Annotated in this window: 101 protein-coding genes, 3 pseudogenes, 1 riboswitch and 2 other annotated features (2 of these 107 only partly in view); of the genes and pseudogenes, 12 read left to right on the forward strand and 92 right to left on the reverse strand. The window is 43.2% G+C overall.

Translation table 11 applies throughout. The annotated features are described in order from the left end of the window. The 11 genes and pseudogenes from NQ536_RS12200 to NQ536_RS12250 form a co-directional block, all read right to left on the reverse strand. Positions 1-98, reverse strand: partial view of a MurR/RpiR family transcriptional regulator gene (locus NQ536_RS12200; RefSeq protein ID WP_004849812.1) — the 5' end (the start) only. 748 nt of this gene lie to the left of the window's left edge; only the first 98 of its 846 coding nucleotides appear in the window; the start codon lies at positions 96-98; its stop codon lies off the left edge, out of view. A 277-nt stretch (positions 99-375) separates the two neighbouring features. Next, positions 376-1,749 carry an NAD(P)/FAD-dependent oxidoreductase gene (locus NQ536_RS12205; RefSeq protein WP_044997811.1) on the reverse strand — a complete coding sequence of 458 codons (1,374 nt, stop codon included), beginning with the start codon at positions 1,747-1,749 and terminating at the stop codon, positions 376-378. Positions 1,750-1,826: 77 nt separating this feature from the next. Then, positions 1,827-1,924: riboswitch (purine riboswitch) on the reverse strand. A 149-nt stretch (positions 1,925-2,073) separates the two neighbouring features. Further along, positions 2,074-2,526 carry a hypothetical protein gene (locus NQ536_RS12210; protein WP_004849807.1) on the reverse strand — a complete coding sequence of 151 codons (453 nt, stop codon included), beginning with the start codon at positions 2,524-2,526 and terminating at the stop codon, positions 2,074-2,076. Between the two features lie 51 nt (positions 2,527-2,577). Continuing rightward, positions 2,578-4,200 (reverse strand): recombinase family protein, encoded by a 1,623-nt coding sequence (locus NQ536_RS12215; RefSeq protein ID WP_032508026.1) that lies wholly within the window; start codon positions 4,198-4,200, stop codon positions 2,578-2,580. 107 nt (positions 4,201-4,307) lie between these two features. Continuing rightward, positions 4,308-4,493, reverse strand: coding sequence for a hypothetical protein (locus tag NQ536_RS12220; RefSeq protein WP_004849804.1), 186 nt, complete (start codon positions 4,491-4,493; stop codon positions 4,308-4,310). A 270-nt stretch (positions 4,494-4,763) separates the two neighbouring features. Then, positions 4,764-6,103: pseudogene (locus NQ536_RS12225) on the reverse strand (VapE domain-containing protein). Further along, a complete protein-coding gene (locus NQ536_RS12230; protein ID WP_044997810.1) occupies positions 5,988-6,728 on the reverse strand; it encodes a CHC2 zinc finger domain-containing protein in 741 nt (246 codons plus the stop codon). The pseudogene NQ536_RS12225 and the gene NQ536_RS12230 overlap by 116 nt, the downstream one beginning before the upstream one ends. Positions 6,729-7,069: 341 nt before the next feature. Then, entirely contained in the window at positions 7,070-8,248 is a 1,179-nt protein-coding gene (gene mobQ, locus NQ536_RS12235) for a MobQ family relaxase (RefSeq protein WP_330360233.1), read from the reverse strand. A gap of 2 nt (positions 8,249-8,250) precedes the next feature. After that, complete coding sequence (locus NQ536_RS12240; RefSeq protein WP_004849795.1) at positions 8,251-8,607, reverse strand: DUF3847 domain-containing protein; 357 nt, start codon at positions 8,605-8,607, stop codon at positions 8,251-8,253. Positions 8,608-8,854: 247 nt separating this feature from the next. Next, positions 8,855-9,058, reverse strand: coding sequence for a hypothetical protein (locus tag NQ536_RS12245; protein WP_004614949.1), 204 nt, complete (start codon positions 9,056-9,058; stop codon positions 8,855-8,857). 146 nt (positions 9,059-9,204) lie between these two features. After that, positions 9,205-9,429 carry a helix-turn-helix domain-containing protein gene (locus NQ536_RS12250; RefSeq protein WP_004849793.1) on the reverse strand — a complete coding sequence of 75 codons (225 nt, stop codon included), beginning with the start codon at positions 9,427-9,429 and terminating at the stop codon, positions 9,205-9,207. A 302-nt stretch (positions 9,430-9,731) separates the two neighbouring features. Between NQ536_RS12250 and NQ536_RS12255 the strand changes: the two genes are divergently transcribed. The 5 genes from NQ536_RS12255 (at position 9,732) to NQ536_RS12275 (ending at position 15,844) form a co-directional block, all read left to right on the forward strand. Beyond that, positions 9,732-10,772, forward strand: coding sequence for a DUF6076 domain-containing protein (locus NQ536_RS12255; protein ID WP_024730559.1), 1,041 nt, complete (start codon positions 9,732-9,734; stop codon positions 10,770-10,772). Positions 10,773-10,862: 90 nt separating this feature from the next. Then, positions 10,863-11,534, forward strand: a complete 672-nt coding sequence (locus NQ536_RS12260; RefSeq protein WP_004850543.1) for a response regulator transcription factor — start codon at positions 10,863-10,865, stop codon at positions 11,532-11,534. A 5-nt stretch (positions 11,535-11,539) separates the two neighbouring features. Continuing rightward, entirely contained in the window at positions 11,540-12,631 is a 1,092-nt protein-coding gene (locus tag NQ536_RS12265; protein WP_004850545.1) for a HAMP domain-containing sensor histidine kinase, read from the forward strand. A 61-nt stretch (positions 12,632-12,692) separates the two neighbouring features. After that, positions 12,693-13,367, forward strand: coding sequence for an ABC transporter ATP-binding protein (locus NQ536_RS12270; protein WP_004850548.1), 675 nt, complete (start codon positions 12,693-12,695; stop codon positions 13,365-13,367). Then, positions 13,364-15,844 (forward strand): ABC transporter permease, encoded by a 2,481-nt coding sequence (locus tag NQ536_RS12275; protein WP_004850550.1) that lies wholly within the window; start codon positions 13,364-13,366, stop codon positions 15,842-15,844. The genes NQ536_RS12270 and NQ536_RS12275 overlap by 4 nt, the downstream gene beginning before the upstream one ends. 134 nt (positions 15,845-15,978) lie before the next feature. On the opposite strand, the gene NQ536_RS12280 is transcribed toward NQ536_RS12275, so the two are convergent. The 18 genes and pseudogenes from NQ536_RS12280 to NQ536_RS12365 all read right to left on the reverse strand — a co-directional run bounded on the left by NQ536_RS12280 (position 15,979) and on the right by NQ536_RS12365 (position 33,605). Beyond that, entirely contained in the window at positions 15,979-16,116 is a 138-nt protein-coding gene (locus NQ536_RS12280) for a helix-turn-helix domain-containing protein (protein WP_004850551.1), read from the reverse strand. Positions 16,117-16,720: 604 nt separating this feature from the next. Beyond that, positions 16,721-17,524 (reverse strand): hypothetical protein, encoded by an 804-nt coding sequence (locus tag NQ536_RS12285; RefSeq protein WP_155803810.1) that lies wholly within the window; start codon positions 17,522-17,524, stop codon positions 16,721-16,723. A 944-nt stretch (positions 17,525-18,468) separates the two neighbouring features. Continuing rightward, positions 18,469-19,512: an AIPR family protein gene (locus NQ536_RS12290; protein WP_004850561.1), complete on the reverse strand. Its 1,044-nt coding sequence runs from the start codon at positions 19,510-19,512 to the stop codon at positions 18,469-18,471. A gap of 265 nt (positions 19,513-19,777) precedes the next feature. Further along, complete coding sequence (locus NQ536_RS12295) at positions 19,778-21,790, reverse strand: AlwI family type II restriction endonuclease (RefSeq protein ID WP_004850564.1); 2,013 nt, start codon at positions 21,788-21,790, stop codon at positions 19,778-19,780. Then, entirely contained in the window at positions 21,775-23,694 is a 1,920-nt protein-coding gene (locus tag NQ536_RS12300) for a Dam family site-specific DNA-(adenine-N6)-methyltransferase (RefSeq protein WP_004850566.1), read from the reverse strand. Before NQ536_RS12300 ends, NQ536_RS12295 begins: the two co-directional genes overlap by 16 nt. Beyond that, complete coding sequence (locus tag NQ536_RS12305; protein ID WP_004850568.1) at positions 23,694-23,912, reverse strand: helix-turn-helix domain-containing protein; 219 nt, start codon at positions 23,910-23,912, stop codon at positions 23,694-23,696. Before NQ536_RS12305 ends, NQ536_RS12300 begins: the two co-directional genes overlap by 1 nt. Before the next feature lie 145 nt (positions 23,913-24,057). Then, positions 24,058-24,801 (reverse strand): TRM11 family SAM-dependent methyltransferase, encoded by a 744-nt coding sequence (locus tag NQ536_RS12310; protein ID WP_155803812.1) that lies wholly within the window; start codon positions 24,799-24,801, stop codon positions 24,058-24,060. Positions 24,802-25,013: 212 nt separating this feature from the next. After that, positions 25,014-25,269 (reverse strand): annotated as a pseudogene (locus NQ536_RS12315) (IS256 family transposase); the annotation flags it as partial. 765 nt (positions 25,270-26,034) lie between these two features. Further along, positions 26,035-27,090: a helix-turn-helix domain-containing protein gene (locus NQ536_RS12320; RefSeq protein WP_004850576.1), complete on the reverse strand. Its 1,056-nt coding sequence runs from the start codon at positions 27,088-27,090 to the stop codon at positions 26,035-26,037. Positions 27,091-27,310: 220 nt separating this feature from the next. Further along, positions 27,311-27,898 carry a DUF2812 domain-containing protein gene (locus tag NQ536_RS12325; RefSeq protein WP_004850578.1) on the reverse strand — a complete coding sequence of 196 codons (588 nt, stop codon included), beginning with the start codon at positions 27,896-27,898 and terminating at the stop codon, positions 27,311-27,313. Next, positions 27,895-28,218: a PadR family transcriptional regulator gene (locus NQ536_RS12330; RefSeq protein ID WP_004850579.1), complete on the reverse strand. Its 324-nt coding sequence runs from the start codon at positions 28,216-28,218 to the stop codon at positions 27,895-27,897. Before NQ536_RS12330 ends, NQ536_RS12325 begins: the two co-directional genes overlap by 4 nt. Positions 28,219-28,350: 132 nt before the next feature. Then, entirely contained in the window at positions 28,351-28,725 is a 375-nt protein-coding gene (locus NQ536_RS12335; RefSeq protein WP_004850581.1) for a TnpV protein, read from the reverse strand. Between the two features lie 4 nt (positions 28,726-28,729). Next, positions 28,730-30,145, reverse strand: a complete 1,416-nt coding sequence (locus NQ536_RS12340) for a plasmid recombination protein (protein ID WP_015541741.1) — start codon at positions 30,143-30,145, stop codon at positions 28,730-28,732. A 201-nt stretch (positions 30,146-30,346) separates the two neighbouring features. Beyond that, positions 30,347-30,574, reverse strand: a complete 228-nt coding sequence (locus tag NQ536_RS12345; RefSeq protein WP_004850585.1) for a DUF5348 domain-containing protein — start codon at positions 30,572-30,574, stop codon at positions 30,347-30,349. A 174-nt stretch (positions 30,575-30,748) separates the two neighbouring features. Further along, a complete protein-coding gene (locus tag NQ536_RS12350) occupies positions 30,749-30,988 on the reverse strand; it encodes a hypothetical protein (protein ID WP_004850590.1) in 240 nt (79 codons plus the stop codon). Positions 30,989-31,055: 67 nt separating this feature from the next. Next, positions 31,056-32,138: an AAA family ATPase gene (locus NQ536_RS12355; protein ID WP_044997921.1), complete on the reverse strand. Its 1,083-nt coding sequence runs from the start codon at positions 32,136-32,138 to the stop codon at positions 31,056-31,058. 169 nt (positions 32,139-32,307) lie between these two features. Continuing rightward, entirely contained in the window at positions 32,308-33,399 is a 1,092-nt protein-coding gene (locus NQ536_RS12360; protein WP_004850597.1) for a site-specific integrase, read from the reverse strand. An 11-nt stretch (positions 33,400-33,410) separates the two neighbouring features. Then, positions 33,411-33,605, reverse strand: a complete 195-nt coding sequence (locus NQ536_RS12365; protein ID WP_004850599.1) for a MerR family transcriptional regulator — start codon at positions 33,603-33,605, stop codon at positions 33,411-33,413. A 232-nt stretch (positions 33,606-33,837) separates the two neighbouring features. On the opposite strand from NQ536_RS12365, the gene NQ536_RS12370 reads away from it, so the two are divergent. Further along, positions 33,838-34,320: a helix-turn-helix domain-containing protein gene (locus tag NQ536_RS12370; protein WP_015541737.1), complete on the forward strand. Its 483-nt coding sequence runs from the start codon at positions 33,838-33,840 to the stop codon at positions 34,318-34,320. Between the two features lie 259 nt (positions 34,321-34,579). Here the strand turns inward: NQ536_RS12370 and tuf are convergent, their stop codons facing one another. The 13 genes from tuf to NQ536_RS12435 all read right to left on the reverse strand — a co-directional run bounded on the left by tuf (position 34,580) and on the right by NQ536_RS12435 (position 52,960). Then, positions 34,580-35,767 (reverse strand): elongation factor Tu, encoded by a 1,188-nt coding sequence (gene tuf, locus NQ536_RS12375; protein WP_004850603.1) that lies wholly within the window; start codon positions 35,765-35,767, stop codon positions 34,580-34,582. Positions 35,768-35,969: 202 nt separating this feature from the next. Next, positions 35,970-38,039, reverse strand: coding sequence for an elongation factor G (gene fusA, locus NQ536_RS12380; protein ID WP_004850605.1), 2,070 nt, complete (start codon positions 38,037-38,039; stop codon positions 35,970-35,972). 140 nt (positions 38,040-38,179) lie between these two features. Next, positions 38,180-38,650: a 30S ribosomal protein S7 gene (rpsG, locus tag NQ536_RS12385; protein ID WP_004850607.1), complete on the reverse strand. Its 471-nt coding sequence runs from the start codon at positions 38,648-38,650 to the stop codon at positions 38,180-38,182. 166 nt (positions 38,651-38,816) lie between these two features. After that, positions 38,817-39,236: a 30S ribosomal protein S12 gene (gene rpsL / locus NQ536_RS12390; protein WP_004850608.1), complete on the reverse strand. Its 420-nt coding sequence runs from the start codon at positions 39,234-39,236 to the stop codon at positions 38,817-38,819. 181 nt (positions 39,237-39,417) lie between these two features. Continuing rightward, positions 39,418-39,951 carry a hypothetical protein gene (locus NQ536_RS12395; RefSeq protein ID WP_004850611.1) on the reverse strand — a complete coding sequence of 178 codons (534 nt, stop codon included), beginning with the start codon at positions 39,949-39,951 and terminating at the stop codon, positions 39,418-39,420. A gap of 164 nt (positions 39,952-40,115) precedes the next feature. Further along, complete coding sequence (gene rpoC, locus NQ536_RS12400) at positions 40,116-43,883, reverse strand: DNA-directed RNA polymerase subunit beta' (protein WP_004850613.1); 3,768 nt, start codon at positions 43,881-43,883, stop codon at positions 40,116-40,118. 17 nt (positions 43,884-43,900) lie between these two features. After that, positions 43,901-47,782, reverse strand: a complete 3,882-nt coding sequence (gene rpoB / locus NQ536_RS12405; protein ID WP_004850615.1) for a DNA-directed RNA polymerase subunit beta — start codon at positions 47,780-47,782, stop codon at positions 43,901-43,903. Positions 47,783-48,169: 387 nt separating this feature from the next. Further along, a complete protein-coding gene (rplL, locus tag NQ536_RS12410; protein ID WP_015534196.1) occupies positions 48,170-48,538 on the reverse strand; it encodes a 50S ribosomal protein L7/L12 in 369 nt (122 codons plus the stop codon). Between the two features lie 28 nt (positions 48,539-48,566). After that, positions 48,567-48,722, reverse strand: a complete 156-nt coding sequence (locus tag NQ536_RS12415) for a hypothetical protein (protein WP_004850618.1) — start codon at positions 48,720-48,722, stop codon at positions 48,567-48,569. 5 nt (positions 48,723-48,727) lie between these two features. Next, positions 48,728-49,216, reverse strand: a complete 489-nt coding sequence (gene rplJ / locus NQ536_RS12420) for a 50S ribosomal protein L10 (RefSeq protein ID WP_022058935.1) — start codon at positions 49,214-49,216, stop codon at positions 48,728-48,730. 35 nt (positions 49,217-49,251) lie between these two features. Continuing rightward, positions 49,252-49,390: a sequence feature (ribosomal protein L10 leader region), on the reverse strand. 57 nt (positions 49,391-49,447) lie between these two features. Next, positions 49,448-49,975 (reverse strand): N-acetylmuramoyl-L-alanine amidase family protein, encoded by a 528-nt coding sequence (locus NQ536_RS12425; RefSeq protein WP_004850622.1) that lies wholly within the window; start codon positions 49,973-49,975, stop codon positions 49,448-49,450. A gap of 63 nt (positions 49,976-50,038) precedes the next feature. Continuing rightward, on the reverse strand, positions 50,039-51,115 hold the full coding sequence (locus NQ536_RS12430; protein WP_004850623.1) for a glycoside hydrolase family 25 protein: 1,077 nt from the start codon (positions 51,113-51,115) through the stop codon (positions 50,039-50,041). Between the two features lie 102 nt (positions 51,116-51,217). After that, positions 51,218-52,960 carry an alpha/beta hydrolase fold domain-containing protein gene (locus tag NQ536_RS12435; RefSeq protein ID WP_004850624.1) on the reverse strand — a complete coding sequence of 581 codons (1,743 nt, stop codon included), beginning with the start codon at positions 52,958-52,960 and terminating at the stop codon, positions 51,218-51,220. A 228-nt stretch (positions 52,961-53,188) separates the two neighbouring features. On the opposite strand from NQ536_RS12435, the gene panD reads away from it, so the two are divergent. Continuing rightward, a complete protein-coding gene (gene panD, locus NQ536_RS12440) occupies positions 53,189-53,575 on the forward strand; it encodes an aspartate 1-decarboxylase (protein WP_022058937.1) in 387 nt (128 codons plus the stop codon). 101 nt (positions 53,576-53,676) lie between these two features. On the opposite strand, the gene NQ536_RS12445 is transcribed toward panD, so the two are convergent. The 6 genes from NQ536_RS12445 to NQ536_RS12470 all read right to left on the reverse strand — a co-directional run bounded on the left by NQ536_RS12445 (position 53,677) and on the right by NQ536_RS12470 (position 57,856). Next, positions 53,677-54,417 (reverse strand): HAD family hydrolase, encoded by a 741-nt coding sequence (locus tag NQ536_RS12445; protein ID WP_004850627.1) that lies wholly within the window; start codon positions 54,415-54,417, stop codon positions 53,677-53,679. A gap of 88 nt (positions 54,418-54,505) precedes the next feature. Then, the gene (locus tag NQ536_RS12450; RefSeq protein WP_081445856.1) at positions 54,506-55,135 is read right to left on the reverse strand and encodes a TIGR01440 family protein; all 630 of its coding nucleotides are present in this window, start codon (positions 55,133-55,135) and stop codon (positions 54,506-54,508) included. A 224-nt stretch (positions 55,136-55,359) separates the two neighbouring features. Further along, complete coding sequence (locus NQ536_RS12455) at positions 55,360-55,890, reverse strand: N-acetyltransferase (protein ID WP_004850632.1); 531 nt, start codon at positions 55,888-55,890, stop codon at positions 55,360-55,362. 2 nt (positions 55,891-55,892) lie between these two features. Next, positions 55,893-56,828 carry a DUF4097 family beta strand repeat-containing protein gene (locus NQ536_RS12460; RefSeq protein WP_022058940.1) on the reverse strand — a complete coding sequence of 312 codons (936 nt, stop codon included), beginning with the start codon at positions 56,826-56,828 and terminating at the stop codon, positions 55,893-55,895. A 200-nt stretch (positions 56,829-57,028) separates the two neighbouring features. Then, on the reverse strand, positions 57,029-57,202 hold the full coding sequence (locus NQ536_RS12465; protein WP_004850636.1) for a hypothetical protein: 174 nt from the start codon (positions 57,200-57,202) through the stop codon (positions 57,029-57,031). Between the two features lie 177 nt (positions 57,203-57,379). Next, positions 57,380-57,856 (reverse strand): methylglyoxal synthase, encoded by a 477-nt coding sequence (locus NQ536_RS12470; RefSeq protein ID WP_004850638.1) that lies wholly within the window; start codon positions 57,854-57,856, stop codon positions 57,380-57,382. Between the two features lie 468 nt (positions 57,857-58,324). Between NQ536_RS12470 and NQ536_RS12475 the strand changes: the two genes are divergently transcribed. Further along, on the forward strand, positions 58,325-59,797 hold the full coding sequence (locus NQ536_RS12475) for a DUF1846 domain-containing protein (protein WP_004850639.1): 1,473 nt from the start codon (positions 58,325-58,327) through the stop codon (positions 59,795-59,797). 172 nt (positions 59,798-59,969) lie between these two features. Here the strand turns inward: NQ536_RS12475 and NQ536_RS12480 are convergent, their stop codons facing one another. The 4 genes and pseudogenes from NQ536_RS12480 to NQ536_RS14070 form a co-directional block, all read right to left on the reverse strand. After that, positions 59,970-60,641, reverse strand: a complete 672-nt coding sequence (locus NQ536_RS12480; RefSeq protein WP_022058942.1) for a YoaK family protein — start codon at positions 60,639-60,641, stop codon at positions 59,970-59,972. A gap of 245 nt (positions 60,642-60,886) precedes the next feature. Beyond that, the gene (locus NQ536_RS12485; protein WP_044997929.1) at positions 60,887-62,578 is read right to left on the reverse strand and encodes a fibronectin type III domain-containing protein; all 1,692 of its coding nucleotides are present in this window, start codon (positions 62,576-62,578) and stop codon (positions 60,887-60,889) included. A 184-nt stretch (positions 62,579-62,762) separates the two neighbouring features. Next, positions 62,763-63,392 carry a dehydroquinate synthase/iron-containing alcohol dehydrogenase family protein gene (locus NQ536_RS12490; protein ID WP_049937716.1) on the reverse strand — a complete coding sequence of 210 codons (630 nt, stop codon included), beginning with the start codon at positions 63,390-63,392 and terminating at the stop codon, positions 62,763-62,765. A gap of 33 nt (positions 63,393-63,425) precedes the next feature. Next, a pseudogene (locus tag NQ536_RS14070) lies at positions 63,426-63,533 on the reverse strand (iron-containing alcohol dehydrogenase); the annotation flags it as partial. A 151-nt stretch (positions 63,534-63,684) separates the two neighbouring features. Here NQ536_RS14070 and NQ536_RS12495 point away from each other — a divergent pair. After that, a complete protein-coding gene (locus NQ536_RS12495) occupies positions 63,685-64,545 on the forward strand; it encodes a helix-turn-helix domain-containing protein (protein WP_044997931.1) in 861 nt (286 codons plus the stop codon). Between the two features lie 19 nt (positions 64,546-64,564). Here NQ536_RS12495 and NQ536_RS12500 read toward each other — a convergent pair whose 3' ends face one another. The 18 genes from NQ536_RS12500 to NQ536_RS12585 form a co-directional block, all read right to left on the reverse strand. Beyond that, complete coding sequence (locus NQ536_RS12500) at positions 64,565-65,257, reverse strand: LrgB family protein (RefSeq protein ID WP_004850650.1); 693 nt, start codon at positions 65,255-65,257, stop codon at positions 64,565-64,567. Next, positions 65,250-65,618 (reverse strand): CidA/LrgA family protein, encoded by a 369-nt coding sequence (locus NQ536_RS12505; RefSeq protein ID WP_004850651.1) that lies wholly within the window; start codon positions 65,616-65,618, stop codon positions 65,250-65,252. Before NQ536_RS12505 ends, NQ536_RS12500 begins: the two co-directional genes overlap by 8 nt. A gap of 362 nt (positions 65,619-65,980) precedes the next feature. After that, the gene (locus NQ536_RS12510) at positions 65,981-68,647 is read right to left on the reverse strand and encodes a cation-translocating P-type ATPase (protein WP_044997933.1); all 2,667 of its coding nucleotides are present in this window, start codon (positions 68,645-68,647) and stop codon (positions 65,981-65,983) included. Between the two features lie 448 nt (positions 68,648-69,095). Continuing rightward, positions 69,096-69,443 (reverse strand): P-II family nitrogen regulator, encoded by a 348-nt coding sequence (locus tag NQ536_RS12515; protein ID WP_004850656.1) that lies wholly within the window; start codon positions 69,441-69,443, stop codon positions 69,096-69,098. A 32-nt stretch (positions 69,444-69,475) separates the two neighbouring features. Next, positions 69,476-70,720 (reverse strand): ammonium transporter, encoded by a 1,245-nt coding sequence (locus NQ536_RS12520; RefSeq protein WP_022058952.1) that lies wholly within the window; start codon positions 70,718-70,720, stop codon positions 69,476-69,478. 296 nt (positions 70,721-71,016) lie between these two features. After that, positions 71,017-71,691: a zinc dependent phospholipase C family protein gene (locus NQ536_RS12525; RefSeq protein WP_004850663.1), complete on the reverse strand. Its 675-nt coding sequence runs from the start codon at positions 71,689-71,691 to the stop codon at positions 71,017-71,019. Positions 71,692-71,851: 160 nt separating this feature from the next. Next, the gene (locus tag NQ536_RS12530; protein WP_022058953.1) at positions 71,852-72,793 is read right to left on the reverse strand and encodes an EamA family transporter; all 942 of its coding nucleotides are present in this window, start codon (positions 72,791-72,793) and stop codon (positions 71,852-71,854) included. Positions 72,794-73,205: 412 nt separating this feature from the next. Continuing rightward, positions 73,206-73,385, reverse strand: coding sequence for a chromate transporter (locus tag NQ536_RS13985; RefSeq protein ID WP_227135325.1), 180 nt, complete (start codon positions 73,383-73,385; stop codon positions 73,206-73,208). A gap of 67 nt (positions 73,386-73,452) precedes the next feature. After that, positions 73,453-74,154: a response regulator gene (locus NQ536_RS12540; protein ID WP_004850667.1), complete on the reverse strand. Its 702-nt coding sequence runs from the start codon at positions 74,152-74,154 to the stop codon at positions 73,453-73,455. Then, positions 74,147-76,123, reverse strand: coding sequence for an ATP-binding protein (locus NQ536_RS12545; RefSeq protein ID WP_044997934.1), 1,977 nt, complete (start codon positions 76,121-76,123; stop codon positions 74,147-74,149). The genes NQ536_RS12540 and NQ536_RS12545 overlap by 8 nt, the downstream gene beginning before the upstream one ends. 68 nt (positions 76,124-76,191) lie before the next feature. Beyond that, entirely contained in the window at positions 76,192-76,446 is a 255-nt protein-coding gene (locus NQ536_RS12550; protein ID WP_015534219.1) for a hypothetical protein, read from the reverse strand. 15 nt (positions 76,447-76,461) lie between these two features. Continuing rightward, complete coding sequence (locus NQ536_RS12555; RefSeq protein ID WP_004850673.1) at positions 76,462-77,109, reverse strand: potassium channel family protein; 648 nt, start codon at positions 77,107-77,109, stop codon at positions 76,462-76,464. A gap of 15 nt (positions 77,110-77,124) precedes the next feature. After that, positions 77,125-78,462: a TrkH family potassium uptake protein gene (locus NQ536_RS12560; protein WP_004850675.1), complete on the reverse strand. Its 1,338-nt coding sequence runs from the start codon at positions 78,460-78,462 to the stop codon at positions 77,125-77,127. Between the two features lie 364 nt (positions 78,463-78,826). Continuing rightward, positions 78,827-80,578, reverse strand: a complete 1,752-nt coding sequence (locus tag NQ536_RS12565; RefSeq protein ID WP_004850679.1) for a 1-deoxy-D-xylulose-5-phosphate synthase — start codon at positions 80,576-80,578, stop codon at positions 78,827-78,829. Between the two features lie 20 nt (positions 80,579-80,598). After that, positions 80,599-81,003: a MerR family transcriptional regulator gene (locus NQ536_RS12570; protein ID WP_004850681.1), complete on the reverse strand. Its 405-nt coding sequence runs from the start codon at positions 81,001-81,003 to the stop codon at positions 80,599-80,601. Between the two features lie 231 nt (positions 81,004-81,234). Beyond that, entirely contained in the window at positions 81,235-81,489 is a 255-nt protein-coding gene (locus NQ536_RS12575) for a helix-turn-helix domain-containing protein (protein WP_004850685.1), read from the reverse strand. 605 nt (positions 81,490-82,094) lie between these two features. Further along, positions 82,095-82,502, reverse strand: coding sequence for a DUF4186 domain-containing protein (locus NQ536_RS12580; protein WP_022215784.1), 408 nt, complete (start codon positions 82,500-82,502; stop codon positions 82,095-82,097). 50 nt (positions 82,503-82,552) lie between these two features. Beyond that, positions 82,553-82,936 (reverse strand): VOC family protein, encoded by a 384-nt coding sequence (locus tag NQ536_RS12585; RefSeq protein ID WP_004850693.1) that lies wholly within the window; start codon positions 82,934-82,936, stop codon positions 82,553-82,555. A 260-nt stretch (positions 82,937-83,196) separates the two neighbouring features. Between NQ536_RS12585 and NQ536_RS12590 the strand changes: the two genes are divergently transcribed. Next, positions 83,197-84,492, forward strand: a complete 1,296-nt coding sequence (locus tag NQ536_RS12590) for a serpin family protein (protein ID WP_004850695.1) — start codon at positions 83,197-83,199, stop codon at positions 84,490-84,492. Between the two features lie 179 nt (positions 84,493-84,671). Here NQ536_RS12590 and NQ536_RS12595 read toward each other — a convergent pair whose 3' ends face one another. The 5 genes from NQ536_RS12595 to NQ536_RS12615 all read right to left on the reverse strand — a co-directional run bounded on the left by NQ536_RS12595 (position 84,672) and on the right by NQ536_RS12615 (position 92,393). Then, entirely contained in the window at positions 84,672-85,172 is a 501-nt protein-coding gene (locus NQ536_RS12595; RefSeq protein ID WP_049937722.1) for a signal peptidase I, read from the reverse strand. A 138-nt stretch (positions 85,173-85,310) separates the two neighbouring features. Then, positions 85,311-87,650: an ATP-binding protein gene (locus tag NQ536_RS12600; RefSeq protein ID WP_004850699.1), complete on the reverse strand. Its 2,340-nt coding sequence runs from the start codon at positions 87,648-87,650 to the stop codon at positions 85,311-85,313. A gap of 19 nt (positions 87,651-87,669) precedes the next feature. Then, positions 87,670-89,571, reverse strand: a complete 1,902-nt coding sequence (locus NQ536_RS12605; protein ID WP_022058232.1) for an HD domain-containing phosphohydrolase — start codon at positions 89,569-89,571, stop codon at positions 87,670-87,672. A 97-nt stretch (positions 89,572-89,668) separates the two neighbouring features. Continuing rightward, positions 89,669-89,977, reverse strand: coding sequence for a helix-turn-helix domain-containing protein (locus NQ536_RS12610; protein ID WP_004850703.1), 309 nt, complete (start codon positions 89,975-89,977; stop codon positions 89,669-89,671). 235 nt (positions 89,978-90,212) lie between these two features. Then, the gene (locus NQ536_RS12615; protein ID WP_004850705.1) at positions 90,213-92,393 is read right to left on the reverse strand and encodes a sensor histidine kinase; all 2,181 of its coding nucleotides are present in this window, start codon (positions 92,391-92,393) and stop codon (positions 90,213-90,215) included. Positions 92,394-92,675: 282 nt separating this feature from the next. Between NQ536_RS12615 and NQ536_RS12620 the strand changes: the two genes are divergently transcribed. Further along, complete coding sequence (locus NQ536_RS12620; RefSeq protein WP_004850708.1) at positions 92,676-93,062, forward strand: PH domain-containing protein; 387 nt, start codon at positions 92,676-92,678, stop codon at positions 93,060-93,062. Between the two features lie 86 nt (positions 93,063-93,148). On the opposite strand, the gene NQ536_RS12625 is transcribed toward NQ536_RS12620, so the two are convergent. From NQ536_RS12625 to NQ536_RS12705, 17 genes are all read right to left on the reverse strand, one after another. After that, positions 93,149-93,982, reverse strand: a complete 834-nt coding sequence (locus NQ536_RS12625) for a hypothetical protein (RefSeq protein ID WP_022058562.1) — start codon at positions 93,980-93,982, stop codon at positions 93,149-93,151. A 145-nt stretch (positions 93,983-94,127) separates the two neighbouring features. Next, positions 94,128-95,249: a hypothetical protein gene (locus NQ536_RS12630; protein WP_004850712.1), complete on the reverse strand. Its 1,122-nt coding sequence runs from the start codon at positions 95,247-95,249 to the stop codon at positions 94,128-94,130. Further along, positions 95,236-95,964: an XRE family transcriptional regulator gene (locus tag NQ536_RS12635; RefSeq protein WP_004850714.1), complete on the reverse strand. Its 729-nt coding sequence runs from the start codon at positions 95,962-95,964 to the stop codon at positions 95,236-95,238. The genes NQ536_RS12630 and NQ536_RS12635 overlap by 14 nt, the downstream gene beginning before the upstream one ends. Continuing rightward, entirely contained in the window at positions 95,952-96,341 is a 390-nt protein-coding gene (locus NQ536_RS12640) for a hypothetical protein (protein WP_259805365.1), read from the reverse strand. The genes NQ536_RS12635 and NQ536_RS12640 overlap by 13 nt, the downstream gene beginning before the upstream one ends. After that, positions 96,319-96,498, reverse strand: coding sequence for a hypothetical protein (locus NQ536_RS12645; RefSeq protein ID WP_004850717.1), 180 nt, complete (start codon positions 96,496-96,498; stop codon positions 96,319-96,321). Before NQ536_RS12645 ends, NQ536_RS12640 begins: the two co-directional genes overlap by 23 nt. An 85-nt stretch (positions 96,499-96,583) precedes the next feature. Then, positions 96,584-97,858 carry an ATP-binding protein gene (locus NQ536_RS12650; protein ID WP_004850718.1) on the reverse strand — a complete coding sequence of 425 codons (1,275 nt, stop codon included), beginning with the start codon at positions 97,856-97,858 and terminating at the stop codon, positions 96,584-96,586. 546 nt (positions 97,859-98,404) lie between these two features. Then, positions 98,405-98,671, reverse strand: coding sequence for a DUF5684 domain-containing protein (locus NQ536_RS12655; protein WP_155803817.1), 267 nt, complete (start codon positions 98,669-98,671; stop codon positions 98,405-98,407). Between the two features lie 198 nt (positions 98,672-98,869). Continuing rightward, positions 98,870-100,243, reverse strand: coding sequence for a 23S rRNA (uracil(1939)-C(5))-methyltransferase RlmD (gene rlmD, locus NQ536_RS12660; protein ID WP_004850727.1), 1,374 nt, complete (start codon positions 100,241-100,243; stop codon positions 98,870-98,872). A gap of 129 nt (positions 100,244-100,372) precedes the next feature. After that, positions 100,373-100,897, reverse strand: a complete 525-nt coding sequence (locus NQ536_RS12665) for a metallophosphoesterase family protein (protein ID WP_004850729.1) — start codon at positions 100,895-100,897, stop codon at positions 100,373-100,375. Positions 100,898-100,952: 55 nt separating this feature from the next. Continuing rightward, on the reverse strand, positions 100,953-101,555 hold the full coding sequence (locus NQ536_RS12670) for an XTP/dITP diphosphatase (protein WP_004850731.1): 603 nt from the start codon (positions 101,553-101,555) through the stop codon (positions 100,953-100,955). Between the two features lie 16 nt (positions 101,556-101,571). Continuing rightward, positions 101,572-103,266, reverse strand: a complete 1,695-nt coding sequence (locus NQ536_RS12675; protein ID WP_004850733.1) for a lectin like domain-containing protein — start codon at positions 103,264-103,266, stop codon at positions 101,572-101,574. Continuing rightward, positions 103,263-104,420, reverse strand: coding sequence for a THUMP domain-containing class I SAM-dependent RNA methyltransferase (locus tag NQ536_RS12680; RefSeq protein ID WP_004850735.1), 1,158 nt, complete (start codon positions 104,418-104,420; stop codon positions 103,263-103,265). Before NQ536_RS12680 ends, NQ536_RS12675 begins: the two co-directional genes overlap by 4 nt. A 31-nt stretch (positions 104,421-104,451) precedes the next feature. Then, on the reverse strand, positions 104,452-104,760 hold the full coding sequence (locus NQ536_RS12685) for a rhodanese-like domain-containing protein (RefSeq protein ID WP_004850737.1): 309 nt from the start codon (positions 104,758-104,760) through the stop codon (positions 104,452-104,454). A gap of 164 nt (positions 104,761-104,924) precedes the next feature. Next, on the reverse strand, positions 104,925-107,567 hold the full coding sequence (locus NQ536_RS12690; protein WP_022058567.1) for a valine--tRNA ligase: 2,643 nt from the start codon (positions 107,565-107,567) through the stop codon (positions 104,925-104,927). A gap of 125 nt (positions 107,568-107,692) precedes the next feature. Beyond that, positions 107,693-107,899: a binding site (T-box leader), on the reverse strand. Positions 107,900-107,952: 53 nt separating this feature from the next. Then, entirely contained in the window at positions 107,953-108,789 is an 837-nt protein-coding gene (locus NQ536_RS12695) for a hypothetical protein (protein WP_004850740.1), read from the reverse strand. Between the two features lie 39 nt (positions 108,790-108,828). After that, complete coding sequence (locus NQ536_RS12700; protein ID WP_004850741.1) at positions 108,829-111,018, reverse strand: DUF5716 family protein; 2,190 nt, start codon at positions 111,016-111,018, stop codon at positions 108,829-108,831. Between the two features lie 126 nt (positions 111,019-111,144). Continuing rightward, complete coding sequence (locus NQ536_RS12705) at positions 111,145-114,711, reverse strand: DUF5717 family protein (protein WP_004850744.1); 3,567 nt, start codon at positions 114,709-114,711, stop codon at positions 111,145-111,147. 197 nt (positions 114,712-114,908) lie between these two features. Here NQ536_RS12705 and NQ536_RS12710 point away from each other — a divergent pair, with 197 nt between their 5' ends. Further along, positions 114,909-115,343, forward strand: partial view of a pyridoxal phosphate-dependent aminotransferase gene (locus NQ536_RS12710; protein WP_004850747.1) — the 5' end (the start) only. Its footprint extends 636 nt past the window's final position; only the first 435 of its 1,071 coding nucleotides appear in the window; the start codon lies at positions 114,909-114,911; its stop codon lies beyond the right edge, outside the window.

The following is a 115,343-nucleotide window of genomic DNA, read 5'->3' on the forward strand; positions in this document are numbered from 1 at the left end:
TTCTTGGGATTCCTGACGATATAATCGCCTATTTTCTTTTCTGTATCAAAGAATGAATCCATAGATGCGCATATCTGATTTATAACTGATCCTTCCATATTTTCCTATTTCCTTTCTTCTTTCGAAAATAATCCATCATATAGTGTCTTCTATACAATGCCACTAATAGTTTTCTCAGTTAAATTTGTTTTCATATTTGTTGTAGGCTTTAAATCTATTTTCATACCATTTACAACTCTACCATTCTTCTCCCATCCAGTCAAACAAATGTATTTTCGCTTGAAACTCATTTATCAAATAAAAACAGAGTATCTTGAACCCCTATCACGATACTCTGTTTTGAATAACTTTCTTCTATATAAATATCTATTCGTTTTATTCGCCATGTGCAATATTTCTTGCTACGTATACACCGCTTGCAGATGCATGTGAAAGGGAGTGTGTTATTCCGCTGCCATCTCCTATGATATACAGCCCCTTATATCTTGTCTCGAGCTTATCATCTACTTCAACCTCCATGTTGTAGAATTTGACCTCAACTCCATACAACAGTGTATCTTCATTTGCCGTTCCTGGGGCTATCTTATCAAGAGCGTAGATCATCTCGATTATTCCATCCAGAATTCTCTTTGGAAGGACAAGGCTCAGATCTCCCGGTGTGGCATTGAGCGTAGGTGTGATGAATGCTTCCTCTATCCTGCTCTGGGTGGAGCGCTGTCCCCTTATGAGGTCGCCAAATCTCTGCACTATTACTCCGCCGCCCAGCATGTTGCTGAGTCTCGCTATGCTCTCGCCGTATCCGTTGGAGTCCTTGAACGGCTCAGAGAAATGCTTTGCCACAAGGAGCGCAAAGTTTGTATTATCCGTCTGTTTTGCAGGATCCTCATAACTGTGGCCATTTACCGTTATGATTCCATTTGTATTCTCAGTAACCACGGCTCCCCTTGGGTTCATGCAGAAGGTTCGCACCTTGTCTCCATACTTCTCCGTTCTGTATACTATCTTGCTCTCATAGAGCTCATCCGTCAAATGTGCAAATATGGCTGCAGGAAGCTCCACTCTGACTCCTATATCCACTCTGTTAGATTTTGTAGGTACATTTAGGTCTTTGCAGACAGCCTCCATCCATTTGCTGCCGCTTCTTCCCACGGATATGATACATTTGTCACAGAAAAATATACCTTTCTTGCAGCATACACTATATGTTCCATCGTCCAACTTTTCCACCGTTTGTATAGGAGTGTCAAAATAGAAATCCACCTTATCCTGAAGATATGCATACAGATTCTCTAGAACTATATAGTTTATATCCGTGCCAAGATGTCTGACCGAGGCATCCAGCAGATGAAGCCTGTTCTGCAGACACACTGTCTTGAATCTTGTGCCTGCAGTGGAATAAAGCTTCGTTCCCTCTCCGCCGTACTCCATATTGATATCATCCACATACTTCATGAGATCTATGGCCTCGTTCTTGCCGATGTACTCATACAGACTTCCCCCAAAGTCATTTGTGATATTGTACTTTCCATCGGAAAATGCACCTGCACCGCCAAATCCGCTCATGATCGAGCAGCTATCACATCCCACGCAGCTCTTGATCTTTGTGCCGTCTATCGGACATTTCCTTCGTCTTAGCTCATGTCCCGCCTCAAACACTGCGACCTTGAGTTTCGGAGCCTGCTTTGTCAGCTCGTACGCCGAGAATATTCCTCCTGGTCCCGCCCCAATAATTATCACATCATACTTCATACACACGCCCTCCAATTTAATTTTATAATTTTTATAAACCTCTAACTCCACAAATATTTTTGCATAAAAATATAGTTGACCACGGCATTCCTTGTCGTAGTCAACTATTATCGGTAGCTGGTAGATACGCCCAACCATATTATGGGCTTATACATATATAATTGTAATTCTTTCGTCATAAAAAATGATTGCACTAATCACATTTACTATATCTCACGCAAAATATCTGTGCTCATGTGGATGCCACAAACTGATCGTCCACATTGCATCCTTAAAAATTATAGCATATTACATTTAGTTTGCGCAAGCGCCCCGTCGCAATGCTCAGTATATATATAATAACGATGCTATGATTGCCGCGATGAATGTTCCAAGCAGGAATAATATGCTTATTACCAAAAGCACTTTCATAAGCGTTCTTTTCCGTTTCCTCATGTTTTCTAAAGCTCCGGTTGAATAGAACACCGCAACCAGCAACGCACCTATAGAAACTCCCATAAGCGTCCCCATCAAATAATCATACACTGGAAGATTATTATCTCCGCCAAGCACCAACATCACCAGTCCTGCAATGAGCGAAACCAATCCCACTATGCTGAATATACGCAACCTCATCAACAATGTATTCTTCTCAGTTTCTGCATAATCCGCTACAAGCTGCAATCTCTCTTTCTCTTCCTTATTCATGTCCTCACCCTTCCTTTCTCCATCAATGATATCCCTGATATCAACATCATAGAAATCTGCCAGCTCCACCAAAATACTGAGATCCGGCATGTCGCTGCCCGTTTCCCTTAATTAAAGATATTGTTGGGTAAAAAAGAAAGGTCAGTCGATTTTGCCGATGAAGCGGTAGTAGATTTCTACTTCCTGCTCACGACTTCCGTCCTCGCCCTTGACAGCTTCGTGGACGGTTATTTTTTCAATTAGAGTGTTCAGAAGTTCGGCGGTCAGCTCCACAGGGTTGACATACTGTTTCATTAGGGCAATCCACTTTTCAGCATCCGCTGCGGTCTGTACGGCGGCTTCCATCGTTTCGTGAAGCTGTCTTATTTTTGTTTCAAGTTCCTTTTGCTCGTTCTGGTACTTCTCGGACAGCATATTGAAGTTATACTCGGTTATGCGTCCGGCAGACCAGTCCTCATACATTTTAGCAAACAGCCCGTCAACCTCGGCTTTACGCTTCTCTGCCTTTTTCAGCTCCGCAGCCTGCTTTTTCTTCGCAGAGTTTCTTTCCCTGTCGCTGGCATTGAGCAGCCGTTTCAGCAGCTTGTCCTCGTCTTTCTGTACCATCATAGACCAGTATTGCAGTCTTGCAAGCACATAGGCATACAGTACATCATAGCGGATATAGTGCATGGAACACTGGCGTAATCCCTGTCCGTACTTACTGCAATGGTAGTGTGCATAGGGATTTTTGTTCTGGCTGTTTACACCATAAGCCAATGACCATCCGCAGTCCGCACATTTTACCAGCCCGGAAAATATCTGCGTTGTGCCATTCTTCTGTCGTCTGCGTCTGCTTGCAATCAGCTCCTGAACTTTTTGGAACACTTCTTCGGAAATGATGGCTTCGTGGGTATTTTCCACACGATACCATTCTTCCTGCGGCTTCCGCACCTTTTTCTTGTTCTTGAATGAAATGTTGCTCTGCTTGTTGTGAACGCTGTGACCGATGTAGGTTTCCTCTTTCAAAATGCTCTTGACCTGTGCAATCGTCCACGCATAGGCTTTTTCTGCGGGCGCACCGGCGTAGATATTAGCGAAAGTCCCGTATCTTTCATAGTTCAGCCAGCCGGGGGTAGGTACTTTTTCTTCCACCAGAATCCGTGTAATGCTGGCGGCACCCCTCCCGTGTACGGCAAGGTCAAAAATCTTCTCTACAATCCAGCGTGTTTCCGGGTCGATCAGAAGATGACCTTTTTTGTCCGGGTCTTTTACATAGCCCAGCGGTGCATAGGCTCCATAGTGTGCGCCATTGGCAAATCTTGTGTGCATGGCAGCCTTGACCTTTTTGCTGGTCTGTCGGGCGTGCATTTCATTCAGGATGTTTAAGAACGGGGCAAGCTCGCTTTCTCCGTTGATGGTGTCCACATTGTCATTGATGGCAATGTAGCGTACTCCCTTGCTGGGGAAATAGATTTCCGTGTACTGACCGGTCAGGATATAGTTTCTTCCCAGACGGGATAAATCCTTTGTGACAACGCAGTTGATTTTCCCGTCCTCGATGTCATCAATCATCCTTTGGAAACTTGGACGCTCGAAATTTGTCCCGCTCCATCCATCGTCAATGTACTCGTCTACAACGGTCAGCCCATGCTCTGCGGCATACTGCCTAAGCATCATGCGCTGGGTCTGGATACTGCCGCTTTCCCCCTGTAATTCATCGTCACGGCTCAATCTCAAATATAGTGCAGTGTTATAAATCGTTGTATTGTATGGTTGTTTCACGGTTAAAAATCCTCCTTCTAAAAGAAACAACCCACGCTTATACAATACTCGCTGGTACAAGTATATCATAAGCGTGGGCTGATTGACAGTCGTTATTCCGTATTTTTTCAGGAAGCGGCGGCAGCGTGCTGGATCACATCTTCCAGCAGACTGTCAAGCGGCTTCCCATCCTGTGCGAAATGCTCCGATACTTTGATACGGACTTTCCCCATGACAAAATACTGGGTGCCGTCTTTTTCGGTAAGCAGGGTGCCGCTGTTTTTGTTATTGCTCTCGTTTTTGCTTTTTGCCATAGGCAGTTACCTCCATAAATGAAATATGCCCGACAAGGGAATGTCAGGCAGGTGTACAGCCGCAGACTGTCTCCATGTCAACCAAACTGTGTCAACCGGCAGAAAAGACTTTGAAAACAATCCATAGGCGCTCTATGATTACTTTTTACTTTTTCTTTGATTTCTTGGTTGACATGGTTGACAAAGGAGAGAAATGCCCCAAATATCAGGCTTTTCCCCGTCAACCGGCTGTCAACCGAAGCGTTAACCAAACTGTCAACCGGTGGCTTTTCAGAATGGCAGTTCCATTTGCCGGGCTTCTTCTTCCGTGATTTCCTGAAAACCGTCCCCCTCCGGCGGGTCTTGGTTGACACGCTCCCAGCCTTTTTGAGAACCGTATTTCTTATACCGCTTCGGGCTTTTGTAGGCTGCCCAGCCCTGTATGATGCCGCCCGCAATGCCGGTATTCATAATCTCGCAGATTGCCCGTGTCTCCCAGTCTGCCGGGGAATTTAAGTTCCCCAGCGCTTCCTCATAAAGCTGCTTGGAACATACCCTGTCGCCGGTGTAGTCCTCCAAATAGGCGTAGATCATGCCAGCCTGTGTGTCCTCCTGCATGAAGTCCTGCTGATGGGCGTTCAGGTATCGGTTCATTTCCATGCTGAATGACAGCTTATACTTCCCACTGCGGTAAACCGTCATGGCTTCCGCCCACATCTGTTCGATATACGCCCTCGCCGCCGCTTCATCGTCCAGTATGTGAACCTCCGCCCGTTCCGGGTACACCGTCACGGGGAGAAAGCGCCGGTTGCCGGTGCGGTCACGGGGTAAAAAGTCCTGCCGGTTGGTCGTCCCTCCAAATACACATTGCCGCAGCCGGTCTGCCGGATGTGTCTCATACGGCACTTTGTAGGTTTCTTTCTGGCGGCTTAAGAATGACTTGATTTCCTCAATACTCTTGGCGTTGGCTGTGGCGATCATCTCCGACATCTCGATAATCCAATGCCCTTGAAGCTTGCGGTACACATTTTCATCGTCCAGCTTCTTCAAATCGTCTGAAAACCATTCGTCCCTGCCTGCCAGCAGCCGGAAAAAGGTAGATTTCCCGGCTCCCTGACCACCAACCAGACAGAGCATGACCTCAAACTTGCTCCCCGGTCTGAATACCCGCCGGATGGCTCCCATCAGGAACAGTTTCAAGGCTTCATAAGTGTATTCGTCCGTATCGGCTCCCAGAAAGTGATGCAGGGCATAACGGATGCGCTCTGTGCCGTCCCATTGCAGGTTGTTCAGGTAATCCCTGACCGGATGGTAGCGGTTTTCATTGGCAACAATCTTGATGGCGCTCTGCACCTTTTTCTCGCTGATAAGCCCGTAATTTCTTCCAGATACAAAAGCAGGTAGTTCATGTCCATGTCGGTCAGCGTGGTACTGGTGCGCTCCCAGCCTAGCGGCTTCACAATGTCAATCTGCTCCGTCAAAAGGTTCAGACGCAGCGCCCCACGAAACAGCGGGTCACGCTGGAACACCGTCAGGCAGTTTCGGATGCTGTTCTTCACGCCGCCTTTCTGCGTCCCCTCTAATGTCTCCCGGATTTCTTCCGGTGTCTGCGCCGGTTCCATTGTGTCCATCGTCCTTTTGACCGCTTCCTGCGTTTCCGGCGGCAAGCTCTGAAATTCGCTGTTCAAGCCGCAGCACCTCCTTTCCCTGTGCGGCGATCAATGCCGCTTTTTCTTCTATTTCTCCGTATAACAAAATATCCAAAAGGTATTCTGTGTAGCTTATCCTCTGCAACGCTTCCACAAAAAGAGGATGCCAGATGGCATCCTGCGGCTGTGGGGCGTATGCTGTTTTCCAATGCTCCAGCAGGCGCTGATAATCGCATAGCACCCGGAAACAATACCGTTCCGTTTCCTGAAATCTCTGCTCCGCTGATTTTTGCCGGGGCTGTGACCTGTTGTGACGCTTCCTATCTGGCGGCGCATTGCCGGATTTCTCATAGGAAACGCCGAAGTCCTCCGCAAGCCTGACCGCAGCTTCCCGTTTCCCCAATCCATGCAGCAAAGCGGCAAAGTCGATCACATCCCCGGAAGCCCCGCAGCCGAAGCAGTAAAAGCGGCTGTCCACTTTCATGCTGGGCGTGCGGTCATTGTGGAATGGACAGCAGACCATGCCGTTTCTCCCCACCCGGATTCCATAGAATGAAGCAGCCTGCCGTGTGGTAACAGACTGTTTCACCGCTTCAAATACATTCAAATGCTCCCTCCGTAAAAATACCGGTAGCGGTAAAGCTGCCGGTTATATCATAGCTCCATCTCATGTTTCTTTCTCTGTACTTCCTGTGGCTGCTCCCTCCGGCGCAGTGCGGTATCTACGGCGTTCTGCACCTGCCGCAGCCGTATGACTTCCTCCCGGAGTGGCTTGTGCTGCGGAGACAGTTCGGCATACTCTGTTTTTAACTGTGCGTATTCCTGTTTCCATGCTTTCAGGGCAATGGGTTTTCCGTCCAGTTTTTCTTTCAGAATACGGCGGGCGGCATAAAACAGCCGTAACTCCGCATCGTGGGATGTTTCAAATTTCTCCCTCTGTTTCTTAAACTAGATATTGTTCAATTCCGTATGGACAGGTTTTAGCCGCTGGTAATTCTCGCCCTCCCGTATCAATTCCTGCAATTCCTTTATCCTGGCAGATTTCTTTTTCATGGAGCCGCTTAATGCTTCAAATTCTTCACTGACAGAGGAAAGACGCTCCTGCAAATCCTCTAATGTGAGCAGCTTGTTTTCCGTCAGATAATTGACGGCTTCGGCAAACTGCTTTAAGTTTCCGGTTCTGGCTTTATTGCTCCATGCCCCTGCGTTGCGCTGGTTGTAATAAGCGATCAGCAGGTCGGCAAGGTTCGGTGTCTGTGGTTTGGAAAGTTCTTCTTTTACCTCTGCCATCCAGACAAACAGGGCTTTGATCTTCTTCCTCACATCCTGCATGAGCCGGTTGGTGGCTTTAATCCAGCGGTTCAGTTCCCCTTTCTCGGTGCGGATGCCCTTTGCTTCCATCTGCCGGACATTAGCTCCCTCGTGGACAGTAGGTATCAGGTCAAGCCCCTGCCGCACATAGGAACGGTGGTCGATACGCACATCCAGTCCTTTTTCCTCAAATTTTGTATTAACGGCAGCCGCCCACTGCTCCCGCCAGTGTTCCAGTGTTTCCGGCTCGTGCCAGTCTGTTGTGTGGACAGCATTAAACATATAATCGCCATTTTTATCCCGGATTCGGTTTCCATCTTCATCAAGAAGATATTCCCGCCGCTGTTTTTGTCCCCATGTGCCATCCGGGTTCAAAGGGCGCATTGTTGTCATCACATGGAAATGCGGGTTTGGGATACCGCCGTCCTCTTTCTCCGGACTGTGAAAAGCAAGATCGGCAATCATGCCTTTTGCCACAAACTGCTCCTGCACGAACTTCCTCGCCAGCTCCATGTTTTCTTCCAGCGTCAATTCATTCTGCATGGCAATATCAAAGGAATAGGCAAGCTGTGCTTTTGGATGTTTCTCGCAGTTCTCCACAGCATTCCAGAGGGTCGCCCGGTCAAGATATATTTCCGGCGCATGGGGCGGCAGCATGATTTCCGAAGCGATCACGCCGCCCTTTTTGGTGTAGTCGCTGACTTCTCCATAGTAGCTGCTGTAAAGACGCTCCCCGGCTCGGTAGGCTGCGCTGGCAATGGCGCTCTGACCGGCGCTGCGCTTGATCTGTGCGATTGAAAAATGATAAAGTGCTATCCTTAGTCACCGCCTTTCTCCTGCCCGGAAATACGGGCGTGGTTTTCTGCGGCAGACCGGATGAAAGGCTCCGCCTGCGGCAGATTCAAAATGCTTTCCATGAGGGAATAAAATTCCGTTTCGGTCAGCTCCTTTGTCTGTGGCACAATGCTCTCAACGGCTGCCCCACGGGTAATCAGCCGGTGCGTCCTCTGTTTCCGGGAACCGCTTTCCAGATACGCCTGCCGGTTTTTCAAACGCTGCATTTTCCGTTTTTCCCGTTCCAGCAGGACAGTGTTTTTTTCATATTCCTGCTTCAACTGTTCCAAAGATTTTTCCGTGTTCTCACATCCTTTGCTTATAAGATAAAGAAAGACCATCCGCAGACAGTCCGTGTGTCAGTGCTTCTATAAAACCCGATGAAAAGGGAAAAACGCAAAGCGGATTTCTCTTTTTGGCGGGTACACAGGGGATAGCCGCTTTAGCGGCGCAAGGGGGTGTAGCCACCTTGTCGGAGCGAAGCGAACGCAGACCTCGGATTGCTGATTTTATCAGCGGCAGAGGTAAGCTCCGCAGGACGCACGATACATGGTCTTTAGACTATGTATAGAAGTGCGCCCTTAGTTCCTAAGGGATTTTGCCGTTTCCGGCAGTCTTGTCCTTTTTCTTGGAACGCTTGGAAAGATACTTCGGGCAGTCAACCACAACCGCCCGGAAGCTCTGTTTACATTCGTGCTGGCATTTCCGGCACAATTCGTTGTAAGTGATACGGCTGCGGTCATTTAAGAAGAAAGACCATTCCAGCCGTCGCTTGTTACTCATTCTTGCCATAACCGGCTCCTTTCTCCGTTTCTATCTGATGTACGCAGATAGGCTGTTTTGGTGTAGCGTTTCGGTATCATTTTTAAGGTTTTTTCCCTCTGTATGCCCCTTTGGAAAGTACGGCAGTATTGCAGTCAGGGAATGATACCTCACGCTTATTTGTCGCTTCCCGGTACGGTTTCGGAGCCTTTTGCCATCCATTCAAAGAAAGCAATTTTGCTGACCTTGATAAGCCTGCCCCTGCGGAACACCGGAAAGCCGGGTGTGTGTACCAGCTCATAGGCGCTCGCTCTTGAAATTCCCATAATCCGCTGAATGTCCGCCACATCCAGAACCAGCGGTAAATCCTCGTAGCTGTTCAATCTCTTTTTATCGTTCATTCTGTTCCTCCCATAAATCAAATAGGTTAAAATGCTTCCTGCTGCCGTTCTCCCCAAAAGCCGTTTTCCTGCCCCATTCCTGCGGTGTTTCCCTGCATTGGTGCGCCGGATGCGTCACTTCTCCTGCCGGTCATATCCTTTTTGGACGGTCATTCACTTGTCAAAGTACTGTTTGGTACGAAATTACCAACTGCAATCATCATAGCGGACTATCCTTGACAAAACAATGCTTCTGCGATACCATGAGTGTAATGGATATAACTAAATTATATAATTACCATAAACAAAGGCAGGGGATAGGGATGGAGAATCAATTTATACGGCATGAGCCATGTTTTGAAAGGATTTTGTTTGTCCTGACGCTGGACAGGAAGAAAATGAAAGAACGGATTTTGATTGGGGAAGAACAGCAGATCCGCTTCCGTTTGAACGGGAGCCAAAACGCAGAGGTGCTTTGTGATATGACACGCCCACTGGGAACTTTTTTGATAAACTTTGAGCGTGACACGGACAGAGACTGGAACTTATACGGGCTTTCTCCGCTGCGGCAAGCCCTCCACTCCAACCGATGGGAACAGCCGGAGCTGGAGCAGGCGGCAAGCGAATTTCTTTGGGAGAAATATCTTAGCAACGACCCTCTGAAAATGTATGTGGCGTTCCGTATCTGGAACAGCTATCTGCTTGCCAGAGAACCCCGTGACCGTAACGCTGCCTGTGACCGCTTCATGGATAAAATGAGCAGCCTGACCGGGGTATTCCATAACGAAACCATGAGCTTTGACAGGGAGACAGGAAAACCGAAACATTTTCAAGCTGGCAGCCTTTATTTCAAAGGCGCACCGTCAGAAGATACCCGGCTTGACCTCTGGTTCCCGGACAACCGGCGCACAGAAGAATGTGTGTCTGCCTATGCGTCCCTCTACCCGTTGATTACCTATTATCTGAACAGGCTGAATGACTGGGGGCTTTGCTTCCGGCGGTGCAAGGTTTGTGGAAAATATTTTCTGGCAAAGAGCCAGCGGTATGAGCTGTGCAGCGACAATTGCCGAAAAGCACAGGCGCTTCAAAACAAGCGGGAATTTGACGAGAGGGCAAGAGAAAATAACTATGACCTGCTTTATAAAAATGAATGCCAGAACTGGCGCAATAAGATCAACAAAGCGAAGAGGACAGCGGGATTCCCGGCTGACCAGCTGGAAGAAATGCTGACTGCTTTTGAAGCGTTCAAGAAAGAAGCATTGAAGAGAAAAAAGGCTGTAAAAGAAAAGACAGCCAGCCCGAAAGAATTTACGGACTGGCTGTATCAGCAGAGTAATATTATAATAAATTTATCAGTCTATTGATTTTATACTTTCCTGACGGCAAAAGTTTGAGCGTTTTTTGAGATTTGGCTGTTACGATAAATATTATGAATTGCAAATGGAGATGATAGCATGAAACAAAGGCTTCTTATTGTTGATGATGAACCGGGAATTGTAGATATGATGGCGAGTTATTTTTCTTCTCAATATGAGGTGTTGACCGCTTATTGCGGAAATGAAGCACTTCAAAAATTAGCAAGACAGCCCGATTTAATCCTGCTCGACATCAATATGCCGGACATAGACGGATTGACCCTTTGTCAGAAAATTCGGGAGCTTATTACTTGCCCCATTCTTTTTTTGACGGCAAGGGTCGAATCTGCCGATAAAATCATCGGCTTTCAGGCAGGTGCCGACGATTATATCATTAAGCCTTTTGATTTGGACGAATTAGGGGCGAGAGTTGCCGCACATCTGAGGAGGGAGCAGCGACACAGGAATAAAGCGACAATTCGCTTCTTTGGTGAACTGACGATTGATTATTCAGCCCGAACCGTCACAGTGGCGGGTGAACCTGTTGCTTTATCAAAAAGGGAATTTGATATTGTGGAGCTGCTTTCGCTGAATGCCGGACAGGTATTTGACCGGGAGCGTATTTATGAAACAGTGTGGGGACTTGACGGCGAGGGTAACAGTGATACTGTCATGGAACATATCAGGAAAATCCGGGCGAAGCTGGCTGCTTGTACGCTTCACAGTTATATTGATACAGTTTGGGGGTGTGGTTATCGGTGGAACGTCTGAAAAATATGGAATTAAAGAAAACTTTTCTCGTCCTATCTGCTTCCTGTGTTTTGGTGGCTCTCCTGATGTTAGGCTTAGTCTTTATGATATGCAATTCAATCAGCAGCAACTTTCCCTCCGGTGGAATAGAAATTTTAGCAGACGGTTCAATCGTTAAAATGGAAACCCCCACAGAGACCCAGCAAAATATATTGTCCATGCTTGGAATCATTCAAATTGTGTCCTGCATTGTTCTCCCTATGGGCGGGCTGGCTCTATCCGGCATATTATATTATCATATCAAATTGAAACAGCCGATCTCCACGCTACGGAATGGGATTTCACGGATTCGGAACCATGACCTTGACTTTTCTATGCCTGTCCATTCTGATGATGAATTGGGGCAGCTCTGCACCGCCTTTGATACTATGCGCGAAGAACTTCTGAAATCAAATCAGGAACTGTGGCGGCAGGCAGAAGAACGGAAAAGGCTAAATGCCGCCTTTTCCCATGACTTGCGCAATCCGATCACGGTCTTAAAGGGAACTATAAAATTACTGCGGCAGGGAACAGCAGATGAACAAGCCATTGACAGATTGGAAAGCTATACATTACGGATTGAACAGTATGCAGAAGCTATGAGTAGCATCCAACGATTAGAACAAATGCCGGTGCGGATAAACGAGTATTCCTATTCACTGCTACATTCTGAATTAGAGGAAACAGCAAAAATTCTTGCAGGAGCATTAGAACCGTCTGTTTCCGCACCTGATAAGGGGACAATACAATTAGATCATGGATTGGTTTTAACCGTTGCTGAAAATCTAATTGGAAATGCGGCTCGGTTTGCAAAGAGTAAAATTGAAATTCATTTGGAACGGAAAGGAAACTTCTTGCATCTATCAGTTACAGACGATGGGCCAGGCTATCCTGTGGAGTTAATACAAAGCGGCCCGAAACCGTTTGGAAAAATGAAAGAAGACTCCGCACACTTTGGTATGGGGCTATACAGCAGCCAGATACTATGTCTGAAGCATGGAGGAACACTTACACTGGAAAACAGCAAAAGTTATGGCGCAACGGCTACTGCTTCTTTCCAAATAAATCAGAAACCTTGAGCGTTTTTTGAGATTTCTGTTTTACACTCTCCTTATATTATAAACAAGGAGAGTGTTTTTTATGAACATTGAAGCAAAGGAACTATCGAAAATCTACGGCAGCGGCGAGAGCCGTGTCGTTGCGTTGGATAAAGTCAACCTTGAAATTGCATCCAGCGATTTTATTTCTATTATGGGACCATCTGGCAGCGGCAAAAGTACCTTGCTCCACCTGCTGTCTGGACTGGACAAGCCGACTTCCGGCAGTCTGACATACGATGGAAAAGACATTTATCGTTTTAATGACAAAGAACTGTCCTCATTTCGCCGTCGGCGCATCGGATTTATCTTTCAGCAATTCAATCTTCTCCCTGTGCTGACCGCAAAAGAAAACATCATCATGCCCCTGCTTCTGGACAAAAAGCAGCCGGACGAAGTATATCTAAATCAGCTTACGGATTTGTTAGGTATTCGTGAACGGCTGACCCATTTGCCCCATGAACTTTCCGGCGGTCAGCAACAGCGTGTAGCGATTGCCCGCGCCCTGATCGCAAAGCCGGATATTATTTTTGCTGACGAACCGACTGGAAATCTGGACAGCAAGAGCGGCGGCGAGGTTATGGAAATGCTGCAAAGCATATGGAAAAAGATGGGGAAAACGCTTGTTATCATCACTCACGACAGCCGCATTGCAAGAATGGCAGACCGGCAATTTGTAATTGTGGACGGTGTTCTTTCGGAGGTGACAGCAAGATGAAATCTTATTTAGCTCTTGCATGGAAAGAACTGAAAGCACAGAAAATCACGGCAATCCTGATCTTGGTTGCAGTTATCATGTCCACGATTATGACGACAGTGATCGGTCAGTCTATTGGTATATTGCAATCCATGCGTATTCAGCAGGCGGCGGGTCTGAACGGAAACCGTTATGCAACCTTTCATCAGCTTGGCAAGGAACAAGCGCAAAAGCTGCATGAAGATGATCGCCTATATGATGTAGGCGATACGATCTTTATCGGCAGCACACCATTAGGCAACAGTAGTTTATCTTTATATCTTCGGGAATATCACGATAACGCATTATCTATGTACCCGGCAATCGGAAACGTAAAAGAGGGACGATTACCAGAGGAAGCGATTGAGATTGCCCTGTCGGAGGATGCGCTTCAATATCTTGGATTGGACGCTGTAATTGGCGATACCGTTTCTCTGGATTTGAGTGTTTCCGTTATGGATGGATCGCTGTCAGAGTTAGAATATTCTGCTGATTTTGTATTGACGGGCATTCTGGAAAGCAGCTATATCGGCTACGCATCTGGTACGGTTGAGGGGATTGTCGGTGAGGGAACCGCAGAAGAACTGTTGCCAGAAGAGTATCTGCTTTATTCCACAGATTTTAAGACTTATGACAAGCAAAATTTTCAAAGCATCATTTATGCTCTCGCAGAAGATTTGAACGTGGATGAACGGTATATCCAATATAACTGGGTTTTGCTTGACGCTATTGGTATTTCCTATGATGAAGCGGCAGACAGCGATACCGGTACGGGATTTTCATTTATGACTGCGGCGTGTATTTTGGTGGGTGTTCTGGTCTTGCTGGCGGCTGGGCTGGTAATCTACAACATTCTGAAAATCTCTATCACAAAACGCATCAAAGAATACGGAACACTTCGTGCGATTGGTGGAGAACGAGGGCAAATCTATCGTTTGGTTTCTTTGCAGCTTTTGATTCTCTGTGGAGCCGGTATTCCTATCGGATTGCTGCTCGGTATATTGTCGGCAAAAGGTGTATTGATTGCGGCTACGGGGCTTCTCAATCCCGATCTGTTCATGGCAAACAGCACTTCCGAATTGAACTCTGCAATCAACACCGCCAGTACGGTAAAACTACCGATGCTCTTTGCCAGTATCGCAGTCATACTTCTGTTTGCTCTGCTGGCTGCCTTTCCTGCTGCCCGGTACGCATCCCATGTATCTCCTACTGTTGCTATGTCGGGGCAGACTGTGAAAATCAAACGCAGGATAAAAAGGAACCGCAACATCCGTAATTTTGAAGCCTATTATGCAAGGCTCAACCTAAAACGAGGGCGTGGAAGAACAGCAGTTACCATTCTGTCTTTGGTTATGAGTATTACCGTATTTGTTGCCTTGCAGAGCTTTACAGGGCTGCTTGATGCCAGCAGTTCCGTTCAGGACATGTATTTCAGCGACTATGCAGTTACAAATGAAACCGTTGGCATCCCATCAGAAGCCGTAAAAACATTAGCGGAAAATGACGCAGTAGAAAGTGTTTCCACTACACGGCTTTCTGTATTTATGCCAGGTGCCGGTGATATACTGCCCTTTGAAACTGATCTTTCCGTACAGAGCCATGAAACCTTGCAGCTTGTAAATGTGGATGAAGCACAATTACAAATCTATGCTCCTAACTTGTCTGCTCAGGATAAACAGGCTTTGAAAGATGGAACAGGCTGCCTTGTAAAAAATCCCATTGCCTTTTCTTATGGAGATACAACTGTTCAGCAGACTGATCTTACCGTAGGTGATACCATTCAACTGGGAGACAGAACACTTCCTGTATTAGGATTGATCGATACAGCAATCACAATCAATAATGATGGCTTTACGAATGGTGTTCAACTCATCGTGAATGACGAAATATACTGTTCACTGCTCGGAAACGACAGTTATTCAGAAGTCTATCCTACATTACAGGATAACGCCGATACAGATACCTTTGAAAGCTGGTTGGATAGCTGGTGCAGCAATTATCCAGGAACACATTGGCTTTCCTATCTCCAAAGCAGCAATGAGATGATAGAAAGCTTTGAACAGATCAAAATGCTGTGCTGGGTGCTTATCATCTTTATCGGTATCATTGGCATCCTGAACATCATCAATACCGTTTACAGCAATATTCATACTCGTGTCGGTGAAATCGGGATGCAGCGGGCTATTGGAATGAGTGCCGCAAGCCTTTATAAAACATTTCTGTGGGAGGGCGCTTATTACGGTATCATTGCGTCAGTGATTGGAGCAGTGTTTGGCTATGTCTGCTGTATCTTTGTCGGAGCAGCACAGACCGATGCTTTACAGCTTGTCGCTGTTCCGGTTATGGCGATTGTGGAAGCTGCGATTATTTCTATTGTGGCCTGCCTGCTTGCAACGGCAATTCCTCTGCGTTCTATTGCAAGAATGAGCATTGTGGATTCTATTGAGACTGTTGAATAATATCAAAAACGACAATTAAAACAAGAAATCCCCCATAAAGCAAACCTTGTTGCTTATGGGGGATTTCTGTATGTTCTTTTGGGGTGTGCTAAGTCCCGTATAAGCGTGGTGTTGTTATGTTTGGTGTGGTATCTTTAACTATGGGAAACTCCTGTTTCCCACCTTGATACGCTGCGATTGGTTACTCCAAACCGCTCTGCAAGTTGTTCCTGCGTAAGCTGTTTTTCCTTTCTCAGTTCTCTTAGAAATGAACCTACCTTTTTCTGATCCATATCTGTTGCCTCCTTTCAGCTAATATAGTAGTGTTTTTCGGGTGTTTTTTACAGGACGCACTGCGGGAATTGGCTATTTTCAGCAAATATGTAAATACACCAGATCACTAAATCAGGTTTAGTCTTTTTTATCATTTTAAGTCCCATACATAAAAATATAGTTGACTACGACATTTTTATTGTCGTAGTCAACTATTATCAGCAGCTGATAAATACCCCAGCCATATTATAGATCTATACGTATATATTGTTGTTTTTCTTCTATATTGCGTCTCTTCTATACAAATAATAATTAGCTATTTTTATAATTACCACCATATCCGGCACCATACTGAGCATTGCCATACGGATTGTAATTGGCATTGCCATTCGCCGGACCATTGTACTGGAAATTGCCATAACCGGGGAGTAGAAATTTTTCATTTACTCCCCAAAATAATATTTAACAATGTTCTATATTATAATTCTTATAAATCTAGCTATTACAATTTATAATCTCCAATTATTGAAATTATTTTCAGCTACTATATATCACATTCTATTAGACACACTTTTTATTTTTGTTTCAATTTGCTTTACATTTATTATTTAACGATCCAATTTTTTATTCAGATAAACTACATCTGAATTTTGCTACTATATTATCATCATTCAAGTACTCCTCATAATTATACTTGGTTATTTTTTCAAATGCATTTTCTTCCATTATATAAAACTTATTAACACTATACAGTTTATGAGATTCTAAACTTTCTTTGTATTTCTTATTAAGCTTGTCAAGCATTTCTTTATTATCATCTGTGCTGAGAATAAAGATTTTATTCATTGCAGAAACATTGTTATCATATTCCGAATTATTCTTATCTTTAACTTCAGTTATCTCTGAATATACTTTTACATTTTCTGAATTAACTAATTTTACTATAATATTTTTTATATATGATTCATAATCATCTCTTAATAATAGATTCAAATAATCATCAGTTATAATCTCTTTATCATCTATCTTAGAAACCGTTACTGTTACAATATCACTTTCTGTTAGTCCTTGGGGATAAACTATTAATTGTTCATCTTGTAGCGAGTTTGGCGCAATATAACCTTCATAAATAAATTCTTCATCATATTCACTATCTAAATACTTATATAATTCCTCAATTCTTTTGATTGCAATCCTCTGTGAAGATAACAAATCATCATAATTGGTGGATAATCCCGCTTCCTTTAATATTTTCTTCTGTCTACTTGTTAATTCTACTTGAGAATTCTTCTGTGAATGTTCTGTTTTTATTTTTTCACCACACCCTACTAAACATATAATAAAACAACAAATCAAAAATAATGCACTTTTTTTTCGCATGTCGCTATCCTTTCCAAAACTTAATATTATCCTTATCTGGTTTTTCAAATGCTACTCGAGTATCTATAATTGCTTTATGAGTTTCTTTAACTAAAGTATCTAATTGTGTTTGAACATTATTTAAAGTTTCTATAACGTTTTTTATTTTTCGACGTTTTCAACTTTTCCGTGTTGCCCTCATAATTACAGAATGCTACAATCGGGACATGTGTGCTACCATAACGTTAGGCGGTTAGTCCTTCACCAGAGGGACTGTGGTCTACACTCCGTTACGGTCGGTGCTAAACGAGTGCCACCGGCACTCAGCGCCCCTCTGATTACATAGAAACCTTTTACAGGGAGAATTGGAAAGGAGGGCTAAGCCTGAGTATCATGGATTTCATTGCAGTAGTTGGCTTCGGCATCACCTGCTTTTGTGCCGGATACACATTCGGTAAAGATAGTAATAAACCACAAAAGTAACCGCCCCAGACTCACAAACCTAACGGTTACCTTTGTAATCAATTAGTATATGGGCTGACCGTCTATCGGTAGCACCTTTTTCTGTATTCACATTAACACGCATCTACGTGTATGTCAAAGTATTTTATCCCCTGTACCCTTAATATCCTATCTGTAAATCTCCTATCCTTAGATCTTCCCTCTGAGATTTTTATGTCATTTGTAGGGTCAGAGCTCATTTTTTGCTCTAAATTAGGGTCAAAATATGGTCAACACCCATTTTTAAGCAGAAAAAAAGACCCCCGAGGGCGAACCCTCGAAGATCTGAAAATTCTTTATTTATGCGGTTTATCAGCGATTACTCGATGATAGTTGCAACTCTTCCTGAACCTACAGTTCTACCACCTTCACGATATCAGACCGGTGTATTGCAGTGTGCAAATGGCGATTTTTCGTGTGATTTGCGGGGGAAAATCCGGATTTTCCACTGTGTCCGTGTAGTTTTTGGAGATTTTGTTATCATGGTGTTATCACAATATCTCTGTATTTATCTACATATCTGTATTTATACTATCTGAAAATGGTTTCAATTGTTGAGCATACATTGAACTAAACGATGTCAACGTTGCTCTCAATTGTTTAGCTGCATTTTGTGTGGCTTCCTTACTTTTTAAACCACTTACAATTGCCGATTCAAGCGTAGAATGCCATGGCATCAAAACATCTAATATTGCTTTCCATTCTTCAACTAACTTATCAAAATTTTTATTATCTTTAAACACTAACCTCCAAGAATCTAAAATCTTTTTTCCAAGTAAGCTTTCCATACAAGTGCTTACTGCTGATATCAATAACATTTTAGAGCCACGCTTACTCAAAAAATTAAGTTCATCATCTTCTATATCCGTTCTTTGTTCTTTCTTATTTTTTAAGTTAATTTTAAATTCATCAATAGCTCTCCCCAATGAATATACAAAAATAATATGTTCTGCAGTTAATTGATCCGAAAAAATATTTGTGTATTCTTTATCCTCGTCCCATATCAATTTCTTTGAGTTATAAGCAGTTACACAATCTCCATGAAAAGCCAATAAAGTTTGTGCAACCAAATATGGATCAAAGACTTCTTTGTTTCTAACCCTTGTACTATCTCTTCTACCACCGCTATAATACAGTTGTGGATATTTTTCAAACTCTTTTCTAAGTCTTACTTGTTGTTTATCATTACTTCTTAAATCAGATGGCAAAATTTCATTTTGTTTATTGTTATTATTAATAATTTCTTCTATGATCTTAGGATCACTACATACAATAAAACGTATCGGCACAAGAAAATCTTCTTTTAAGCTTTCAACAGCTCCAATAGCTCCCGTTGATTGTGCTCCATTAATAATAGTTATTCCATGTACCTTTGTTATATTGTCATCATCTATTTCATAATCATTCACTAATGCTGTTAATCCATTGTTATATGCCCAAAAATTTTCTGGTTGCTCTTGCACTGTGTCCATAATGCCTAAATTAATTTTATTTTTTCTTTTTCCCGCCCCTAAATAGTTTCTTGGATTTCCAGAAAAAAGATCATCTTTATACATTAAGTAAAGTTTTCGTATCCAGCTACCTTTTACAGCTGTTACACAAGATTTCCACTTTCCTCCCTTGATTTCAAAGGCTTTTCCATTTCCTTCTACATCAATCTCTTCTTCAATTGTAATTCGTTTACTAGAGCTATTATACCAACGTTCAATCGTATCATTTCCAACTTCTAATGAAACTATTTTAACAGAATTATCTCCAGCTAAAATAATTATACATTATCTACTCCTTATCTTATGCAAAATTATACTTTTTATCCTTCATTTACAATATCTTTACACATCCCTCACTAAACACTTTAGGAAAACATAATGGTATTATTTCATTTTGAAAAGCAACCACATATGCACGTATTATACCTTCGCCATATCTTTCATGCAATATAGTTTTTCCATCTGCATACAAACTAATTTCATCTGGAATCCCCACTAAATATGGAATTTTTTTATCTTTCACCTTTGCTTCGGGAAAATACACATCCATTGCAACCACTCGTCCTTCGCCATATATCAGATGACATATGTTTGCTCCTGGTGGCACTATCGGTAATTCTTTACTTTTACTTACTAATGGTCCTTTTTCCATTCTTTTTATTTTTTCATCAACTGCATTTCCTATATACGCCTTCCATCCCGGTGCATTCAGAATATCTCTTCTAGTTTCGCATAGCAAAATCAATTCTCGTAGTTTTTCTGGATTAGCATGACCGGTTCTAAACATTGCCATAAAATATTCCCTGTACTGAGCTAATGTTAGTGGCACAATGTCCAATCTCTGCTTTAAATCTCCTCGTGCGTACCAAATTCCATGTCTAAATGTTTCCGCCGTATTTGTATCTATTTTCACAGCAATAAACATTCCATATACTGGCTTATCATATTTTAAGACAGCATCTGACACATGCCTTCTTACAGGCTCGCCCTCCATTGCTTCTTGGCGTGATGACGTAGACATCGTAACTTCCGTTAGGATTGTAAAATCATTAAATTCACAATATAGATCACCTTTTCCTCCACCAGCGGCAGATACTGGAAGAAAATCAGAATCTAATTTAAATCCTCTTACTTCATAAGGTTTATTGACCATGTGATCAATAGCTAAAGAAGCTCTCCATAAAATCCACTCCAAATATGCCGGAGTCTCATCTTTTGGTACTTCAATAACATTATCATCATCGTATGTACGCTTTCCTCCACCTTTAATCAATAACTCCATATAATCTGCTATTTCCTGCCATTGATTACATTGTTCTTTCGCATACTGGATTTCATCTGTCTGAGATAAAAGATTTTCTAAACTTTTTCTAGCAATATTAATTTCTGTTGCAGTATTTAACGGTAGATCACTAATATCAAACAGAATATGTCTTTCCTTCATCTGCTTCATTAAATCATTCAATAAAGCTTTAGCAGTATCCAAATTATCCGTCGGTAATTCTGCACCTTCACACAATCTTTTATATTGAATCATTATTGATTCTTCATTGGATGTTGATTTTGCCAGTTTTTCAGCCAAAATATGCTTAGCTGGGACGATAATCATTCCCCTACCTTTTCGCTGTAGCACTCCAGAAATACGTAAGTATCGCATGTTCATGTCACTGTAATCAAGAAAATTATCTGATTTCTTATCATAGTGTTTTCCACGTTCTGCAACTTCTTTCTTGTCAAAATTACGTTTTGACGGTGCTTGTTTTCTACGAATACGCAGATCCAAAATATTATCCACGACTTTTTCGATTGAATAACTTGGATTTGTCGTATGACCCCATAATGCAAATTCTATTCTGGCGATCTCGGAACTTCCCGTTCTTCTTTCTAATTCCAACATAATCGCCAGTATCCATCTCAATGGCGAAAAATAAGAATTCCCATCTGGCATAGCAAACTGTTCAACACTTAGTGCCCTTAAATAACATTCTTGCACTGCTGGATATGTATCTGCCTTTAAAAAAGCTCGTCCAAATGGTGTTATATCATCTAACTGACCCAGTTCATCTTGATCTCCATCTTTTTTCTTTACTTGTGGATAGATAAAACCATTTTTTGAAAACATCAAACGCCATTTCCGAGCATGACTACCAGATGTATCCTTACCTGCTTCATTTTGGATAATTCCTTGGTCATTAAGGAAATTCATAAAGCCAATTTCATTTTCTTTCCCACGAAGTTTTCCCACATACGGTGAATTTGCAAATGCTTTAAAGCCTTCCTGTATTCTATTTGGATTTCGTAATCCAGTATTTCCTACTAACCAGATATCTATTTTTTCTTCCATACATCTTCTCCGTTAAATCCAACAAATAAATATTCCTGTACCTTATTTCGATTTGTCTTAGCACGTTTCTGATTTCCAAAAGAATATGTATAATCTATTGGAACTACCTCTACATGTTCTTTGTATTTAGACATAAGTGCAACCATTTCATCTTGTGTTGGTTGACTATTAGAAGAATAAGATACAATCAAAATACTGTCGGAAAACTTTTTAAACAACTTATCGAATGCATCCGCAGCACCTTTTCTAGTTGAAAACGGTGTCGGATATGACTTAAATTTCTTTGTTACTGTATTTTCCTGTATTTCGACACCTTTCCAATCTCGTGCCAGACCTTCGACAAAATGATATCTACGTACATATTCATTATCTGACAATGGAGAATAATACGGTGGATCAATATATACTAAATCAGGATGCTTAATTTTTACTTCCATTGCATCGCCATGTTTAGATTTATTTTCACAACCATTATCAAAAATTGCATTATTAATACTTTCCACTGCTTCCAAAAATTGCTGTTCTAAAGATTTCTGCAAATCTTTTCTTCCGTCATTATACCGATCTCCAGTATATGTGAAAATTCCTCTTGGTCTTTTCTTTGTACAAGCTCTAATCAATGCTGTCATTGCAATTGCTTTCTTATATTGATCTCTAATAGCAGCAATATTAGTCCGCAAAACATCTATTAGCCTATTTTCCTCATCTTTATAATATAAGCCTCGAAATGTCTCTTCTACAAAATGATCAGACTCTCTTTTTTCAATCAATAATTTTTTCGCCTCGTCCAATGGCAATACAACATTATTGTTTTCTACCATTGCCTTGGTAAAGGTTGCTGACATAGCCATATAATCATTGCTAATTACAGTTTTTCCCTGAACTTTAAACATGTAACCTACAATGCCAGAGCCAGAAAACAGATCCACTACTGAGTCAAAATTGAATTGTGAAGCAACAGCCCAAATTTGAGGCAATAATTTACTTTTAGAACCCATATATCTAGTTGCTGGATATTTCATTACCTGTTCAGGTAAAGGTTTCGGAACTATTTTTAACATAGTTTTTTGTTTTGGCAAAATATCTACTATAATATCCTCGCCTTTTCTTTTACTTCCGTTGCAAGAAATATACCTTTTGGTTTGGATAACCTCAATCTTATAATCCGCATATAGCTCATGTACCAATGGATGATTAGAATTGGTCAATATTACATGACAACCTAATTCCTGTAATCTTTTGACCTCTTTCGCTAATTCTACATGATCTTCTTCATAAAATTGTTCTTTTGTATATCTCTTAAAATCCGAATATTCTGAAATTGGTAAATACGGGGGATCTAAAAAGATAAAGTCCCCCTGTTCTGCATATTCTTTCAATACTGACAAATAATCTCCACATGTTATAGTTGCTTTTTTCAACACATCTGATGCAGCATATAAATTTTCTTCATCACAAAAGTTTGGAGCTTTATATTTACCAAACGGAACATTAAACTGTCCTTTCTTATTGACACGATATAAACCATTAAAACATGTTTTATTCAAATAAATCGTTCTCGCTGCTGCTTCTTCTTTTTTTAATTTAAGCCAATCTAACGAACGTACTTCATAAAAATCCTCTTTAGTATTTTTATATTTTTTCAGATATGAAATAACAGTCTCTACGTTATCAGCAACTTGTCGATACATGTTAATCAATTCTGGATTGCTATCTGCAATTATTGCTTTATCTGGACTTAATGCAAAAAACAATGCGCCACCGCCAATAAATGGCTCTATATATTTTCCATATTTCTGAGGAATTTTAGGCATGATATCCCCTAACATCTGGGTTTTCCCGCCGGCCCATTTCATAATAGGCTTTGCCTGTATCTGTTTTTCTTTCTTTAAAACTTGTTCCATCACGCCTTTTCCCTTTCAACCTCTTTTATTTCCATGATATCACTGATATCACATTTTAAGGCAGTGCAAATTTTCACCAGCACATCCGTTGTAACATTTTCATTTTTTCCAAGTTTAGCCACCGAAGCATGACTAATACCTGCAGCCTCACATAAATCTTTCTTTTTCATATCTCTATCGATAAGTAATTTCCATAATTTTTTATAACTGACCGCCATATTTTAACCTCTAAACCATTTTTTCTAAAATATTGCTATGTCGTTATTCTATCATGTGATTTCAGCCATATCAACATTAATTTCAGCGATCGCAGACTTCTTTGCAAACATGTGTTTTTATTCAACAAAGACTATTTCTTTCATTTCAAATGGAATTATGATCGTTTGCTTTCTCCAATATAAAAATATATTCATGTGCCAACATTAAGAATTTTCTTTCTCTTCCCTCCCAATAATCACTAGAACGACAATTATGTTGCTCTTTTATAATAATTTCTTTAAGTCTAAATCCTGTATCAACAAATTTTTGCATAGAGTTCATTCCCAGTGGTAGCACATAGCCTTTCTTACGTATATCCCCAATCATAAATGTACATATTCCTTGCTTTTTTAATACTCTATATGATTCTTTTGCAACCTGTTCCAGTTCCTTCAAAAAAACCTCATATTTTAGATGCGAAATATCTCCAGGGGTTTCTTTACTATACTGTATAATATCTGCATATGGTGGATGTGTACAAATAAGATCTATACTTTCGTCTTTTATAAATGATAAATTGTTTGCATTTCCTTGTTTGGTGAATATTTTTGATTTTTCTTGACAAGTAAAATTTAGATTTGTGTTAGATAATTTGACAGCTTCAGAATTTATATCAACGCCGATTGCATTTCTTCCCAATAACTTTGCTTCAATCAACGTTGTGCCACTGCCTAAGAATTGATCTAGTATCCAATCTTTTTTCTTAGAATATCGTAAGATGATATTTCTAGGAATATACGGAGACCAGTTTCCTCTGTATTTTCCTGAATGTGTAGCCCAATTTCCTCTTTCAGGAAAAGACCATATTGTCGTATCTTCTAATTTGAATCTTTCAGGTGCTTCTATTATAAAAACTTCCCCCTTCTTTTTCTGTTCATTATACTTCTATGGTGTTTATTTGTCTATTAAAAATCTTCACTCAAATATTAAATAACAGTAAACATTTTAGCAGGGATTTCATATTTATTACAAGTATTTTCCTTAATATTATTCATCGTTCCCACCTGTTCCACCCGCCCCTACATCTTCAATTTATTTATCGCTCCCAACCGTTCTTCCATCACTTGTATATCTTGGGGTATAGGGCAAATTTTTGATATCTTTCTTCTGAATGTTCTCGCCTCACCAGGCATCCCCGATTGTGACTCTTTACCAAACAACCAACCCAGGAATATTTGTAATTCCTTTGAATTGTTATCCTATCTTGTGTGTTAACGATGATTTGCATTCTCTACAAAAACAACGCTGTGATCCAGTTTTTGTCTTTACTGATTTTACACATTTCGTTCCACAAATATGGCATTTTACTTGATCCATTTAATCTTCCTCCATGGTTATTATTTCAAGAAAGATTAAATCCCATTTTTTGTCAGAAAAAAAGACCTCCGAGGGCGAACCCTCGAAGGTCTGAAAATTCTTTATTTATGCGGTTTATCAGCGATTACTCGATGATAGAAGCAACTCTTCCTGAACCTACAGTTCTACCACCTTCACGATACTTTAATCCCGTTTTATCTCATATTTTTTATGGTTTTCTCTCCAAAATATAGTGAAAAACGGCTGATTTACACCATGTATTTTTATTCGCCTGATTTCTTGGCACCGTTTTGGCACCGGAAAATACTCAAAAAATTTTCTTCTACAGTTGCTGGATTCTGCTCTGCCAATTTTATATTGCACCGACAGTTTCAGACTGTTATAATCAGAACATGGGTGCTACCATAACGGTAGGCGGTTAGTCCTTCTCCAGAGGGACTGTGACCCTCTGATTACATAGAAACCTGTAAAGGAATCCAGTGGAAAGGAGGGCTAAGCCAATGAGTATTGTGGACTTCATAGCAGTAGTGAGCTTCGGCTTAACCTGCTTTAGTATCGGATATACATTAGGCAAAGATAATCATAAACCACAAAAATAACCGCCCCAGCCTGCAAACTGAACGGTTATTTTTGTAATCAATAAGTATGTGGACTAACCGTCTATCGGTAGCACTCTTTTTCTATAATCATATTAGCACGCATCTGTGGAAATGTCAAAAATTTTCTTCTTTCTCAACTACATCTATTTCCATACATTTTTACAACCTATTTCAAGTGTTCCTCAAAAATTGATTCGAGTTTCTTATTCCCCCTCAAGAATTCATACTCTTTCTTATTTTCAATTTCCGAATACAATTCACGAACAAAATTTTTTCCAAGTCCCGAAAAAGCTTTTCCCTGTGCAGTATCTTCATACCTGTAATACAAAGGGGATTGTGTCATATTCCAAGGCTTCTGTGATTCACTTAATAATCGCTTAATTAACTGGATACATTTTTCTACATCTTTTCGATATCCAGCAATCAGCAGATATGGAACTGTGTTGCCATAATTCCATAGTCCAAACAATGATATCATGTGATCTGTAATCTCAGCAATTTTCTCTGCTTTATCATGATTTCCTGTCTCTTCTTCCATTTCTATTAACTTATACAAGTAGCTTTGGATATTGATAACTGCCTGTAGCAATTTCCCTTCTAAGAATAATGCAGCAGTATCTGTTCCTTCCTGATGTGCTAATACACTTGTTTTCATAATCGTTGCATCAATTACAGTATCAGGAATTTTTTTCAAAAGGGCATTTGCTTCTTCATATTTCTCCATTTGGACATATTTTGTTGCAAGTATAAAAACGCTTGAATTTCTCACTCTTTCATCCTGACTATCTGCTGTTCGTTCCAGCCACTCAATAATAGCTGTATTATATTCCATTCGTTCTTCGTCATTAAGATCTGACAAAGTCAAAGATCCGTTCAGAACGGTTGCGATCGTATATATTAATAAGTCGCAATGAGGATACTCCTGTATTTTACGAGATGCCATCTCGAAAGCCTCTGTAAAGCTGTCCAATGAAACTTCCGAAAGTTCATTCACAAATTGTCCAATCTCTTTTTCTGTCAATTCTTCATGAAACGAAAACAATTCATTCATATCAATTTTCAATAGTCGTGCCAAAGCTGGAAGTAATGAGATATCGGGATATGTATTTCCCTTTTCCCATTTATTTACCGCTGGAGTAGAAACACCCAGATAATTTGCCACCTGTTCTTGTGTTAATCCCGCAGTTTTTCGATAGTTTTTTATCTGCTCACCAATACGCATTGTTCACACCTCCTGTCCTTATTTCCATTATAGCGTTCCCAATACATGTTTACAATTGAGCCTTTGTTTACTTATTACTTTCTTTTTTTAACTTTCAATTAATTTTCTCTAATATTTATATCATCAGCAACAAACTGCCCACAAGTTTAAGAACGGGCTACTAACCCTCAAACAACAGTGTATTACATTGCATCAACTAAACCAACCTTGTTATCCTGAATCACCACTCCTTCATCTTCGCTTCATGCCTATTTTTCATAATTTGCAACTGGTATATAATGACAGGGATTAGAAAAATCACAGCAACTATGCCTAAAATAACAGACCGATTTACAGTAGCAAATACCGCGAGCATAAGCATTAATAAAAGCCAGGGATTTCGCAAATTACTGTAATAATTTGCCCTATCTTCATAGGACGTATGAAGGTCAAAAGGTTTTCCATCATTTTCTTTTTCTACAATCAGCAATTCCCTGTTAAATGTTGTAGTGTTTGTTGCAACACGACCGCCAATTTCAGCCCACGGACGCCAGCGAACTTTACCAACAGAATAATTAAGATTGATATTTTTATAGAATACGGAATATCCCATTTCTTCCAAGAAATCATGGTAATCTTCAGCATTAGCTTTTGATTTTTGTCCTATAAACTCCACGCAATATTGAACTTGACCTGGCTTACATTTTTCAAATTCATAGAGTAATTTTCCCGTTCGAATAAGGCGATAACCTTTTTCAGCCATCTTATTCAGCCAGTTTTTCTGTACCGTTAATAGCCCACCAAAAAAACGATAACACTTTTTGCTCATAGTGTACCTCCTACAATTCCGCTTGCAATACCTACAAGTTCACGAAGTCTGATAAGTTCTTTTTCAGCTATCTCCTTTCCTTTTACAGTGATAAGATACTCTTTTTTTCTACCTTCACTATCTCCGAAAAGCTCAATCCATCCCTTTTCCAGCATTGAATTTAATGCACCATATAAAGTGCCTGCTCCCAATGAAAGCCGCCCACCTGTTTTTTCTTCAATGAACTGCATGACAGCATATCCGTGTTTAGGTGAATAGAGTGAAAGCAAAATATAGAATGTCACTTCTGTGAGTGCACCACTTTTCACATTATCCCTCATGGCATTCCCTCCTTATTACGGTTACTGTAATAACTATATCAGTAACCGTAATAAAAATCAAGAGATGTGAAATAAATCTTAATAAGCCGGATAGTATTATGCTTTTCCTGTTCAGTCCTTTACAAACAATACTTATATATAAAGTATTTCTCTCAACACCATTTCTTCTGCACTAGCTTTTATATTATTCATCAGTCTAACCCACTTCGTCCGATTCTGTACCTTTAATTCTTCAGTTACGCCCTGTTTTTCTGCCATCTGTTCCATAAGCATTTCCACCTGCTCTCTGCTCTCCTGATCAATTTGATTCAGGTGTTCCGTCAGCTTTCCAGTCAACAACAAATATTGATATTTTGCTAATCTGTGTTCCTTCAGAAACTGTTTCCTCAGCATTCCATATTTCCCATATATCGGTTCTTCTTCATTCAATACCAAATCCGGCAAATAATAATCTCCATGCAAAGTATAGCTTAATCCGTTCTTTTCATCATAAATGTGTGTTTCCATAATCTTATCTCTCCATTTCTCTGTTTTTTGATTTAGTTTTCTTACGCTGCTGATTCTCCATCTCGCTTTTTTTCATTCCCCATGCCAATCTTTCATGAATATTTCCCTTCGGCATTTGTTCCATCCGTCGCTTTTCTTCCAGGACTTTCTCGTTTTGAATATCCTGCTGTACTGCTGTATCTACAGTTTCTATTCCAAGAACACGCACAACACGATCATACCTATCAGAAACACCTTGTAATATATCTTTTTCTTCTGACAATTTCTGATTATCTTTACGTATATCATCCAGTTCTCTCTGAATAGCATTATATTTTTGTTTCACCTTTTGATATTTTCTCTTCCAACCTTCCACCTCTTTCGTGAGTTCTTTAACCTGAGCCGCCATTACAGCAACCTTATTCTTTATTTGAAGAAACAGTGGTTTAATTTTTTTATCTCGATAGGTTACTGCCCGTTCTAGCGTGCCCGCCTCCGGCAGTAACATTTTAACCGTTCCATATTCTTTGATTTCTTTGCTCACACTATCCATAATCGGTTGTAGCTGTTCTCTGCGATCTTCCAGGCTTTTTAGTTCTTTTTCTGCGCTCCCTGCCTTTTGTTCTGCTTCTTGCTTCGCCTTGATTGCCTGTTCCTTATCGTCTTTTAAATTCTGGATATCTGCTCTGGATTCTGCAATTTGTGCTGTTAATTCTTCTTTTTCAGCAGTTAGATGCTCTTTCTCCTGCTCCAATTCCTGTACTTCCTTTTTCCGTTCTTTTTTCTTGAAGTTATAGACATCCAGATGTTCCTCATGAGTACCTTTCTGTTCCCATTCAATTCCATACTGCTTTGCAGTCTCTGCCAGAACTTCTTTTTCATGATTTATCCACTGATTCAGTTCCGTATCATGCTTATTTCCACCTTGAAATCCAAGACTTTTTAATGCCTGTTTCAGTGAAACTCTGGTATCCATTCCTTTTCCTTTCCAGTCCGTCACATAAGGAATAAAGTCAATATGGAGATGTGGAGTAGCCTCATCCTGATGCAGATAGCAACTAAATACCCGAAGTGTCGGATTCCGTTTCTGGAAATCTTTTACATACTCATCCAGTACGTTTACAGCCAGATCTCCTGCTTCTGTTCCAACAGCCATATCTTCTCGGTTTCCAATCTGGAAAATCACTTCATGGAACAACTTTTCCTGTTTTCCTTGGCGAATCTTTTCATAATAATTTGTAATCTGCCGATCTTTTCTTTTCCCGACATTATACCGTTCTACAGCTTCATCAAACAGCTCTTTATAGACTTCTTTCAGATTCTCATTCCGGTAACAAATATTTAATTGCACTCTGTCTGGATCAACATTTTCTGCTATAAAATCTCGTCTGTTATGAGCCAGAGACCCTGTCCCGATCATACCACTGATTGTTCGTTTCATCGTCATATTCCTCACCCCGCTTTCTAAAACCAGTGCCAGACATGGCACATAAATTTGTATCTTTGCCAGCTATAGTATAAAAAGAAATATTCGCCGGATACGGCGGTTTTGTTACTTTTGTCAAAAGTAACGCAAAAGCACTTTCGACAGCCGTACCGTCCATCAAAAGTACCCTTGCGCCCTCCGGGGGTACAGAGACCTTTACTCCGGTATCCTTGCCCGAATATATTCCAAATCACCACAATACGGTGTCCCTACAAGATACCATTCTCTTGCAGGATTCATTTCCATTCTGGTCTGAACCCATTCATCATCAAGCAACACTTCCAGGTATTCTCCACAGTGAAATCCTGTATCAATCCATAGATCTGATGATAATAATCCATATCTTTTGTTATAACTGTTATATCCTAATCTTCCTTCTCTCATTGTGCCAATCTCCTTTCATCTACCGTTTCCGCAGGGGCGCCCTGAATCAGGGCTCCCTTTTGAAAATTCTCTTCTACGCCAGTCAACTCCCGACTACACCTTACCAACATTCTCCTTATCTGCTATCTACAGGTGCGTGACACGCTCCTGTAATAAAGTGTTCAGAAAGAACCTTTACCATCGAAAGTTCTCCGGTATTCCCCGTCTGTCCAGATATTCCTGCCGGAACTTTTCTCTTTCTTCTTCCGTTGGTGCTGTTTTGGATTTGCTGTATACTTCACGATTCACCATTGCATCCAGTTTTTTCTCCAATCCCAACCGGATTATTTCTTCACCATCGTAGTTATCCATCAAAAAATATTGCAAGAGCTGAAAGAATAACTCGTATGGAATCTGTACACTTTTATTTTGCATCTGTTCTCCTTTCAAGGTAGCAAGATTCCCTCTTCTTAAGAAATGGTAATCTTGCCATCTTCCATTTTTATTCTGGCAACATCCAATACCATTGCTTTCCACGTTTTACGGAATCAATTTCAAGTTCCCGTTTGGCGTTCCATAGCGTTTTACTTTTGATTCCTCTGGCTTCTGCTTCTTCTGCAATTTTCTTCTGAGTCATTCCTCCATTTGCCAGTATCTCAAGGAGAAATTCTTTTGCTTTCCGACTTTTCTGTCCTCTTCCGTCTCCATTAAGAAGTTCATCGGCACTGATATCATATTCTCCAATCCATTCAAACCCATTATTCTTATCCAGTCTGAATGCAATGGACATTCCTTCCGGCGCAAGAGAACTCTTCGTATGACATACCACTCTTACTTCCGGTTCATCTTTCACTCGCCCGACAATCAAAACACTTCTTGCAGCAGCCTGAAAATCAATGGAGCCAAGTCCTCGATAAGAAGATTTGCCGTTGCTGTTTTTGTTCATATGACCGATTAAAATGACTGCACAGTGATATTTTTCTGACAGCACTGCGATACGCTTCATCAGTGGTCTGATCTCATTTGCCCTGTGCATATCTACGTCCGCTCCCAGAAAGCCCTGTATCGGATCAAGAACAACCATTTTTGCTTTTGTCTGCACGATTGCTTCTTCCAATCTGACATCTGCCATTGTCAGTGGCTGGTCACTGTCATCAATCACCAGCACCTTTGAACAATCTGCACCTGCAGCAAGTAATCTGGGTTTGATAGTATCTCCAAGTCCATCTTCTGCTGTCTGATAGATTACATTTACAGGTGACACAGAAGACTGTTCCTGCATATTATCTTCAGCATCTAAATCTTCATTCTCACTATCGACTTCATCACTTCGTTTTTCTTTTGTTTTCGTTGTATCAGTAACAGGAAGAATCGGCTCTCCTCTGGTCAGTTTTGCAATAATCTGAAGTACCATCGTTGTCTTGCCTTCTCCTGGATCTCCCTGTATAATGGTCACTTTTCCATAAGGAATAAACGGATAAAGCAGCCATTCTACCTGTTCCACCTCTACTGAATCCATATTGATCAGTTTCAGTTTTGGTTCTATTCTACAATTCTCAATTTTATTTTTTTCATTCATATTCATTCCATCATCTCCTCCTGCCCTTCCGGGCAAGTCTCTGATGAACAGATATTCGGGAATTGTCGTATTTCCCGATTCGTGATATACTGAATCTGCCAAGATGGTATATCAGTGAATCTGATTATCAGAGAACTTGCTCAGATTATTTATCTGGGCTTTTTCTTTTGCCTTTTCAACATTCATCTCTTTCTTCTCCCAATCCGGTAACAGCATTTCCATTTTCATTATCCAGAAGATTTGCAATCTTTCTCTGCTGATTTGGATAAAGATGTCCATAAGTGTTCAATGTGATACGAATATCTTTATGACCTAATCTGTCCCGAATCAATAACGGTTCCACACCTTTCTCAATAAGATAAGCCACATGGCTGTGCCTGATATCATGCACTCGAATTTTCTTCACTCCTGCCAGCTCAATCTGCCGTTTCATCTTATGCTGTACCGCTTCCTGAACAACCGGAAATAATCTTTCTGTATCCGGCATTCCGTAATGACCATCTACAAATTCCTTAATTTCCTCTTTCAGAAATTCCGGAATTTCGATTGTCCGAAAGGACTGTTTTGTTTTCGGTTCTGTGATAATATCCTGCATTCCTGTCCGGTAATAAGTCTTATTGATACTAAGCTGATTCTTTTCAAAATTGATATCAGCTTTTGTAATCGCAAGCAGCTCCCCGATCCTGCATCCAGTCCAGAACAGCATCTCAAACATAAGATAATATCTTGTTCCCGGCTCCATTGTCTGTATAAACTGTTTGTACTCGTCCAGTGTCCAGAAGTTCAAACTTCTTGAATCTGAATTTCCCATTCGTTTCACTTTCTTGCATGGATTAACCGGCAAGTCATAGATTTTAGCTGCATGTGTAAACAGACTGGTCAACTGATTCTGAATCATTCTCAGATAAGAATCTGAATAGCCTTTTTTCTGAATTTCATTCTGCCACTGAATAATCTGTGAAGCCTTGATTTCACTCATCATCTGATTTCCGAAGTATGGAACGATATGCTGTTGCATCATATATCTTTTATTTTTGATTGTTCGATCTTTCAGATCATTTTGTTTGTCTGAAAAATAAATCTCAATAAAATCGCTCAGCTTCATATCCATACTTCGCTCATTGCTCAACTTTTTGCTTCGTTCAAACTCCAATGCTTCTCGCTTTGTTTCAAATCCACGCTTTCTGCGTTTTTTCTTCTCACCCATGACATTTGTCTCAAACCACTGGGCTGTCCATTTTTTTGTGTCTTTTTCTCTGTAAGCCATATTGATCCTCCCTAATTTCCTGCTATTTCATAGCCATACATCTTTTTTGCCCAAAACGCCTTTGGTATTCTGCCAGCCATCGTAATATATCCCTGTGCAGATAATTCTTTATTCATAGCTTTCACCAGTTTATAGGCATGAGATTTTGAGCAGTTTAATTCCTGTGCCACTTCATCAGCACTCATCATATAATTGTAACTTGCCATATTGCCTCCTCCTTTCCTCTCCAGATATAGAATACGTTTACTGTATTTCTATATCTGTACGATTTTCGTAAATTGATAATATCATGTATTTCTATCGTTGTCAATATTTCGTAAACACATTTTTACGAACTTCGTACACTATTTTTTCTTTATTTTATTCCACGTCTGTGTTATGATATTTTATAGATTTATGTTTTTCGTAATTTTCTAATATATGAAAAAGGAGGATTCTATGGGTGACGGTAAAAATTTAAAGAAATATCTTGATGAAAAAGGCACAAATGTCCGCAAAATTGCAAAGGCAACCGGAATCAGTGCTACAACCTTATATTCAATTATTCAAAAAGATTCCAATATTCGATTTGATTTTGCATTAAGACTTGCGAATGAATTGCAAATTGATGTGAATGAGATATGTTCTGCCAGTCCATTTTCTGGCACAATTAAGGAAGAAGAGATTTATCCTACACTTCCAGACGGTTTGAACGGAGCATTAGATGCAAGTCGTGTAAAGACTTACTTAAAAAATTCCATGTATCCGCTGATGTACCTTTTCGGTAAGAACAGTATGCCTGATGTAGATAATCTGCTTACATCATTCTATCAGCTTGATGATGAAGCCAGACAAGAGGTTGTGGAAACAATACGTCTGAAGCTGCAATATCATCGTGATCCGGAACGTGCTGAACAGATCAAACAGATCAAAGGCTGGTAAAAAAATTACTCCTGTGAATAGCAAACATTCGCAGGAGTTTCTTTTTGGCACCGTTTTGGCACCGCTAGCCTTATTTTTCAATTTTAAATTTATCCGTATTTCATCTTGCTGATAAATATTTCACTGTTTCTAATCTGATAAATTTACGAACAATTCTTTTCTTAGAGTACAGAAAAACCCCGGAAACCTTGCGGTTCCGGGGTATCTTACGTTTGGACACAACGTTATCTTACGATAACAAATCTATATTCAGATTGTATTACTCGATGATTGTAGCAACACGTCCTGATCCTACAGTACGTCCACCCTCACGGATAGCGAATGTAAGACCCTGGCTCATAGCGATTGGGTGGATGAGCTCGATTGTCATCTCTACGTTATCACCAGGCATGCACATCTCTGTACCAGCTGGAAGGTTACATACACCTGTAACGTCTGTTGTTCTGAAGTAGAACTGTGGACGATAGTTGTTGAAGAATGGTGTATGACGACCACCCTCGTCCTTTGTCAGAACGTAAACCTGTGCTGTGAACTTTGTATGACATGTAATTGAACCTGGCTTACAAAGAACCTGTCCTCTTACGATATCCTCTCTCTTGATACCACGAAGAAGAGCACCGATGTTATCACCAGCCTGACCTTCATCAAGGAGCTTTCTGAACATCTCGATACCTGTTACTGTTGTCTTCTGGATCTCTGGCTTGATACCAACGATCTCAACTTCATCATTGAGGTGAATTACACCAGCCTCTACTCTACCAGTAGCAACTGTACCACGACCTGTGATTGTGAATACGTCCTCTACAGGCATGATGAATGGCTTATCTGTATCTCTCTGTGGATCTGGAATATATGAATCAATTGTATCCATAAGCTCCATGATCTTGTCTCCCCAAGGTCCCATTGGATCCTCAAGAGCCTTAAGAGCTGAACCCTTAACGATAGGACAATCATTGAATCCGTACTCCTCGAGCTGCTCTGTAACTTCCATCTCAACGAGCTCGATAAGCTCCTCATCATCTACCATATCACACTTGTTAAGGAATACAACGATGTAAGGAACACCAACCTGACGTGAAAGAAGGATATGCTCCTTTGTCTGAGCCATAACACCATCAGTAGCAGCAACAACAAGGATAGCACCATCCATCTGAGCTGCACCAGTGATCATGTTCTTAACGTAATCAGCATGTCCTGGACAGTCAACGTGTGCGTAATGTCTCTTCTCTGTCTCGTACTCAACGTGAGCTGTAGAGATAGTGATACCTCTTTCTCTCTCCTCTGGAGCCTTATCAATGTTCTCGAAATCTGTAGCTGTGTTACCAGCAACTCTCTCTGAAAGAACCTTTGTGATAGCAGCTGTAAGAGTAGTCTTACCGTGGTCTACATGTCCGATTGTACCGATGTTACAATGTGGCTTACTTCTATTAAACTTTTCCTTTGCCATGATATAAAATCCTCCTTAAATATTATACCCCACGCGGGTTACTCGGCTAAAAATCATTATATAGAAAATACTAGAGATTTTCAACCATTTTTTATCTCTTTATACCAGCAGGCTGACGATGTGTAATCCTCAACCTGCCAGCACATATTTTTTATTATTTATCTGACCTGAAAGACCAGGAAAATGTCTTTCGTCAAATATCTTACTTAGAATGCTCTGCGATAACCTTCTCCTGAATGCTCTTTGGACACTGAGCGTACTTCTCAAAGAACATTGAGTAGTTACCACGACCCTGTGTTGATGAACGAAGCTCTGTTGAGTATCCGAACATCTCTGCAAGTGGAACGAATGCTCTGACGATCTTACCACCGCCGATATCATCCATACCCTCGATCTGGCCTCTCTTAGCATTTAAGCTTCCGATTACATCACCGAGGTACTCCTCAGGCATTGTAACCTCAACCTTCATGATAGGCTCAAGAAGAACTGGGTCAGCCTTAGCCATAGCCTCCTTGAATGCCATAGAACCAGCGATGTGGAATGCCATCTCTGATGAATCGACCTCATGGTATGATCCATCGTATACGTTAGCATGAACACCAAGTACTGGGTAGCCGCCAAGGATACCAGCCTTAGCTGCCTCTTCGATACCCTCTCCAACTGCTGGGATGTACTCCTTAGGAATAGCACCACCGACAACTGTTGACTCGAACTTGAATGTCTCCTCACCGTTAGGATCCATAGGCTCGAACTTAACCTTACAATGACCGTACTGTCCACGACCACCTGACTGCTTAGCATACTTGCTGTCGATATCAACTGGCTTTGTGAATGTCTCCTTGTAAGCAACCTGAGGTGCACCAACGTTTGCCTCAACCTTGAACTCACGGAGAAGACGATCAACGATAACCTCAAGGTGAAGCTCACCCATTCCGGCAATGATTGTCTGTCCTGTCTCTTTGTCTGTATGAGCCTTGAATGTAGGATCCTCCTCAGCAAGCTTTGCGAGTGCCTCACCCATCTTACCCTGATCATTCTTGGTCTTAGGCTCGATAGCAAGCTCGATAACTGGCTCTGGGAATTCCATTGACTCAAGGATAACTGGATGCTGCTCATCACAGATTGTGTCACCTGTAGTTGTAAGCTTGAAACCTACAGCAGCTGCGATATCTCCTGAGTAAACCTTATCAATCTCTTTACGAGCGTTGGCATGCATCTGTACGATACGTCCTACACGCTCCTTCTTATCCTTTGTTGCATTCAGTACATATGAACCTGAGTTCAGTGTACCTGAGTAAACTCTGAAGAATGCAAGCTTTCCAACGAATGGATCTGTCATGATCTTGAATGCAAGAGCTGAGAATGGCTCATCATCTGATGAATGACGAACAACCTCGTTACCATCTGGATCAACACCTGTGATATCAGGGATATCTGTTGGTGCTGGCATGTACTCGATAACACCATCAAGCATCTTCTGAACACCCTTGTTCTTGTAAGCTGAACCAAGGAATACAGGAACTGCCTCACATGCGATAGTTGCTCTACGAAGAACCTTCTTCATCTCATCGATTGATGGCTCCTCGCCCTCAAGGTACATCATCATTAAGTCGTCATCTAACTCGCAGATCTTCTCGACAAGGTTCTCATGCCACTTGTCTGCAAGCTCCTTAAGGTCATCAGGGATAGTTGTGATCTCGATGTCCTCGCCCTTATCATCTTTGTAGTAGTATGCTTCCATCTCGAACAGATCGATCAGACCGATGAAGTCTGACTCTTTTCCGATAGGGATCTGTACTGGAATTGCATTCTTGCCCAGACGATCAATGATTGTCTGAACTGAGTAGAAAAAGTCTGCACCCATTTTATCCATCTTGTTGATGAATGCCATACGAGGTACATTGTATGTGTCAGCCTGACGCCATACGTTCTCTGACTGAGGCTCTACACCAGCCTTAGCATCAAATACACCTACAGCTCCGTCAAGTACACGAAGTGAACGCTCAACCTCAACAGTGAAGTCAACGTGTCCCGGAGTATCAATGATGTTGATTCTGTGCTCTAACGCGCCAGCCTTTGGTTTGTGATGATCCTCAAGTGTCCAGTGACATGTTGTAGCAGCTGAAGTAATTGTTATACCTCTCTCCTGCTCCTGCTCCATCCAGTCCATGGTAGCTGTACCGTCATGAGTATCACCAATCTTATAGTTAACACCAGTATAGTATAAGATACGCTCTGTAAGAGTTGTCTTACCTGCATCGATATGAGCCATAATACCAATGTTTCTTGTTCTGTCCAATGGATATTCTCTTCCAGCCAACGGATTGTCCTCCTTTTGCTAATTTTCGTAACACATCTATTGTGTCCCATATACACATAAGCATGCATGCAAATGCATTCTCACACAGATAATTAGAATCTGTAGTGAGCGAATGCCTTGTTTGCCTCTGCCATCTTGTGCATGTCTTCTTTTCTCTTTACAGATGCGCCTGTGTTGTTAGCTGCATCCATGATCTCCTTCGCAAGTCTCTCTTCCATAGTCTTCTCACTTCTTGCACGTGAGAAAGCTGTTAACCAACGAAGTCCGAGAGCCTGTCTTCTGTCAGGTCTTACATCGATAGGTACCTGATATGTTGCACCACCGATACGTCTAGCCTTAACCTCGAGGAGTGGCATGATGTTGTTCATAGCCTCTTCGAATACCTCTAATGCAGGCTTACCAGTCTCTTCTGCGATACGATCAAATGCACCGTAGACGATCTTCTGTGCTACACCCTTCTTACCATCTAACATAATGTTGTTGATAAGCTTTGTAACGACCTTATTGTTGTAAATTGGATCCGCTAATACGTCTCTCTTTGCGATATGTCCTTTACGTGGCACGGTTCTTCCCTCCTTAATTATTTATTAAATCTTCGGTACTCACATTCTCTCTATAATTATGGAATGTGTTCGTGCTGTTATCTGTCTTAATTGTTTCTATCTGAATTATTATCTATATAAAAACATGACCTTACCAGCACAAATTAGAATTGTGTTCTAGCATGTTTTATTTTGCATCCTTAGGACGCTTTGCACCATACTTTGAACGAGCCTGACGTCTCTTTGCTACACCTGCTGTATCAAGAGTACCTCTGATGATATGGTATCTTGTACCAGGTAAGTCCTTTACTCTTCCACCACGGATAAGTACAACGCTATGCTCCTGAAGGTTATGACCCTCACCTGGGATATAACTTGTTACTTCGATTCCGTTTGAAAGACGTACTCTGGCGATCTTTCTAAGAGCTGAGTTAGGCTTCTTAGGAGTAGCTGTCTTAACTGCTGTACAAACTCCTCTCTTCTGTGGTGAGCTTGTCTCTACTGGCTTCTTCTTGAGTGAGTTGAAACTTCTCTGAAGAGCTGGTGCAGTTGACTTCTTCTCTACTGTCTGTCTTCCTTTTCTAACTAACTGGTTAAATGTTGGCATGTTTTCACCTCCTGTATATAAACTTAAAAATGATAAAGCATGTTTTTACGCATGCTTTATCATTATATAGTCGTGTATTTTCTCTGTCAAGCATTTATTTTGCAATTTTCACCTGCATTTTTATTCAACAATATCTATCGTCTTTTGCCCTTTTCTGCTGATATTGCCTTTTAATATATTCTTATTTGTTAATTACAAATTCCAGATATGCGTTTACATCCCGTTCTATCTTATCCGCATCAAACTTCTCATATCCTGCATTTACAAGGAATGCCTTGCCAAGTATATAGTCCTTCATTGCCCGATCTACTTTTTCCGCCTGATCTCCACCGACTCCGTATATCTCTTTCAGCATTTCCGAATTCCATTTATTGTCCAGCATCTCCATGCCTCTGGAATTGTCTGCCACAAAATGTCTGAACAAAACCCTTTCCTCATCGGCATACCGGCATATTTCGATTCCTTGCTTTGCATACCCAGCATTTTCCTGTTTGCCAACCGTACTGACCAGTTCTGCAAATGCATCATTCATGCGCTGCGTAGTGATCTCAATAACCTTGCTCATTCCACTGAAATTCTCATATATAGGCTGAGTTGAGCATGATGCAGCAACAGCCAGTCTTCTGGCGCTCAAAGATGCAAGTCCCTCTCTTCTTACAAGGTCATATGCTGCATTAAGCAAGCACTCATTATCTATCTTTTTGATAGCAGCCATACAATTCACCCATTTCTTTCTATATCTATTATTTTATAGTATCCATTATTTCATAAAAAAGAGCCCGGTATACTTTAACACATACAGGCAATCTATATGTCTGCACATGTATCAATATACCGGACTCCCCTCGTATCCTTTATATCAGATATCTATTGTGTGGATTACTCATCCTCGCTAACACCTGCGCCAACTGGCTGAGAATTGTTAAATTCATCTGCAACGATATCGTCCTCTGCATCAAGTTCATCAAAGACCTTTGCCTCTGTATTGACACCATCTATATCGCTGTAATCATCATCTTCTTCATCATCAAAGAAATCAAGTTCTTCCATCTCTGTGTCAAGCTTTACTGAGCGGTATCTCTTCATACCTGTACCAGCAGGTATAAGCTTACCGATAAGAACATTCTCCTTAAGGCCAACCAGTGGATCCACCTTGCTCTTTATTGCAGCATCTGTAAGAACCTTTGTTGTCTCCTGGAATGAAGCGGCTGACATAAATGAATCAGTTGCTAATGATGCCTTTGTTATTCCAAGCATTATCTGTGTTCCTGTTGCAGGTTCCTTACCCTCGGCAATAAGTGCTTCGTTTGTATCCTCAAACTCAAGAAGATTTGCCTGAGTTCCTGGCAGATAATCTGAATCACCCGGCTCATCAATAATGATCTTCTTCAGCATCTGTCTAACAATAATCTCTATATGCTTGTCATTGATCTCAACACCCTGAAGTCTGTAAACCTTCTGAACCTCTCGGAGCATGTAATCCTGAACTGCACGAACACCCTTGATCTTAAGAATATCATGCGGATTTACTGAACCCTCTGTGAGCTCATCTCCAGCCTCAAGAACCTGATCATCGAGAACCTTGATTCTTGAACCATAAGGTATGAGATATGCCTTCGACTCACCTGTCTCGTCGTTTGTTATAATGATCTCTCTCTTCTTCTTGTTGTCGCGGAGCTGTACCTTTCCACCGAACTCTGCAATGATTGCAAGTCCCTTTGGCTTTCTTGCCTCAAAGAGCTCCTCAACTCTAGGAAGACCCTGTGTGATATCACCACCAGCAACACCACCTGTATGGAATGTTCTCATTGTAAGCTGTGTACCAGGCTCTCCGATTGACTGAGCTGCTATGATTCCTACGGACTCACCAACCTGAACAGGGAGACCTGTTGCCATGTTGGCACCATAACACTTAGCACATACACCAAGGTGTGACTTACATGTGAGGACTGTTCTGATCTTGATCTTTGCGTCAAGTCTTACCTTTCTCTCTCCATTTTCGTCTGTAACTGTAAATGGAACACCATTTGAATCAACACCCTTGTTAACAATGAGTTCTGCTCTCTTTGCTGTAACCATGTGGTTTATCTTGACGAGCATATTACCTTCTGCGTCATACACTGACTCAGCAAGATACCTTCCGGTAATTCTCTCCTGGAATTCCTCGATCATTTCCTTTCCTTCTCTGAAGGCTTCTATGACCATTCCTGGGATTTCTTTTCTTCCTATGCTACAGTCAGGCTCTCTGATGATAAGATCCTGTGATACATCAACAAGTCGTCTTGTCAGATATCCAGAATCGGCTGTACGAAGAGCTGTATCTGAAAGTCCCTTACGTGCTCCATGAGCTGAGATAAAGTACTCCAGAACGTCAAGTCCCTCACGGAAGTTTGACTTGATAGGAAGTTCGATAGTTCTACCTGTTGTATCAGCCATCAGTCCTCGCATACCTGCAAGCTGCTTTATCTGCTGGTTAGAACCACGGGCTCCTGAATCTGCCATCATAAATATGTTATTGTATTTATCAAGACCGGCAAACAGGAGCTCCTGAAGATGCTTATCAGCTGCCTCCCAGACCTTAACTACTGCCTGGTATCTCTCTTCCTCAGTACCCATACCACGTCTGAATCTCTTTGTTATCTCGTCAACGCGCTTCTGTGCATCATCAAGAATATCTTTCTTCTCATCAGGCACCTTCATATCAGAAATTGAAACTGATATAGCACCTCTTGTAGAGAACTTATAACCTATAGCCTTTACATCATCAAGCACTTCTGCAGTCTTTGTTGCGCCATGTGTGTTGATACACTTGTCAAGTATTGGCTTAAGCTGCTTCTTACCTACAGTCTTCTCTATCTCAAGACGAAGAGCATTCTCAGGTGTGCTTCTGTCTACAAAACCGAGATCCTGTGGGATTATCTCATTAAAGAGCATCTTACCAAGGGTGGTATCTATAACACCTGTAATCTCCTGTCCTTCATATTCTACTGTCCTTCTCACATGAATCTTGCTGTGAAGAGTGATAACTTTATTCTCATACGCAAGAATTGCTTCATTCTTGGACTTGAAGTACTTGCCCTCACCAATCTCACCATCTTTATCCAGGGTAAGATAATATATACCAAGTATCATATCCTGTGAAGGAACCGCAACTGTTGCACCATCTGATGGCTTCAGAAGGTTGTTAGGGGAGAGCAGAAGGAATCTACACTCTGCCTGAGCCTCTACTGTAAGTGGAAGATGAACAGCCATCTGATCTCCATCGAAATCAGCGTTGAACGCTGTACATACAAGCGGGTGAAGCTTTATAGCCTTACCACCTACAAGCACTGGCTCAAATGCCTGAATTCCAAGTCTGTGGAGTGTAGGGGCACGGTTAAGCATAACCGGGTGCTCCTTGATGACATCCTCGAGGATGTCCCAAACCTGTGGCTCAAGTTTCTCTACCATCTTCTTGGCCTGCTTGATATTATTTGCCTTACCTGTAGCTGTAAGTTCTTTCATAACGAATGGCTTGAACAGTTCTATTGCCATCTCCTTAGGGAGACCACACTGATATATCTTAAGCTCTGGTCCTACTACGATAACTGAACGTCCTGAATAGTCAACACGCTTACCGAGAAGGTTCTGACGGAAACGACCCTGCTTACCCTTGAGCATCTCCGAAAGTGACTTGAGTGCTCTGTTTCCAGGACCTGTTACCGCACGGCCACGACGACCGTTATCTATGAGAGCATCAACTGCTTCCTGCAGCATTCTCTTCTCATTTCTGACAATTATCTCTGGAGCCCCAAGATCAAGGAGTCTTCTAAGACGGTTGTTTCTGTTTATTATTCTTCTGTAAAGGTCATTGAGATCTGATGTGGCAAATCTTCCACCCTCGAGCTGTACCATAGGTCTGATATCCGGTGGGATAACAGGGATAACGTTCATAATCATCCACTCTGGTCTATTCTCTGAAGTTCTAAATGCCTCCATAACCTCAAGTCTCTTTATGATCCTTGTTCTCTTCTGTCCGCTACAAGTCTCAAGCTCCTTCTTAAGCTCCTCGCTCTCTTTATCTAGATCAATAGCCATAAGAAGCTTCTGTATAGCCTCAGCACCCATCTCTGCTACGAATGAACCAAATCCATACTCTTTCTCTGCATCTCTATACTCCTGCTCATTGAGGATCTGCTTGTATGCAAGTGGAGTATCCTTTGGATCTGTAACTATATATGATGAGAAGTAGAGAACCTTCTCAAGGATTCTTGGAGAGATATCCAGTATCAGTCCCATACGGCTAGGTATTCCCTTGAAATACCAGATATGTGAAACTGGAGCAGCAAGCTCGATATGTCCCATACGCTCTCTACGAACGCTAGACTTTGTTACCTCTACGCCACACTTGTCACACACAACGCCCTTAAATCTGATCTTCTTGTACTTTCCACAGTTACACTCCCAATCCTTCTGCGGTCCAAATATCTTCTCGCAGAACAGGCCATCCTTCTCCGGCTTAAGTGTTCTGTAGTTAATAGTCTCTGGGCGTTTTACCTCGCCGTGAGACCACTCTCTTATCTTTTCAGGAGATGCAAGTCCGATTTTTATTGCGTCAAAGTTCAATGACTTTTCCTGTTCTGTATTGTCTACATTGTATTCTGGCATCTTACAAAGCTCCTTTCTTATTCTTCATCATCCACAAAATCTGAATCGACGTCATCATTCATATCCGCTTCGTCAACCTCTGAGAATCCGTTGGCCTCAAGTTCAGCAGCATCATCGCCTCTGAATATCTCGGGTGCCTCCGTCTCCTCTGAATCATCTCTGTCTGACGATCTGTCGCTGAGAAGCCTCTTGATACTTGGATTGTAATCGTATGCTTCCATAGTCTCGCTGAGATCTACTTCTACCATCTTCTTATTACCATCCTCATCATCTTCCTCTCTGACAACTCTTACATCAAGTCCGAGTGCCTGGAACTCCTTGAGAAGAACCTTGAACGACTCAGGAACTCCTGGTGCAGGTATGTTCTCGCCCTTGATGATAGCCTCATATGTCTTCACACGTCCGATAACATCATCAGACTTAACTGTCAGAATCTCCTGCAGTGTATATGAAGCACCATAAGCCTCAAGAGCCCAAACCTCCATCTCTCCAAATCTCTGTCCACCGAACTGAGCTTTACCACCCAGTGGCTGCTGTGTTACGAGTGAGTACGGACCAGTTGAACGAGCGTGGATCTTATCGTCAACCAAATGGTGCAGTTTGAGATAATGCATGTAACCAATAGTTACAGGTGCATCAAAGTTCTCTCCTGTTCTACCATCGCGGAGCTGAACCTTACCTGTTCTGTTGATAGGTACACCCTTCCACTCTGCTCTGTGATCTCTATTCTTGTAAAGGAAGTCCATAACTTCCGGTTTTACTGTATCCTTGTACTTGGCCTCAAAGTCTTCCCAAGTACCATTTGCATAGTCATTTGCCATCTCCAGTGTATCCATGATGTCAAACTCGGTTGCACCGTTGAATACCGGAGTCGATACCTTGAAGCCAAGGACCTGTGAAGCAAGCCCAAGATGTATCTCAAGAACCTGTCCGATATTCATTCGTGAAGGAACACCCAGTGGATTAAGCACAATATCAAGAGGACGACCATTTGGAAGGAATGGCATATCCTCAACAGGGAGCACTCGTGAAACTACACCCTTGTTACCATGACGACCAGCCATCTTATCTCCGACCTGTATCTTTCTCTTCTGTGCTATATAAACTCGAACCTTCTTGTCTACACCTGCCGGAAGATCATCTCCGTCAGCACGTGTAAATACCTTTGCATCTATAACTATACCGAACGCTCCGTGTGGAACCTTCAGTGATGTATCTCTTACCTCTCTTGCCTTCTCACCAAAGATAGCACGAAGAAGTCTCTCCTCTGCTGTGAGCTCTGTCTCTCCCTTCGGAGTTACCTTACCGACAAGAATATCACCGGCACGAACCTCAGCACCGATTCTGATGATACCATTCTCATCAAGATCCTTGAGAACGTCATTTGAAAGTCCTGCAAGATCTCTTGTGATCTCTTCCTTACCAAGCTTTGTATCACGAGCCTCACACTCGTACTTCTCGATATGGATAGATGTATATACATCATCTCTTACAAGTCTCTCGCTGAGAAGAACCGCATCCTCGTAGTTGTAACCTTCCCATGTCATAAATCCGATAAGAGGGTTCTTACCAAGTGCGATCTCTCCACCTGATGTTGAAGGACCATCAGCAATAACATCTCCAGCCTTGACATGGTCGCCCTTGAACACGATAGGTCTCTGGTTCATACAGTTACCCTGATTGCTTCGTGCAAACTTAATAACATGGTATACATCCTTTTTGCCATCCTCATCTGCTCTTATACAGATTTCCGTGCTGTTTGAATACTCAACAACACCATCTCTCTTGGCAACTACGCAGACACCTGAATCAACAGCTGCCTTTGCCTCCATTCCTGTTCCAACCACAGCTGACTCTGTCATCATAAGAGGAACCGCCTGACGCTGCATGTTAGATCCCATAAGGGCACGGTTAGCATCATCGTTCTGTAAGAAAGGAATCATAGATGTAGCAACTGAGAATACCATCTTAGGTGATACATCCATAAGGTCTACCTTGGACTTAGGGAACTCGGTCGTATCAGCTCTAAATCTACCTGATACGTTGTTTCTTACAAAATGTCCGTCGGCATCTATAGGCTCATTAGCCTGTACTACTCTGTATCTGTCTTCCTCATCAGCCGTGAGATATACTACCTCGTCAGTTACTACAGGATTCTTAGGATCTGTCTTGTCAAGTCTTCTGTATGGAGCCTCAACAAAACCATACTCGTTGATACGCGCATATGTAGCCAGCGAGTTGATAAGTCCGATGTTAGGTCCCTCAGGGGTCTCGATAGGACACATTCTACCGTAATGTGTATAGTGTACATCTCGAACCTCGAATCCGGCTCTATCTCGTGAAAGTCCACCAGGGCCAAGGGCTGAAAGTCTTCTCTTGTGAGTCAGCTCCGACAGAGGGTTATTCTGATCCATAAACTGTGACAGCTGTGAACTTCCGAAAAACTCCTTAACTGCAGCTGTTACAGGCTTGATATTTATAAGGGACTGAGGTGTTATAGACTCAGCATCCTGTGTTGTCATTCTCTCTCTTACGACTCTCTCAAGTCTTGAAAGACCGATTCTGTACTGGTTCTGAAGAAGTTCTCCAACCGCTCTGATACGTCTGTTGCCCAGATGATCGATATCATCATCAAATCCAATGCCATACTCAAGATGAATATTGTAGTTGATAGATGCAAATATATCTTCCTTTGTGATGTGCTTTGGCACAAGGTCTGACATATCGCGCTCAACTGCAGCCTTCAGCTTCTCTGTGTCATCACCATATTCCTCAAGGAGTCCCTCAAGAACCGGATAGTATACACGCTCAACTATGCCCAGCTCAGCAGGGTCAAAGTCAACATAATTTGCTATATTAACCATCATATTGGAAAGAACCTTCACGTTTCTCTCCTCAGTCTGGATCATTACATATGGAACTGCAGCATCCTGAATTGTGTCAGCAAGCTCCTCTGATACTACTGTACCTGCCTCAGCTATAACCTCTCCTGTGCTAGGATCGATAGCATCCTCAGCCAGCACATGTCCTGCAATGCGGGCCTTAAGGGCAAGCTTCTTGTTGAACTTATAACGTCCAACCTTGGCGAGATCGTATCTTCTAGCATCAAAGAACATGGCATTGATAAGGCTCTCTGCATTCTCCACTACCGAAGGCTCGTCTGGTCTGATCTTCTTGTAAAGTTCAACTACACCCTCTGAGTATGACTTTGCAGGATCCTTGTTAAGGCTCTCCATGATCTTTGGCTCCTCGCCAAACAAATCTATGATCTCCTGATCTGTTCCAAGACCAAGTGCACGGATAAGAACAGTTACTGGTACTTTTCTAGTTCTATCAACACGGACATAGAATACATCGTTGGAATCAGTCTCGTACTCCAGCCATGCACCTCTGTTCGGAATAACTGTACATGCATACAGCTTCTTACCAACCTTATCATGAGTTATATCATAGTAGATACCAGGTGAACGAACCAACTGGCTGACTATAACTCGCTCTGCACCATTGATAACGAATGTTCCTGTCTCTGTCATAAGCGGAAGATCACCCATGAAGATCTCATATTCCGGCATATCCGGAGCATCCTTCACCCTGAGTCTAACCTTAACTCTGAGTGGAGCTGCATATGTTGCATCTCTCTCCTTGCATTCCTCGATACTGTACTTCAAGTCATTCTTGCAGAACTGAAAATCTACAAATTCAAGACTATACTGACCAGAGTAATCAGTGATTGGAGAAATATCCCTAAATGCTTCCCTCAGACCGTCAGTTAAGAACCAATTGTATGAATTCTTCTGAACCTCAATGAAGTTAGGCATATCCAGGACGTCCTTCTGCTTCGCATAGCTCATTCTGTAGCCTTTTCCAGACTTGACAGGACTAATTCTGTTCTTTTCCATCGACACATTCACCCCTTGGAATTTATTTTTATGCTTTTTAGGACAACCTTAAGTTATATAAGTGTTTCAAAGCCATTTATCAGGCTATCATGGGATGTTCGCACACGAACCCATAATAGTGACAGTATACTATACTATCAGCAAATGCAATATTTGTCAACTAGTTTTTGGATTTTTTTGAATAAAAGAAAATATGTATCATTATCAGCTGATCACTTATCATAATACATATTGAATCGTATCATATATCTATACCGAACGGCTCTCGGACAACATCAAGCCAACGGCATCAAATTTATTTATAGAAAAAACCGGTCTGACGGCACTCGGATGTACCGCCAGACCGAATAATATCTTATTTACTAATATTACGATCAAGTAATCAAATTACTTTAATGTAACCTTAGCTCCCTCAGCCTCAAGCTTTGTCTTAGCTTCCTCAGCCTCTTCCTTAGTAGCGTCCTCCTTGATTACCTTTGGAGCGCCATCAACTGCGTCCTTAGCTTCCTTAAGGCCTAAACCTGTAAGCTCACGAACAACCTTGATAACCTTAACCTTGTTAGGACCAACCTCTGTAAGCTCTACGTTGAATGAATCCTTCTCCTCAGCTGCTGCTGCACCGTCAGCACCTGCTGCTGCAACTACAACGCCTGCTGCTGCTGATACGCCGAACTCCTCTTCGCAAGCCTTAACTAAGTCATTTAACTCTAATACTGATAAACCTTTGATTACTTCAATAATTTCCTGAGTTGTCATTATGTTTTCCTCCATATAATATAATTTGTTATTTTGTAATGTATCCACACACCATTCTCGTCTCATGCGGATACCCCTTGTCCATGATATAGACATTCAATTGTCCGATAAGCTTCTTCAGCGAAACTCTCACCAGACATTCCTTTAAGCACACATCCGCGTTTGAATATACGCTCAAGGTCATACTTCTTATGCTTCCTTCTGCTCTGCGATCTGCTTGATAACTCGAGCGAAGTTTGCGATAGGTGACTGGATACTTCCAAGGAACTTGGAAATAAGAACCTCTCTTGAAGGAATCTTTGCAATAACCTGGATTCCCTCTGCATCGTAGAATGTTCCTTCTACAACACCACCCTTAAGCTCAAGAGCTGGGGCATCCTTTGCGAAATCTGCAAGTACTCTTGCAGCTGCTGTAGCATCTTCCTTGCAGATTGCAAGACCAGTTGGTCCCTCTAAACAACCCTTAAGGCCTTCGAACTCTGTTCCCTCGATAGCAAAATTGACCATTGTGTTCTTGTATACCTTGTATACAACACCAGCTTCTCTTAAATTCTTACGGAGCTGTGTATCCTGCTCAACTGTAAGACCACGATAGTCTACAACTACTGCAGTAGCAGCGCCTTCAAGATTTGCCTTGATCTCTTCTACTATTGGCTTCTTTAACTCTACCTTTGCCATAATGCGCCTCCTTATTTTACTAATGACTGCACATTCAAGATATAAAAAAACTCTCAAAGCCATAAGACTTGAGAGTATATTGTTAAATCAATTAACGATATCTTTCCTCGGTAGGTGATGTGATATCTTACGCCTTGCGGCACCTACTGTCTTCGGCAGTTCATCGTTGCCTAATATAACACACTACGATTACAGTGTCAACTATATTTTAAATTATTTTCTTATTTTCTCCTATATCGTTTCCCCAACCGCATCCGCTATAGCCGATGCGATAGCCTCAAAATTGTAATCATATAGGTAATTATCGTAGTCATTGTTTATAAATCCAGTTTCTACAAGCACCGCTGGCATCTGCGTTCTTCTAAGGACCGCCAGCCCTGGGCGCTCTTCTACATTTATGTTTCTAAAACCAAGTTTTTCAAGTTCATTGTTGATGTTCTGTGCTAGTTCGTATTTGATTCCGCTTTTGTCATACACCAGAGTCTGCACGCCGTTGTAGCCATTCGGCTCGGGAGAAGAATTCCTGTGAAGGGATATGAAATAATCCGCCCCTCTTTCATTTCCTATCTGCGCCTTTCTCGCGGGCGAATCGTACACATCCGTGGTTCTGGTATATTCCACGTCATAGCCTCGCCTTTCCAGTTCATCTCCGAGTGCAAGTGCAAGGTTGAGGTTGTCATTCTTCTCAAGGCGTCCCTCGTAGGATGCCCCGTTGTCATAACCGCCATGTCCGGCATCTATCATTATCTTTGCAGCCATAATATATAACCTGTTTTTTCTATATATTATGTCAGTTTCACATTTTCAAGAACTCCTATATAATTAATTCTTAAACCAGAGATTCAGATCAACATCACCGTACACGCCGTCAACACTTCCGGATTCTGTGTACTGCCATCCCGTATATTTATATGGAAAGTTTGGGACATTTGCATAGTGGGCAAGCCACAGCTCGTAGTCGCCAAGTCTGTCCATGTCAAGGCACTGGGCAAACATATTTCTGCTGGCATATATCATAGGCGTGTATCCTGCCGCCTTGATCGTCTCACAAAAGCCTACCACACCGTCTGTTCTCTCATCAACAGAGGCATTGTCGCCCCTCGCCTCGTTATCGCCTATAAGCTCTGAGTCAATAACTATAGGATATGTGACCTTCATCTTGCCGATCTGCTTCAGAACAAACTTTGCTTCCTCCACACCCTCATCATATGTTATTGCCTGTGTAAAGAAATACAATCCGGTCGGGACCTTATGTTTTATGACAGCTGCCTTGTTGTCCTCAAAGCTTGAATCAAGCATGAGTCCACCCTCTGTGTAACCTCGATATCCAACCCGGAGCATAACAAAGTCTATATCCTTGTTCGCCGACAATGTTTCCCAGTCTATATCTCCCTGAAACGTTGACAGATCCACACCCACAAGGGTTTCGTCTATATTATCATCACTGTAGTGCATATACCCGTCATCTCCAGTGTAGAACCGTTCTGTATCTAGATTGTTTCTGGCAACCTTGTCACTTATCTTATAGAGCAGCGCATCCGGTCCTAGATCACCGACATTGATATACGCTGTCGGTATATAATTCCAGTAATTGTCATATATGCTGCTGGTTATCTCGGTGTCCTCTATCGTGTACCCAGCTTCATAGCTGAGCCCCGGTGAAGCCTTCGAACTTGTAAACCCCCACACCCGACCTATCACTGTACCTATTATAAGTCCTATTATCAGACATATCGTGCCAACAAGTATGCACCAGTTTCTGGTAAACTTTTTCACCTGAATCGTATCCATAACTATATCATCTCTTTCTTCTGTTGTGTCTAGCTGTATAATCCTTCTGCCTGTTGCTGTTATTTGCCATCTGTTTGTTATATATTTTTTGTTATCTGTTTCCGCCATCCGCTTCTTCTGATCAGCTTACCGCGTTTTCTATTTTACCAGCCCACTCCCGATATGTCGTCTTAATTTTCCTGACATATGGTGTGAATACAAACATAAATATCAGACAAGGAAATGTTCTGTTCCAAGACGCAGGTGTATGATCTTGTCATATTTCTTCTTGATCGAATGTCTGAACTTCGCGCACTCCTTAGGTGAAAGCATTCTCTCCAGGTCACCACCCCTGAATATTGTCTCGTCACAGAGTATCTTATATTTTACATTCCAATCATACATAAGACTTGTACAGTTATCTATGCTGAATCTAAGCATACTACCCTTATTTCTTCCCATGAACACATTTATATTCCACATCCGCTTAGCCACAGAATTCTTCGCGTCGAACACAACCTCCGCGCCCGGAAACTTTCGCCACACAGCATTAAGAAATCCCTTCAGTCTCTCACGGTCAAAATACTTTGTCATATCGTATAAAACAAATAGTATCGCCGTGTCACGTGGCTTTGTTATCTGCTCAAGCCATCTATAATCAAGTATATTCTCACCTATGTTCACCTCTCTGTCTCGGGTGTCCATGTATTTTCTGCGCAGATCTATCCTCTCAGGCAAATCCACGTTGTACCACTTTATACGACCGTTATCCACCCTGCCAAACATCGTGTCAAGCTCGGCTCCAACATTTACGATTATGCCATCGGCATATCTGTTGATGAAGTTTCCTACCCTGTCATCCATTGCCACCAGCCTCTCCATGATAACTGTTCTGTCATAGAATGTATACTGGGAATTTCTGTTCTTATGTTCTATTCCTATCTTGTCCGCCAGTCTGATAGATTCTGAATCCTCATAGAGTTTCGGGTATCTCTCCGCCATCATGGCGCGACACCATATATCATTCTCTATATCTGCCGGCACAAAATCCGAATCTCCCTTGATACTCGCCACTATCTTTTTTATTACGGTTTTGCATTCAGGAATATATGGGTGGTCAAAATAATCATGCACCACAGAATAATACTGGTAAAAGTTGACCTTTGTGCTTGTTCTCTTTATCTTGTCGTACAGTCTCCTCGCATAACAGTTGAGCATGTCACCATCGCTCGTGAATATATCTATCTCATCGCATATGTCTGTCAGATCTGAGTACACAGGACTGGTAACATCCACTTTTCCCTCCGAGTCCTTTACCCAGTACTGTCTGAGAAAGCTTCTGATCTCCGGAGTGTAATAGTAGCCGTACACGAACTTCCGCCTGTCTCCCATCTCCTGTTCCAGCTCACGGTCTTCAAACTCAGTGTCGAGAACTGGAGAGCACAATATCAGTTTGTCTGGTCTTCTGATTCCCGTCTTCCAAAGCTGTATCGCGACCGACAGTGCAAGGCATGCCCCCGACGAATCTCCAATCAGGACTATCCTGTTCGCATCTTCCTTCTCACAGAGTTTCTCATAGGCTCCCGCCAGCATATCAACAGCCTCCGCCGCCGAATGATCTGGGGCAATTGGATATACCGGCACGACCGCTCCATATCCTGTACTCTCCACGGTATCCAGCACAAACCTCCACTCATTTCGACTCATCTGAGATACGAAACCACCTCCGTGAAGGAACATGAAGTACTCTTTCACTGAAGCATTCTTTGGTGTTACATAGAAACACATGCCTCCCTTTTCAAACACCGAACGAATATTTATCTTGTTTTCATTGTAAACAGGGGGATTATAATCCTGCTTCTTCTGCCGTTTCACCGCCAACTTATATATATCTGAAGCTTTCATTCTCATATCATCAAGCATTATATGCCCCAGTTTTTCAAATGCCATGTTCAAATAATTCTGACTTCCCATTACTCACCTTTCCCGTCAAACGCCTATCCATCTCATGCAATTATTTTTGCACATGTACCACATTTAATCAAGAAATGATTTCATTTCCTGTTGCAATCTCGCCAATTTATGATATTATAATTGCGACAAGCATGGGCAGCTTCGATTTGTTTCGTGGTGCTAATGCTTGTTTCGTTGTAGACTGACCAGACTGCCAATCCATCGGTGGCAGTAGAAAGGCAAAAGCTTATGAATATCACAATGTTAAAGAGCAAAATTCACAGAGCTGTCGTAACCCAGGCCGAACTTAACTACGTAGGAAGCATAACTGTCGATTCAGAACTTCTGAAGGCGGCCGGAATCCTTGAGTACGAGCTTGTACAGATAGTGGATATAGAGAACGGCAACCGTTTCGAGACATACACCATCGCTGGTGAACCAGGATCTGGTGTCATGTGTCTGAACGGAGCAGCAGCCCGTCAGGTTCAGGTAGGAGATCACATAATCCTTATGTGTTACGCTTCCATGACTCCCGATGAGGCAAATGAGCATACACCTAAGGTCGTATTTGTAAATGACGACAATACCATATCAAGGATAACCGATTACGAAAAGCACGGTGAACTGTTCAGCTAAATGTCAAGTGATACCGGTGCAACTCAATATATAACGCCAAGCAGCGGCAGCCCATATACATGTTTACAGTATGTATGGGCTGCCGCTGTTTTTTAACGGACTTATTCTTCTCCGAGCAGGTACTCACACAGCTTTGCCATATCCGGCTCATCCAGCATTATGTCCGACTTTATATATCTCTGGTCATCATCCACAGGTGACAGTTTTGAGTGGATATAACATGTATGAAGTCTCGCCTGCCTTGCCGCCATGATATCACACACCGCATCATTACCAACCATTATAGAACGGTTTGGATTGATGTGATTTCTGTCCAACATCTGCTGATAAAATACCGCATCCGGTTTCATGGCACCAAAATCCGATGACAATGATATGTCTGTGAAATATTCCTCTATTCCAAGTTTCTGTATCTCCGGCAGTGTGTATACCCTCTGTGCATTTGAAAGCACATAAAGTTTCTTTCCAGAATTCTTCAGTCTGCCAAGCATCTCTTTCACACCATCATACAACTTTATATATTCAGTGGATGTCTTCCTGAACTCCTGTGCAGCCTTCACCGTGAGTTCAGCGCAGTCATCTGCATCCTGATCTTTCTTTCGCGTGAGCTGTTCGAACACATCCAGTATCTGTATCTCCGGGAATTTGAATTTCTTCTTTGCCATCGCCTGTTCAGCGCGTCTCACTTGTCTCTTATACTTTGACCTGAGTCCCGCAGGATTGTATTTCACGCCGTGCTCCGCATAGAATTCACACATATGCTTCCACACTGCTATATCTTCCTCGTCAGTGTGTATATCTATGAGAGTTCCATATAAATCGAATATTATATTGTCGTACATCCTGTTCCTCCTAGCAAATAATAATCCATAAATTTTCTATCTATTTCTTATCTTTTTCTTATCTTTTTTCCTATCTATACTTTCTATTTTATATTCCCTCTCTGTAGCCGGCTCTGATCCCGCCTATATATTTGGCTCTGGTTCTCGCCATGACCACATGGGCTCCGCCGACCATGCTGTGCTCTGATCTCACCGGCACAGCAACCGGTGCAAGGTGCATTCCTATCAAAGTATCTCCTATATCTATTCCCGCCTGTGCCTGAATATATTCTATTGCAACAGGCTCCTTCATCTCCGCATAAGCCGCAGTGGCAAATGAACCTCCAGCCTTAAGCTGCGGAACAACGTTAACTATAGGTATCCTGTTCTCCTTTGCGTACGCCTTCTCCACTATAATAGCTCTATTCAAATGCTCACAGCACTGGGCTGCCATATATATTCCTGTTCCCGAAAGTTCATCTAATATTGCACTGGCTATGCATTTGCCTATATCCTCACTGGAAAATGAGCCTATTCTCATATTTGCAACCTCGCTGGAGGAACATCCTATGACAAGTGCATCCCCTGGTTCAAGATTAGCAACCTCAAGAAGATCTCTCACGGCACCACGCACCTCCTGGTCTATCTCCGCCAGATGTCCAAACTGTTCCGTAGCTACGCCCTGTCCCTTCGGTCTGAGACCACCCTGGAATTCAGTCTCACCTGATGTCACCGTCATACTCTCAGCATCCGATACTACAGCCTCTCCGTCGCCCGTCACATTGACATACTCGTCCTTGTCTATGGACACTGGGACTCCGGTCTTCCCGAGCACAGTCACACCGCCATACCATGTGCTGTCCACCTCAAGAATATCCCCTACATTATACTCCATTGAATACTCATCCTTTTTCTGTATGATCTTTACCTTCATGATCTCTGCCTCTTTTCTATTCTAAGTCTCTATATACGTTTTATTATTTTATATAGAAGAGATCCATACATTACTATCATGACCTCCTCATATTCCTGTTTTGTCACATACTCTCCATAGGTGAGCATCTCATATGTCACCCCCGCCTCTCTGACCTGATAATCAAGCAGATCCAGACCATTTCTATTGTAAAATGCCTTTCTTCGGCATCTCTGTTCATAGTTTGGAGCATCTTTATCCAGCGGCTCTATATTTAGAAATATCTTCGTATCTCCATACTTTTCATGCACACACCTTAATATCTCTGAGCCATATCCGCCATCCCTGGCATCCTCGGCTATCGCAAGAAACATCAGTGTCTTCACGCTGTCATTTCCTATCACATAGGTCAGTCCGACAAATCTGTCACCATCCAGCACCGCAGAAAATTCTGCCTTACCCTGATGGCACCTTCTAGTCAGCATCCACATAGGAGGTCTCTCCTCCCTCGGAAACGCCGTCACAAACAGCTGTCTGACCTGTTTCCTGTATTTATTTGCATTTACAAATTCCAATTGCATTTCTATCCCTCTACATATTTTATCGTAACATCTCCGGAATCAGTTGTAACCACACAGCATCCATTATATTTCTCCACAATTTCCGGAATGTCTATATCTCCACTCCGACTGTCTATAGTTATCTGCTTTGGTGATAAAAACGTTGCATGTATATCACCCTTGACTGAATCAAACACAAATGTCGGGCTGTCACAGCCCTCCACAAGTATGTCACCTTTCTTTGATTTGTAGGCCGATGTGCTGTTTGCAAGCAGATTGTAGCCTTCAAACTTTCCATCACCAACGCTGAACCTGATGTTGTCTGCCACAACGTTGACAACCGACAAATTACCGCTCTTCCCTTCATAATACAGATTTCTCACATTGATCGTAGCCAAGCTCACATCGCCCGATTCGCTCGCAAGCTGAACAGTGTCCGCAGTGATATTTACAAGATACATGCTGCCGCTCTTTTCCGTGACATCAAGCGTATTGCACCTTATCGACTGACTCGCTGATATCTGTCCTGACTCTGACACCAGTTCTATTTTATCGTACTGTCTTGCAGGGATCTCAATAGTTACATAGGGATCCTCACCAAATCCAATATCTGAGCCAAAGGTTCTGTCATCCTCACATGTAATCACAAGCGTATTATCCTCCACATAGATCGAATGGATCACCTCATCTGAATCATAATAATGCACATGGCACTTGCCATCCGCTGAGGACTGAAGATCCACAGCCATATCCTTCGCTGCCTGTATACTAACATTGTCAAACAGATCTTTGATGTTCACAGTCTTTTCCTCATATGAACTCTTGGCACCAGCCTTCTTCTCTTCTTTTATCTCTCTGCCCGCCTTGTAGCCCAGAACCGCCGATGTGACAGTTATTCCAAGGATCGCACATACAGCAAGCGCTATTATCGCCCGCATTAACCATTTGGCTGCTCTCAATATACTTACCTCCCTGTTCCTCCACCCATTATATATACAAACCGGGTGTAATGCAAATCATCCGGTATAGCAACCACAAATACCTCTTGCGGATACGGTCTTGAAAAGTATTCTTTATCGCATAAAAATTCCCCGGATCACAGTTTTTATTCTATGATCCGGAGAGATATTCCGCTAAACTATGATATTTAACTGTTTCACTATTTGCTGACCGCAACACTCTTTGGAGTACTCCATGCGGAATAGTAAGTTTTCTTACCTACAGTCTTGTAGCTTCTAACGCTCACATAGTATCTCTTGCCCTTTGTGAGACCTGTGATATTCTTCGCAACGCCCTTGCTGCCTGCCATCTTTATAACTTTTGCTCTGGACATATTGCTTACAATGAATTAATGTAAAAATATACAATACATTTTGTGCATTTTAACAGATAAGACCACCAATGGAACCAGGCCCCTCCACTATCTCTGCCTAAAATAGAAAAAATCCACAGGTCGGCTGACATTTGCCAGATATCCTGTGGATCCTTAGACTTCATTATCACTATACAATTATTTTCCCAGCGCATTCGCCCTGTTGTCGATATTCTTCTGGAAATTTATAACCTGATGATCATACGTCTCATCCATCAGCTTCGACTGAATCATAAAGTCCGCTGTGGCTTTGTTGTTCGCCATCGGTATGTCATATACCTGAGCGATACGGAGCAGAGCCTTCACATCCGGATCGTGTGGAGCTGCCGTGAGGGGATCAGAGAAGAAAACTACAAAATCTATCCTTCCCTCGACAATCTTCGCACCAATCTGCTGGTCTCCTCCAAGCGGACCGCTGTTGTAACCCTTCACCTGAAGATTGGTTCTATCTGTTATCATGCGGGCCGTTGTTCCCGTTCCGCACAGCTCATGCTGGCTCAATATGTCCCTATTGTCCTCGCACCACTTGATGAGCTCTTCCTTCTTCGCATCATGGGCGATAAGAGCTATCCTCTTCCGCTTTGGTATGGTCATTGTGATGTAATCTGCACTCATATTTGTACCTCCTATCACTGCAATTTTATCTGTTCTTCTTCAATTCCAATACGTTCAATACGATTGATCAAGGCTGGCTTGTTTTTCTAAAAACGTCGCGTTCTTTCAGGCAACGGTCCTTCTACGTTCTACCTTTTGTAAGTGTTACCCTTACATCCTTACTCTACCCAATCTGCCCATTATTTTCAATACAAAACATAACAATACAGAAAATTTTTACTACATTATTACATTTGCAATTTTGCCTAACTTTCCTCTGTTTTTTCTCCCATCTGTGTGGTATTCTCTTATAGAATGCTTTATAATTTTAAGTATTATTTCTTATTTCATTATTTTGTTAAAATGTTTCCGTCCCAGCCAGAGCAAGTTCATTCTATCACTTAGTTTTTGGGGCAGAACAATTTTTCATAAAGAGATACGCAGGCAATTCATGTGCCCGCTCAATTATAGTTTAAGGAGATTAACAAAATGAGAAAAATTGGCTTTGACAATGACAAATATCTGTCCATGCAGTCTGAGCATATCAGAGAGAGAATCGGACAGTTCGGGGACAAGCTGTATCTGGAATTTGGTGGAAAGCTGTTCGATGACTACCACGCATCCAGGGTCCTTCCGGGATTCGCACCGGACAGTAAGCTGCAGATGCTTCTCCAGCTTGCAGATCAGGCTGAGATGATCATTTCCATCAATGCTGCCGACATAGAGCGCAACAAGATCAGACACGACCTCGGCATCACTTACGATCAGGATGTTATCAGACTGATCGGCGTATACAAAGAAAAGGGATTATACGTCAGCAGCGTAGTCATCACAAGATACGCCGGCCAGTCTTCCGCAGATGTATTCCAGAAGAAGCTTGAAGCAATAGGAATCAAGGTTTACCACCACTATTCAATCGATGGATACCCAAACAACATAGAGAAGATAGTCAGTGACGAAGGCTACGGAAAGAACGATTATGTTGAGACCACAAGACCTCTCGTCATCGTTACAGCACCGGGACCTGGAAGTGGCAAGATGGCTACATGTCTCTCCCAGCTCTACCACGAAAACAAACGTGGTGTGAAGGCGGGCTATGCGAAATTTGAGACATTCCCAATCTGGAATATACCTCTCAAGCACCCTGTCAACCTTGCTTACGAGGCAGCAACAGCCGACCTCAACGACGTGAACATGATCGATCCGTTCCATCTGGAGGCATACGGCGAGACTACCGTCAACTACAACCGTGATATAGAGATCTATCCTGTTCTTGCGGCTATGTTCGAGGGAATCTACGGACACTGCCCATACAAGTCCCCTACAGATATGGGCGTCAACATGGCGGGAAACTGCATCGTTGACGACGAGGCATGTCAAGAGGCTTCAAAGCAGGAGATCATCAGAAGATATTATCAGTCACTGAACAGATTTGTCAGAGACGAGGCAACAAAGGATGAGGTCTACAAGCAGGAACTCATCATGAAGCAGGCAAAAATAACTGTGGATGACCGCGCTGTTGTCCCTGTAGCCAACAAACTTGCCGAGGAGACCGGTTCTGCCGCTGCAGCGCTTGAACTGCCAGACGGAACCATAGTTACAGGTTCTACCTCGGACCTTCTCGGACCTTCATCAGCTGTCCTCCTGAATGCCATCAAGATCCTTGGCGGCATAGACAAGAAGACACACCTGATCTCAAGGACATTTATCGAGCCTATACAGAAGCTCAAGACCCAGTACCTTGGAAGCAGGAATCCAAGACTCCATACCGACGAGGTTCTCATAGCCCTTTCAATGTGTGCAGTATCAGATCCGAATGCAAAGCTTGCACTGCAGCAGCTGCCAAAGCTTTCAGGATGCCAGCTTCACACATCTGCCATACTGTCAGCGGTTGATATGAACACATTCAAGAAGCTTGGAATCGAGCTCACAAACGAAGCTGTGTATGAGGGAAGAATGTAGCAAGCTAGTGGGTTCTCAAATATTAAGCGCATAAAATTTTCATCTTTTACATAAAATCGGCAGAAAGATACAAGACATTTGAAAAATGTATCTTTCTGCCGATTTTTGGATTTTTATAGATAATTTTGTGGTCTTTTGAACGCCAATCTACTCTTTATATAAAAGCGTCGTGTTACCTCTTCTCCTTATACATCATAAGATGCGCCACAATAAGCAGTACACTTGATATCCATATCGACCTGAGTCCAAGGTGGAGTGTACACACGCCACCTGCCCCGGCACCGATTGCGAATATGATAATTATTCCATAGTAGTGCATAGCCTTTCTGAGCGCCCCCGGCTCTTTATCTCTGAGATATACCGATAAACTTTCCGTTCCGCTTCGGAGATTTCCTATGCACATCGTGCTGGCATATCCGTAGCCATTTACCTTTCTGAAGGTCTGAACCTGCATGGAGCAGGCAAATGACACAAGCATAGTGGCAAGCAGATTGAATCTCTCCGGTATGAACCCAACCGCAAACAATATCACGATCTCCACCAGAACAACTATCTGCCTCCAATGGATACGGGATGCATTCTTGTATCTGTGGCTTATCCGCTCCGCCACCAGAACTCCAAGCGCAAATGCTATTATTGGAAAAAGGTATCTCAGTGCAATCCTCAGATCTCCCATCATAAGATGCTGGCTCATAAGAACCACATTTCCGGTCTGGGCATTTGAGAATACTTCATCTCTGGCATTGTATGTATACGCATCCTGAAATCCGCCGGAAAGCGCAAGTATAGCACTTAAAAGGAATGTCTCCGACGTCTGTCTGAGTTCACGGTTCTTTCTCTGCATGTCTTTCATCCTTTTCCCTGTCTGTTTTTTAATAAATGCATCCTCTTCCAGTTACAAATATACAACTGATGTTGTTTATCCATTTGATCAAGACGCATATATAATAATCTTCTCTATAAAATAGCACATTTTCTAAAATTTACAAGCATATAAAAAACTGGAACCTCCCCCCTTTTCACATATCAGGGACAGATTCCAGTTCCTATAATTTTATAAAAATATACTATGTCATAATACGATTATGTTTAGTAAGCTGGCCATAAATCCTTACGAATAACTTTTCCTCTCGGACTATATAAAACAGTACCGATTATCTTCCCATCACTGGCCAGTATATATCTCTTATAGTTGATCAGCTTATCCTTTGAGTTATAAAAATAACATGTATTATATTTATCATTTATGGTAACCGACTTGCCTAGATACTTCATATTTGCATTGTACTGCTTGGAAATGTACTTTGCTTTTTTCCCTTTTCTAACTTCACCTTGTATTGAACTCCCTACGATCTTTCCTTTTTTATTTCTTAATATACTATAGGTGTACGTGTCAACCTTTCCTGCAAGCTTACCAATCTTTGTCTGTATTTTTGTCCTCATGGTTACTCCAACAAAAGTCTTACCATTACATTTACTAAATGAAGCCACATCAAAATAGTAATAATAATTCTGACTGTCATTAGGCAATTGCAGCTTATATTTATTTTTTGTAACCTTTATTGTTTTGTATAATTTGGACTTTCCACTACTATATTTTCTATTTCTATATAATCTTATATAATAACCTGAGTTCTTAGGAACCTTACCAAATTCTATATTATAGTATCTTGAATAAACGTCATAGCTTGTGCCTTTTTGCTTAAGCTCATAGCACTCATCAAAGCCGTATTTAACCTTAGGTATTGTAGCCGTTTTTATAATATCAGATGCTTCCCCAACATATATTTTTGTTTTTGATGTCTGATAGTCAAAATTCTCAGTATAAGCCACAATTTTAAATGTATAGACAGTCGCTGGTGTCAATCCGCTTAAATAATAAAATATTCTACCCTTGCTCTTCTTTGAATTTGATGGGATATACTGTCTTGCATTTTTGAATTTTGTCCACTTACGTGTTGTTGCATTATAGACATATATTTTATATCCAGTAACTCCCTCATCATACTTCCAGTTCAGCCTAACCGCGCTTTCATAATTTGATACAATTATATTTTTGTTATTTTTTTGCGTATCTCCTAAAGATATACCTGTAACTTTAGCAGGTCTCGTATATTCAAAATATGCTGAAGACTGCGCAGTTAAAACTGTCTTACCTGCATTTGTGCCATATGCCTTAACATAAAATTTATATTTTGTATTTGCACTTAACTTTCCAACTGTTGCCTTTCTCGTGGTACTGTTACATACTACATTCCACTTACCATTCTTATACATATACACTTCATACTTCTTTGTGCCCTTAACCTCGCTCCACTTGAGAGTGATACTGTTAGCAGTCTGTGTCGACACTATCTTGCTGATCTTGGCTTTTGAGATCTTGAAGTTCGCCTTATTTGTTCCCTTGTACTTGTCCTTGTACGTAATCTTCACTGTTGCCGTTCCCGGATAAGTGTTGTTCGCATACGTACATGCATAATCTGTTCCGTTCTTCAAAGTAACACGCTTGCCTTTGACAGTTCCGATGATCTTCACTGTCGGCTTTTTTGCTGCGCCATCATACACATACGACGATGTACTCAGACTGACGCTAAAATTGCTGGCGTCTATCTGAGGATCTGTCGGTGATGCGTCCCCCGGTGTTGCCACATCTGCAGCAACCACCGCCTGGGCATCCTCTGCCGCATACGCCTTTACCTCACCGCCAAATCCGGTGAAACTGCCAATTGCCATAACTGCTGACAACGCAAGTGCCAGCATTCTTGTAGATGTTTTTCTCATATCTGTCTCTCCTCTCTTAATAGATAACGTAACGTTTAACCATATACAAATTATACAACTTATTTTGGCAAATGTATACAAAATATTATCATTTACACTAACCTATTCTGCATAAAAAAGAGATCTGTCTTTCATCTGATTAAAGCTGAATAGCAGATCTCTTTTTTAATATGAAACTTTAATTCTACATCGCCTTCTTGTATATCTCAGCGATCTCCTCCTGTGTAAATACCACAGGGTTATTTGCTATGCTGGCTGCTGATACCTTCATGCAGTTCTCAGCCATCCAAGGAATATCCTTCTCCTCGATTCCGAGGTCTGAAAGCTTGACATCCAGATCAAGATTCTTCAGAAGAGTTCGGATCTTCGGTGCCAGATCATCCGCCGTGATACCACCAAATATTCTGGCGATTTTCGCAAACTTGAAGTGATCTCCCTTGTAGGATGCCTCGATGATAACAGGTGTCAGAGCTGCAAGTCCCTTGCCGTGAACTATATCCTTAAGTCCGCTGGCCGGATGCTCCATTCCGTGAGCCAGTGTAACTCCGGCTGTGTTGATGACCATACCACCTATGGTGCTGGCCAGTGTTATCTTCTCCCAGCTCTCCTGGGTTCCTCTACCCTTATATACATCCACAAGATTGTGGGCGATAAGATCAATCGCATACAGTGCAAGCGCATCTGTAAATGGCTGCGAGATCTTTGATGTGTATGCCTCCATGCAGTGGCACAGTGCATCGAATCCAACCGCTGCTAACACGTGCTTTGGCATAGTCTTCATGCAGTCCGGATCCACGATGGATACCTTTGCCACGATGGCATTGCATCTGAGCGACTTCTTGTCGCCATTTTCCGGATTGGTGAGAACTGCAAATCCATTTCCCTCTGAACCTGTTCCACAGGTTGTAGGAATAAGTACAAGCGGAAGTACCGTATCGCTGACCCAAGCGAAAATACAACCTTAACCTGATATCCGGTGGAAAGGGAATAGAGAACATCGTAAGCTGGGTATACATATCAGAGGATATATCCACATCCACATTCTTGAACGGAGGGGAACCTGCGGACTTATTCTGAATACCGGCAGATATATATTTGAGGAGGACATGACCGATGAAATCGTCAGACTGTGCCACCGCTATTCATTTCCTCTTTTTACCATGCCATGGGATACAAGGATATTTGATATAACCCACGACTACTACAACAGGATATTTGAAGACTCCAGGGATGATGGCAACATGACCGCAGCATTCCAGAATATCCTCATGGGGAATTCCCTGACCGACGAGCAGGCTGACACACTAAGAGGCTCCGGATTCAACAATGGCTGCTACAACGTTCTGTCCATCGATGCAGAAGCAACGGACGAGTTCATGTATGTTCTGCAGAAGGTCTGCAACAATACAGATCTTGTCTTTCATGCATTTGTATATGATGGCAGTCCGATAGTCATCCTGAGGTGCCCTTCCTCCGGATCCATCGCAGACAAATGCAATGACATCGCAGAGGCTCTGGTGGCAAGATTCCCGGACCGCAGCATACATATGGGTTCCGGAAGCACGGTTTTGTCCCTTACAGAACTCTCCTTGAGTTACCGCCGTGCAATTTCCGCAAGGGAATTTGCTGCAGACAACATATACTGTGATTACAACAGTCTTGGATTCCTGCGTATTCTTCTGGAAGTTAATGATGCCCAGCTCATACACTCATTTATCGCAGAGCAGCTCGGTGGGGTCATAGAGTACGACAAAACCCATCACTCAGCTCTGACGGACACTCTGTACGAATATCTTAAGTGCAGCGGCAGTGTTCAGCACATCTCTGAGAAAATGTTCTGCCACAGGAATACAATAAATTACAGGCTCCGGATAATAAAAGAAGAGCTGGAATATGATCTCTCCGATGCGGAGGTCAGATTCCAGCTCATGGCTGCATATAAGCTCAGAGAGATGCGAAAAGTATAACTCTCTCCAATTATATCTATTACATAAAATGTGCATACACTGACGCGAGTATGACCGTGAGTATTCCTGTAACTGCAATCGACAGACTACTCATGGCTCCTTCAACCTCGCCGATCTCCATAGCCTTGGCAGTTCCGATGGCATGGGCTGATGATCCCAGGGCAAGTCCCTTTGATATAGGTTCTTTGATACGGAATATCTTGAACACGATCTCTCCGATTATATTGCCGATCACTCCAGTCACAACTATGACTGCAACCGTGATGGTCACATATCCGCCAAGCTCTTCCGAAACACCCATTCCGATAGCTGTGGTTATGGACTTCGGAAGAAGTGTCACATAATCTTTATGGGAAAGCCCCATGACCTTGCACAACACAAGGACTGTAGTCAGACTCGTTATTACTCCGGCAACTATACCGCCGAGCACAGCCTTATAATTGTGCTTTAAAAGCTCCCACTGCTCATAGAGTGGGATCGCAAGACACACTGTAGCCGGTGTGAGGAACCAGCTCAGATACTTTGCGCCTTCATTGTACACATCGTAATCCACATCAGCCACAACCAGCACCACTATAGTCACTATGATGGACACCAGCAGTGGGTTAAGTATAGCTATCTTAAGTTTCTTTTTAAGTACACTTCCAAACATATATGCCAGAAGGCTTATAGTCACCCCTGCAAATATGGACGATTCAAACAGATCACTCATTTTCAGTCTCCTTCTTCCTGTCTCTCCTTATTATAAGCTGTGATACCCAGCCTGAAGCAAGCATGACCGTTATGATAACGACCACCGTTATGACGCTGACTGGCACAAGCACAGGCTTAAGCGTTCCCCACGACGACATAAGGCCCACACCGGCTGGTATGAACATAACCGGCATGATCTCTATGAGAAACTTGCCCACACTCTTCACATCATCCAGCTTGAGAATCTTCGTCTGCAGGCAGATGAACATGATCACCATACCATATATACTCGCCGGAATCGGTAGTGGAACTATATACTTAAGTATCTCTCCGATAAATGAGATGGCAAGGATTATAAGAAACTGCTTCAAATATTTCATCTTTTTTGTCTTCCTTCTATATATTTATCATTCACATATGGAGCAACGATCCACAACCTTGGTATACATGCCTGTATACAACCTCCACATACCGGGCCTTTTTCATAAAAAAGGAGGTTCGATACACAGATATAGTTACTCTGTATATTCAAACCACCCTTTAACCCTTTGATTATTATATTCTCACTCAGATTTTATTCAATAGAATATTCTGCATTTTCTAAATTTTGATAAATATAACAATTTTTTTAATTCAATCTAAAAATATTTCGTAAATATTTCTATTGACTATTATTTTTGCAGGAATCTCATCCTATGAATTTTTCATGATCACGGTGTTCACGATATTCTCCACATACAATCTATCTCCTCTTGTCCTGTATGGCCTTAATGATCTGTATTATCGCAGTCGGTGCAAATGCAAGTCCCGCTATCTTCAGCACATCAGCCGCTCCAAGACTTACCACGCTGAACAGACTGTGAAGTCCCGGTATGAACAGGACCGCAGCCAGAAATGCCACTCCGGCTAAAAATGCATATACGCTGTATTTATTTGATCTAAATCCAAGCTTAAACATCGACTCCTCACTTCTGCAGTTAAAACCATGGAACAGTCTGGCGAGTGTCAGTGTTGCAAATGCCATGGTAGTGGCTTTTGCCGAGCTCACCGGCAGTCCAAGATGGAATGCTGTCATGGTCGCTACAGCGATGAGAAGGCCTTCCGAGAGCATCTTTGCCATAAAGTCAGATGTCAGGATTCCCTTCTTAGGATCCCTCGGTTTTTCTGAGAGCAGCGATGGGTCAGCCGGCTCCATTCCTATCGCGAGCGCAGGAAGAGAATCTGTGAGCAGGTTGATGAACAACAGATGTACAGGTGCAAACGGAACAGGCAGGGCCGCTATCGAGGTGTAGAGCACCGCCAGTATTCCAGCTGTGTTTCCTGACAGCAGGAACAGTATCGCATTCTTTATGTTCCTGTATACATTTCGTCCATTTGACACAGCCTTGATGATGGTTGCAAAGTTGTCATCTGAGAGGATCATGGCCGCCGCGTCCTTGGACACCTCCGTGCCGGTTATTCCCATGGCAACACCTATGTCTGCTTTCTTGAGTGCAGGGGCATCATTGACACCATCACCTGTCATGGCTACTATATTGCCGTTCTTCTGCCATGCATCAACTATCCTTATCTTATTCTCCGGTGACACCCTGGCATATACAGATATCTTTGTTATGTCACGCGCAAGCTCCTCATCAGACAGAGCGTCAAGCTCCTCTCCCGTGAGTGCCATGTCCCCATCCTCGTATATTCCGATCTGCTTCGCTATGGCAACCGCTGTGATCTTGTGGTCTCCAGTTATCATGACCGGCTTTATACCCGCACGCCTTGCATCGGCAACCGCTGCCATAGACTCCGGGCGTGGCGGATCCACCATGGACACAAGTCCAAGGAATGTAAATCCATACTCAGTATCAACTCCCAGTACCTCATCACTTTCCTTATATGCAAATGACAGTACACGGAGGCCATTTTCTGAGAATGCCTTGTTCTGAGCCTTGATCTTCGCTTTTTCTTCATCTGTCATAGGCTTTACGCCATCGCTGTATCTCACGCTCACGCATCTGTCAAGCAGCACATCCACAGCACCCTTGGTGAGTATGGTCGGAACCCCATGAAGCAGATACTTTGTACTCATAAGCTTTCTGTCCGAGTCGAACGGAACCTCCTCCATTCTGTCCATGCAGTCCCTGAGTACATCCTCCTTCAGACTCCATTTTACAGTCTCCGCAGGAACAGAGATACCTGTACCCTCCGTCTCCATGCCTGGCATCATGTGGACCTGACGGAACATCTCAAGCAATGCATATTCCGTCGGATCTCCTATTCCTTTACCATCCACTATGCTGGAATCATTGGTGAGAACCGCATCATATAGCAGATACCTGTGGAGCTGGTTATGGGAATCAAGCTCCTCCGGCTTGTAAAGTTTTCCATCCAGATATATCTCCTGCACGGTCATCTTGTTCTGTGTAAGTGTTCCGGTCTTGTCTGAGCAGATGACTGACACGCATCCAAGGCTTTCAACCGCCTTGAGGTTCTTGATGATCGCATTCTCCTTCGCCATCTTCTGGGTGCCAAATGCCTGCACGATGGTAACTATCGAACCTAGAGCCTCAGGTATAGCTGCAACCGCAAGGGCAACTGCGAACATCATAGAATCAAGCACCGCCATCTTCCTGTAGATGCAGAGGACAAATACCAGCGCGCACACAATCATGATAAATGCCGCAAGTCTTGCACTGAACTTGTCAAGGCTCTCCTGAAGCGGAGTCTTTCTCTCCTTTGCAGCGTTCATCAGTCCTGCTATCTTACCTAGCTCCGTATCCATTCCTGTTCCAGTCACAAGCACCTCTGCTCGTCCATATGTAACAAGACTTCCTGAATACACCATATTTGTCCTGTCTGCAAGTGGCACGGAACCTTCTATTATTGCATCATTCTTTTCCACATTTGTAGATTCTCCGGTAAGTGAGCTCTCATTTACCTGGAGTGAGAAGTTCCTGAGTATCCTTCCATCGGCAACTATCATATCGCCCGCCTCAAGCAGTACGATATCACCCGGAACTATCTCGCGGGACGGAAGCTCCTGCTTCACACCATCTCTCATAACCTTTGCATTTGGGGATGAAAGCTGTTTCAGACTGTCAAGCGAACGCTCAGCTTTCACATGCTGCACTGTTCCCAGCACAGCGTTCATGACGAGTACCGCCAAGATTACTATGGTACTCTCGATATTGTCAGAAAACATAGAAATGACTGCTGCTATGATCAATATGATCACCAGCAGGTCACAAAACTGACTGAGGAACACCTGTAATGTGCTCTTTCTCTTGCCTTCCTGGAGAACATTTTCTCCCTTCTCATTGCGGATCTCCTCTGCCCGCTCCGTCGACAGTCCGCGGCTGTCTGTCTTGAATTCTTTTAGTAATTCATCACCGGAACAATTCCAAAAATTTTTCTCTGTCATACACACCAGACTCCTTTTCTTCTTATTTTCGGATACCAGGCACATGCCCGGGGTCCATTTTTCTATTTCCCAGATCAGCAATATTATCTATGCATCAAACATAATGCCATCTGATCTTATATGCTTATCACGCAAAGAAAAGTCTGTTGTGTATTCAGCTATATCTTTTTCTTACATACAACAAAGGAACGAGACCTTCATTGCATGATAAACACACAATAAAAGTCTCGTTCCTTTCAAGTTCTATATACACTACTATATATACTCCGAAAGCGTGCGTCCCGGTTCCCTGCACAGGTATGTCCCAGCCAGAAAACGTGATGACGAGATCGCACAACATCTTATAACCGATGCGAACTACTCCCTGATATTTCCGACATAATAACACGGGAACCCTTTGATTGTCAAAGGATTCCCGGCTAGTATTTGGTAAAGAAATTATAAACTTTTAATTCAGAGCATCATAGCCGCTCTCCTTTGTACGGATCTTAGTTGCAGTGCGGATCTCGTAGCTGAATATCTTGCCGTCTCCAACCTCGCCTGTATATGCCGCCTTCTGGATAGCCTCGATGGTCTTCTTCTCCCATTCCTCAGATGACACAACTATCTCAAACTTGATCTTCGGCTGCATCACCACATCTACCTCCGTACCACGGACAAGCTTCTTATATCCTCTCTGTGCTCCGCATCCCATAACCTGAGACACTGTGATTCCATTTACATCTATGGCATTCAACGCTTCCTTGACGTCCTCAAAGACCTCCTCGCGCACGATAGCCTCAACCTTTATCATCATAATAGATCTCTCCTTCCTATATCATTGCTGTCCTACGAATCAAGTCCATTGAATGTTGGATATGCACTCTCGCCGTGCTCTGAGATATCCAGACCTACCTTTTCTTCTCTGTCTGTTACACGGAGCGGTGTGAAAAGTCTCACAATTCCAAGACAGATAAGTGTTCCGACTACGGCAACTACGATCGTAACCACAATGCCAACAAGCTGCATCAGGAACAAATGTACATCTCCGAATACCAGACCATCCCAACGAGCTACACTGTTGATGGAGCTCTTTGCAAATAAACCTGTTGCGATACCTCCCCAGATACCACCGATACCATGACATCCAAATGCATCAAGTGCATCGTCTATCTTCAGCTTACCCTTAAGGAATGATATTGTAAAGCAGCAGATTGGGCTGACAAGCGCACCGATGATGAATGATGACCAGATCGGTACGAATCCTGCACCAGGTGTTATAGCCACAAGACCGACAACAAGACCTGTCGATGCACCGACCAGGGTAGGTTTTCCATCCTTTATCACATCTATTATCATCCATGAGAGCATTGCGCTGGCACTGGCAATTGCCGTTGTCATGAATGCATGTGCTGCAAGACCATTTGCGCCGAGGGCACTTCCGGCATTGAAACCGAACCATCCAAACCAAAGAATGAATGCACCGAGTGCGACAAATGGAATGTTGTGAACTCTGTATGCTGTGTTCTCATATCCCTTTCTTCTTCCAAGGATGATAGAGAATACAAGGGCGCTCACACCTGAGCTTATATGTACTACATTTCCTCCCGCGAAATCAACTGAACCGATCTCTCCGAGAAAACCGCCCTGACCCCATACCATGTGAGCCATCGGATAATAAACGATGATCGACCAGAGCATGATGAAGAAGAACAACGCCTTGAACTTCACACGTCCGACCAGTGAACCGGTGATAAGCGCCGGTGTGATCATGGCGAACATCATCTGAAATGCAACGTATACAAGATGAGGTATATTGTCCGCATAAGGACCAGCCTCATCCATCTTTATCCCGTTAAGTGCAAACCACTTGAGATCTCCTATAACACCTCCGTGATTAGTGCCAAATGAGAGTGAGTAACCGAACAGCACCCACATGACAACTGAAAGTCCCATGATGGCCGTACATGCCATGATGGTATTTACAACATTTTTCCTCCTGACGAGGCCTCCGTAGAAGAATGCAAGTCCGGGTGTCATGAAGAACACCAGAGCCGCACAGATCATAATAAAACCAGTATCTCCCGTATTCATAGTTTCTTCCTCCTTAATTATACTCATCTGGGGAACGCGATATCTCATTCTCCCATGGGGACGGAGGTACCTGTCCCCTCCGTCCCCATTGTCGAAACAAAAAAGGCGCCAAACGAATCTTTTCGATTCATTTGACGCCTTTGTCGTGATTTATAATAGCAGACTTCAGAAAATAATGCAAGAGGTAATTTTAAATTGTTTTTCACAAGCTATTTTGTTGTTTTTGCAAAGTTTCTTAACTAAATCTTTATCGCGCACTCAATTTAGACATATCAGATTTTTTACGGCTGCTATTTCTACGCCACCCCTGTGGACTCCATTCCAGTCTGTCCAGCTGCTGCCATACTTACATTTGCCGTAACTGGTATATGTTCCTTACATGCAATTGCAACATCACGCATGGATGGCACTGACACACTCTCTGTCTGCCAGAACCGCTCTGTAACCACCGATATTGCATGTGTGATATGTCTGTAATCATTCTCGCATCCCAGAGCCTCACTGACATATCTGTAATGAATTTCCTCAAGATATTCAACTATATCTATTCCATCATCAATACTATCTAAATTTACATTATCTGATGATATCATCTGATTCACATAGTCATGCAGCTCTGTCTCGTACTGGCAGTGTTCTCTAAGATTCCCAGGAAATATACTGTTGTGCGGATATGTGAATGAATCCGCCACATAGTGAACAAGCTTTCCGAGAAGAAAGCTCTGTCTGACAGTTCCCATTCCGCCTTTCTCAAGTTTCTTTGTGAGTTTTTCCATATACTTCATGACATTTTCGTAATTGTGTCCTCTAAGTTTCTCCTCGCCACGGATGCTGCCCCTGAAATAAGTCAGCATATTGATATCCGGCTCTATGCTGCCAAATATGAACGCCGCCTTCTGCAGCTTAGATGCGCCGGCATCCATGTGATCCATAATATATCTGCTCAGATTCATGTGGTCTGCTGTTCTCATATTTAACGCCTCCTGCCTGTTCTGCCATCAAGCACAGCTTGATAAGCTTCTCATGTACAAATGTATCCTCTATATCTTTTTCGTTGTATATAGTGTAAACGATAGATATAAAATCCGCAGGAAGAAACTATAAATACTTTCTAAATAGACCGTAAAATATTCAGAAATTCATGGCAATTAAGAGAGTTCCAGCAGTGATGCATACCACGCCAACAGCCGCTTTCTTGGTCAGCTTTTCGTGGAACACGATTCCTGAAAATGCAATGGTGATGAGCATGCTCAGCTTGTCTATCGGTACTACCACGCTTGCCGGTCCGTCCTGAAGTGCCCTGTAATAACACAGCCAGGATGCTCCCGTGGCTATTCCAGAGAGCGCAATAAACAGCAGCTCATTCTTCTCTATGCCCTTTATCTCATGCTGTTTTCCTGACACAAACACCATAAGCCAAGCCATGACAAGAACCACCGTTGTCCTGATCGCCGTGCCCAGATTTGAGTTGATATCCGATATCCCTACCTTGCCGAGTATCGCTGTCAAACTGGCAAAGACAGCTGAGAGCACCGCGTACAGCAGCCAGCTGCCATGCAAAAGTCCCATTTCCCGCTGTTTCTGTGCCACACTGCCACCGTCTGTTGACATATGTTCGACATCTTTCCCTGACAGCTCCTGATCATCTGCAGTTTTCTTTTTGGTGATCATAAGCATGGTGCCCACACCTATCATAACTATTGAGATACCCTTAACCCAGGTGATCCCCTCATGTAGGAATATGAGGGCAAGCAGAATCGTGAGCACGGTGCTTGATTTGTCTATGGGAACGACCTTGTTGATATCCCCTTTCTGCAGCGCCCTGAAATAACACAGCCAGGATGCTCCGGTTGCAAGGCCGGAGAGGATCAGAAAGAGAAGTGTCTTACCGCTGATATGTGTGTCTGCAGTCCAGGCTCCTGTGACAAGAACCATCAGCCAAGCAAACAGCAGAACCACAACTGTCCTTATAGCCGTCGCCACATCAGAATCCGTCTTTCTTATACCGCATTTTGCAAGTATCGCCGTGATCCCCGCAAATGACGAAGAACCCACTGCAAATAATATCCACATTTTACGCGCCTCCCATTTATATGTGACCGTGAGCCACACTTACATTTATCATTTTGTATCATCTTTACTATAGGGTAACACTATTTTGACTCCAAATCCATCCTTGCGGCACCCCCGCTCAAAGCCACACAAAAGGCAGGCTCACATAAGGACGCTTTCAAAAAGTGACCGATTGAGAGCAGCACAACGCCACAGAGATTTAAAACTCTGTGGCGTTGTGCTTTTTTATAGCTAACAGGAAAATGATTAGAAAAAATTTTGATCTTTGATTAAGGTTACGGGCGTAACAGTTACTGAAAAGTGATTTATTCTACAACGGCGGCGTCCGTCAGTCTGGAATAGTGAGCAGTGTATTTCCGTAAAAACAGCAAAGCCGCCCGGTTTCGGACGGCAAATTGGCACAGGCTGTGTTTTATGCTCCCCAAAGCAACATACCGATTGCCGTAGCGAGAATCATTGCGATAACGCAGGGGCGAACGCCGGAGAGAAAAGCGTTGACGCCGGCATATTTCATCAGATTTTTGAGTACCGCCGCAATTAAAAGTATAATAACGAAAGACGGAAGAACAACGCCGAGCGTACCAAGCGATATTCAGCCCTTCAATTCCGAAAAGATTTTCTATTGCATATCGGTTCAAATCCTTGTTTCCCCGCTTTTCTCAGTCTACCCGCAGCATACGGTAACCGACGCCGATATGCGTCTGAATGTATTGCGGACCGTCCTTTTGCGGCTCCAGCTTTTTGCGCAGGGTCGCCATAAACACCCGCAGAGAAGCAATATCGTTTTCCCAGCTGCTGCCCCAAATCTGCTGCGTGATATAGGTGTGCGTCAGCACCTTTCCGACATTATGAGAGAGCAGACACAAAAGCTTGTATTCAATCGGGGTCAGGTGCAATTCCTCCCCATTTAGATAAGCGCAGCCGGCGGCATAATCAATTTTAAGCTTGCCGTTTTGGAAAACGGGTGAGTTGGCATCGCCGCTTGCCTGAAGCAGCAGCAGCCGTCTTTGCGTGACCCGAAGGCGTGCCAAAAGCTCCTCTATGGAAAAGGGCTTTGTCAGATAGTCGTCCGCCCCGGCATCCAGCGCCGTGATTTTGTCTTTATCCTCGCTGCGCGCACTGATCACAATAATGGGCATATTTGACCATGAGCGGATGCTTTCGATCACCTGTGTGCCGTCGATATCCGGCAGCCCCAGATCCAGCAGAACGATATCCGGGTTATGGGAGGTCGCTTCTATAATAGCGCTGTGTCCGTTCTCCGCGGTCAGGTAGCGGTAATCGTGCGCCTTTAATGTTGTTACGATCAGATTGCGGACGGGACGGTCGTCCTCCACAACGAGAACAAGGGGTTTATTCATTCAGAGTCACCTCGCTGAGCGGTAAAGTAAAGGTAAATATGCAGCCGTGCGGTACGTTATCCGTAAGCGTCAGCGTTCCGCCGTGCAGCTCTATGATAGATTTACACAGGGTAAGCCCGATCCCGAAGCTTCTGCGGCTGTCTGCGACGGTATTTTTCCCGGTGTAAAACATCTCAAAAATATGCGGTTTCATATCGTCTGCAATTCCGTTTCCGTTATCGGTGACTCGGATCACGGCATCCCCGCCCTGTTTTTCGGCACTTACGCAGATCTCGGAGCCTTGTTCGGTATATTTCAAAGCATTATCAATAAGGTTGACAATGACCTGCACGATAAGCTGTGCGTCCATACGCGCAAGGATCAAATCGTCGCACCTTACCGTCACCTTGTGTCCGACGGATTTTTTCTTCAAATGCGAAACGGCTTCGTTGACCACTTCGTCTACAAGCTGGTCGGTAAGCTCCAGCTTCAGGCGTCCGTCATTCAGCCGTGTAACATACAGCAGATTTTCCACCACGCCGATCAGCCATTCGGAATCGTCATAAATATCTTTATAGATCTGCTGCTTGGTTGCTTCGTCCAGGCAGTTTCCGTTATGCAAAAGCGTGTCCGCATTACCCGAAACGGAGCAAAGCGGCGTGCGCAGATCGTGTGAGATCGACCGCAAAAGGTCGGCGCGCAGCTGCTCGCTTTTTGCAAGATCTGCCGCCCGTTCCTTTTCGGCGGCGTTGTGAGCATTATCCATTGCCAGCGCACATTCGTTCACAACCGACAGTACGATGCTGCTCTCAAATGAATCGGGCCTTTCGGGTTTCATCGGTATCCCGATTACACCGTATACTCTGCCGCCTGCACGGATCGCAAGATAAAGACATTCGGATTTTCCAAACTGTGCTGTCGCTGCTCCTGCACGGCAATCGTTTTGAAGCACCCATTCTGCGGTCTGCCGCTCTGCATCGCTTAGCAGCTTTTCAGCGTGTGTATCCTTTTTTTCGGCATACAGCCGCCCGGACAACATTCCGTTTTCGCCTTTCGTATAGGCAACAATGCTTCGGTCAAGCAGCCGAGAGAGCTGCATACAGGTCACGCTTAAAACATCATCGTTGCTTTTTGCTTTTTGCAACAGACGGTCAGTGTCGAACAGCACCTGCACACGGAACGCGGAGCGAGCCGAAAGCCTTGCATGATCTTTCAGCTTCGAGGCAAGCGTGCCGGTGAGAACGGAAGACGCCAGCATGACTGCAAAGGTAACGGGATAGCCTACGGCATAGGTCTGAAAGGACAACCTGGGTTCGGTAAGGAAAAATCCGAACAATACAACACTTAGAAGTGAGCCTGCCATACTGCAAAGGTATCCTTTGGTCAAAACGGAGATCATCAGCACACCTAGGATGTATACCGTAACGATATTGGTATCGGGAAAGCCGAGATGGTCGAACAGAAACCCGATCGCCGTACATACGGCAAGCGCCAGGACGGTCACGGCAATATCCCGCAGCGACGGTATCTCTGCACCTAAGAACAGACGGCGTCTGTGCGGCTTTGTATAGTTCAGTGCGTCGGGAATAATATGAATGTCAACGTCGGGGGCGGAGGAGATAAGCTTTTCGGTGAGAGTCGGTCTTCCGAACAGCCCTCTGCGTCTGGCACTGCTTTGCCCGATCACGATTTTTGTGACATCGGAAAGCCTGACATATTCCGAGATCTGCAGCGGTACATCCTCGCCGTGCGTCTTAACGATCTCGGCGCCGAGCCTTTGCGCGAGCTGTATGTTCTGCGAAAGTCGGGACTGATCCTCATCATTTATGACCGTATCCGTCTGCACATAGATGGCGGTAAATCTTGCATGAAGGGCCTTAGCCATCTTTGCGGCGGTGTGTATGATCCTTGCATTGGACGGCGAAGAGGATAGGCAGACAAGGATATGCTCGTCTGTATCGAATTTTGACTGTTCGGTTTGTACTTTCATCGGTTTCACCGCCATTTTTATTTTATTTTATTATTATACAGTAAAACTGTAAAAAAAACTACCGCAACCTAAAAATCATTCTTCTGCCCATCGGAAAGAATAATATCGACATTTCCGTGCGTTTCACGAAAACGGCGGATCTCACATAATATTTCACTTTCGGACAGTCCCTGCGGCAGCAGAATTTCGGAAGGCTCACGGGATTCGTTTTCCTTTAACAGTGCTTTTCTGTTTTCTTCAAGAAATCGATCCAGCCTGCTCATAAGATAAAATCCGAAAGCAAATATGCCAAGCAGGCTGACGATCAGTAATAGCTCAGCCATCCTCATTCACCTCTGTTAAATGCGAAAACACTTCTGCAGTTCTTTGTAAGCGCCGAGAACCAAAAGAGTGATATTGTCCGTAAGAACGGTGTCAGGCGAAACTGCCATATTTATCTTTCCGTTCTCCTTGGTTGCCATAATATTGATGCTGTATTTTCTGCGGATATCCAGCACTCCGACGGTTTTTCCGATCCAACCCTCCGGAACCTCTACCTCAAAAATGGCATGAGCCTCATCGACCTCGATGTAATCCCGTACGTGATCGGCGGTATAGCGAATAGCAGCCCAATTTGCTACTTGCTTTTCAGGGTAAATTACTTCGTCCGCTCCGTTACGCAGAAGAAATTTCTCCTGAACATCACGCTCGGCGCGGGACACAACTAATTTTGCACCGAGCTCTTTCAGCAAAGAAGTGGTTTCCAGCGAATTTTGAAAATTTCCTCCTATGGTGACTATGCACACATCAAAGTTTCCGATTCCGAGCGACTTTAAAAATTCCGTGTTTGTGCTGTCACCTATCTGTGCGTTAGTAACGATCGGCAGAATCTTATTGACCCTTTCTTCGTTGCTGTCTACCGCCATCACCTCATGCCCGAGCTTATTCAGCTGCAAAGCGATATGCCTACCGAATCTGCCGAGACCTATCAACAATATGTTTTTCATAATATAGTAACTCCTTTATCCGACTGTGATTTTTTCGAGCGGCAGCTTTGCTCCGCTCTGATTTTTATTGGAGACCGCCGCGTAAATCAGGGTAAGTCCGCCGACTCTGCCGAGATACATCAAGACGATCAAAATAAGCTGAGAAAGAACACCGAGCTGCGGTGTGATTCCAAGGGTAAGCCCGACCGTTCCGACAGCGGACGCCGTTTCGTAAAGGCAGGTGCTAAGCGGCAGACCTTCTGCCGTGCTGATAACAATGCCGCCGACAAAAAACAGCATGAAATACATTACGGCAACGGCTGCGGCGTTTTTCACTGCCGAACCGTCAATGCGCCTGCCGCAGACTTCGGCATCGTCCTTTTGGCGACAAACGGAGAATGCACTCAGAATCAGAACGGCAAGCGTGGTCGTTTTCATACCGCCTGCCGTGGAGCCGGGTGATCCGCCGACAAGCATCAGCAGAATCATAATTGCCTTGGAGGAACCGGTCATAGTGGGAAGATCGGCGGTATTGAAACCGGCGGTTCTCGGTGTGACGGACTGAAAAAGCGACGCAAGAATCCTTTCGGCGAGCGGCAGTCCCGTAAAATCGCAGAAGAAAAAGAATACTGCGGGAGCGATAATGAGGATTGCCGTTGTTACCAATATGACCTTGCTCTGCATCCGGTATTTTTTGAAATGCCACTTGTTTGTGCAAATATCGTCCCAGGTCAAAAATCCAATACCGCCCACAATAATTAAAAGCATAATTGCAATGTTTATTGTAGGCTCTCCGATGTATCCCGTAAGAGACGGGTATTTGTTTTCTGCGGTGCCGAGTATGTCAAAGCCGGCATTGCAAAAGGCGGAAATCGAATGAAATGCCGCCATCCAAATTCCCTTGATACCGAAGTTTCCGCAAAATGTCGGCAGCATGACGATCATTCCGATAAGCTCGATCAAAAAAGTTCCCCGTACAATAAAGCGGGTCAGGCGGACGATCCCGCCGACCTTCGGGGCAGAGATGGCGTCCTGCATGGTACTGCGCTGCATCAGCGATATTTTTCTGCCGGACAGCATGGCGAAAAATGCCGCAACTGTCACAACACCGAGCCCGCCTATCTGGATCATCAGCAGTATTACCGTCTGCCCGAAAGCGGACCAATAACTGCCCGTATCCTGCACGACCAGCCCCGTAACGCAAACGGCCGAGGTCGATGTGAACAGCGCCTCGTGAAACGGCGTAACAACTCCGGCAGTCGATGAAAACGGCAGCATCAATATCAGTGCTCCGATCAGAATAACCCCGGCAAAGCCCAAAACGATCAGCTTAAAGGATGACAGTCGCTTTTTTCTATGTGTAATTTCAGACATATATACTTCTCCTGTTTTTGTTTGTTTACAAAGAGTATATTATGAAATATAAAAAAACGGTGTAATGATCCGGTGTACTGTATTAAGATTGCATTAAGGCGCTCATTCTTTGAAAAAACAGCGCATAGTATAGCAAACGCTGAAGGCCTTGAAGCCCTCGGCTTTGACAAAGACACCGCCGAAGGTGCTATATCCATTCTGACAGAACTTGGCATCATATCATGATCAGACACTCGAATAAAATACCCCATATAATTTCTGGAAATAAAAAATTTCAGAATTATATGGGACATTTTATGTCTGTTCTATATTTCTACTAATAAATTATTCACACAAACATATATATCATAGATAATCATACACTTTACAAAAGTCCCTTAACGTCCTCCGCGATCATCTCTGCATCAAGACGATTATCCTTAAGAACCTCTTCGACATCGTACCTGTCAAGGAATTCCTTCTTAAGACCATAATTCAGCACCTTCATATCTGAATCGCCATAGAATCTTGCAATCTTCTCACCGAATCCGCCGTCCAGTATACCATCCTCGATGGTGACGACAACTGAGTGGTCTGCCTTGAGGCTTTCAAGAAGTTCCTCATCGAGACCTGTGATATAGTAAGGATTGATGACAGTGGCATCTATACCAAGCTCGCTCTTCATCTCGTCTGCTGCAGCATTTGCCAGACTGTAGAAGGTTCCAAGGCCGAGTAGGGCAACCTTACTTCCCTTCTGTGTCACCTCATATTTATTCAGATCTCCAAAGTTCTTCGTCACAGGGCTTCCACTTACCATTGCACCGCCTGGGAGCTTGATGGCCACAGGATGCTCATTCTGCTCTATGCTCCAGTCAAGCATAGCAATATACTCTTCCTTTGTTGTCGGAGCAAGATATACAAGATTCGGGATATTTGAAAGCATAGGGATATCCTGAAATCCCAGATGTGTCACATCATTCATTCCATATACAGATCCTGCAAATGTCACTATAGTGGCTGCATTGTTGTTGATACAGAGATCCTGAGATATCTGGTCAAATGTTCTCTGCACAAATGAGCTGTACACACCGAACACTGGTTTTCCGCCGCCTGCTGCAATTCCCGACGCAAGTGCCACCGCTGTCTCCTCTGCGATTCCCACGTCGACAAACTGCTTTCCGGCCTCACGTCTCTTATCCTCTGTAAATCCTATAACTGTCGGTGTTCCCGCTGTGATGGCAACGACCTTTGGATCCTTCTTCATCTTGTCAAGCAGGTAATCACAGGACACGCTTGAGTAGTCCTCCTCGTCACCTTCAAATAACGATCTTCCTGTCTCTATGTCAAATGGTCCGCTGTAGTGCCACTGCTCCTTGTGCTCCTCAGCTGGGGCATAACCCTTTCCCTTGAGGGTTCTGATGTGGACCACAACAGGCTTCTTTGAATCTTTTACCTTCTGGAATGTGTCTATGAGGGCTGCCACATCATTGCCTTCATGCACGTAATAATAATCAAGTCCCACGGCGCGGAACAGATTGCACTCTGCTGTTCCATTAGTGTCTCTGAGTAATCTGAGATTTGTATAGAGTCCTCCGTGGTTCTCGGCTATGGACATATCGTTGTCATTTACAACTATGATGAGGTTGCCATCCAGCTCTTTAGCGTAATCAAGTCCTTCAAGGGCCTCTCCTCCTGACAGGGAGCCATCACCTATCACCGCTATCACATTGCCCTCTGCGCCCTGAAGGTCCCTTGCCTTTGCAAGACCTGCAGCCAGACTGATGGATGTTGAGGTATGTCCAACCGTGAAGAAGTCGTGCTCGCTCTCATGCGGGTTGCTGTAACCAGTCACATCATCATAGTGCTCCTCATAGAGGTATGCATCCTTTCTTCCTGTGAGCATCTTATGAGGATAGCTCTGGTGGGACACGTCATACACAATCTTATCCTTTGGTGATTCAAATACATAGTGAAGTGCTATGGTTGCCTCCACCATACCAAAGTTCGGTCCAAAATGTCCGCCGTGCTTGCTGGCTCTGATGAGAAGTGCATGTCTCATCTCGTCTGCAAGTGTTCTCATCTCGTCTACTGTCAGTTTCTTTACATCCTGTGGTCCATTAATATTTTCAATATACATTTTTATTTATCCTCCTGTTTTTACATGGTGCATTCGCCATCGGTAATTTTCCCGTCCCATACAAGCTTGCCGGTCTTCACGGCCTCCTCATATTTGGATATCTTGTAATGTAATCTATCCATGGTGGCTTCGATCTGTTTTCTCTGCTCCTCAAGCTTCTCATACTGCTCCTTAAGGAGATCCAGCCTCGCGCCAAATGTAGCATCTCCCATCTGGAACAGTTTTACATATTCAATAAGCGCCTCTATCGGAACACCAGCATTTCTCATACATACAGTGTGTTCAACCCAATCGACATCCTTTTCCTGATAATCCCTGTTGCCACTGGCATTTCTCGCTACAGGAGGGATAAGCCCGACCCTCTCGTAATACCTGAGCGTATCAGCGGTGATATCAAACTTTTCACTTACCTCTTTGATAGTCATATTGCCACCACTTTCCTAATTTCAAGAAAACCTTTCTATTTATAGCTATATGCACTCACACAATACCTATATGTTACATTGAATATATCACTTGGAGTTCACTCTAAGTCAACCCCCAATTTTCACCCCTTATGGGGACGGAGGTGCCTGCCCCCATACAGAATATAAAAGAGGCGGGCAACGTAGTTAACGCTGTCCGCCTTTATATACATAAATATGTAAATTTTTATGCTACGCACTGATTCCAACTGTCGAGCAGATGTTTACTGCAATGATATCATCCACTGTTACACCAAAGATGGTGGCCAGAATGATCAGGTTATCTACGGTTGGCATAGCCATACCTTTCTGCCACTTGTATATCGCATTTGGAGTGGCAAATCCAAATATATCCTGCAGATCCTTTACAGAAAGACCTGCATTCTGTCTAAGCTTCACAATATTTCTGCCTGTTCCTGTCATGTCAATTGTTGGTACATTACACATAATACTTCCCTCCTAAAATTCTCATCTCATCTGCATTGCTACAATTGTGGACCGCGCAGAGCGCATCCCCTGGCGCTCCTAACGATCTGACACATACAATCTCTGCCATGTCTCTCCCTTTCTTTTATCTCTTAGTTCTGGCAGATTTCTTCTTCACAAAGACGAGTTCAAAAACACAAAAACGCCCATCTACATGAATACTTATATAATACTCACATAGATGGACGTTTTTTTGTACATCATGATTCCAATCTATAAATGCTGATAGATCTGGCTGATCTCAGTCTATCGAAACCTATTTGATCTGTTATGTATTTGCTCAGATCATTCAGGTCAGCATATTTGTATGATCATGTTCCGTACGCTCTCGCCCTGTACCATATGAGTACATATGTTCACGCAGCTTATCATCTGTATGTAAAGTATTCCCTGCCACATCACTATTAAACTCTCGGGTTATGTATTTAGCGAAAACTATACTTAACATGATTCTTTCCTTTCCTGACTACCCTTCCGGGTTCCTTTTCCTTAGTCATTTCTTATTGGTGTGTCCTGATTTTCTTCTTTTATTTGACCACCTAAACTGTACTCTACCACAAATATAATTATTTGTCATTACACCGCTGGTATAAAATTATTTTATCCCCGGCTGCTTCTAGCTCCCTCTCTATCCAGGTCATGATAACATCCACCAAATACTCCTGCTGTCTTGGACCAAGCTCCACTCCCGGGGCAAATGTATGCCACTTACGTATGCATTCCCGGCAGCATGTAGCCGTCGCATGCTGTGCCACAAATACCGGATGTCCCCGCATGGGAGTCTGCTTTCCGTCATTTGGTATGAATGCCGGAGCTTCCCTCTGCGCAATGAAATCCCGTGCATGCTGTCTTATGGTATCCAGCCCCTTTTCATGTATATAGTCGATATCTTTCTGTGTCAAATGAAATCCACTGCGGAATTTCGACCTTCCCAGACGCTCAAAAAGCCGGGCGTACCATTCTTCCTTTGTCAACCCTATCATCTCCATGTAATTCTATAACAGAAAGTCTCTACAACTCTTCATCATTTCTCACAGAAAAATTCTATCTCCTCGCCAAGCGGTCCATGACAGAACGCGATCCTTGCTGGAAACCTTGGATCCGACTGGATCTCTATGTCCTTTGGCTCTATAAACACCTCATATCCTGCCTTTCTCACTGCCGAAACACAGGCATCCACATCCTCTGTGGCAAATGCAAAATGTCTTATATTTCCCTGCGGAAGCGGTGACTCACCATCATCAAACACCTCGATGATGCCATCTCCGGTGTCAAACATGATCCCGCCATCCCATTTTCTCGCAACTGAAAGTCCCAATATATCACCATAAAACTCTGCTACATTCTTATACTCTTCGCTGCAGCAGCACTTAAGTGCCACATGATGTATTCCTTTTATAAGCGCCATCGTATTGCCTCCTTATGAAAACTGATTCTAAAAGCTGATTGAACCTTTATGATTAATATATATATCTAATCCGTGCATTTTCCAAGTTCATTGTTCACTATCTCACGAATCTCATATAAAAACCTCTCATATAAAAATTTGTTGAAAAAGTCCACAAAAAAGCTCTTGCTACTCGTATATATATTGAAAGTTAACGATATACCAGTTACAATAAATCATCGGGACGATACGATGGGCTTTACAATAAGGAGGTTTCAACTATGAAAAAACGAATAACAGCATTACTACTCAGCGCCTGTATATGTGCAGGTCTTGCCGGCTGCGGCACAAATACACCGGGGAATAATCCTGGTCACACAAAACCTGATTCGTCGGTCACTTCACTCACTGACAACATCTCTGTGACTCCGGTCAAAACGGATATAACATCATTTGACCAGCTAAAGAACGGAATCAATGAATTCTCTATGAATATGTATTCTGCACTTCCAGCTGACAAGAACATATTTTACTCGCCTTACAGCATTGCAAGTGCACTGTCCATGCTGGATGTAGGTGCAGACGGCGCAACAAAAAAAGAGCTCGAAAATGCTCTCGGCATAACAGACCTTGATGAGTGGAATGATGAGATGAAGGCATATCTGTCAAAGGACTGGTCACAGAATACATTTGTCAACACAGCAAATTCAGTATGGATGAACAAGGATACATCCTGGTCAGCTGACATAGAAAAGGATTTCCTTACACCTGCCAAAGATTACTACTCAGGTGAGGTGTATGAAGCAGACTTCAACGGTCAGCCGGACAAAGTTGTACAGAATGTCAACAATTGGGTCAGCACAAACACTAACAAGATGATCCCTGAAATCTTAAAGGAGATTCCTGGTGGAACCGTGATGATGCTCATAAACGCAGTTTATTTCGAGGGGAAATGGGATACTCCTTTTACCGAGGATAAAACTTTTCAGAGCAGCTTCTACGGAACCGACAAGGAAAGCGTTGTTGATATGATGCATCTCTACGGTGAGCACTTCACATACATGGACAACGGTGAGATCAAAGGAATCACTCTTCCATACGACGGCGACAATGTTGTCATGAAGGTGTTCATGCCAACCGCCGATGACGGAGACATAAATGAACTCTTTGACAAACTAAGCAACGAAGAAAAACAGAAGCTCATCGACTCTCTGGATAATGCCAACAACGTAGAGATCGATACACTCCAGCTCCCAAAATTCACAGATGAGCAGAGCATTGACGGTCTCGATGAAATTCTTCAGAACATGGGAATAAGATCTGCATATTCAGACAGCGCAGACTTCTCCAAGATTGCCGACGGAATCGCAGTCTCATCTGTAAATCACAGGGCAAAGGTTATCGTGGATGAGAACGGAACCAAGGCCGCAGCAGAGACAGACATCATGGTCAAGGAAACAGCAATGATGCCAAGTGAAGAAACATATAACTTTATTGTGGACAAGCCATTTGTGTATGTGATTGAAGATCAGAGCACTGGCATGATCCTGTTCATGGGCAGGGTAAACTCACTGTAATTTTTGATTATCGACACATACCAGAACTTGCTTCAGCAGCTTTTACCCGCAAGAAATGGAACATTTTCACTTTTTGCACTGTTTTTCAGAATTGGAGTACAAAATTTTCACTTTTCTTTGCGAATATCAAAAAAGCACACAAGGTCTCAAAATCTTGTGTGCTTTTTTCTATAGACCCACTATTCCGACTTTCTCTCTGAATTCTCATTGGATTCTGTCGTGTCACCTGTTTCTCTGAGATTCTTCTCCCGTATATACTGGATCACCTCTTTTACGGCTGCTTCCTCCTCATCCTTTGCTATCTTTCTTGCATATGATACAGTCTTTACGAGGTTGGCTATGAGTATAATGGCAAGCGGAACAAGAATTATGGGTACAAATATAAGTGGGTTGGACACAAGCCTCACTATCTTGCCAAGTATGAGTGATGACCACACCACTTTGCCAAGCAGATCTCTTGAGTCCACATCGTAACGATCCACCACATTATTGACATCACCCTTTGTAATATACCTGTAATTATTACCATCCGTCTCTATCGAGACAACTCTATGTGTATTTACCGCACCTGAAAGAGCAGGATCCGAGGAATAAAATGATATCACATCATTCTCCTTTATGGCTGATGGATCTGTCTGCTTAACGATTGTCTGGTCTCCCCCATTTTTCAAATAATACAATATTGTATATCATAATGACGTATTATTATATGGGAAAATGTCAAGTATTCATGTATTAGTAATCTGTTTTTGTGCATATTGCAATATTGCATATGTGCACTATGTTCTACATTCTATCGGCTTTTTAAAACATCGAGCCTACTGAGCGGTTGTCACACGGCACCAGTCAAGTACAGCCGAGTAAGAAGCCATCACACTCTCATGCATCTTGCAGATCATATCCACATCAAGTTCTTTAACCGCATTCTCCAGCTTCTGCGCCTCATCGCCCAGCTCCATGGCTCCGATCGTTCTGGATGTGCTTTTTACCGTATGTATCAGTATCCTGTAGCTATCCCAATCTTTTTCATCATAAGCCTTCTGTATCTCTGTGCGCTTGTCGTCAGCTGCATACATTGATATGATTTCTTTCAAAAAGTCTTCACTGCCCCCGCAGTATGTAAGGCCTTTCTCGTGGTCAATGTGAACTTCTTTACAAGATATGTCTGAATCCTGTTTTGGAAACCCATCTCGAGTCATATTTTCACATTTTTCTACCGCGCAAGTCTCTTCCATAGCTTTATTCTGTTTTCCCATAACATCTGTTTTTTCGTCTACGGTTCCGGCACCCATTGTTTGGCTTTCCCGAGCTTCATCACATACCGTCGGATCTACCAGCTTATCCTCAGGTATATATCTCATCAGGATATCTTCCAGCACCTCCGGCTGCACCGGCTTGCTGATATAATCCTTAAATCCTTCCGCCAGATACATCTCTCTTGCACCCATGACAGCATTTGCAGTCATGACTATATATGTACTCTTGCCACACAGGCTGTCGCGCATGAGCATAGCACGGTGAAATGTCTCCATGCCATCCATCTCAGGCATCATGTGATCCATAAGGATGATATCATACCTGTACTTTTTTATAAGCTCCAGACACTCGGCACCGCTGGCACAGGTCGAAACCTTCATACGTGTAGGCTTAAGCATCATCTTGATAACTTTCAGGTTCATGACATTGTCATCCACAACAAGAACCCTGACATCCGGGGCACACAATTTGCTCTTATACGTCTTTCTCTCCTTCATATACTGTCTGTGCCTGTCCTTAAAATCGCCTATTCTCTCATCGGACAGACGTTCCTGGCTGATTTTTACCACAAATGTAGTTCCATATCCATACTTACTATGGCAGGTTATACTTCCACCCATCATTTCCACGAGGTGATATGTGATGGCCAGCCCAAGTCCTGTCCCCTCTATAGATCGGTTATTCGACAGATCAAGCCGCTCAAAATCTTTGAAAAGTCTCTCCTGATCTTCCTCTTTTATTCCGATTCCAGTATCACGAACAGCCATGACCAGTTCCACATTATGGGGATCTGCACCATGATTCTCCATATGGACGGTCACTCTGATCGAACCTTTCTTCGTATACTTCACAGCATTTCCAATAAGATTTATCAGGATCCGGCATATTCTGGCGGAATCGCCTTTCAGATCATTGTACAAAGTCTCCTGAACCTCGGCATCAAGCTCCAGATTCTTCTGTCTTGCTCTGGACTCCATAACAGACAACACATTGCTGAGCAGCTGGCTGAAATGATATTCCTCATTGACTATCTCCATCCTGCCCGATTCTATCTTGGAGAAATCCAGCACATCCCTAACCAGATCTACCAGGACATCACTTGAGCTCTGTATATCCCTTGCACATTTCATGGTTTGTTCCTCGTGTGTCTCCCTCATTATTATCTCATTCATCCCCACTATGGTATTTAGCGGAGTCCTGATCTCATGGGACATATGCGCAAGGAACTCGGATTTGGCATGGTTCGCCACATCAGCATCATCCTTCGCTCTGGTAAGCTCCTCATTTATCTGCTCTATCTCCTCTAGTTTACACTTGTATACGTCATTCTGGAATCTCACTATGGATCCGATAACTATGCCGAATATTATAAGGCTCTGGAGCATGTCTACATACACACTTCTCTCATTTGCCAATGGGATCACCAGTTCTGGGTATTTATACGAGACTATGTAACATGCAAGCACCATTATGATCTGGACGGCCAGCATGACATAGCAAAACATGCCATCTATCAGAAGGAATGAGAATATCATGCCTAAGCCAAACCAGAAACCCATACCGCTGTACGCTCCGCCCGAGGTGAAGAACATCATCGGGAATGCCATCAAAGTTATAACAAAAACGATCACTATAGCACTCTGTCTCACCATCTTTTTTGCATTTGCAAGGTAAATGCATATGCCGAGCACAGCCAACGCGGTCAATATGGCAACATCTTGTATAAGTGGAGTTTTGATGATCAGGCTCGCTATAAAGCTGATGATCCCGCCAACGGTGCCTCCACCTGTAATTATATTAAATAGAAGCAGCTGCATATCCGTATCATTGTTGAGCATCTTCTTCCAAGGTACAGCCTTTGAACTTTTTTTATCTGATTTCTCATTTACTATCTTCCCCAAAGTGTCCCCCCATCTGTATTTAACCGATAACTCCGTACAAGGTCTCGAGGAAAACTATTGGAAGGAACGGCTTCGTAATATAATCCTCAACCCCCATCTGTCTCGCTCTCTCTATCAGCTTATAATCCTTATAAGCTGTTACGAATATGACCGGTACGTCTGTGATCTTTCGTATCTCTTCCAGCGTCTGGAATCCATCCATGTCTGGCATCTCGATATCGAGCAATACCAGGTCTATCTGCTGATTTCCCACTATGTCTATGGCCTGCTTTCCGCTCTCAGCCGCAATGACCTTGTAGAGAGGCTCGTTTTTGCAGATATTCTCTATAAGTCTGATATTTATCTTCTCGTCATCTACAACGAGGATATTGCTGACCATCTTCTCGACCTGTCTCATGTGGTAGTCTTCATCCTCATCAATCATACTGAGCATGACTTCTGCAATGTCCGGATCAAACTGACTGCCCTTGCCCTTCTCCATCTCATCGCGCACTATCTTCTGTGGCAGGGCGTATCTGTAGCTTCGGTTGGATGTCATGGCATCATAGCTGTCCGCCACCGCTATGATCCTTGCACACCTTGGTATATTTTCTCCCTTCAGCCCACTTGGATATCCTGTTCCATCGTACCTCTCGTGGTGATACTTTGCGCCCACCGCCAGTTCCGGAAATGCATTTATATTCTTGAGAATATGGTATCCATTTACACAGTGTAGCTTTATCATGGAGAATTCTTCATCCGTAAGTCTTCCCGGCTTGTTGATTATGTTGTCAGGAATACGTATCTTGCCCATATCATGAAGCAGTGCTATCTGATATATCTCGTCCTGCTCCCTGATTGTTCCGCCCATCCGCTTCACCAGCTCACGACTGTATCTGGCAACACGCACGGAGTGGCCTTTTGTGTATTTGTCCTTTGCATCTATCGTCTTGGCAAATGCCTGCATGACCATATTATTCAGGTCTGTGAGTTCGTTATTTGTCTCATCGAGCTTGCTCATGATTGCATCCGTACTATTCTTGGATCTGGTACAGAAGAACACTATAATTATATATAAAACTATTCCAACGCCTATATCGTAGCCTATCAGGTTTCTTATTCCGTGGTACAGCTTCTCATTTGTGATGACCATGACCACATACCATTCATCAACTATGGAACAGCTGAAAACCGTCACCTTCTTGTCATCAACAACCGCTTGAAATGGTTCGCCGTCATTGTCCGTTATGCCCTTCATGAGTACAGACATTTCACCCTGAGTATAGTCCTGTCCTACATCTTTCTTGTCTGAATGGGTTATCACCAAGCCTGACTTGTCGCAGACGAATGCATATCCCTGACCATTTAATTTGATTTTTTCCGTCTCAGCCTGTATTTGATCCAGAGTTACATCCAGAGATATTACGCTCACACCATCATAGAGTAACTGGCTGACTGACATCAGAATATCACCTGTCTGCGCATCGATGTACGGCTGGCCCAGGGTTGGCTGGCCGTCTGCCGCCACTGCTGCTTTGTACCATGCCCGCTCCCGAGGAACATAATCATCGTTGGGAACCCAGTCTGTGCCATCAAGGTATTCGCCGTTTATAAAGCCATATACACCTGTGAACGCCGCATCTATATCCTGGAGATAATAATCCGATTCATTCGTGAGAAAGTTCAGTATATCCTGCCCCGACTGGCCTTCTCTCATCATATGCTCCACAGTGATCTTCGTAACTTCCACCGCATCCACGGCTCGATTCAGATACGAATTCATATATTCCTGCTCCTGCTTAACAGTCTCTGCCGCCAAAGCCAGAGTATCATTCACTGACTTCCTATAAAATGTCATGATCGTACATAACGACAGTACCACAATCGCAACAAAACTCACTATCAGCGTCAGTATATACTGCCTCTTGCTTACATTCTTCATACCGAATTCCCCCATTTCACGTACATTATTCCGGTCCCAGATCAGCTCAAATCTATACTTACACATAAATATAATTGTAACACACTACCACCATTAATCAAATATTTAATGGGGACGGTGGTACCTGTCCCCTCCGTCCCCGGAGACGAAAGTGCAAAAAAACAACCTCCTGGCGGTTTCCCACCAGAAGGTCGTCAATTCCTACCCCGAAGAGGCAGGCCATTGCGTACATGTTGTCGAATGTCGGCAGGCATTCGCCTCGCTGCCATTTGTAGATCGACACGGGTTCGTTGAATCCCAAGAACATCTGCAATGTCTTTACTGTGATCCCTTTCTTCTCTCTCACTTCCTTGATCCTCCTGCCTGTAGCCTGAAGATCAATAACTGGAAATTCCATCTGTGCCATAATTATACCTCCCTGTTAAATATGAAATTTAAATGTGCTATAAACTAGGTTCCACCAATTTTTCCAACCTAATATGCCTATAGCAGGGTATGATATGTAAATATGTTTTGCTAATATAAATATTTCTTCGGTCAGAATGCCGTCGAAATCTTTCATGACACCTTTATTGAGTTTTAAAAGGAATCTTCATCTAATATAACACATATAAACTACTAGTTAAAAGTAAACCTGTAGTTTAATTTTTAATTTCTTTGCCAACTTCCAATACATCTCCGAGTACAGTGAATATGCGTTCCAAATCCACAGGCTTTACGACGTGTCCATTCATCCCTGCAGAAAATGCCTTCTTCTTGTCCTCGTCAAATGCATTTGCAGTCATGGCAATGACTGGGATCTTCGCCCGGGCATCTCCCAGGCCCCTGATTATCTCTGTCGCCTGATATCCATCCATGTTTGGCATCTGTATATCCATAAGCACTGCAATATAATAATCGGAAGGTCTGCTTCTAAGCATCTCAATACACTGGACTCCATCAACCGCACGATCAACCAGAATCCCCCTTTCTCCAAGTAGTGTAACCGCAAGTTCGGCGTTGAGATCATTGTCCTCCGCCATCAGAATCCTCATGCCGCAAAGCCTGTCCGCTATGTTCTCCCAGCTCTGATCCATGCTCGTGAGCACTTCGGTGTTGGTTGCCACCGCAAACGTCAGCACGATTGTTGTGGTAGTTCCAACTCCCACTTTACTCTGCACATCTATGCTGCCTCCCATCATATCTACAAGCGACTTCACGATTGGAAGTCCAAGTCCTGTACCCTCCACTCTCGTCTCTGTGCTTGTTCTCTCTCTGGTAAACTCTTCAAATATGTGAGGCAGATACTCTTCGCTCATGCCGATTCCCGTGTCCGCTACCGTAAATCTGTACGATGCACTGCCCTGATCTCCCTTAGATATTTGTTCAACCCTCACCGATATGTTGCCTCCATCCGGAGTGTACTTCACCGAGTTTCCAATTATATTGAGTAAAATCTCACGAACCTTCGTCTCATCATAACTTACAAACTCTTCAGTAACCTTGACAAGATAATCGCAGGACAGCTTTTTCCTGCTGATCTCCGGTTCAAATACCGCCTTGATAGACTCTGTGAGTTCCCGCAGATTTCCCACTTCTTCATTCAGTTCCGCTTCTCCGCTCTCTATCCTTGCCATCTCCAACACCTGATTGATGATCGACAACAGAACAGATCCCGATGCACTTATCTTGGATGTATATTCATTCACCTTATCCTTATCATCCGCATGATCCTTGAGCAGCTGTGCAAATCCTATGATGGCATTCATCGGGGTTCTTATATCGTGACTCATATTGAACAGAAACCTGGTTTTTGCTTCATTTGCAAGTCTGGCATTCTCCGCTGTCTTCTCTATTTCTGCCATATATGACTGTTCTTTCCTGTGTCTTATGGCGAACTGCCAGTACACCAACCCTATGAGCAATGCAACGACTAAGCAAAGTACATTTCCGAGCAGCAGCTGGTTCCCGGATACCCAGCCTTTTACCGGAACAATATCAAAATACCATGTATCATTTGGAACATCACAGTCTACCTCGATGTCATTCTTCAGCGATTCATCCTGGCAGCTGGCTATCATCGTCCTCTGCCCCTCTTCGTCCAGCTTCCTCCACACCTGATAGTGATAGCCGGCATCCTCCAGCTTCGATATCTCTGTCTCATCTATAAATCTGTCCCAATTCACAATAAGAATGGCAAATCCCCAGAATTCCTTGTCCTTCTGATCACCTGTCACATATATCGGATCAAACAGCAGCGCTCCCACGCCGCCCTGCGCAAGTTCGAACGGCCCCGCAATGGTATAATTGCCGCTTTCCCTGGCCAGCCTTGCTTCCCTGCTTCTTCTAGGATTGTTCAGCATATCAAGTCCAATCGCAGCCTCATTTCCTGCCATCGGGTACACCATATTCACAACCCCATCCTTTGCCAGTTCCACTGCACCAATGACATCATCATCATCCAACAGAAAACCGCCCAGTCTGTTAAATTCTTCTTCTTTTATATCATATCCCGACTCTATCATACTCTTTAACATATCAGTCTTGGACAGATACTTGTCTATCTGCGAACCTAGACGCCTTATGGTAGACTCTGCTGTATAAGTCGCCTTGAGTTTCTCCTGATTCTCCGTGTTCAGGAGCTGAAGATGTACTACAGCGTTAACCACTATAAACGTCAGTACAGCTACCAAAAAAGTCCGCACCTTTATATTCGAATGGAACGAATGTTTTTTTTGTGTTTTTTTATTTTCTTTTGTGTTCTCTGCCTTTTTATCTTTTGAGCTGCCATGTGCACTCATATCAGAATCTGCCTGCGCATGTATACGTTGTGTCTTATCCATTCTATGTCCTCATGATCTTATAATTTGTATTATATCAAACGTTCACTTGTGCCAATTATATCACCTGCAAGCGCCCACACACAACAAAAGGATTAGTTGCCTCCAGTATATACTCTGGCTGTGTCCATCGAGAAAACTGCTCTACAACAATCCAGTTGAATGCTTTTCTGTTAACTGCATACTGCTTACCACCCTATAAACTCTGCCGTGCACAACACACATTTGGTTTACAAATGCGCCAAGCCGTGATAACATCAAAAAAAATATCAGGGAGGGTTACGTATGCCAAATATCGTATGGAAAGACAGAAAACGGACTTTATTCGGACTGCCTTGGTCATTCACCAAATACAGCCTGTCCGATGACAGACTATTTATAAGCACCGGATTCTTAAGCACCAAGGAGGATGAAGTCCGCCTCTACAGGATCATGGATATCTCACTTAAGCGTACACTCGGTCAGAGAATCTTCGGTCTCGGAACCATCAAGTGCTGTTCAGCAGACAAGACGCTCGGAGATTTTGAGATTAAGAACATCAAGAAGTCCAAGGATGTTAAAGAGCTTTTATCCGAGATGGTTGAAAATGAAAGAAATCGCAAGAAAGTCACAAGCCGCGAATTCATTGACCATGAAGATAGCGAATTCGATGACGGACACGACGACATGTAAATAAAAACAACTCACAAAAGCCGGGTATCCCTATTTTATAGAGATATCCGGCTTTTCTTCTGGCCCTTATTCTGATTACTTTTTAGTTACGGAAGCCAGCTTATTCTGACCTCTTTGAGCTGTCCTGTTGTATCGTCAAATTCAAATGTATAGCCGCTGCTTCCCATATAAACCTCAGAATCTACACTGTACTTGACTATCTTGCCATCTACTTCTGCATTCTCGCTGCACTTTTCAAGCAACTGATCCTTGGTGATAGTTGTAGGGAATGAGAAGTTCACCTGCTTTGCACCGTCAAGCATCATCTCACTGATCTCTGCATTCATGCTGGCATCATAATCCGGGTTTGGCACAAAAAGGTGTGAATACCTTACATATGAGAGAACGCAATCCTCCGCCTTCTGCTCACTGTCAGTAAAGTTGCCAAACATAAACTGCATCGTTACGTAGTCATTTATGTCTGCTGTGTATCTGTCAGTTTCGTAATTTTTATTTACATTGTTGCCACTGTTATTGAGTGAATTCTGCTCAAATGGTATACCGCCGTCTATAAGATCCTTCAAGGTGGACTCACCTAAAGTGAATTTCTTTCCATTATATACAAATGACCTATTGTCAAGATCTGCGTAATTCTCGCTGAGTCCCGATGCCAATGTGAAATCCTCATATACAGGCATCGTAAATTCTGTGGATTCCTCACTGTCATCACTGTAATCGGTTTCATCTGCATATGAACCATCAGATTCAGTATCACCTATATCCTCAGCCTCAGATTCCTTCTCCGTTGCCATTTCCATTTCGGTTACCTGCTCTGTTGACTCCGTCTCTCTGGTGGATTTACCATCATTTCCACATCCCACTATAGAAATTCCCATCACCACCGTGATAAGTCCTGCGATCAGCATTTTCTTGTTCCTCATATAATAATCCTCCTTAAAACCTAGTGGCTTTATTATTAAGAATGTCACTATATTTTATCAAGCCGTAATCGGTTGCAACGGGGCAACTATGGGTAGCAAACCGAAATCATAGGTGTTTTCGTCACTTTTTTGTAATCTATAGTGTTTATTTCTCCGTAATGTTCATGAAACTATAATAAGTGCCTCTGTCCATGGCATCCGGATTATCATCGGCAAATCCGCTGACTGTATATATGTTCCCATCCTTCAGATCAGCATATGCATTAAAATAGTATGTGATATTTTTCTTGCCGTCCTTTATATATAAGGTTGAATATGTGTAGTAATAAAATGTCACACCATTTACCTCACACTGACCTTCCTCTGTCACCTTTGATATTCCGGCCCTTGTCTTTCTATCTGCCATATCAGATGCTGTCATCCAGCTATACGGTACGATCGATGTCACGACCGTGATCTTATCACTGTCTGAATAGTATGTCTTACCTGACAAACCCTCATTCTGAAGGCTGTAATTTTCAGGGATTTCATATGACACGGTAGTATCTCCATTCACGACACTGTCCACTACTCCCGTCTCCATAGCATCGTCCTCCTGCCAGTATGCGCCTGTCATATCATTTGTCTCATCTGTGGGAACGGCCCCCACAACAATGGCCACAGCTTCATCGGAAGCCTTCTCATATACCTCGGCTCTCTCCGCCCCGCTCAGCGCATCTATATCTATCTCATCAAATCTTATCGAAGTAAAGAAACGCTGACCTTCCCCGGCATCACATATAAGCTGATAGAAATATGATCTATCGAACTTCGCACCTCGTTCATTTGCAAGACTTGCTATGTATCTGATATATTCCTTCCCCTGTATCTCGAACTTCTCAGGCTCCAGCTCCATCACATAACCTGCGTCCTCAATATTTTTCTTGCGCTGCTCTCTGTTGTCCCAGAAGTCCGCAATCGTCTTATCCTCCACATCGATCTGTATCAGATAATCATCACAGCTTCTTATGTTAAGGCAGCCACTGTCATGTATGATCGCCAGTCCTACCGGCTTCACAGAGAAGGCATATCCCTTGAACACTATATGCCATGGCTCTGTCTTATCGTCAACTATTTTATTTCCATCCTGTTCAGTTTCACTTTTTTCTTCCGTCTTCTGCGCACTGTTCAGATCAATAACGCCCATAAACTCAAGAGCGACAAATGCAGCTCCCCCCAGTATGCATGCTATTACGATCGCGCAGACAATTTTTTTACATTTTTTCATCGGCTGTCTTATCCTCAAGTATGATCTGAAGTGTATCTTCTTTCTTCATCCTTCTTATCTCAAGCCCAATGAGGATCAGAAGAATAATAAACACCAGCACGACAAATGCTGCGGCAATTATGGTTGATGTCTTGTAATTCAGAAACAGACCATCACCGTCCGCCCCTGTGTACAACTGTATGTAATCTCCATCCCGTACCCCCGGTACATCAAGCCACACAGTATCCATGATCTTTCGGCCATTGTCATCAAAATATGCCAGATCAGCTTTTGTATACTGCTGATACACCTTCTCCACGCGCACATTTCCGTTCTTATCTGAATGGCTGGTCCACTCGTTCCTCACAAACAGCACCGCCACCACAATTACACAGAAAACGCATATGGCCGCCATCACGCAAAATAATATTTTCAATCTGGCAAGCCTGCCTTTTCCCCTGAGATTCTTCAGATGGACAGCATTATTCGCTGAAGTCCCATCCCTGGACACCTCTTCCGGCGTCTCCGACTCCTCACCCTTTCCATATACAAGTTCTCCAACCTGTACATCCAGAATCTCACATATACACACAAGCCTGTCCAGATCAGGATACGCCTTATCCCTCTCCCACTTGGACACAGCCTGTCTGCTGACTCCCATCTTTTCCGCAAATTCCTCCTGATTCAGCCCGGCTTTCTTCCGGTACTCCTGAATCCTGGATCCTATAAGCAGCATTTGTTTTTCTCCTTTTCCCGAATATTCGGATTGACATTCATATTGTTAATAAGTTCTTTTAGAGAATTGGCAATTGGCTTATCTTCCACTTCTCCATCTACATCCATATTTTCCAAAAAAATGTTATGACTACTCACTTCATAGAGGACGTATCCGCCAGAATAACCAAGCCATCCTATAGGAATAAATTTTTTAATATCGCCTATCTCTTCCCAATCTTTAGCCATTGAAATCAAACTATTTTCATAGAATAATATCTCATCACTAGAATCTCCTTCCTTTTTCAAAACGGAAAATAATACAATAGATTCTTTAGTATTACAATATCCTCTAATACAAGGATGCCAAAACAGATTAATATCCATATTTTTCTTCAAACACAGACAGATCTGTTTCATCTTTCCTCTTAACAAGAAATGCACCCTCATCAATTTCTTTTTTAATATCATCACAAATAGTACTAAAATCTTCATTTGAATAATAATTAGGATATTGCTTCGTTTTTTCAAAATAATTTTGAATAGCTCCTCTCATGTCTACATACCTCAATTTAATAAATTTTGTGATAATTCTTGTAGAATATTTCTTGCATTCATGGCACAGTAAAAGGTGTCAGGTGTTACAGATCCGCCATAAGAAGCCATTTCCAGATTGGTATGACCTCTATATCTATACCATCATATTCAAGATTTGTCTCTTCACTGTTGGTGATAAGGATGCATTTGGAATCAGGAATAAAATTGTTTAATTTGGCAAATGCACGGGTTTCGCGTTCTTTTGTGTCTATATCATCTAAAACTTGCAGGCTTACCTGTATGGCAAGGCGTTCAGAAGGTATATAGAAGTCTATTTCTACATTGTTTTCAAAGAAAAAAACATTTTCTACGCCATAGCGTCTGATAAGTTCAATCGCAACAAGGTTCTCCAATTGGGCCGATTTTGAATCCAGCAGCATAAGACCAAGAAGACCTGTGTCCATAAAATAGTATTTTGGCGATGTCTCTTTATCAACAAGCTTGGCTGCATAATTTTGCAGGGTAAAGAGAAGATAAGAGTCGGTCATGTAGCCAACGTAGTTTATGACTGTCTGCTTTCCTATGGCCATGCCGGTGCTCTTTAATATGTTTGTCAATCTGCTGAAAGACAGAGGTTTGGTAACTGATTCGGCTATTTTTTTGAGTATCAGTTTTATGGCAAAATCATTGGATATCTTATTTCTCGTTATTATATCCCCAAGATAGATAGTTTGATAAATGCTACTAAGAAATGCGCGTTTGTTCTTTATATCAACCAATTCGGGAAAAGCACCAAAGGTGACATATTCGTTGTACAGACTTAATACATCGGCTCTATCCTGGGTGCTGATCACATCAAGATAGTTTTTTTCTCTGTGATTGGCGGTAAGATATTCTGTAAATGAATATGGATAAACATTCATGATGATAAATCTTCCGCCGAGAGTAGAAGCAATTTCGCTGCTGAGCATTTTGCAGTTGCTTCCTGTGATGTTGATTCGGTATTTCATATCAGCTATCCGACGCACAAATTTTTCCCAACCGTTTATGTTTGGGATTTCATCAAGAAACAAATACGGCTTGTTAGCTGAGCCAGACATTTCAAGACCTATTTCTAAGATAGTATTTAGATCTGTAACCTTAATTTCTAAAAGACGCTCATCTTCAAAATTTACGTATACTATCTGTGAAAGGGGGACACCTTTTGATTCAAGTTGTTTTATCTGTTGGTACATCAAATATGATTTACCAGTTCTTCTGATCCCAACAAAGCAATAATTAACATTTTCTTCCAAAAGGTATTGTCTGGTTATAATGGTATTGTTAAGATAGGTCTCTTTCTGATCTATCATTATCTGTTTTAAGGTGTCTCTATTCATGGCACAGTCCTCCCTTATCTAGAACAATCGTATAACATTTTTGTCTTATATGCAAGACAAAAATACGATAAAATTGTTTCCTATTAAAGATAGTATATACTGTTGAGAGGGAAATATTATAAAAAGCATACCCACAATGTTAAACCATACCGATAGTGTCAAATGAGCTACGAAAAGATTCCTTCCTTCTATTTATTTGAATTTACTTTGCAAGTGCCGCATCGACTTCATCTGCAGAATATACCGTTCGTGCCTTGATGGAATCAACACCCTTCTGGAATTCTGCATCAAACAGGCAGTGGAGGCCTTTGGGGAATTAAAACAGGACATGCTTCCATTACTACATCCTCCGCCCATGTCATTATCATTTTGTCCGTATTATAAACATCTGATTCTCTTTAGTCATTTTGATTTTGTCATGTTGTATCATTTTTTTAATAATATTTATAAAATTAAGTAACATATACTATGTGTACAAAAAATCCGGCAGGTAAACTACTTGTTCACCTGCCGGATTTTTGACGTTATACTATATTCATTATTTTATTAACTTGTCATATCAGAATAATAACAATCTCCAAGACCTAAAACACCTATAAAAATCGGGTTTAACACCAGGAAACCTATCAGGAACATCAAACCATAGCCAAAGCTCTGGCACAGTTTGAAGTATAAATACAAAGTAAATATAGTTCCAACTATCGGAATAAATGTAAGAATACACATCCATCCTTTGTGTGCCCCGATCAAATATTCACACATTAAGTAAACATCGTACACGGGAATAAATGCCTTCCAGCCTTCTATTCCCATTTTTTCAAAGATCTTATACCAGCATATACAACTGAAAATTATAAGTATGATTGATAAAGATATGATGATAAAACCTGAACTGTCCCCGTACGCCATAATAAAATTCCCCCTATGTACTTATTTAGTCTTTCTCCCTTAGACGTATAAACACAGTTTATGCGACGTCAATATAAAAGTCAATAAGTTATCATTGAAACACTATATCCTCTGCATTTTCACGATTGTCTCCACATGAACAGTCCCCGGAAACTGATCGACAGCGCAGGCCTTAGTCACATAATATCCATTCTCCTGAAGTGTCACCAAATCCCTTGCAAGCGAAGTCGGTTTGCAGCTAATGTACACAAGTTCATTCACTCCATAGTTGATGATCTTCGTAAGAGCCTTCGGATTGATTCCATCCCTTGGTGGATCAAGGACTATGAAGTCCGGCTTTTCTTCGATCTCATCTATGACCTTAAGGACATCCCCTGCGATGAACTCGCAATTATCAAGACCATTGAGTTTAGCATTTACACGAGCTGCCGCAACGGCCTCCTCCACGATCTCCACTCCTATCACCTTCTTTGCAACAGGTGCAAGAAGCTGGGCTATGGTTCCGGTTCCACTGTAGAGATCGAATATGACTGCATCCTTTGTGTCACCCACATAGGAACGCGCCTTGTCGTAGAGTCTCTCCGCACTCTTGGTATTTGTCTGGAAGAATGAGAACGGCGATATCTTGAACTGAAGCCCAAGGACCGTCTCATATATATACTCTGTTCCGTAGAGCAGATTTGTCCTGTCACTTATGACCGCATCTGCCATGGAGTCATTTTCTGTGTGGAGGATTCCCGCGATCTTTCCCTCAAGAGGCAGATCAAGAAGTCCTCTCACAAATGCATCGAGGTCAAGGGCATCAAGATTCTGTGTCGATGTCACGAGATTTACAAGCAGATCACCATTTGTGGCAGAGCGTCTGATCACCAAATGTCGGAGCAATCCTGTGTGCTGCATCTTTTTATAATAAGGAAGTCCTGCTGCCCTGCAGAATTCCACTGTATATTTCACGATCTTGTTCAGATCGTCATTTACTATATAACAGTCGTCCATCTGGACTATGTCGTATGTGCTGTTCTTCTTGTGTAGTCCAAGCGCCAGCGGGCCATCCTTGTACTCGTCGCCAAATGAGAATTCCATCTTATTTCTGTAGCCCTGAGTTACCGGTGACGCAAGTATCCCCTGCCACTCATAAGGATGCGTCTCACCATCGATAACGCCATCCAGAAGTCCCTTCACCAGTTCCTCTTTCACCTTCAGCTGATTATCATAGCTGAGTGTCTGGTAACTACATCCACCGCACACACCAAAATGAGAACAAACCGGTGATGAATCCTCAAGCTCCGATTTCTCCAGAACCTCAAGGAGCCTTCCGTCTGCCTTGCCCTTCTTTAGCTTTGTGATGCGGCACGAAACCTTTTGCCCCTTTATCGCACCCTTGACGGTCACCTTCCTGTCGTCCATATGAAAACTTCCTTTGTTCGGGAACTCATATGTATCTATCACACCTTCAACTATATCATGTTTCTTCATATCATTTTACCTGCCATTTTAATCTCTCAAATATGCCCTACTCCCAAATGTTCTCCCAGAAACTCTTTCTCTTCTTCTCCTCCGGTATGGAACATCAGCCATTTAAAGCTGCCTTCGGCAGGGCTGATGCTACATGTCAAATTTTCTTCGAAAACTTGACACATTCGACTCCAGCCTTGGCAGCTCATTCTCCGCAAAGAAAGGCGTTCCGTGCTGGTCAAAATCCAGCAGCATGTATGTTCCTACTCTGTTATCCCTCGGCAGTGCCAGACTTCCCGGATTCACGATATATGAATTCTTATAAGTCGTCAGATCCCGCCTATGGGTATGTCCATACATCACGAAGTCATATCCCTCCAGATCTATGAGTTCCTCCAGGTATGCTGTTCCGCTGTTCACTCCATACCTGTGTCCATGGGTTATAAATGCTCTCTTGTCTCCAATATTGAACTCATCATATATCGGGAGTTCTGCATTGTAGTCGCAGTTTCCCCTCACCATGTGGATCTCGCAATTAAACAGATCATATATGAGTTCTTCATCGCCTTCAACATCTCCCAGATGTATCAGCATATCCACATCTCCAACTATATCGTATATCTGCTCTATGCAGCTGCTTTTGCCATGGGTATCACTTATTATCAGGACTTTCATCTCTGCCCCCCTTGTTTAAAATCTAACAAACACAGTGATTCGCAATCATCTGCCATCAATTATTCTCTCTATGCTTTCTGATGACGTCCTTCATCAGTCTGAGTGCATTTCCGCGGTGGCTTATCTCGTTCTTCTCCTCCGGGTCAAGCTCCGCCGTGGTCTTGCCCTTTTCAGGCAGGAAGAATATCGGATCATATCCAAATCCATTCTCGCCACGCTCCTCATATCCGATTATTCCCTCAATGGTTCCGCGTGTCGTATACTCACTTCCATCTGGAAATACCGCTGCTATTGCACACACAAATCTTGCGGTTCTCTCAGAATCCGGAACACCTGCCAGCTTGTCTATTATGTACTGGTTCTTTATCCTGTATGATGTGTCCTCGCCGAGGAATCTCGCGCTGTATATACCAGGCGCCTTGTCCATGTAGTCGACCTCCAGGCCTGAATCATCGGCAAGCACCAGACATCCAGTCTCCTTGCTGATCGCCCTTGCCTTGATAAGGGCATTCTCCTCAAATGTCTTTCCATCCTCGACTATATCAACATTGATCCCAGCCTCCTTCATGGACTGTATCTCATAGCCAAGATCCGCAAGTATCATGCGGACCTCCTTCATCTTGCCCTCATTGCCAGTTGCAAATATAAGCTTATCCATATATACGACTCCTTTCCTACTCCACTGTTCTCGTAAATGCCTTCAGGCACACATTACATTTCCTATCCTTCTCCGCGCTGTACCACTGCTTGCCATACAGACTCAGATATCCCTCACCGTCTTTTATGTCGAAACTGTCAGTCAGCGAGTCCGCATCATACTCTATGGCTATCGGATATTTCGTATCCGGCGTAGTTATATGAACCACAACTGCGAATTTCTTTCCATCAGCAAGTTTCTCCGCCTGCTCCAGATCCACAGTATAATAACCTGCATACTCGACTTCGCCTGATGCCACAAGCTTTCGATCAGCCAGACTGTCCTCGTCCTGAAAATCCGTCACAACATAGACTTCATATGTGGTCTTGGCGCCTGTTGCATAGAACGACACCGCAGCGAGTTCCTCATTCTTGCCCGCCTTGTACACATTTGCAAAATATGCCTCTTCATTGTCAAATCCTAACACGCCGACCCAGCCAAGCTTGTCCGCCTGATAAATCTTGTCATAATTGTCCGCCGGCTCCAGCTTCGTGTACACAACGCTTGTCTCGCATATATGTGCATCATAATAGGAAATATAGAAATATCCCTCATCGCCAAAGTCTGTTCCCCAGCTGTTCTTACAGATAAATGCGCCATCCTTCTTCGGCGTTTTGTTGAAGTTGTTCCTGCTGTAATTGTCATCCCAGCCCACTATGACAACATCGTGGTTGATTCCCTCCGTGCCGTCATAATAATATGAGCTGTGGTCTCTGTTGTAATATTCAGAATCGCTGTCGGCGTCCACCATGTCACTGTATATCGCGGTCTCAACTCCGCCCTTCTTATACACAGCTTCCTTGACCGCCTCAAGATCCTTGTCCTCTATTATCTCAGCTTCCTGGAGGTGCTTCACCGCCTTAAGTTTTGAATTGGTCTCGTCATCGCCGTATGGATCATCCTTTTCAAGCACAGGCCCCTTCCACGATGCCAGATAGGCTATACTCATTCTGTACTGTCCGCCCTCAAACTGCTCTATGCCAAATCCGTTGTTCTTCGTCATGTTGTCCACAGAGAACTGAAGATTCTCATCCGGCATGAGCGTTGTCTCAAGAGCTGCCAGAGACGCAAATGCCCAGCACGTGCCAGAATCGCCCTGATCTCTGACCTCTGTGACACGTCCCTCTTTTCTCATATCATACGCTGCAGGAAGTGTTGTATCCTCGCCCTTTTTCTGCAGTGATATCTGACCGGTGGAATAGTTGTACTCACAGGTGTAATCTATGGCATCGCTTATATACTCTATAGGCACATACAACTTGTCATTATTTTTCACCGGCTGCGTCTGCAGCGTTACCTTCTCTTCGTCAAAGCTTGCATCTGCGGAACCAGCCACGATCCTGACCGTATGGTCGTTTCTCTTTATGATGATACCGCCATTTGCATATTCATCGACAGTGCATCCCATCTTGTCCTTCACAGCATCGATCGGCAGCATGACGTGAAGGTCAGAACCTATATATGGAAGGTACTGCTCATCCGGAACATCACTGCCATTTATCTTGAGTTTCAGTCCCTCTAAATTGTAGTTTTCTGCAAGCTTGCCTGACAGAACCTGCGCCGCATGCTGTTCTTCATCGTTCTTTTCAAGTCTTCCAACGGGATTCTGCATTCCATAATACGCCAGTATTCCAATGGCGCATATAAGGACTATATATACCAGCTTTTTCAACTGTCTTCTCTCCTTCTTTTAGGTGGCTTCGGTCCCATAAACTGATAGAAATAGGACTTTATCATGCCGTTGTATATCTTGCGGTTCCTGTCCGCCTTTCTTCCAATATATTTCTCTGCGTCCGCATATGACGTTATGAGGAACATCGACCAGTCATCCAGATTCCTGTAGCTCTCGCCTATAGTTCTGTACAGCTCCGGAAGAGCCTCCTTCTCCTCAAGTCTCTCTCCATACGGCGGATTTGTTATGATGAAACCGTACTTCTTTGGATTTCTGAGGTCCTTCACATCCCTCTGCTGGAAATGTATGTGCTGATCAACCCCTGCTGCCTTCGCATTTTCCATGGCACACTTTACCATGTCTGAGTCAAGATCATATCCCTGAATATTCATCTTTACATCCCGGTCTATCAGATCATTTGCCTCGTCGACCGCGCTGTACCAGATCTTCTTGTCACACACTTTTCCCCACTCTTGGGCAGTGAATTCCCTGTCCATTCCCGGTGCAATATGTGCTCCTATCATGGCAGCCTCTATAGGGAATGTACCACTGCCACAGAAAGGATCTACCAGAACACGGTCCTTGTTCCACGGCGTGAGCATGATGAGCGCCGAAGCCAGTGTCTCCGATATAGGCGCCTTGCCAACAAGCTTTCTGTAGCCTCTCTTGTGAAGTGATACCCCTGAGGTGTCAAGTGCTATGGTTACTATATCCTTAAATATAAACACACGCACAGGATAGCTTGCTCCGTCCTCTGTGAACCAAGATACCCTGTATGTCTTCTTCATCCTCTCAACCATAGCCTTCTTTACTATGGACTGTATATCCGAAGGGCTGAACAGCGCACTCTTGTTTGATGTCGCCTTTGATACCCAGAACTTCGCATCTCTGGTGAGATACTTCTCCCAGGCGATCGCCTTTGTCCCCTCAAAAAGCTCGTCAAATGTGGTGGCTTTGAAGCTGCCACATTTGAGCATTATCCTCTCTGCCGTTCTTATAAATACATTTGCCCTGGCTATTGCGTCCTCATCACCAGCAAATGTTATTCTTCCGTCCTCGACCTGGACTATCTCATATCCAAGATCCTGTATCTCTCTTTTCAGTACAGACTCCAGTCCAAAATGGCATGGAGCAATCAGTTCAACTCTGCTCATCTATCGTCCTTTCCTTATATCAGCTATTCTGTCATCTCTGTCTTGTGAGCGGTCCCTTATACTGTGCAAGACCACCTATCGTGTTGATTACTTTGTAGCCATCCTCACCCATGGCAAGGGCTGCCCTCATACTGCTTATACCGCGCTCACAATATACGATCAGGTACTTACTCTTTGGAAGTGAATAAGCCCCCTCCTCGATCTGTTCCAGCGGTACATTGATCGCCATCGGAATATGCCCGGATGCAAACTCCTCACGGCTTCTGACATCCACTATTATACCACCCCTGGCGACCGCTTCGTGGATAATGTTGCGAATAGGAATACTTGTGAACCCCACTCATTCCACCTCCCTCATACATATAGAAAATCCTTTCTGTTATATGATATGAGGCAGATATATTTGCGGTCACAAACAAATCCGCAAAACCTATACTGCTTTTTCAAGCCAAGAAGTCCCGGCAGGCGCAGCTACCGTCTGTCGGGACCCCATTTACTTATTTATTACTTCTTCAGCTGTGCAAGACGCTCGGCAACCTGCTCAGACATCTCTGTGTACTTTGCAAGCTTTGCCTTCTCCTCCTCGACCTTTGCGGCTGGTGCCTTATCAACGAACTTTGGATTGGCAAGCATTCCGGATGCTCGCTTGATCTCTCCGGCAAGCTTTGCAGCCTCCTTCTCAAGTCTCTCGATCTCCTTGTCTATATCAACAAGCTCCTCAAGAGGAATGTATACAGCAGCGTCGTGGATCAGTGTTGATACAGCGTTCTCATCGATTCCTGTCTTGTCCTCCTGTACATGTACCTCGCTGGCATATCCCAGTGTGGCAAAGAAGCTCTTTGATGACTCGAATATATATCTCACGTCCTCCTTGGCAGATACGACATAAACCTTTGCCTTTCTGCTAGGTGGTACGTTCATTCCTGTACGAAGATTTCTGATGGCACGAACTGCTGCCTTGATCGTGTCAACAGCTGCCTCGTCGGCCTCGAAATTCCACTCATCTGTGTACTCAGGCCATTTGGAGATCATGATCGACTCCTCCTCGTCCTGAATATTACAGAATATCTCCTCTGTGATGAACGGCATGTATGGATGAAGAAGCTTAAGTGCCTGGATAAGTACTGTCTTAAGTGTCCAGAGTGCCGCTGCCTTTGTCTCATCCTCATCATTGTAGAGACGAGGCTTAACCATCTCGATGTACCAGTCACAGAACTCCTCCCAGATGAAGTCGTATACCTTGGATACCGCGATACCAAGCTCGAACTTCTCCATGTTGTCTGTCATCTCTTTTGCAAGAGTGTTGACCTTGGACAGGATCCAACGGTCAGCTATTGTCAGATCAGACAGCTTCACAGCTGAGAAATCTGCCTTCTCCATGTTCATCATGATAAAACGAGTTGCGTTCCAGATCTTATTTGCAAAGTTTCTGGAATTCTCGACTCTCTCCCAGTAGAAACGCATATCGTTTCCAGGGGCATTTCCCGTGATAAGTGTCAGACGAAGAGCATCTGCGCCGTACTTATCAATAACCTCAAGTGGGTCGATACCATTTCCAAGAGACTTACTCATCTTACGTCCCTGGTCGTCTCTTACAAGTCCGTGGATCAGTACGTGCTTGAATGGGCTCTTTCCTGTCTGCTCAAGTGCTGAGAATACCATACGGATTACCCAGAAGAAGATGATATCATATCCTGTTACAAGCACGCTTGTAGGATAGAAATACTCGTACTCAGGTGTCTTGTCTGGCCAGCCAAGTGTTGAGAATGGCCACAGTGCTGATGAGAACCATGTATCAAGTGTGTCCTCATCCTGTGTGAGGTGTGTGCATCCGCACTTTGGACATACTGTAGGTGTCTCACGGCTTACAATGGTCTCGCCACACTCGTCGCAGTACCATGCAGGGATTCTGTGTCCCCACCAGAGCTGTCTTGATATACACCAGTCACGGATGTTCTCAAGCCAGTGGATGTATGTCTTGTCAAACTGCTCAGGCACAAATGAGAGCTCATCAGTCTTGATGATGTCAAGCGCTGCCTGTCCCATCTCCTTCATGCGGACGAACCACTGAGGCTTGATCATCGGCTCTACAGTTGTTTTACATCTGTCGTGTGTTCCTACGTTATGGCTGTGTGGAACGACCTTTACGAGGAGTCCAAGTGCGTCAAGGTCTGCCACCATCTGCTTTCTTGCCTCGTAGCGGTCCATGCCTGCATACTTGCCGCCCAGCTCATTGATGGTTGCATCATCGTTCAGTATATTTATCTCCTCAAGGTTGTGACGCTTTCCAACCTCGAAATCGTTAGGGTCATGGGCAGGTGTGATCTTTACACAGCCTGTTCCGAACTCCTTGTCAACATATGGATCTGCGATAACCGGGATCTGTCTGTCTGTAAGTGGCAGCTCCAGCATCTTTCCAACTATATCTGTGTATCTCTCATCATCAGGATTTACAGCAACGGCTGTATCTCCGAGAAGTGTCTCAGGTCTTGTGGTTGCTATCTCAACAAATCTTCCAGGCTCCCCAACTACAGGATAGTTGATGTGCCAGAAATATCCGTCCTGCTCCTCATGGATAACCTCTGCATCCGATATGGAAGTCTTACACACTGGACACCAGTTGATGATCCTTGAGCCCTTGTAGATGTAGCCCTTATCGTACAGTCTTACAAAAACTTCCTTTACAGCTCTAGAACAGCCCTCGTCCATGGTGAATCTCTCTCTATCCCAGTCAGCAGATGAACCCATCTTCTTGAGCTGGCTCACGATACGGTTGCCGTACTCCTCCTTCCATGCCCATGCATGCTTGAGGAACTCCTCACGGCCGATCTCTTTCTTATCTATTCCCTGCTCCTTCAGCTTCTCTGTAACCTTGACCTCGGTTGCGATGGCTGCGTGGTCTGTGCCAGGCTGCCACAGTGCAGAGTAGCCCTGCATTCTCTTGAATCTGATAAGTATATCCTGCATGGTATTGTCCAGGGCATGTCCCATGTGGAGCTGTCCTGTTACATTTGGAGGCGGCATTACTATCGTAAATGGCTTCTTGCTCCTGTCAACCTCTGCATGGAAATACTTCTTTTCCTCCCACTTTCTGTAGAGTCTGTCCTCTATCTGGGAAGGATCATATGTCTTCTCTAACTCTTTCATCTCATTCTTCCTTTCTATTGTTTCTGATTTCTTACTGTTTGATAAATCCGGACCGGACTTTTTATGCCGGAGCTTTCTTATTCCCCATGCACTGCACAAAAAAACCCGCTCTTCGGACATCCAGCCTGAAGGGCGAGTATATATCGCGTTACCACCTTGTTTTGTATCTCATCTTATCCTATAACGGGAACGCCCCGGCATGACCTACTATACTTTCAGCCACGCAGCTCAGAAGCTACCTTCGCACATCTCTGTCGGGAACGGTCTCACAGCCCAGGAACCATTCTCTCTGTCCGACTCCACATGCTACTCCTCTTCGTCACAGCATTTGCATATATTTATTTTGAATAGTACAACATAGGCTGGTGCTGCGTCAAGCACAAAGTCAACCTATCTGGTTTCTGAATTGATCCTTCAATGTGCTCAGCAGGGAATCCATTCTCCTGTCATAATCCTCAATATCCCCATGCATTCTGTTGTACACAGCTTTCTGAACCTTGTTGTATATGGACATCTCATGCACATCCTCCTTGGAATCAGCGATCTCACTCATGAGATCGTCAAGAAATCCCGCTGGCATTCCGCGCTTTCTTATCTCCCTCTGCAGTGTGGCAGTGTCCACAGTTACCGCCATGACGCAGAAATATTCTATGAGGGATTCGTTGTTTTTATTCAGCGAAAATGCTCTGATAAAGCACGCTTTCGCCTCCTCTAGCTGGAGATTTCCAGCCAGGGCAACGCCCTTATTGTGATATATATTTCCAAGGAATTCGTCATATTCATCATGACTTTCCTTGTACTCTATGATCTCATCATATATGGCATCAGCTTTGATGTAATGCTTATACATCATGTAACTGTCTGCTCTCCTCTTATCCAATTCATAAGGCTTCAGAGTCCGTATACGCTTGCACTCTCCGAGGAATTCCTTTATATCCTCCGTGCCATAGAATTCGCCAAATGTCAGGATCTCCACCATGACATCCTGAATATATGCATTTTTCTGATTGAGCGCATCCACCTTGTCCGCCAGATCGTACATCTCGATCTCATCTCTGAGCCATGCTGTGAGTCTGTCAGTCAGATCATCCTTTCCGACCAGAACCATATTGTTGAATATGTAGTAACACAATTCCTCATATGTGTATACACTCATCTTGGTATTCAGAAATGTATACGGATTGTCTGCTGTTTTCGTCTTACAAATAATTATTCCACTCATCTGTGTATCACCTTTTATCTATATCAGCTGTCATACAGTTTACTCACCGGGATCAAAATGCTGTCCCCTGAGATATGCAGGTATTGTAAACCTGCTCTGCTCCGGTTCGTCTTCGTCAGAATCCAGATAATCTTCGTCATCATCATCATGAATCTTCATTCCATAGACATCTATGTCTTCATCCTCTGTCTCATCGGATTCTGCCACATCTCCAACATCTTCCTTGACATCACCCGCATTGTAGACGTACGCCGATGCAGGCTCTGTCTCCGTGATATCTTCATCTACCAGTTCAGACTCCACTGCTTCGTCTTTTTCCTTGGCGCGCTCTGTCTCCTGCTCATCACCGTCTGCTGCTTCGTCCTCTAACTTCATCTCATCGCTGTCCGCTGCTTCGCTCTCAGATTCCTGCTCGTCGATGTCTGCTGCGTCTCTCTCAGATTCCTGCTCATCGATGCCTGCTGCTTCTCTCTCAGATTCCTGCTCACCGATGCCTGCTGCTTCGCTCTCAGATTCCTGCTCATCGATGCCTGCTGCTTCGCTCTCAGATTCCTGCTCATCGATGCCTGCCGTTTCTCCAACTGGTGCCGACATATCACTGTCAGTCACTTCAGCCTCTGTATCTGCTATATCAACATCCACCTCTTCGCCCTCAGGCTCCGGTGATGCTGTGCCATAATACACAACATCCTCTGTATTGTCACTATCATTCTCTGCCCTGTATCTTAGGTCATCCAGATCCATGTGTATCTCATGCTTCAGCGCATCCTGTGCGGCAAGCTCCTCCGCCTGTATCCTCTCCTGTCTTTCTCTCTCAGCCTCGGCATCCCTGTCCACAGGATCCTCACCGATCAGCTCCTCAGTGTCTCCCTCTGCAGCCTTGATCCGCTCATGTTCTATCTTCTTTGCGTGTTTCTTCTTTATCTCAGATATATCAAATTCTTTTCTGTATATCTTATTTGTAGTAGGATACAGATTGCCAAATCCCATATCCCTTATGACTATCGCACCCTTATCAGCGCCATAGTACTCAACCTCAATTGATAACTTCGTAGTCTTTGGAGGTCTCGCCGGAAGACCGTATATCTCTATAGTCTCGATATACTCCTCCTCGGTAAGTATATCCTGATAAACTATCTGTATTCTCCGTGTGTCATCAAGAAACACCACCACTCTGCCTCTTGTGTTAAACCACTCAAGACCTCCATACACAATAGGCCAGAATGTGTTCTTCTCATCCATGAGATTGATGCCGATATTTGTCTTGACCGTCTGCTCCGTATCAATGAAATACCGGCTAAGTGATTCCGTATACACTCCGCCAAGAGATCTGTAACATGCCCCTTTCGTATATATATTCTGTCCGACAAACACTCTGCGCCCCTGACACAAAACCGTCGCTGACTGTTTCATCCAGTTCTCAGAGAACCCAAGTCCTGTTAAAAATACCGATGATATAAACACCTGCTCTGTACACTCTTTTACAATGTCTGCAAATGTCTCATCCATGTCCTCATGGTATCTTCCAAATCTCCTGAGATTCATTTTGTCGTGATAGTTTATGTGCTGCGTTGTGACTATGAGTGGATATTTTCTCGTCATATCTATTCTGTAGAAATCAAGTCCAGCTCTGCCAAAATCAAACAATCCCACGCTGTTATTTCTGAGTGGTTCAGGCTGTGCAAATATATAACAGAGCCCGCTGTCCAGATGGCTCACTATATTGAACTGGTCATGGCTGAGCCTAAGTGCAGTCTTAAGTCCTCTGACCGCCTGTATTATACGCGGATCAGTGTCCGCCACCGTCACTGTAAGCCTCTTTATAACAAATCCACCAAGGGTATCTGTAAACTGTTTGATGTGAAGCACAAGCATCTTCACCATCAGATCAGAAGCCTTATAACCTCTCCCCTCAACTTCTATATTCTCATTTTTTAAAGTGCTCTCATAGATTCCGTCAACTACAGTTCCTTTGTCCTCAAATCTATAAGCTGAGGCCCTTGCACCGACACACCATCCTGACAAATCTATAAACTTATAACAGTCATTCTGATTATCACCCATTCTCTTATGATACGCACTGTAAAACATGATGTTTGGAAGCATGTAGGTGTCCTTTGCCTCCTCATGATATACAGATTCCGGCTCACGCGTATCTGCATTGTAATAACTTAGCTGTGTATATTCCGGTCCCAGATCGAGACCTAGATACAACTGTGTGTCAGCCATCTAAAGTTCCTCCTTATGAAAATATGGAGCAGGCGCATTTGTGTGCGCTTGCGCGGGCTCCTCCTTATGAAAATAATGGAGCAGGCGCATTTGTGTGCGCTTGCGCGGGCCACTCCTTATGAAAAGTTAAAGCAGCATCAGGTTTGCATCGAAGAAATGACTATCATACAGGTATGTGTCCATAGCCTGTATCAGCTCATGATCATTCCTCGTCTCCTGACTCACAAGCATGTTGTTGATGAGTTCAAAGCTGCTGCCGCCGCCCTTATGGAATGTCTCGTTCTTCAATATGTCGCTCTCAACGACCACCGAAGTTCCGACAACCCCATCTATCGAATATATGAGCGATTCGCCATGGAACACCACGACCTCCTTCACGTATACCCCCGGTATGATCTCATTCATCCTCTCGGATTTGTAGTTCGCCATACTGCTGCTCTCCTGGCCAAAGCTATAGCTCACCCATACCTGCTTGCCACTCTCGCCCTTGAATACGACATATGTCTTGAATTTCATGTCACCCGGAAGTTTGACTATCGCTTCAAACTTTCTGAAAAACGGCAGTATCTTGCTGAACTCAACAAACTGTCTCACCGTAGTTCTTATCCACTCCTGCTGTTCTTCTGTATATCGTCCTGTCCTGTTGCTGAAGTAATAGAGCAAGCTCATTTTTGATATCTCATCCTTTATATTGCCCTTTGCTATCTCAAGGTACAGATCCTCCATTATATTGGAAGGTATCTTCTTGTCCTTTATAAAATACTGATGTGCGCAGTATCTGAGAAATGCCTTCACAACCATGCCCCTGCTTCTGCCGCGGTAATACACATCAAATATATCATATATAGACTCTATATAACCATCCGCGAACATCATCTGTGCAAGGATATTCTCCGACAGCATATCGATATTCCTGTAGTTGGAATTTACCGACTTAAACAGATTTGCCATCTCCTCAAGTGAGCCGTTATAATTATTTATAAGATATGAAAGTATCTTCTGTCCTGCATATCCGCGCCTGTATATATACACACAGATCGATATGAGCAGCCTGCTCTCATCATATCTCTTGTCATCTATTCCGTACTCAGCGATCTTTATCAGCTCATCTATGTCCACGTCCACATAGCCAAATCTATTCATTCCCTCAAATGCATTCTCGTACATATCAAGGGTTATATAGTATGTGTTTATCCTGGACGCGTACGATGGATCAACATAATCCAGATCGATCTTCGACATATATCTGCCAAGAATGTCCGCATCAAAGTTCTCGTGGTAGTACTCCACCATATGGGTGAGAGCCTCCTGCCTTACCCTGTAACTGACCTCCGGACAAAGCACGATATCTCTAGTCAGATTGATCTCTTTCGCATCCCTGTGGGTAAATATATCTATGTCATTGTAGAGGAACAATAGGTATCTGTAATCCTTGAAGCTGTACTCATGACATATATCTAGATAACTTCTCTCATCAACTATCCGCTCTACCCTGTACGGAATTGTACCCACATATCTTCCACCGTTGTCATCGAGCAATGTTATCACAGCAGATGGGGATATGATCTCAACATACGCCTCTCCATTAACTACCGGCACCTTGACCTCGCCCCCCAGTTCCCCATGGGATACAAGGATTCCTGTTATGTTCTGGTTGTCGCACACTATCTTTCTCTTAAATATTATGTTTATGATCTTAGAGGCAAATTCCGGCTTTACCGTTTCGGGGTCAAGGAACTCATCATATATGACTGTGAGATCATCACTCACCTTGCCCTGGAGTATCATCTTCTCCATGAACCGCTCTATGGCAGGAACAAAATCACGATATACCGACATCTGATCAGCCTTGTTCATGATGACACTGGCATAAATATATGCCAACTCATCATCTGTCAGCACATTCTTGTAGCTGAAGTATCTGAGTATCGCCTCAGGTATCTCATCATATCGTCTCCTGTCCATACTCCTGATAAAGCACTCGTTGAGCCCAACATACTTGAGATCCTTCTCTGCAGCATCACTGTAATACCTGTGATATCTAGGATCGTACATCTTGTCTTTGATGAGTATACCGCACATCGCCTCAAGAGTCGTTTTATCATGACGCATATCATATATCTGCTCAAGCATCTTAAATGAATGTTCATCAAATGTCTTCTGTCTGGATGCAGTCTTGACAAATTCCACTATGACATCCTCGGACACGAATTCATTTCTCATGCCCCATCTGAGCGCTGCGATTTCGAGCGGCGCAATCTTCTTCATCATAAGAGGCTGTTTGTTGAACATATCACATATCTCAAAATAGATCACAGGACTGTTCACGCCTTCGTTGAAAAGCTTCTGTATATCATCATAGAGAACCCATTTATCCTCTGTATAACTCACATCCACGAACAACAGAATCCAGAAATAGAAAAGCCTGTTATTCTTACTCGTCTCAAACTTCTCGCGAACCATTATTGCAGTCCTGTCGATGAGAAATTTTTCTCTTCTGAGCAGTGATTTCAGGTAGCTCAGATAGCACTTCTCCATGTCTTCCATACTAGTAAAGTTGGCATCAGCATCTATTCTGAGGAACTCCTGCTCCACAAATTCAGTATGCCCCTCGAGAATCTGCATGTGCAGCAGTCCAAGTCTGTACATTCCATATTCAGGTCTGTATTTTATGAGGGTATTCAGGGCATTCCTCGTCTCAGCGATATATTTGCCAAGGTCTATCTTGTCTGTTCTGAAGTCTATATATGCGCGTATCAGAGTCTCCTCAGCCCTCTTTATCGTGAATCTGGTCTGCCTGCTCTTCGGTGTCATCTTGACGACCTCCGGCTTCCTGATACTGACCCTGATCTTCATGTTCTGGTATGTGTTCCATATATATATGTATCCCGCAGACTCACCGTCATGTATCTTCTGCGGGTCTATCAAGAATGTTAGTTCAAATGTATTCCCATCAAAGCTGTTCCACTTGAGCACATTTGTCTCGGGAATAAGGAAATCACAATCTGATGCTATCTTTGTGTTGGTATATCCCCATGTGTTCTTAGCGATAGTCACCGATGCGCGAACAAGCTCCTTCGGCATCTCGACCAACAGATCATTCTGGGCAACCGACAAAGTGAGTGACCTCTTTTTATGTGTATAGACCAGGAATTCTTCCATAGCCTGACCTATTGAAAGTGAGAGCCCCAACGCGTCGTACACTCTGTGGAGTTTCTCATCCCTGCCTATAAAAGTGCGCACAAAATCTTCACTGCCAAATATCCGTATGGCATCTTCCCAGTTCTCCTCTGCATAAGACGCAAATTGAAACAGATCCTCAAGCTTTCTGTCTCCCGTCTGTATATACGGAGCTATAACCGTTATGTTATATGGAATTAAAAATTCACCGCCATCTGTGATTATGTTGATATGACCTTTAAAAGATTTGCCCCGTTCCAGTCCACGGGCATCAAATGAATAGCACACTGTATTTTTTCTTCCCACATACGTGTGACTCTTGAAATCCAGTATATAGCGGCTGTCGTACACCATCAGCTTCACTGGGCAGCTATTCGTGGTGTCAACCGAAAACTCACCATCATACACTGTACCTGCCTCGATATTCAATTCTAACCTGCTGACTGATATGGCAACAACCGGCCTGTCGACCTTGAATTCGCCACGTGCATACTGCTCAACTATTCCCTTCATCGCCTGGTCTCCTGTATCTGATTCTGTTGTCTTTTTGTCAATTTTTACTTGTTGTAGTTGTATTTGTAGTCCCCAATCGGTATAATTAACTAATAGACATATATTTTGATTATAGCAAAATATTGTTTCTTTTTAAACAATATAAAACAGAAAAATAACTTAAAACAACTGAATTCAACTAAAAAAGAGGTTTTTTTATGAAAAAAGGGGTTATCAATCTTACAACAGAGAATCTGATCAGTCAGGTTGAGACAGTTCGTGCAGATCTCAACATGAATCCACTTGGGATTCCTGATTCAGTGAGCAAAGCCATTTCTGAAAGTCTCAGTCAGCTGTCTACCTATCCGGACCGTAGCATGAAAAAGTTAAAAGCTGCTATATCTGCATACTCCGGAGCGGATGAAGACAACATCATAATCGGGGGAAGCTCCTACGAATTTGTGAAGATACTATGTGAATTTACTTCTCCCAAAAATGTTATTCTCATAACACCAGGAGCTCAAAACTATGAAAGGCTGCTCTCAATGAACGGCTGCAATATAACATACTACTCCACACCGGAAGAGGAGGATTTCAATCTGGACATAGCTGATTTTATCTCCAAACTGACAGAGGATATCGACATGATCTTC

This window comes from Coprococcus eutactus (assembly GCF_025149915.1).
Lineage (GTDB): Bacteria > Bacillota > Clostridia > Lachnospirales > Lachnospiraceae > Coprococcus > Coprococcus eutactus.

Excerpts from the sequence above, each read along its gene's own strand:
- NQ536_RS12205 (WP_044997811.1), bottom strand. The coding sequence starts at position 1,749 with ATGAAGTATGATGTGATAATTATTGGGGCGGGACCAGGAGGAATATTC.
- NQ536_RS12210 (WP_004849807.1), bottom strand. The coding sequence starts at position 2,526 with ATGCCGGATCTCAGTATTTTGGTGGAGCTGGCAGATTTCTATGATGTT.
- NQ536_RS12220 (WP_004849804.1), bottom strand. The coding sequence starts at position 4,493 with ATGGCAAAAAGCAAAAACGAGAGCAATAACAAAAACAGCGGCACCCTG.
- NQ536_RS12240 (WP_004849795.1), bottom strand. The coding sequence starts at position 8,607 with ATGGTCTTTCTTTATCTTATAAGCAAAGGATGTGAGAACACGGAAAAA.
- NQ536_RS12245 (WP_004614949.1), bottom strand. The coding sequence starts at position 9,058 with ATGGCAAGAATGAGTAACAAGCGACGGCTGGAATGGTCTTTCTTCTTA.
- NQ536_RS12250 (WP_004849793.1), bottom strand. The coding sequence starts at position 9,429 with ATGAACGATAAAAAGAGATTGAACAGCTACGAGGATTTACCGCTGGTT.
- NQ536_RS12255 (WP_024730559.1), top strand. The coding sequence starts at position 9,732 with ATGGAGAATCAATTTATACGGCATGAGCCATGTTTTGAAAGGATTTTG.
- NQ536_RS12260 (WP_004850543.1), top strand. The coding sequence starts at position 10,863 with ATGAAACAAAGGCTTCTTATTGTTGATGATGAACCGGGAATTGTAGAT.
- NQ536_RS12265 (WP_004850545.1), top strand. The coding sequence starts at position 11,540 with ATGGAATTAAAGAAAACTTTTCTCGTCCTATCTGCTTCCTGTGTTTTG.
- NQ536_RS12270 (WP_004850548.1), top strand. The coding sequence starts at position 12,693 with ATGAACATTGAAGCAAAGGAACTATCGAAAATCTACGGCAGCGGCGAG.
- NQ536_RS12275 (WP_004850550.1), top strand. The coding sequence starts at position 13,364 with ATGAAATCTTATTTAGCTCTTGCATGGAAAGAACTGAAAGCACAGAAA.
- NQ536_RS12280 (WP_004850551.1), bottom strand. The coding sequence starts at position 16,116 with ATGGATCAGAAAAAGGTAGGTTCATTTCTAAGAGAACTGAGAAAGGAA.
- NQ536_RS12290 (WP_004850561.1), bottom strand. The coding sequence starts at position 19,512 with ATGTATAAAGATGATCTTTTTTCTGGAAATCCAAGAAACTATTTAGGG.
- NQ536_RS12295 (WP_004850564.1), bottom strand. The coding sequence starts at position 21,790 with ATGGAAGAAAAAATAGATATCTGGTTAGTAGGAAATACTGGATTACGA.
- NQ536_RS12300 (WP_004850566.1), bottom strand. The coding sequence starts at position 23,694 with ATGGAACAAGTTTTAAAGAAAGAAAAACAGATACAGGCAAAGCCTATT.
- NQ536_RS12305 (WP_004850568.1), bottom strand. The coding sequence starts at position 23,912 with ATGGCGGTCAGTTATAAAAAATTATGGAAATTACTTATCGATAGAGAT.
- NQ536_RS12320 (WP_004850576.1), bottom strand. The coding sequence starts at position 27,090 with ATGCGTATTGGTGAGCAGATAAAAAACTATCGAAAAACTGCGGGATTA.
- NQ536_RS12325 (WP_004850578.1), bottom strand. The coding sequence starts at position 27,898 with ATGAGCAAAAAGTGTTATCGTTTTTTTGGTGGGCTATTAACGGTACAG.
- NQ536_RS12330 (WP_004850579.1), bottom strand. The coding sequence starts at position 28,218 with ATGAGGGATAATGTGAAAAGTGGTGCACTCACAGAAGTGACATTCTAT.
- NQ536_RS12335 (WP_004850581.1), bottom strand. The coding sequence starts at position 28,725 with ATGGAAACACACATTTATGATGAAAAGAACGGATTAAGCTATACTTTG.
- NQ536_RS12340 (WP_015541741.1), bottom strand. The coding sequence starts at position 30,145 with ATGAAACGAACAATCAGTGGTATGATCGGGACAGGGTCTCTGGCTCAT.
- NQ536_RS12345 (WP_004850585.1), bottom strand. The coding sequence starts at position 30,574 with ATGAGAGAAGGAAGATTAGGATATAACAGTTATAACAAAAGATATGGA.
- NQ536_RS12350 (WP_004850590.1), bottom strand. The coding sequence starts at position 30,988 with ATGCAAAATAAAAGTGTACAGATTCCATACGAGTTATTCTTTCAGCTC.
- NQ536_RS12355 (WP_044997921.1), bottom strand. The coding sequence starts at position 32,138 with ATGAATATGAATGAAAAAAATAAAATTGAGAATTGTAGAATAGAACCA.
- NQ536_RS12360 (WP_004850597.1), bottom strand. The coding sequence starts at position 33,399 with ATGGCTTACAGAGAAAAAGACACAAAAAAATGGACAGCCCAGTGGTTT.
- NQ536_RS12365 (WP_004850599.1), bottom strand. The coding sequence starts at position 33,605 with ATGGCAAGTTACAATTATATGATGAGTGCTGATGAAGTGGCACAGGAA.
- NQ536_RS12370 (WP_015541737.1), top strand. The coding sequence starts at position 33,838 with ATGGGTGACGGTAAAAATTTAAAGAAATATCTTGATGAAAAAGGCACA.
- tuf (WP_004850603.1), bottom strand. The coding sequence starts at position 35,767 with ATGGCAAAGGAAAAGTTTAATAGAAGTAAGCCACATTGTAACATCGGT.
- fusA (WP_004850605.1), bottom strand. The coding sequence starts at position 38,039 with ATGGCTCATATCGATGCAGGTAAGACAACTCTTACAGAGCGTATCTTA.
- rpsL (WP_004850608.1), bottom strand. The coding sequence starts at position 39,236 with ATGCCAACATTTAACCAGTTAGTTAGAAAAGGAAGACAGACAGTAGAG.
- NQ536_RS12395 (WP_004850611.1), bottom strand. The coding sequence starts at position 39,951 with ATGGCTGCTATCAAAAAGATAGATAATGAGTGCTTGCTTAATGCAGCA.
- rpoC (WP_004850613.1), bottom strand. The coding sequence starts at position 43,883 with ATGCCAGAATACAATGTAGACAATACAGAACAGGAAAAGTCATTGAAC.
- rpoB (WP_004850615.1), bottom strand. The coding sequence starts at position 47,782 with ATGGAAAAGAACAGAATTAGTCCTGTCAAGTCTGGAAAAGGCTACAGA.
- rplL (WP_015534196.1), bottom strand. The coding sequence starts at position 48,538 with ATGACAACTCAGGAAATTATTGAAGTAATCAAAGGTTTATCAGTATTA.
- NQ536_RS12415 (WP_004850618.1), bottom strand. The coding sequence starts at position 48,722 with ATGACCTTGAGCGTATATTCAAACGCGGATGTGTGCTTAAAGGAATGT.
- rplJ (WP_022058935.1), bottom strand. The coding sequence starts at position 49,216 with ATGGCAAAGGTAGAGTTAAAGAAGCCAATAGTAGAAGAGATCAAGGCA.
- NQ536_RS12425 (WP_004850622.1), bottom strand. The coding sequence starts at position 49,975 with ATGGCTGCAAAGATAATGATAGATGCCGGACATGGCGGTTATGACAAC.
- NQ536_RS12430 (WP_004850623.1), bottom strand. The coding sequence starts at position 51,115 with ATGGCGGAAACAGATAACAAAAAATATATAACAAACAGATGGCAAATA.
- NQ536_RS12435 (WP_004850624.1), bottom strand. The coding sequence starts at position 52,960 with ATGGGAAGTCAGAATTATTTGAACATGGCATTTGAAAAACTGGGGCAT.
- panD (WP_022058937.1), top strand. The coding sequence starts at position 53,189 with ATGAATATCACAATGTTAAAGAGCAAAATTCACAGAGCTGTCGTAACC.
- NQ536_RS12445 (WP_004850627.1), bottom strand. The coding sequence starts at position 54,417 with ATGTACGACAATATAATATTCGATTTATATGGAACTCTCATAGATATA.
- NQ536_RS12450 (WP_081445856.1), bottom strand. The coding sequence starts at position 55,135 with ATGACGGTGACATCAGGTGAGACTGAATTCCAGGGTGGTCTCAGACCG.
- NQ536_RS12455 (WP_004850632.1), bottom strand. The coding sequence starts at position 55,890 with ATGCAATTGGAATTTGTAAATGCAAATAAATACAGGAAACAGGTCAGA.
- NQ536_RS12465 (WP_004850636.1), bottom strand. The coding sequence starts at position 57,202 with ATGTCCAGAGCAAAAGTTATAAAGATGGCAGGCAGCAAGGGCGTTGCG.
- NQ536_RS12470 (WP_004850638.1), bottom strand. The coding sequence starts at position 57,856 with ATGAGTGCAGATTACATCACAATGACCATACCAAAGCGGAAGAGGATA.
- NQ536_RS12475 (WP_004850639.1), top strand. The coding sequence starts at position 58,325 with ATGAGAAAAATTGGCTTTGACAATGACAAATATCTGTCCATGCAGTCT.
- NQ536_RS12480 (WP_022058942.1), bottom strand. The coding sequence starts at position 60,641 with ATGCAGAGAAAGAACCGTGAACTCAGACAGACGTCGGAGACATTCCTT.
- NQ536_RS12485 (WP_044997929.1), bottom strand. The coding sequence starts at position 62,578 with ATGAGAAAAACATCTACAAGAATGCTGGCACTTGCGTTGTCAGCAGTT.
- NQ536_RS12495 (WP_044997931.1), top strand. The coding sequence starts at position 63,685 with ATGACCGATGAAATCGTCAGACTGTGCCACCGCTATTCATTTCCTCTT.
- NQ536_RS12500 (WP_004850650.1), bottom strand. The coding sequence starts at position 65,257 with ATGAGTGATCTGTTTGAATCGTCCATATTTGCAGGGGTGACTATAAGC.
- NQ536_RS12505 (WP_004850651.1), bottom strand. The coding sequence starts at position 65,618 with ATGAAATATTTGAAGCAGTTTCTTATAATCCTTGCCATCTCATTTATC.
- NQ536_RS12510 (WP_044997933.1), bottom strand. The coding sequence starts at position 68,647 with ATGACAGAGAAAAATTTTTGGAATTGTTCCGGTGATGAATTACTAAAA.
- NQ536_RS12515 (WP_004850656.1), bottom strand. The coding sequence starts at position 69,443 with ATGATGATAAAGGTTGAGGCTATCGTGCGCGAGGAGGTCTTTGAGGAC.
- NQ536_RS12520 (WP_022058952.1), bottom strand. The coding sequence starts at position 70,720 with ATGAATACGGGAGATACTGGTTTTATTATGATCTGTGCGGCTCTGGTG.
- NQ536_RS12525 (WP_004850663.1), bottom strand. The coding sequence starts at position 71,691 with ATGAGAACAGCAGACCACATGAATCTGAGCAGATATATTATGGATCAC.
- NQ536_RS12530 (WP_022058953.1), bottom strand. The coding sequence starts at position 72,793 with ATGTGGATATTATTTGCAGTGGGTTCTTCGTCATTTGCGGGGATCACG.
- NQ536_RS12540 (WP_004850667.1), bottom strand. The coding sequence starts at position 74,154 with ATGAATAAACCCCTTGTTCTCGTTGTGGAGGACGACCGTCCCGTCCGC.
- NQ536_RS12545 (WP_044997934.1), bottom strand. The coding sequence starts at position 76,123 with ATGAAAGTACAAACCGAACAGTCAAAATTCGATACAGACGAGCATATC.
- NQ536_RS12550 (WP_015534219.1), bottom strand. The coding sequence starts at position 76,446 with ATGGCTGAGCTATTACTGATCGTCAGCCTGCTTGGCATATTTGCTTTC.
- NQ536_RS12555 (WP_004850673.1), bottom strand. The coding sequence starts at position 77,109 with ATGAAAAACATATTGTTGATAGGTCTCGGCAGATTCGGTAGGCATATC.
- NQ536_RS12560 (WP_004850675.1), bottom strand. The coding sequence starts at position 78,462 with ATGTCTGAAATTACACATAGAAAAAAGCGACTGTCATCCTTTAAGCTG.
- NQ536_RS12565 (WP_004850679.1), bottom strand. The coding sequence starts at position 80,578 with ATGTATATTGAAAATATTAATGGACCACAGGATGTAAAGAAACTGACA.
- NQ536_RS12570 (WP_004850681.1), bottom strand. The coding sequence starts at position 81,003 with ATGACTATCAAAGAGGTAAGTGAAAAGTTTGATATCACCGCTGATACG.
- NQ536_RS12575 (WP_004850685.1), bottom strand. The coding sequence starts at position 81,489 with ATGTGTAATGTACCAACAATTGACATGACAGGAACAGGCAGAAATATT.
- NQ536_RS12585 (WP_004850693.1), bottom strand. The coding sequence starts at position 82,936 with ATGGCGCTTATAAAAGGAATACATCATGTGGCACTTAAGTGCTGCTGC.
- NQ536_RS12590 (WP_004850695.1), top strand. The coding sequence starts at position 83,197 with ATGAAAAAACGAATAACAGCATTACTACTCAGCGCCTGTATATGTGCA.
- NQ536_RS12605 (WP_022058232.1), bottom strand. The coding sequence starts at position 89,571 with ATGAAGAATGTAAGCAAGAGGCAGTATATACTGACGCTGATAGTGAGT.
- NQ536_RS12610 (WP_004850703.1), bottom strand. The coding sequence starts at position 89,977 with ATGGCACAGATGGAATTTCCAGTTATTGATCTTCAGGCTACAGGCAGG.
- NQ536_RS12615 (WP_004850705.1), bottom strand. The coding sequence starts at position 92,393 with ATGGATAAGACACAACGTATACATGCGCAGGCAGATTCTGATATGAGT.
- NQ536_RS12620 (WP_004850708.1), top strand. The coding sequence starts at position 92,676 with ATGCCAAATATCGTATGGAAAGACAGAAAACGGACTTTATTCGGACTG.
- NQ536_RS12625 (WP_022058562.1), bottom strand. The coding sequence starts at position 93,982 with ATGAGGAACAAGAAAATGCTGATCGCAGGACTTATCACGGTGGTGATG.
- NQ536_RS12630 (WP_004850712.1), bottom strand. The coding sequence starts at position 95,249 with ATGAAAAAATGTAAAAAAATTGTCTGCGCGATCGTAATAGCATGCATA.
- NQ536_RS12635 (WP_004850714.1), bottom strand. The coding sequence starts at position 95,964 with ATGCTGCTTATAGGATCCAGGATTCAGGAGTACCGGAAGAAAGCCGGG.
- NQ536_RS12645 (WP_004850717.1), bottom strand. The coding sequence starts at position 96,498 with ATGAGAGGAGCTATTCAAAATTATTTTGAAAAAACGAAGCAATATCCT.
- NQ536_RS12650 (WP_004850718.1), bottom strand. The coding sequence starts at position 97,858 with ATGAATAGAGACACCTTAAAACAGATAATGATAGATCAGAAAGAGACC.
- NQ536_RS12655 (WP_155803817.1), bottom strand. The coding sequence starts at position 98,671 with ATGGGAATAGAAGGCTGGAAGGCATTTATTCCCGTGTACGATGTTTAC.
- rlmD (WP_004850727.1), bottom strand. The coding sequence starts at position 100,243 with ATGAAGAAACATGATATAGTTGAAGGTGTGATAGATACATATGAGTTC.
- NQ536_RS12665 (WP_004850729.1), bottom strand. The coding sequence starts at position 100,897 with ATGAAAGTCCTGATAATAAGTGATACCCATGGCAAAAGCAGCTGCATA.
- NQ536_RS12670 (WP_004850731.1), bottom strand. The coding sequence starts at position 101,555 with ATGGATAAGCTTATATTTGCAACTGGCAATGAGGGCAAGATGAAGGAG.
- NQ536_RS12680 (WP_004850735.1), bottom strand. The coding sequence starts at position 104,420 with ATGAGCAGAGTTGAACTGATTGCTCCATGCCATTTTGGACTGGAGTCT.
- NQ536_RS12690 (WP_022058567.1), bottom strand. The coding sequence starts at position 107,567 with ATGAAAGAGTTAGAGAAGACATATGATCCTTCCCAGATAGAGGACAGA.
- NQ536_RS12695 (WP_004850740.1), bottom strand. The coding sequence starts at position 108,789 with ATGAGTGGAATAATTATTTGTAAGACGAAAACAGCAGACAATCCGTAT.
- NQ536_RS12700 (WP_004850741.1), bottom strand. The coding sequence starts at position 111,018 with ATGGCTGACACACAGTTGTATCTAGGTCTCGATCTGGGACCGGAATAT.
- NQ536_RS12705 (WP_004850744.1), bottom strand. The coding sequence starts at position 114,711 with ATGAAGGGAATAGTTGAGCAGTATGCACGTGGCGAATTCAAGGTCGAC.